This is a genomic window from Mesorhizobium sp. AA23, assembly GCF_001672435.1.
In the GTDB taxonomy this organism is placed as follows: Bacteria; Pseudomonadota; Alphaproteobacteria; order Rhizobiales; family Rhizobiaceae; genus Mesorhizobium.
This window is the reverse complement of the sequence record NZ_LYTP01000028.1, coordinates 1-115,343: the sequence shown is the minus strand read 5'-3', so window position 1 is coordinate 115,343 and position 115,343 is coordinate 1. Positions and strand designations below refer to the sequence as shown.

92 protein-coding genes, 1 tRNA gene and 3 pseudogenes (1 of these 96 running past the window's edge) are annotated in these 115,343 nt (G+C 64.1%); 42 read left to right on the top strand and 54 right to left on the bottom strand.

The features are described 5' to 3' along the window. From A9K66_RS20405 to A9K66_RS20390, 4 genes are all read left to right on the top strand, one after another. A protein-coding gene (locus A9K66_RS20405; RefSeq protein ID WP_067327454.1) for an ABC transporter substrate-binding protein crosses the window boundary here: on the top strand, nucleotides 1–1,052 show its 3' portion. Its footprint begins 559 nt before the window's first position; only the last 1,052 of its 1,611 coding nucleotides appear in the window; the start codon falls outside the window, past its left edge; it ends in the stop codon at nucleotides 1,050–1,052. A gap of 86 nt (nucleotides 1,053–1,138) precedes the next feature. Then, nucleotides 1,139–2,089, top strand: a complete 951-nt coding sequence (locus A9K66_RS20400) for an ABC transporter permease (protein WP_066989177.1) — start codon at nucleotides 1,139–1,141, stop codon at nucleotides 2,087–2,089. Continuing rightward, the gene (locus tag A9K66_RS20395; protein ID WP_067327451.1) at nucleotides 2,086–2,937 is read left to right on the top strand and encodes an ABC transporter permease; all 852 of its coding nucleotides are present in this window, start codon (nucleotides 2,086–2,088) and stop codon (nucleotides 2,935–2,937) included. The genes A9K66_RS20400 and A9K66_RS20395 overlap by 4 nt, the downstream gene beginning before the upstream one ends. After that, nucleotides 2,934–4,589, top strand: coding sequence for an ABC transporter ATP-binding protein (locus A9K66_RS20390; RefSeq protein WP_067327448.1), 1,656 nt, complete (start codon nucleotides 2,934–2,936; stop codon nucleotides 4,587–4,589). The genes A9K66_RS20395 and A9K66_RS20390 overlap by 4 nt, the downstream gene beginning before the upstream one ends. A 28-nt stretch (nucleotides 4,590–4,617) precedes the next feature. Here A9K66_RS20390 and A9K66_RS20385 read toward each other — a convergent pair whose 3' ends face one another. After that, nucleotides 4,618–6,693, bottom strand: a complete 2,076-nt coding sequence (locus tag A9K66_RS20385) for an NADH:flavin oxidoreductase (RefSeq protein WP_067327445.1) — start codon at nucleotides 6,691–6,693, stop codon at nucleotides 4,618–4,620. Between the two features lie 73 nt (nucleotides 6,694–6,766). Here A9K66_RS20385 and A9K66_RS20380 point away from each other — a divergent pair, with 73 nt between their 5' ends. Then, the gene (locus A9K66_RS20380; RefSeq protein ID WP_067327442.1) at nucleotides 6,767–7,708 is read left to right on the top strand and encodes a LysR family transcriptional regulator; all 942 of its coding nucleotides are present in this window, start codon (nucleotides 6,767–6,769) and stop codon (nucleotides 7,706–7,708) included. 49 nt (nucleotides 7,709–7,757) lie between these two features. Here A9K66_RS20380 and A9K66_RS20375 read toward each other — a convergent pair whose 3' ends face one another. Continuing rightward, nucleotides 7,758–8,234: an Lrp/AsnC family transcriptional regulator gene (locus tag A9K66_RS20375; protein WP_066989429.1), complete on the bottom strand. Its 477-nt coding sequence runs from the start codon at nucleotides 8,232–8,234 to the stop codon at nucleotides 7,758–7,760. A gap of 223 nt (nucleotides 8,235–8,457) precedes the next feature. Here A9K66_RS20375 and A9K66_RS20370 point away from each other — a divergent pair, with 223 nt between their 5' ends. Beyond that, entirely contained in the window at nucleotides 8,458–9,783 is a 1,326-nt protein-coding gene (locus tag A9K66_RS20370) for an FAD-binding oxidoreductase (RefSeq protein WP_067327439.1), read from the top strand. 52 nt (nucleotides 9,784–9,835) lie between these two features. Here the strand turns inward: A9K66_RS20370 and A9K66_RS20365 are convergent, their stop codons facing one another. The 5 genes from A9K66_RS20365 to A9K66_RS20345 all read right to left on the bottom strand — a co-directional run bounded on the left by A9K66_RS20365 (nucleotide 9,836) and on the right by A9K66_RS20345 (nucleotide 16,560). After that, nucleotides 9,836–11,203 carry an FAD/NAD(P)-binding oxidoreductase gene (locus tag A9K66_RS20365; protein WP_067327435.1) on the bottom strand — a complete coding sequence of 456 codons (1,368 nt, stop codon included), beginning with the start codon at nucleotides 11,201–11,203 and terminating at the stop codon, nucleotides 9,836–9,838. Then, on the bottom strand, nucleotides 11,200–11,502 hold the full coding sequence (locus tag A9K66_RS20360) for a (2Fe-2S)-binding protein (RefSeq protein ID WP_067327432.1): 303 nt from the start codon (nucleotides 11,500–11,502) through the stop codon (nucleotides 11,200–11,202). Before A9K66_RS20360 ends, A9K66_RS20365 begins: the two co-directional genes overlap by 4 nt. Further along, on the bottom strand, nucleotides 11,499–13,484 hold the full coding sequence (locus tag A9K66_RS20355) for a hydantoinase B/oxoprolinase family protein (protein ID WP_067327429.1): 1,986 nt from the start codon (nucleotides 13,482–13,484) through the stop codon (nucleotides 11,499–11,501). Before A9K66_RS20355 ends, A9K66_RS20360 begins: the two co-directional genes overlap by 4 nt. A 4-nt stretch (nucleotides 13,485–13,488) precedes the next feature. Next, the gene (locus A9K66_RS20350) at nucleotides 13,489–15,567 is read right to left on the bottom strand and encodes a hydantoinase/oxoprolinase family protein (protein ID WP_067327427.1); all 2,079 of its coding nucleotides are present in this window, start codon (nucleotides 15,565–15,567) and stop codon (nucleotides 13,489–13,491) included. 87 nt (nucleotides 15,568–15,654) lie between these two features. Beyond that, nucleotides 15,655–16,560 (bottom strand): LysR family transcriptional regulator, encoded by a 906-nt coding sequence (locus A9K66_RS20345; protein ID WP_067327424.1) that lies wholly within the window; start codon nucleotides 16,558–16,560, stop codon nucleotides 15,655–15,657. Nucleotides 16,561–16,670: 110 nt separating this feature from the next. On the opposite strand from A9K66_RS20345, the gene A9K66_RS20340 reads away from it, so the two are divergent. After that, nucleotides 16,671–17,789: an FAD-binding oxidoreductase gene (locus A9K66_RS20340; protein ID WP_067327421.1), complete on the top strand. Its 1,119-nt coding sequence runs from the start codon at nucleotides 16,671–16,673 to the stop codon at nucleotides 17,787–17,789. Nucleotides 17,790–18,150: 361 nt separating this feature from the next. On the opposite strand, the gene urtE is transcribed toward A9K66_RS20340, so the two are convergent. The 11 genes from urtE to A9K66_RS20285 all read right to left on the bottom strand — a co-directional run bounded on the left by urtE (nucleotide 18,151) and on the right by A9K66_RS20285 (nucleotide 31,208). Continuing rightward, nucleotides 18,151–18,846: an urea ABC transporter ATP-binding subunit UrtE gene (gene urtE, locus A9K66_RS20335; protein ID WP_067327999.1), complete on the bottom strand. Its 696-nt coding sequence runs from the start codon at nucleotides 18,844–18,846 to the stop codon at nucleotides 18,151–18,153. 70 nt (nucleotides 18,847–18,916) lie between these two features. Next, entirely contained in the window at nucleotides 18,917–19,663 is a 747-nt protein-coding gene (gene urtD / locus A9K66_RS20330; RefSeq protein WP_067327417.1) for an urea ABC transporter ATP-binding protein UrtD, read from the bottom strand. Nucleotides 19,664–19,669: 6 nt separating this feature from the next. Further along, complete coding sequence (gene urtC, locus A9K66_RS20325) at nucleotides 19,670–20,893, bottom strand: urea ABC transporter permease subunit UrtC (RefSeq protein WP_067327414.1); 1,224 nt, start codon at nucleotides 20,891–20,893, stop codon at nucleotides 19,670–19,672. After that, a complete protein-coding gene (urtB, locus tag A9K66_RS20320; protein WP_067327411.1) occupies nucleotides 20,890–22,506 on the bottom strand; it encodes an urea ABC transporter permease subunit UrtB in 1,617 nt (538 codons plus the stop codon). The genes urtC and urtB overlap by 4 nt, the downstream gene beginning before the upstream one ends. 115 nt (nucleotides 22,507–22,621) lie before the next feature. Next, complete coding sequence (gene urtA / locus A9K66_RS20315) at nucleotides 22,622–23,932, bottom strand: urea ABC transporter substrate-binding protein (RefSeq protein WP_067327408.1); 1,311 nt, start codon at nucleotides 23,930–23,932, stop codon at nucleotides 22,622–22,624. 1,172 nt (nucleotides 23,933–25,104) lie between these two features. Further along, nucleotides 25,105–26,556: a DUF6600 domain-containing protein gene (locus A9K66_RS20310; RefSeq protein WP_067327405.1), complete on the bottom strand. Its 1,452-nt coding sequence runs from the start codon at nucleotides 26,554–26,556 to the stop codon at nucleotides 25,105–25,107. A 171-nt stretch (nucleotides 26,557–26,727) separates the two neighbouring features. Further along, complete coding sequence (locus A9K66_RS20305) at nucleotides 26,728–26,928, bottom strand: hypothetical protein (protein ID WP_067327402.1); 201 nt, start codon at nucleotides 26,926–26,928, stop codon at nucleotides 26,728–26,730. A gap of 64 nt (nucleotides 26,929–26,992) precedes the next feature. Beyond that, nucleotides 26,993–28,549, bottom strand: coding sequence for a glutamine-hydrolyzing GMP synthase (gene guaA / locus A9K66_RS20300; protein ID WP_067327399.1), 1,557 nt, complete (start codon nucleotides 28,547–28,549; stop codon nucleotides 26,993–26,995). A 175-nt stretch (nucleotides 28,550–28,724) separates the two neighbouring features. Then, complete coding sequence (locus A9K66_RS20295) at nucleotides 28,725–29,363, bottom strand: 5'-methylthioadenosine/S-adenosylhomocysteine nucleosidase (RefSeq protein ID WP_067327396.1); 639 nt, start codon at nucleotides 29,361–29,363, stop codon at nucleotides 28,725–28,727. A 3-nt stretch (nucleotides 29,364–29,366) separates the two neighbouring features. Then, a complete protein-coding gene (locus A9K66_RS20290) occupies nucleotides 29,367–29,825 on the bottom strand; it encodes a PaaI family thioesterase (RefSeq protein WP_067327998.1) in 459 nt (152 codons plus the stop codon). 93 nt (nucleotides 29,826–29,918) lie between these two features. Further along, a complete protein-coding gene (locus A9K66_RS20285; protein WP_067327394.1) occupies nucleotides 29,919–31,208 on the bottom strand; it encodes an RsmB/NOP family class I SAM-dependent RNA methyltransferase in 1,290 nt (429 codons plus the stop codon). 331 nt (nucleotides 31,209–31,539) lie between these two features. On the opposite strand from A9K66_RS20285, the pseudogene A9K66_RS20280 reads away from it, so the two are divergent. Then, nucleotides 31,540–32,216 (top strand): annotated as a pseudogene (locus A9K66_RS20280) (aquaporin). 128 nt (nucleotides 32,217–32,344) lie between these two features. Here A9K66_RS20280 and katG read toward each other — a convergent pair. Beyond that, on the bottom strand, nucleotides 32,345–34,558 hold the full coding sequence (gene katG / locus A9K66_RS20275) for a catalase/peroxidase HPI (RefSeq protein WP_067327391.1): 2,214 nt from the start codon (nucleotides 34,556–34,558) through the stop codon (nucleotides 32,345–32,347). Between the two features lie 152 nt (nucleotides 34,559–34,710). Here katG and A9K66_RS20270 point away from each other — a divergent pair, with 152 nt between their 5' ends. Next, complete coding sequence (locus A9K66_RS20270; RefSeq protein ID WP_067327387.1) at nucleotides 34,711–35,619, top strand: hydrogen peroxide-inducible genes activator; 909 nt, start codon at nucleotides 34,711–34,713, stop codon at nucleotides 35,617–35,619. A 154-nt stretch (nucleotides 35,620–35,773) separates the two neighbouring features. On the opposite strand, the gene A9K66_RS20265 is transcribed toward A9K66_RS20270, so the two are convergent. The 6 genes from A9K66_RS20265 to hisS form a co-directional block, all read right to left on the bottom strand. After that, nucleotides 35,774–36,877, bottom strand: coding sequence for a calcium:proton antiporter (locus A9K66_RS20265; protein WP_067327384.1), 1,104 nt, complete (start codon nucleotides 36,875–36,877; stop codon nucleotides 35,774–35,776). 297 nt (nucleotides 36,878–37,174) lie between these two features. Further along, nucleotides 37,175–37,789, bottom strand: coding sequence for a poly-gamma-glutamate hydrolase family protein (locus tag A9K66_RS20260; RefSeq protein ID WP_067327382.1), 615 nt, complete (start codon nucleotides 37,787–37,789; stop codon nucleotides 37,175–37,177). An 80-nt stretch (nucleotides 37,790–37,869) separates the two neighbouring features. Continuing rightward, nucleotides 37,870–39,636, bottom strand: a complete 1,767-nt coding sequence (locus A9K66_RS20255) for an AMP-binding protein (protein ID WP_067327380.1) — start codon at nucleotides 39,634–39,636, stop codon at nucleotides 37,870–37,872. Nucleotides 39,637–39,706: 70 nt separating this feature from the next. Beyond that, nucleotides 39,707–40,405: an ATP phosphoribosyltransferase gene (hisG, locus tag A9K66_RS20250; protein WP_067327378.1), complete on the bottom strand. Its 699-nt coding sequence runs from the start codon at nucleotides 40,403–40,405 to the stop codon at nucleotides 39,707–39,709. Beyond that, nucleotides 40,402–41,523: an ATP phosphoribosyltransferase regulatory subunit gene (locus A9K66_RS20245; RefSeq protein ID WP_067327376.1), complete on the bottom strand. Its 1,122-nt coding sequence runs from the start codon at nucleotides 41,521–41,523 to the stop codon at nucleotides 40,402–40,404. The genes hisG and A9K66_RS20245 overlap by 4 nt, the downstream gene beginning before the upstream one ends. 174 nt (nucleotides 41,524–41,697) lie before the next feature. Continuing rightward, nucleotides 41,698–43,200, bottom strand: coding sequence for a histidine--tRNA ligase (gene hisS, locus A9K66_RS20240; RefSeq protein ID WP_067327374.1), 1,503 nt, complete (start codon nucleotides 43,198–43,200; stop codon nucleotides 41,698–41,700). A gap of 230 nt (nucleotides 43,201–43,430) precedes the next feature. Here hisS and A9K66_RS20235 point away from each other — a divergent pair, with 230 nt between their 5' ends. After that, nucleotides 43,431–43,667, top strand: coding sequence for a hypothetical protein (locus A9K66_RS20235; RefSeq protein ID WP_067327371.1), 237 nt, complete (start codon nucleotides 43,431–43,433; stop codon nucleotides 43,665–43,667). Nucleotides 43,668–43,791: 124 nt separating this feature from the next. Here A9K66_RS20235 and A9K66_RS20230 read toward each other — a convergent pair whose 3' ends face one another. Further along, on the bottom strand, nucleotides 43,792–44,430 hold the full coding sequence (locus tag A9K66_RS20230; protein WP_067327368.1) for a DNA-3-methyladenine glycosylase I: 639 nt from the start codon (nucleotides 44,428–44,430) through the stop codon (nucleotides 43,792–43,794). A 217-nt stretch (nucleotides 44,431–44,647) separates the two neighbouring features. Here A9K66_RS20230 and A9K66_RS20225 point away from each other — a divergent pair, with 217 nt between their 5' ends. Both A9K66_RS20225 and A9K66_RS20220 read left to right on the top strand, forming a co-directional pair. Further along, nucleotides 44,648–45,388: a L,D-transpeptidase gene (locus tag A9K66_RS20225; RefSeq protein WP_067327366.1), complete on the top strand. Its 741-nt coding sequence runs from the start codon at nucleotides 44,648–44,650 to the stop codon at nucleotides 45,386–45,388. A gap of 339 nt (nucleotides 45,389–45,727) precedes the next feature. Then, a complete protein-coding gene (locus A9K66_RS20220) occupies nucleotides 45,728–46,705 on the top strand; it encodes a bifunctional 5,10-methylenetetrahydrofolate dehydrogenase/5,10-methenyltetrahydrofolate cyclohydrolase (RefSeq protein ID WP_067327363.1) in 978 nt (325 codons plus the stop codon). On the opposite strand, the gene glcF is transcribed toward A9K66_RS20220, so the two are convergent. From glcF to A9K66_RS20195, 5 genes are all read right to left on the bottom strand, one after another. Next, nucleotides 46,648–47,973: a glycolate oxidase subunit GlcF gene (gene glcF, locus A9K66_RS20215; RefSeq protein WP_067327360.1), complete on the bottom strand. Its 1,326-nt coding sequence runs from the start codon at nucleotides 47,971–47,973 to the stop codon at nucleotides 46,648–46,650. The two genes, A9K66_RS20220 and glcF, sit on opposite strands and share 58 nt — an antisense overlap. A 69-nt stretch (nucleotides 47,974–48,042) precedes the next feature. After that, nucleotides 48,043–48,432, bottom strand: coding sequence for a DUF4870 domain-containing protein (locus A9K66_RS20210; protein WP_067327357.1), 390 nt, complete (start codon nucleotides 48,430–48,432; stop codon nucleotides 48,043–48,045). Then, the gene (glcE, locus tag A9K66_RS20205) at nucleotides 48,429–49,685 is read right to left on the bottom strand and encodes a glycolate oxidase subunit GlcE (RefSeq protein WP_067327354.1); all 1,257 of its coding nucleotides are present in this window, start codon (nucleotides 49,683–49,685) and stop codon (nucleotides 48,429–48,431) included. Before glcE ends, A9K66_RS20210 begins: the two co-directional genes overlap by 4 nt. Nucleotides 49,686–49,750: 65 nt before the next feature. After that, nucleotides 49,751–51,247 carry an FAD-linked oxidase C-terminal domain-containing protein gene (locus A9K66_RS20200; protein ID WP_067327351.1) on the bottom strand — a complete coding sequence of 499 codons (1,497 nt, stop codon included), beginning with the start codon at nucleotides 51,245–51,247 and terminating at the stop codon, nucleotides 49,751–49,753. Nucleotides 51,248–51,533: 286 nt separating this feature from the next. After that, the gene (locus A9K66_RS20195; protein ID WP_067327348.1) at nucleotides 51,534–52,850 is read right to left on the bottom strand and encodes a DUF3422 family protein; all 1,317 of its coding nucleotides are present in this window, start codon (nucleotides 52,848–52,850) and stop codon (nucleotides 51,534–51,536) included. A 208-nt stretch (nucleotides 52,851–53,058) separates the two neighbouring features. On the opposite strand from A9K66_RS20195, the gene A9K66_RS20190 reads away from it, so the two are divergent. From A9K66_RS20190 to A9K66_RS20180, 3 genes are read left to right on the top strand one after another with little or no spacing between them, the layout of a single operon-like run. Continuing rightward, nucleotides 53,059–53,862 carry an FCD domain-containing protein gene (locus A9K66_RS20190; RefSeq protein ID WP_067327345.1) on the top strand — a complete coding sequence of 268 codons (804 nt, stop codon included), beginning with the start codon at nucleotides 53,059–53,061 and terminating at the stop codon, nucleotides 53,860–53,862. A 23-nt stretch (nucleotides 53,863–53,885) separates the two neighbouring features. Continuing rightward, on the top strand, nucleotides 53,886–55,022 hold the full coding sequence (locus A9K66_RS20185; RefSeq protein ID WP_067327342.1) for an alpha-hydroxy acid oxidase: 1,137 nt from the start codon (nucleotides 53,886–53,888) through the stop codon (nucleotides 55,020–55,022). Nucleotides 55,023–55,081: 59 nt separating this feature from the next. Beyond that, nucleotides 55,082–55,858 carry a metallophosphoesterase family protein gene (locus A9K66_RS20180; RefSeq protein WP_067327338.1) on the top strand — a complete coding sequence of 259 codons (777 nt, stop codon included), beginning with the start codon at nucleotides 55,082–55,084 and terminating at the stop codon, nucleotides 55,856–55,858. Between the two features lie 46 nt (nucleotides 55,859–55,904). On the opposite strand, the gene A9K66_RS31530 is transcribed toward A9K66_RS20180, so the two are convergent. After that, nucleotides 55,905–56,036, bottom strand: a complete 132-nt coding sequence (locus tag A9K66_RS31530) for a hypothetical protein (protein ID WP_275955501.1) — start codon at nucleotides 56,034–56,036, stop codon at nucleotides 55,905–55,907. Between the two features lie 288 nt (nucleotides 56,037–56,324). After that, nucleotides 56,325–57,023, bottom strand: coding sequence for a type 1 glutamine amidotransferase (locus A9K66_RS20175; protein WP_067327335.1), 699 nt, complete (start codon nucleotides 57,021–57,023; stop codon nucleotides 56,325–56,327). An 88-nt stretch (nucleotides 57,024–57,111) separates the two neighbouring features. Here A9K66_RS20175 and A9K66_RS20170 point away from each other — a divergent pair, with 88 nt between their 5' ends. The 4 genes from A9K66_RS20170 to A9K66_RS20155 all read left to right on the top strand — a co-directional run bounded on the left by A9K66_RS20170 (nucleotide 57,112) and on the right by A9K66_RS20155 (nucleotide 60,989). Further along, nucleotides 57,112–57,759, top strand: coding sequence for a hypothetical protein (locus tag A9K66_RS20170; RefSeq protein ID WP_067327332.1), 648 nt, complete (start codon nucleotides 57,112–57,114; stop codon nucleotides 57,757–57,759). A 31-nt stretch (nucleotides 57,760–57,790) separates the two neighbouring features. After that, nucleotides 57,791–58,525, top strand: coding sequence for a 16S rRNA (uracil(1498)-N(3))-methyltransferase (locus tag A9K66_RS20165; RefSeq protein WP_067327329.1), 735 nt, complete (start codon nucleotides 57,791–57,793; stop codon nucleotides 58,523–58,525). A gap of 105 nt (nucleotides 58,526–58,630) precedes the next feature. Then, complete coding sequence (locus A9K66_RS20160) at nucleotides 58,631–60,004, top strand: glutamate--cysteine ligase (protein WP_067327322.1); 1,374 nt, start codon at nucleotides 58,631–58,633, stop codon at nucleotides 60,002–60,004. 100 nt (nucleotides 60,005–60,104) lie between these two features. Then, the gene (locus A9K66_RS20155) at nucleotides 60,105–60,989 is read left to right on the top strand and encodes a DUF937 domain-containing protein (RefSeq protein ID WP_067327320.1); all 885 of its coding nucleotides are present in this window, start codon (nucleotides 60,105–60,107) and stop codon (nucleotides 60,987–60,989) included. A gap of 164 nt (nucleotides 60,990–61,153) precedes the next feature. Here A9K66_RS20155 and A9K66_RS20150 read toward each other — a convergent pair whose 3' ends face one another. Further along, nucleotides 61,154–61,444, bottom strand: a complete 291-nt coding sequence (locus tag A9K66_RS20150; protein WP_067327317.1) for a DUF1127 domain-containing protein — start codon at nucleotides 61,442–61,444, stop codon at nucleotides 61,154–61,156. A gap of 237 nt (nucleotides 61,445–61,681) precedes the next feature. On the opposite strand from A9K66_RS20150, the gene A9K66_RS20145 reads away from it, so the two are divergent. After that, nucleotides 61,682–62,638, top strand: a complete 957-nt coding sequence (locus A9K66_RS20145; RefSeq protein ID WP_067327315.1) for a LysR substrate-binding domain-containing protein — start codon at nucleotides 61,682–61,684, stop codon at nucleotides 62,636–62,638. Nucleotides 62,639–62,642: 4 nt separating this feature from the next. On the opposite strand, the gene A9K66_RS20140 is transcribed toward A9K66_RS20145, so the two are convergent. Then, complete coding sequence (locus A9K66_RS20140; RefSeq protein ID WP_067327312.1) at nucleotides 62,643–64,871, bottom strand: EAL domain-containing protein; 2,229 nt, start codon at nucleotides 64,869–64,871, stop codon at nucleotides 62,643–62,645. Between the two features lie 122 nt (nucleotides 64,872–64,993). Here A9K66_RS20140 and xseA point away from each other — a divergent pair, with 122 nt between their 5' ends. After that, the gene (gene xseA / locus A9K66_RS20135) at nucleotides 64,994–66,559 is read left to right on the top strand and encodes an exodeoxyribonuclease VII large subunit (RefSeq protein ID WP_067327310.1); all 1,566 of its coding nucleotides are present in this window, start codon (nucleotides 64,994–64,996) and stop codon (nucleotides 66,557–66,559) included. Between the two features lies 1 nt (nucleotide 66,560). Further along, on the top strand, nucleotides 66,561–67,679 hold the full coding sequence (locus tag A9K66_RS20130; RefSeq protein WP_067327304.1) for a P1 family peptidase: 1,119 nt from the start codon (nucleotides 66,561–66,563) through the stop codon (nucleotides 67,677–67,679). A gap of 44 nt (nucleotides 67,680–67,723) precedes the next feature. Here A9K66_RS20130 and A9K66_RS20125 read toward each other — a convergent pair whose 3' ends face one another. Continuing rightward, the gene (locus tag A9K66_RS20125) at nucleotides 67,724–67,978 is read right to left on the bottom strand and encodes a DUF768 domain-containing protein (protein ID WP_067327302.1); all 255 of its coding nucleotides are present in this window, start codon (nucleotides 67,976–67,978) and stop codon (nucleotides 67,724–67,726) included. Nucleotides 67,979–68,461: 483 nt separating this feature from the next. Between A9K66_RS20125 and A9K66_RS20120 the strand changes: the two are divergent. After that, nucleotides 68,462–68,736: pseudogene (locus tag A9K66_RS20120) on the top strand (ABC transporter ATP-binding protein); the annotation flags it as partial. 129 nt (nucleotides 68,737–68,865) lie between these two features. Here the strand turns inward: A9K66_RS20120 and A9K66_RS20115 are convergent. Together A9K66_RS20115 and A9K66_RS20110 are read right to left on the bottom strand one after the other, a co-directional pair. Further along, nucleotides 68,866–68,942 (bottom strand) — tRNA-His (locus tag A9K66_RS20115). A 342-nt stretch (nucleotides 68,943–69,284) separates the two neighbouring features. Beyond that, complete coding sequence (locus tag A9K66_RS20110; protein ID WP_067327297.1) at nucleotides 69,285–69,746, bottom strand: phasin; 462 nt, start codon at nucleotides 69,744–69,746, stop codon at nucleotides 69,285–69,287. A 48-nt stretch (nucleotides 69,747–69,794) separates the two neighbouring features. Between A9K66_RS20110 and A9K66_RS30435 the strand changes: the two genes are divergently transcribed. Together A9K66_RS30435 and A9K66_RS20105 are read left to right on the top strand one after the other, a co-directional pair. Then, on the top strand, nucleotides 69,795–70,004 hold the full coding sequence (locus tag A9K66_RS30435) for a hypothetical protein (protein WP_127248319.1): 210 nt from the start codon (nucleotides 69,795–69,797) through the stop codon (nucleotides 70,002–70,004). Further along, a complete protein-coding gene (locus A9K66_RS20105) occupies nucleotides 69,994–73,818 on the top strand; it encodes a PAS domain S-box protein (protein ID WP_067327295.1) in 3,825 nt (1,274 codons plus the stop codon). Before A9K66_RS30435 ends, A9K66_RS20105 begins: the two co-directional genes overlap by 11 nt. A gap of 256 nt (nucleotides 73,819–74,074) precedes the next feature. Here A9K66_RS20105 and A9K66_RS20100 read toward each other — a convergent pair whose 3' ends face one another. Then, nucleotides 74,075–76,033 carry an acetoacetate--CoA ligase gene (locus tag A9K66_RS20100; RefSeq protein WP_067327291.1) on the bottom strand — a complete coding sequence of 653 codons (1,959 nt, stop codon included), beginning with the start codon at nucleotides 76,031–76,033 and terminating at the stop codon, nucleotides 74,075–74,077. 261 nt (nucleotides 76,034–76,294) lie between these two features. On the opposite strand from A9K66_RS20100, the gene A9K66_RS20095 reads away from it, so the two are divergent. Continuing rightward, a complete protein-coding gene (locus A9K66_RS20095; RefSeq protein ID WP_067327284.1) occupies nucleotides 76,295–78,187 on the top strand; it encodes an AsmA family protein in 1,893 nt (630 codons plus the stop codon). A gap of 32 nt (nucleotides 78,188–78,219) precedes the next feature. On the opposite strand, the gene A9K66_RS20090 is transcribed toward A9K66_RS20095, so the two are convergent. The 6 genes from A9K66_RS20090 to A9K66_RS20065 form a co-directional block, all read right to left on the bottom strand. Then, nucleotides 78,220–79,038: an ABC transporter permease subunit gene (locus A9K66_RS20090; RefSeq protein WP_067327282.1), complete on the bottom strand. Its 819-nt coding sequence runs from the start codon at nucleotides 79,036–79,038 to the stop codon at nucleotides 78,220–78,222. Next, nucleotides 79,035–79,997, bottom strand: a complete 963-nt coding sequence (locus tag A9K66_RS20085) for an ABC transporter permease subunit (protein ID WP_067327280.1) — start codon at nucleotides 79,995–79,997, stop codon at nucleotides 79,035–79,037. The genes A9K66_RS20090 and A9K66_RS20085 overlap by 4 nt, the downstream gene beginning before the upstream one ends. 10 nt (nucleotides 79,998–80,007) lie before the next feature. Next, the gene (locus A9K66_RS20080; RefSeq protein WP_067327275.1) at nucleotides 80,008–81,147 is read right to left on the bottom strand and encodes an ABC transporter ATP-binding protein; all 1,140 of its coding nucleotides are present in this window, start codon (nucleotides 81,145–81,147) and stop codon (nucleotides 80,008–80,010) included. A 179-nt stretch (nucleotides 81,148–81,326) separates the two neighbouring features. Beyond that, complete coding sequence (locus A9K66_RS20075; protein WP_067327271.1) at nucleotides 81,327–82,424, bottom strand: polyamine ABC transporter substrate-binding protein; 1,098 nt, start codon at nucleotides 82,422–82,424, stop codon at nucleotides 81,327–81,329. A gap of 340 nt (nucleotides 82,425–82,764) precedes the next feature. Continuing rightward, nucleotides 82,765–83,715, bottom strand: coding sequence for a DMT family transporter (locus tag A9K66_RS20070; RefSeq protein WP_067327997.1), 951 nt, complete (start codon nucleotides 83,713–83,715; stop codon nucleotides 82,765–82,767). A 167-nt stretch (nucleotides 83,716–83,882) separates the two neighbouring features. Next, complete coding sequence (locus A9K66_RS20065; protein WP_067327264.1) at nucleotides 83,883–85,331, bottom strand: XRE family transcriptional regulator; 1,449 nt, start codon at nucleotides 85,329–85,331, stop codon at nucleotides 83,883–83,885. A 249-nt stretch (nucleotides 85,332–85,580) separates the two neighbouring features. Between A9K66_RS20065 and aceA the strand changes: the two genes are divergently transcribed. From aceA to A9K66_RS20050, 3 genes are all read left to right on the top strand, one after another. Next, nucleotides 85,581–86,870, top strand: coding sequence for an isocitrate lyase (aceA, locus tag A9K66_RS20060; RefSeq protein ID WP_067327261.1), 1,290 nt, complete (start codon nucleotides 85,581–85,583; stop codon nucleotides 86,868–86,870). A gap of 52 nt (nucleotides 86,871–86,922) precedes the next feature. Continuing rightward, nucleotides 86,923–87,165, top strand: coding sequence for a hypothetical protein (locus tag A9K66_RS20055; RefSeq protein ID WP_067327258.1), 243 nt, complete (start codon nucleotides 86,923–86,925; stop codon nucleotides 87,163–87,165). Between the two features lie 262 nt (nucleotides 87,166–87,427). Then, nucleotides 87,428–87,844 (top strand): response regulator, encoded by a 417-nt coding sequence (locus A9K66_RS20050; RefSeq protein ID WP_067327255.1) that lies wholly within the window; start codon nucleotides 87,428–87,430, stop codon nucleotides 87,842–87,844. Nucleotides 87,845–87,857: 13 nt separating this feature from the next. On the opposite strand, the gene A9K66_RS20045 is transcribed toward A9K66_RS20050, so the two are convergent. Further along, nucleotides 87,858–88,571, bottom strand: coding sequence for an HAD family hydrolase (locus A9K66_RS20045; RefSeq protein WP_067327252.1), 714 nt, complete (start codon nucleotides 88,569–88,571; stop codon nucleotides 87,858–87,860). Nucleotides 88,572–88,753: 182 nt separating this feature from the next. Between A9K66_RS20045 and A9K66_RS20040 the strand changes: the two genes are divergently transcribed. The 3 genes and pseudogenes from A9K66_RS20040 (at nucleotide 88,754) to A9K66_RS20030 (ending at nucleotide 91,676) form a co-directional block, all read left to right on the top strand. After that, nucleotides 88,754–90,187, top strand: a complete 1,434-nt coding sequence (locus A9K66_RS20040; RefSeq protein WP_066989433.1) for a glutamine synthetase family protein — start codon at nucleotides 88,754–88,756, stop codon at nucleotides 90,185–90,187. A gap of 124 nt (nucleotides 90,188–90,311) precedes the next feature. Then, nucleotides 90,312–90,512: pseudogene (locus tag A9K66_RS20035) on the top strand (FAD-dependent oxidoreductase); the annotation flags it as partial. 261 nt (nucleotides 90,513–90,773) lie between these two features. Next, nucleotides 90,774–91,676, top strand: a complete 903-nt coding sequence (locus tag A9K66_RS20030; protein ID WP_067327246.1) for an SH3 domain-containing protein — start codon at nucleotides 90,774–90,776, stop codon at nucleotides 91,674–91,676. Between the two features lie 41 nt (nucleotides 91,677–91,717). Here the strand turns inward: A9K66_RS20030 and A9K66_RS20025 are convergent, their stop codons facing one another. Then, nucleotides 91,718–92,464, bottom strand: a complete 747-nt coding sequence (locus A9K66_RS20025; RefSeq protein ID WP_066989311.1) for an SDR family oxidoreductase — start codon at nucleotides 92,462–92,464, stop codon at nucleotides 91,718–91,720. Between the two features lie 264 nt (nucleotides 92,465–92,728). On the opposite strand from A9K66_RS20025, the gene zwf reads away from it, so the two are divergent. From zwf to edd, 3 genes are all read left to right on the top strand, one after another. Then, a complete protein-coding gene (zwf, locus tag A9K66_RS20020; protein ID WP_067327241.1) occupies nucleotides 92,729–94,198 on the top strand; it encodes a glucose-6-phosphate dehydrogenase in 1,470 nt (489 codons plus the stop codon). Beyond that, nucleotides 94,180–94,896 (top strand): 6-phosphogluconolactonase, encoded by a 717-nt coding sequence (gene pgl, locus A9K66_RS20015; protein ID WP_067327234.1) that lies wholly within the window; start codon nucleotides 94,180–94,182, stop codon nucleotides 94,894–94,896. The genes zwf and pgl overlap by 19 nt, the downstream gene beginning before the upstream one ends. A 64-nt stretch (nucleotides 94,897–94,960) precedes the next feature. After that, nucleotides 94,961–96,784 carry a phosphogluconate dehydratase gene (gene edd / locus A9K66_RS20010; RefSeq protein WP_067327230.1) on the top strand — a complete coding sequence of 608 codons (1,824 nt, stop codon included), beginning with the start codon at nucleotides 94,961–94,963 and terminating at the stop codon, nucleotides 96,782–96,784. A 93-nt stretch (nucleotides 96,785–96,877) separates the two neighbouring features. On the opposite strand, the gene A9K66_RS20005 is transcribed toward edd, so the two are convergent. After that, nucleotides 96,878–97,774: a LysR family transcriptional regulator gene (locus tag A9K66_RS20005; RefSeq protein WP_067327227.1), complete on the bottom strand. Its 897-nt coding sequence runs from the start codon at nucleotides 97,772–97,774 to the stop codon at nucleotides 96,878–96,880. 107 nt (nucleotides 97,775–97,881) lie between these two features. On the opposite strand from A9K66_RS20005, the gene A9K66_RS20000 reads away from it, so the two are divergent. After that, nucleotides 97,882–98,886, top strand: a complete 1,005-nt coding sequence (locus A9K66_RS20000) for an NADP-dependent oxidoreductase (protein WP_067327996.1) — start codon at nucleotides 97,882–97,884, stop codon at nucleotides 98,884–98,886. 51 nt (nucleotides 98,887–98,937) lie between these two features. Here A9K66_RS20000 and A9K66_RS31525 read toward each other — a convergent pair whose 3' ends face one another. From A9K66_RS31525 to folD, 4 genes are all read right to left on the bottom strand, one after another. Continuing rightward, a complete protein-coding gene (locus tag A9K66_RS31525) occupies nucleotides 98,938–99,279 on the bottom strand; it encodes a transposase domain-containing protein (protein WP_280944384.1) in 342 nt (113 codons plus the stop codon). A 115-nt stretch (nucleotides 99,280–99,394) separates the two neighbouring features. Next, nucleotides 99,395–101,050, bottom strand: a complete 1,656-nt coding sequence (locus tag A9K66_RS19990; protein ID WP_067327224.1) for a VWA domain-containing protein — start codon at nucleotides 101,048–101,050, stop codon at nucleotides 99,395–99,397. 86 nt (nucleotides 101,051–101,136) lie between these two features. Further along, the gene (locus A9K66_RS19985) at nucleotides 101,137–102,099 is read right to left on the bottom strand and encodes a GlxA family transcriptional regulator (protein WP_082953990.1); all 963 of its coding nucleotides are present in this window, start codon (nucleotides 102,097–102,099) and stop codon (nucleotides 101,137–101,139) included. Nucleotides 102,100–102,151: 52 nt separating this feature from the next. After that, entirely contained in the window at nucleotides 102,152–103,051 is a 900-nt protein-coding gene (folD, locus tag A9K66_RS19980; RefSeq protein ID WP_067327995.1) for a bifunctional methylenetetrahydrofolate dehydrogenase/methenyltetrahydrofolate cyclohydrolase FolD, read from the bottom strand. Nucleotides 103,052–103,482: 431 nt separating this feature from the next. Here folD and proC point away from each other — a divergent pair, with 431 nt between their 5' ends. After that, on the top strand, nucleotides 103,483–104,298 hold the full coding sequence (gene proC, locus A9K66_RS19975) for a pyrroline-5-carboxylate reductase (RefSeq protein WP_067327223.1): 816 nt from the start codon (nucleotides 103,483–103,485) through the stop codon (nucleotides 104,296–104,298). Here proC and A9K66_RS19970 read toward each other — a convergent pair. Further along, nucleotides 104,273–105,613, bottom strand: a complete 1,341-nt coding sequence (locus A9K66_RS19970; RefSeq protein ID WP_067327222.1) for an NAD(P)H-dependent oxidoreductase — start codon at nucleotides 105,611–105,613, stop codon at nucleotides 104,273–104,275. The two genes, proC and A9K66_RS19970, sit on opposite strands and share 26 nt — an antisense overlap. Before the next feature lie 523 nt (nucleotides 105,614–106,136). Between A9K66_RS19970 and A9K66_RS19965 the strand changes: the two genes are divergently transcribed. From A9K66_RS19965 to A9K66_RS19950, 4 genes are read left to right on the top strand one after another with little or no spacing between them, the layout of a single operon-like run. Continuing rightward, complete coding sequence (locus tag A9K66_RS19965) at nucleotides 106,137–107,585, top strand: TolC family protein (protein ID WP_082953989.1); 1,449 nt, start codon at nucleotides 106,137–106,139, stop codon at nucleotides 107,583–107,585. A 38-nt stretch (nucleotides 107,586–107,623) separates the two neighbouring features. Further along, a complete protein-coding gene (locus A9K66_RS19960; RefSeq protein ID WP_082953988.1) occupies nucleotides 107,624–109,756 on the top strand; it encodes a type I secretion system permease/ATPase in 2,133 nt (710 codons plus the stop codon). Between the two features lie 15 nt (nucleotides 109,757–109,771). Continuing rightward, a complete protein-coding gene (locus A9K66_RS19955) occupies nucleotides 109,772–111,061 on the top strand; it encodes an HlyD family type I secretion periplasmic adaptor subunit (RefSeq protein ID WP_066989331.1) in 1,290 nt (429 codons plus the stop codon). After that, nucleotides 111,051–111,692 carry a ribbon-helix-helix domain-containing protein gene (locus A9K66_RS19950; RefSeq protein WP_067327220.1) on the top strand — a complete coding sequence of 214 codons (642 nt, stop codon included), beginning with the start codon at nucleotides 111,051–111,053 and terminating at the stop codon, nucleotides 111,690–111,692. Before A9K66_RS19955 ends, A9K66_RS19950 begins: the two co-directional genes overlap by 11 nt. A gap of 14 nt (nucleotides 111,693–111,706) precedes the next feature. Here the strand turns inward: A9K66_RS19950 and A9K66_RS19945 are convergent, their stop codons facing one another. Next, a complete protein-coding gene (locus A9K66_RS19945; RefSeq protein ID WP_067327993.1) occupies nucleotides 111,707–112,723 on the bottom strand; it encodes a transglutaminase-like cysteine peptidase in 1,017 nt (338 codons plus the stop codon). Nucleotides 112,724–113,047: 324 nt separating this feature from the next. Between A9K66_RS19945 and A9K66_RS19940 the strand changes: the two genes are divergently transcribed. Then, nucleotides 113,048–115,343 (top strand): Ig-like domain-containing protein (locus tag A9K66_RS19940; RefSeq protein WP_197507500.1); only part of this gene is annotated, 2,296 nt, incomplete at its 3' end.

Below are 115,343 nucleotides of genomic sequence, written 5' to 3'. Positions count from 1 at the left end.
CCGACCTTCCGACCATCCTGGCGCTGCACCACTTCATGATCGTGGCCGACGGCACCACCGACTTCTCCAAGGGCAACGGCACAGGCGCCTTCGTGCTGCAGACGTTCGAACCGGGCGTCCGTTCGGTCGTCACCAAGAACAAGAACTACTGGAAGTCGGGCAAGCCCTATCTCGACTCCTTCGAATTCATCGCCATCAGCGACGACAGCGCCCGGGTCAACGCCCTGCTTTCCGGCGATATCAATTTTGCTGCCGCGATCAATCCGCGCGCAATGAAGCTGCTGCAGAGCCAGCAGGGTTTCGAACTGTCGAAGACGACCTCGGGGAACTATACGGACCTCAACATCCGGCTCGACATGGATCCGGGCAGCAAGGCCGATTTCGTGACCGGCATGAAATACCTCGTCAACCGCGAGCAGATCGTGAAATCGGCATTGCGCGGCCTCGGCGAAATCGGCAACGACCAGCCCGTCTCGCCGGCGAACATCTTCCACAATGCGGACCTCAAGCCGAAGGCTTTCGATCCGGACAAGGCGAAGTTCCACTTCAAGAAGGCGGGCCTGCTCGGCCAGTCCATTCCGGTGGTCGCCTCGGACGCCGCGACCTCGTCGATCGACATGGCGGTCATCATCCAGGCCGCCGGCGCGGAAATCGGCATGAAGCTCGACGTTCAGCGGGTCCCATCCGACGGCTACTGGGACAATTACTGGCTCAAGGCGCCTGTCCATTTCGGCAACATCAATCCGCGCCCGACGCCGGACATCCTGTTCTCGCTGCTTTACGCCTCCAACGCGCCCTGGAACGAAAGCCAGTACAAGTCCGAGAAGTTCGACAAGCTGCTCGTCGAGGCGCGCGGCCTGCTCGACCAGGCCAAGCGCAAGGAGATCTACGGGCAGATGCAGACCATGATCTCCGAGGAAGCAGGCACCATCATCCCGGCTTACATCTCCAACGTCGATGCCCTTTCCAGCAAGGTGAAGGGTTTGGAGGCGAACCCGCTCGGTGGCATGATGGGGTACGCAATGGCGGAATACCTCTGGCTCGAAGCCTGAGAGGCGCCTGCAGGGGACCGGTCAGCCGGTCCCCTGCACTGCATTGCGCAAGATTGTTTGGCCGAACGCAACCGCAGGGAGCTTCCATGAAGTCTGGGGTTCTAAACCTCGTGTTGAAGCGGCTGGCGATCGCGATCGTCACCCTTCTGATCGTCCTGTTCGCCGTGTTTTTCGCCACCAGCATGCTGCCGGGCGACACGGCGTCGATCCTGCTTGGACAGGCGGCGACGCCCGAGGCGGTCGCCGGTCTGCGCGAGGCCATGCATCTCAATGATCCGGCGATCCTGCGCTTCCTGCGTTGGCTTGTCGGTCTGCTCCATGGCGATCTCGGGACCTCCTACGCAAACGAAATGCCGGTCGCGGCCCTGATCGGCGGGCGCTTCGTCAACACCATGAAGCTCGCCGGCATCACCACGCTGATCTCGGTGCCGCTGGCGCTGACGCTCGGCATCACCGCCGCGATGCTACGAGGCTCCGTCTATGACCGCACCGTCACCGTGCTTTCTATCGGCGTGATCTCGGTGCCGGAATTCATGGTCGCGACCCTCGCCGTCTTGCTCTTTGCCGTTTATCTGAAATGGCTTCCGGCGTTGTCTTCGGTCAACGAGGCGCACTCGCTTGCCGACCTCGTGCGCATCTATTCGATGCCGGTGATCACCCTCACCTTCGTTATCTCGGCGCAAATGATCCGCATGACGCGCGCCGCGGTGATCGAAACGCTCTCAACGCCTTATGTCGAGATGGCGCTTCTCAAAGGCGCCTCTCGCAGCCGCATGGTGCTCAAGCACGCCCTTCCGAACGCGCTTGGGCCGATCGTCAACGCGGTCGCGCTCTCGTTGTCCTATCTGGTCGGCGGCGTCATCATCGTCGAGACGATCTTCAATTATCCCGGCATCGCCAAGCTGATGGTCGATGCGGTCGCGACCCGCGACCTGCCGCTGATCCAGAGCTGCGCGATGATCTTCTGCCTTGGCTATCTCCTGCTCATCACGGCCGCCGACATCGTCGCCATCATGTCCAACCCGAGGCTCAGATGACAGTGGCGCGCGCGGCATCCTCCCGACGGTCCTTCCTGGGCCACAGCTACAACGTCGTGGGCGTCGTGGCCTCGCTGGTCATTCTGGCATGGACGCTGGTCGCGATCTTCGCGCCCTTCATCATTCCCCATCCGATCGGCGACATCGTCGACGACGACTATTTCGGCCCGATGCGCCAGGGGCTGTGGCTCGGCTCGGACTATCTGGGGCGTGACATGCTCTCCAGGGTTCTCATGGGAGCACGCTACACCGTCGGCATATCGCTTGCCGCCGTCTCGATCGCCTGCTTTTCAGGGGTCGTGCTGGGGATGATCGCGGCCGTCACCGGCGGCTGGTTCGATACCTGCCTCAGCCGCTTCCTCGACGCCATGAACTCCATCCCCAGCAAGCTGTTCGGCCTTGTTGTCGTCGCCGCGGTCGGCTCATCGATCCCGGTGCTGATCCTGACGCTCGCCGTCATCTACATCCCGGGCGCCTACCGCTTCGCGCGGGCGCTTGCCGTCAACATCAACACCATGGATTTCATGACCGTCGCCCGCGTCCGCGGCGAGAGCACTATCTATCTCATCGGCTCCGAGATCCTGCCGAACATTATCCGGCCTGTGCTTGCCGACTTCGGCCTGCGCTTCGTCTTCATCGTGCTTTTGCTCTCCGGCCTGTCCTTCCTCGGGCTCGGTCTGCAGCCGCCTTTAGCCGACTGGGGCGCGCTGGTGCGCGAGAACATCGGCGGCCTGCCCTTCGCGGCCCCGGCCGTCATCGTGCCGTCGCTGGCGATCGCCAGCCTGACCATTAGCGTCAACCTCTTAATCGACAACCTGCCGCAGAAGATCAGGGACCGGGACGCATGACCAATCTCGTCGAGGTCAGAAACCTTCGGATCGAGGCAAAGACCGACGCCGGACGTCTGGTCGAAATCATCAAGGGCGTCAGCCTCGACATCGCCGATGGCGAGATCGTCGCCCTGATCGGCGAGAGCGGCTCCGGCAAGACGACGGTGGCGCTCTCCCTCATGGGCTATGCGCGGCCCGGCTGCCGGATTACTGGCGGCGAGATCAATGTCAACGGCAAGAACATGGCTGCGCTTACCGAGCGGGAACGCGCCAGGTTGCGCGGCACCCACATCGCCTATGTTCCGCAAAGCGCCGCCGCCGCCTTCAACCCCTCGTCGACCATCATGGAGCAGGTGATCGAAGTCACGCGCATTCACGGCCTGATGCCACCCCAGCAGGCGCGAAAGCGCGCGGTCGAGCTGTTCCGGGCCTTGTCGCTGCCTGATCCGGACGGGATCGGCGCCCGTTATCCGCACCAGGTTTCAGGCGGGCAACTGCAGCGGCTGGCGGCCGCCATGGCGCTGATCGGCGATCCCAAACTGGTCATTTTCGACGAACCGACGACCGCACTCGACGTGACGACCCAGATCGACGTGCTCAAAGCATTCAAGTCGGTGATGAAGGCGGGCGGCATAGCGGGTGTCTACGTTTCCCACGACCTCGCGGTCGTCGCCCAGATCGCAGATCGCATCGTGGTGCTGAAGGGCGGGGAGGTGCAGGAGACCGGCACGACGGCCGGAATCCTTTCGGCTGCCCAGCATCCCTATACACGGGAATTGCTGGCCGCTTTCGAGCCGAAGTCGAGGCAGATACGGGCCGATGAAGATTCCGGACCAAAACCGCTGCTTCGCATCGACAATCTGATAGCCGGATACGGCCCGGTGAAAGGTGACGGGCAGCCGGTTATCCGCGCGGTCGATTCCGTCAGCCTGATCGTGGAGAAGGGCCGCAATCTCGGTGTCATCGGCGAGTCCGGTTGCGGAAAATCGACGCTGGCGCGCGCCATCGCGGGCATTCATCCGGCGGCGACCGGCGATATCGTCTTCGACGGCAAGGCACTGGAGCGCGCCGCCCGGAAACGCACTCGCGACCAGCTGCGCGAGATGCAGATCGTGTTCCAGTATGCCGATACCGCGCTCAATCCCGCCAAGCCCATTGAGGACATCATCTCGCGACCGCTGGCTTTCTATCACGGGCTCGACAAGCAGGCGCGCTCGAAGCGTGTCGACGAGTTGCTCGACATGGTGCGCCTGCCGAGGTCGCTGCGCTACCGTCATCCCTCGGAGCTCTCGGGCGGCCAGAAACAGCGCGTGAACTTCGCGCGCGCGCTGGCGGCCGGTCCGAAGCTCATCATCTGCGACGAAATCACCTCAGCGCTCGACACGGTTGTAGCGTCCGCCGTGATCGAGCTACTCAAGGAGCTGCAGCGCGAGCTGGGGCTCTCCTATATCTTCATCAGCCACGACCTCTCCGTCGTCGAGGCCATCTGCGATGAGATCATGGTCATGTACAATGGTGAGCGGGTGGAGCAGATCACGCCCGACAAGGTGAAAGCGCCCACGCACCCTTATTCCAAACTTCTGTTTTCCTCCGTGCCGAAGCTCGATCCGACCTGGCTCGACGGCCTCGTCCGCGACCCCGAGCTCGTCACTCAGTACGGCCACCGCTGACCAAACTGACCGGAGGGGATTCGCCGGACTACAATTGCGAGCAGAGCCGGTAGGCCTCATAGATTGACGAGTAGATGTCCCTGCTGGCGACCGCGTCTCCAATGCGGTGCAGGACGAAGGATCCTGGAGCTTGGAGCCCTTGCACCCCCTTTGTCGCCACTCCCGTCATGAGCGCGGTGTCGGTGACGCCCTCATTGGCGGAGCGGGCACGCAATTCCTGATAGGTATCTTCCACAGGTGCCGTGCCGCGCTCGACAATGAGTTGGGCCGCGGTCATTTCCGTTTCTGCACCGGTGAGCTCATGCCGGAACCGGGCGGCGATGCCGTTGCCGTGGCGCGCTGCCTTGATGAGCCGCAGATCGCCGACGACCCGGATGCCGAGTTCGGACGCGAGTTTGCGGAAACTGACCCGGTCCGGATAGGGTGTCTCGATCGCAAGGGTGTCGTCAGCCATGGCCAGGCTGACCGCATGTCCCAGGCGGGCAAGATGCAGGGCACAGGATATGGCGGCCTGGCGTCCAGTCTCATCGTAGATGAGCACATCGGCCTTCGCGGGCATGACCCCGGTCAAGATATCCCAGACGCTGTCGCAATGTTCAGCGCCCTCCAGCCACTCCATGTCCGGGATGCCGCCTGTGGCGACGATAACGGCATCCGGTTTCTCGGCAAGCACTCCATCTGCGTCCGCATAGGTGTTGAGGCGGACATCCACGCCCAGGCGCGCGAGCTCTTCGGCGCGCCAGTCGACTATACCGATCAGATCCTTGCGGTCGGAAGCCGAGGCCGCAACCAGCACCTGCCCGCCGAGCCGGGCCCCAGCTTCGAACAAGGTCACGCTGTGCCCGCGCTCGGCGGCGACCCGGGCCGCCTCCATCCCGCCCGGACCACCGCCGACGACGACCACCCGTTTCGGCGTTTCGGTCCGGTCAATGATGTGGCTGACGGTCGTTTCATGGCCGCTGGCGGGGTTGTGAATGCAATGGACCTTCTTGTACAGGCAGTAGGACGCGCCGACGCACGGGCGGATGCGGTCTTCTTCGCCCCGCATCACCTTGTTGACGATATGCGGGTCGGCAATATGCGCTCGAGTCATGCCGACCAGATCGACAAGGTTTGCGCGGATCGCGTGCCGCGCCGTGGCTACGTCCCTGATGGCGGCGGCGTGGATGACCGGCAGCCTGGTTTCCCGCTTGAACTGCCCAACCAACGGCAGAAACGGCGCGCTCCTGATAAACATGCCGGGCATATTCTGCTCGGCCAGCGACAAGTCGGTGTCCATGCGGCCGAAGATGCAGTTGAAGAAATCGACATGGCCTTCGCGCTCGAACAGCCGGGCGAAGGCAAGGCCTTCCTCGAAATCCGATCCGTCGTCGACCGCCTCGTCGATCACGAAGCGGATCCCGACGGCGAAGTCGTCGCCCACCGCGCGGCGGATCGCTTCGTGAACCATCAGCCCGAAGCGCGCGCGGTTTTCCAGCGAGCCGCCGAAAGCGTCCGTGCGCCTGTTGGTTCTGCGCGACAGGAATTGGCCGATCAGATGGCCGCCGGTGACGGTCTCGACGCCGTCCAGGCCGCCGTCAACGCAGCGCCTGGCGGCACTGGCGTAGTCCTTGACGATCCTGTCGATGTCCGCGGCGTCCATTTCTTTGGGGAAATTCCGGTTTCGCGTCTCGCGGACGCGTGACGGCGCAACCGGGGGCAACCAGTGACCGGCATAGGCAGTAGCTCGCCGGCCGAGATGCGAGACCTGACACATGACCGTCGCGCCGTGGCGATGAATTCGCTGCGACAGCGATTGGAGATGAGGGATGATGCGATCGCTGGAAAGATCCAGCTGACCGCCGCCCCAGCTCGAATCGGGCGACGTCATCGCCGAGCCGCCGACCATAGTCATCGCCAGGCCGCCGCGCGCCTTCTCTTCATGATAGCGCTGATAGCGCTCGAGCGGCAGGCCACCCTCGTCCAGCATTGAGGCATGACTGGTGCTGACGACGCGGTTGCGCAGCGTTAGACCCTTGAGCCGAAACGGCTGAAGCAGTGGATCGCCGGATGTGCTCCCCGCTTTGAATGCCGCTGCCGGCACATGCTGCTCCGAACCATTCATGAGGGTTATAGTTCGCGATTTGCAGGACTGCAGGAAAGCTTGAAAATTGTTGGGGCGGCTATACGCTTGGCGTATGGCTGGCTTCGCAAAACTCGTTCCATCCGCACGCGGACTCCTCGTTTTCGAGGCCGCTGTCCGTTCAGGAAGTTTCACGGCCGCAGCGCGCGAGTTCAACGTCACGCAACCCTCGATCAGCCGCAGCATCGCTCAGCTGGAGGCCGATCTCGGCGTGGCTCTGTTCACGCGCGGTCCAACGGGATTGTCCCCGACCCCGGAGGGGCGCGCCCTCTATTCGGCTGTACGGGAAGGATTTGACGGCATCGAGGAGGCGATCGGCACGATCAAGCGGAACAGTGCCGCAAAGCCGGTGGTTACCCTTTCGCTCTCGAGCTCTCTCGCTACGCACTGGTTCGTTCCGAGGTTAACGGCGTTCAACACGCGATTTCCCGACGTGGACCTGAGGTTCGAACTCATCGCCGGCGTTCTGCGAGGACCCGCCGAGAATGTCGAGCTTGCCACCAGAATCCTGGCCGACGACGACACCCACTATCACCGCTGGGCCTTCTCGCCGGAAATCATCGTTCCGGTGTGCAGCCCATCCTATCTGTCGCACCACGGCCGCTTGAACCATGACTCGGACGGCGAAGGTCATATCCTGCTTCATCTCACCGACGCCAAGGAGCAGTGGCTGGACGCCTGGGGCAGCGTAGCCCACCGCAAGACCAGCAGGGCGAAATGGCTCGAATTCTCGGACTACGCGGTCGTGCTTCAAGCCGCGATGAACGGAGAAGGCGTGGCGCTCGGCTGGCTCAGCAATGTCTCAAGGGCACTGCTTCAGGCAACGCTCGTTCCGGCCTCGGACAGGCAGATCAACACCGGACGGATCCATGAATTGATTGCACCTCGCTCACGGCCAGTGCGGCCGATCGTCTCCGATATCCGCGCCTGGATGATCGCCGAGATGCAAGCCGAGTTGAAAGCGTTGCGCGCACTATTGCAGCCCGGGGTCCTGTAGCCCGGACCGCAGCAGACAACTGCAGCGCCCGGCACAGCCTACCCGCGGACTACATCGGAAACAGGCTGGGCAGCGGCATGTGCGATTTGACGATGGGCGACTTCAGCACCACGAAGCTGAAATACTTGTCGATGCCGATATCCATATCGGTCAGCCGCTCCATGATCGTCTGGTACTCGCCAATCCCGGCGGTCACGAATTTCATCAGATAGTCGTAACCGCCCGACACGAGGTGGCATTCGATGACCTGATCGATCTTCTCGACGACGGCGAGAAAGCGGGCAAAGTCCACCTGGCGATGGTTCTTCAAGGTGATTTCGGTGAACACGGTCAGTGTCTGGCCGAGCTTGCCGATGTTGACCTGCGCGGAATAGCCCTCGATATAACCTTCCGACTGGAGCTTCTTGACCCGCATCAGGCACGGGCTCGGCGACAGGTGCACCAGTTCGGCCAATTCCACATTGGTGATGCGGCCGTTCTTCTGCAATTCATGCAGAATCTTGATGTCGATCCGATCCAGTTTCACGTCCATCTCCGAAGAACGCAAGCCACAGCACAAAATGCCGCCACTTCTCTAGCCGTGACACTACCACAGCCCGCAGGCCTGTCTATCCGATGGGCCTGCTCTGACACGCAGGGACTCTCGATTCCATTGCGCGCTACGGAATAAAATTCTGCCTGAAGCATAACTGCGGCAGCGGCTGCCTGCGCAACGCGCTAGATTCGAGCCTCGAAGCAGAGAGAGGACCATGCGCGCGCCGCTGCAACAGATCGAGACATCCGACGAACTGCCGCAATCCGCGGATGCGGTGGTGATCGGCGGAGGCATCGTCGGCGTCTTCGCGGCCTACTACCTGGCTAGGCGCGGCTTGAAGGTCGCGCTTGTCGAAAAAGGACGCATCGGCGCCGAGCAATCCAGCAGGAACTGGGGATGGTGCCGCCAGCAGAACCGCGACGCCCGCGAGCTGCCGATGGCGACGCGCAGCCTCGATCTCTGGGAGCGCTTTGCGGCCGAAAGCGGCCAGGACACCGGCTTTCGCCGCTGCGGCCTGCTCTATCTCAGCAATGACGAGGCGGAACTGGCCGGCTGGGCGCGCTGGCGTGACTTCGCCAGAACAGCGGGCGTCACCACGCACATGCTCGACAGCGCCGAGGCCAGCGGGCGGGGCCGCGCCACCGGCAGGACCTGGAAAGGCGGCGTCTTCTCGCCGACCGACGGGACCGCCGATCCGTCGCAGGCCGCGCCAGCGGTCGCCCGCGCCATCCTCCAGCTTGGCGGCACGGTGCATCAGAATTGCGCCGCGCGCGGTATCGAGACCGAGGGCGGTCGCCTGAGCGGCGTGATCACGGAAAGCGGTACGATCCGGACGAAAGCGGCGGTTTTGGCCGGTGGCGCCTGGGCATCCTCCTTTTGCCGCCAGTTCGGTTTCCGGTTTCCGCAGGCCTCGATCCGCTCCTCCATCCTGTCCGTCTCGCCCGGCGCGGGGGGCTTGCCGGATGCGCTGCACACGGCAAAGATCTCGGCGACGCGGCGCGGTGACGGCGGCTACACCCTCGCCATAAGCGGGCGCGGACGCGTCGACTTGACGCCGCAGCAGCTGCGCTTCTCTTCGCAGTTCGTCCCCATGTTCCTAAAGCGCTGGCGCAGCCTCGCGCCCGGGGGGTTGCAGGGGGTGCGCTCAGGCCACGAAACGCTCCAACGCTGGCGGCTCGACCGGCCGACGCCGATGGAGCGGATGCGTATCCTCGATCCGATGCCGGATCAGGCGACCATCCGCCTGACCCATGCCCGCGCGCTCGAGCTGCTGCCTGCGCTGCGGCAGACGAAGATCAGCGCGGCCTGGGCGGGCTACATCGACAGCACCCCGGACGGCGTGCCGGCCATCGGCGAGATCCACGCCGTTCCAGGCTTCTTCCTGGCTGCCGGATTTTCGGGTCACGGCTTCGGCATCGGACCCGGTGCCGGGCACCTCGTCGCCGATCTTGTCACCGGGTTGGAGCCGATCGTCGATCCGAAATCCTACGATCCGCGGCGTTTCGATGCTTCGGCGTGGGGCAAGGTCGCCGACTTCTAGTTTCAAACGCGACATTCCGACCTCGCTTGGCAGGTGAACCCTCCGGATTGCATCAGCTCTCCCGAAGAAAGGCACCGATGGGGGCAGGCCGGATGGGGGCCTGCCCGCGAAACCGGCCGACATCCTCGGGCCTACAGCCGGCGTGGGCTGCGATGAGTTCGGCGGCTGCCAACTGGCAATAACGCCCCTGGCAGCGCCCCATGCCGACGCGCGAGAGCGATTTCACCCTGTTGGCCTCGCCGCCGCCGAGAGTCGTGCCCTCGCGCACGGCCCCGGCAGTGACGTTCTCGCAGCGGCAGACGATCGTATCGTCGGGAAGCGCCCTCACCATCGCGCCTGGCCAAGGAAAGGCCTGGGCCAGACCGCGGGCAAAGCGCTCGAGCCGTGCGAGCCTGCGCGGGTCGGCGCCGACGGAGGGCACCGGGCGTCCAAGATCGGCAAGGCACGCCGCCGCGGCAACGCGTCCTGCGATCTCCGCGCCGTCCGCCCCTAGGAGACGGGCCCCATCACCGGCCAGGTAGATGCCATTGCCGGCTCGCCCCATCTCGTCGGCCTTCGGCAGCCATTGCCGCCACTGTTCGTCATAGGTGAAGGCGCATCCCGCAAGGTCAGTCAGATGAGTCTCCGCCCGCAGGTGCCAGCCCATGCCGACCATGTCACATAGGGTGTGCCGCTCCCGGCCGCCGGCGTCGCGCCAGCGCATCCCGGTGACACCCTGTCCGTCGGCATCGATTCGTTCCAGTGTCACGCCAGCGTGATAGCGGCGACCCAGCCGCGCCCGCAGGGCCAGCCCGCGCAACGCCACGATTGGGCGGGCGGCAAGTCCCCAGAACCCGCGCATCTGCCGGCGCCAGGAGGAGGTATCGAGCACCGCCGCCACATCCGCCCCGGCCTTGAGGAGTTGCGTGCCGACCAGCGTCAGCAAGGGGCCCGACCCGATCAGCACGATGCGCCGTCCGAGTGCGACGCCCTGCGCTTTGAGCGCGATCTGCGCCGCGCCAAGGCTGTAGACGCCGGCGTTCTGCCAGCCAGGGATCGGGGCGACGCGGTCTGAAGCGCCGGTGGCGAGGATCAGGCGGTCGTAGAAGACGACCTCCGCGCCGCCGTCCCTCAGCACATGCAGCCGCCCCTCATGCACGGCGATGACGGAGCTGCGCGCGCAACAAGTGAGCCGCCCTTCTTCGGCCATCCGGTCGAAGAGCGTGTGCAGTGCGCAAGCCTTATCCGCCTCAGAGCCGTACAGCTGCTCCGGAGTTCGGACGAACCCGGCAGGCGGGCGGCGATAGATCTGCCCACCCGCGCGGTGCTCTTCATCGATCACCACCGGATGGAGCCCGGCCTCGACCAGGGTCGCCGCGGCCCTTATGCCGGCGGGGCCCGCCCCTACGATCACGATGCGCGGCGATGACGGCTCGCTCACGGCCAGTTCTCCGGCGGTGTCGTTCGCAGCCGCATGCCTTCGACGACAAGAGTTGTGCACGCAGGCAGGCGCGGTCCCTCTTCTTGCCACACCCAGCAGTCCTGGCAGGCTCCCATCAGACAGAAACCTGCGCGCGGCTCGGGACCGAACTCGGAACTCCGGAGCGCATGTGCTGTAGCCAGCATTGCGGTCAGCACGGTGTCGCCGTCCAGCGCGTTGCGCGTCTCACCGTCGAGAAGGAATTGCACCTCCTCGCGATCGCGCTCGGCCAGCCGGACGATGCGGCCGACCGTCATCATTCGGCGGCCTCTCGTACCGGCCCCGGACGAGGCAGTTCGGGAAAGCGTTCGCAGACCGCCTCGAAGGCCGCTTGGACGCCTTCCGGCCCGGAGCGACCTTTCATGCGGCGAAAAATCTCCGTCTTGGCGAAGAACCGCCAGTGGATCGGCAAGGCGTCCAGCAGAGCGTGGAGCCGATCATAGGCGGCCGGCGTCCACTGCGCTTCGTAGCTGTCGCGCTCCGGCCCGAAATGGAAATGGCCGACGGACGGCGAGTGCCTCGCGCGCAGCCGCTCCGTCGCGCGCTCGTCGACTTCGCCGCCGCGGATAACGACCCCGTAGTCGCTTTCGGCTGCGGCCGGCGAGAGATAGCCGCGCCGCACATCCTCACCGACCCGCCAGGGCTCGCGCTGAAACGGATCGCCGCGTCCGCCGCCGCCGGCGGAGCGGATCGCGAGCACGTCGCCCGGCTGCAGCACCGCCGTGTCGATGTTGCCCAGCCGCCGCTCGCGGTCGGTGCCCGGATTGACGACCATGTCCGACAAGCCGGCCGCCTTGCCGCCCAGCACGCCCCAGGGACGGAAGAAGCTGCGGTCGCGATTGCGCGCCGTAATCCGGGAGTCGGGGGCAAAGACACGAAAAGCCATCTCCGTCGCCAGCCCGCCGCGCCAGCGGCCCGCACCGCCGCTGTCCTGGGCGAGCCCATATTTCACGAACTCGACCGGCGTCTCGGTCTCGGTGATCTCGATCGGCGTGTTCTTGAGATAGGCGGCATCGGCGCCCGATCCATTGGTGCCATCGCGACGCGGCATCGCGCCGCCGCCGCCCACGACGGGGTTGACCGCCGCGATGACGCTCCGGCTGGTGCGCTCATCGATGGTCATGACGTTGACGATGCAGTTGTTGCCGGCCGGCGCCGCCGGCAAGCGCTCCGGCAGCACCTGTGAGAAGGCCCCGAAGATGACCGAGCGCAGCCGGGCGCAGGTGAGCGAGCGCATGCCGACGGCGGCGGGATGGACGGGGTTCAGCACCGAACCTTGCGGCGTGATGCAGGTGAACGGCCGGGTGAGGCCCGTGTTGAGCAGGATTTTCGGGTTGAGCGTGTAGAGCACGTAATACACCCCGACCAAAAGCATCGTGTGGCGCGGGTCGCCGCCCGAAGGCACGTTGAGTGAGGAGCCGAGCTGCGGATCGGAGCCGGTGAAGTCGAGCACGGCCTCATCGCCTTTGATCGTCAGCGTCAGCTTCAGCCGGCAGGGATTGGCCTCGACCGAATCCTCATCGGCATAGTCGGCGAATTGCCAGGTGCCGTCGGGCATGGCGCGCAGCACGGCCCGCGCCTGCGCCTCGGCATGGTCGAGAAGAGCTGCAACGCCTTCGACGAAGCCGGCCTTGCCGAACTTCTTCACCATCGCCTGGGTCTTGCGCTCGCCGGTGTTGAGCGCGCCGACCAGCGCCTTGATGTCGCCGATGTTGAGGTCCGGCTTGCGCACATTGGTGCTCATGATCCTGAGGATCGTCTCGTCGAAGACGCCTTCCCTCACCAGCTTCATCGGCGGAAAGCGGACGCCTTCCTGATGGATTTCGGTGAGCGCGCGGCTGAGCGAAGCCGGCACAGCCCCGCCCATGTCGGTGTTGTGGATGTGCCCTCCCGTCCAGGCGACGATCTCGCCGTCGACGAAGACCGGCTTCCACAAATGCGTATCGGGCGCGTGCGTGGCGACGTGGCCGGAATAGGGATCGTTGGTGAAGGCGACGTCTCCCGGCCGGTAGTCGTTCACCATGGCGATCGCACGGTGATAAGAAAGCCCCGGATACCACGTGGCGCCGAGTTCCATCGGGACGGCGAAGGTCGCTCCCGAGCGATCCATCAGCATCACCGTAAAATCCTGCGTCTCCTTGACGAAGGCGGAGTGCGCGGTGCGGTGCAGCGTGTGGGCCATGTTCTCGGCCGCCGCGCGGGCATGGTTCGCCAGAACCTGAAGATTTGTGCGGTCGAACAAGGCGTCACTCCGCGAAAGTCAGTACGAGATTGAGGTGGCGATCGACCCGCGCCTGCGTTCCGGCGGGGAGGGCGAAGGTGGTATCTTCCTGCACTACCACCGCAGGCCCGTGAAACGCGCTGCCCGGCACCAGGGTCTGGCGGTCATGGAGGTCGACGGTCTCGACGGTCAGACCGGTATAGACCGGCACCCGGCGCGCCGGATGGGTCGGGACGTCGATCTCTTCGGTCTCGGGGAAGGAGAGCGCCGGACCTGCGCCTATCGCGGACAGCCGTACATTCACAAGCTCGATCGCGCCGTCCGGATCGTGGAAGTCGTAGAGCTGCTCATGGGTGCGGTGGAATGCCTGCTCGATCGCGGCCGCGTCGCCGTCCGCCAGCCATTGGGGCGAAAGGACAACCTCGATCTCATAGCTCTGCCCGAAGTAGCGCATGTCGCAGGAGAGTGTGAGTTGCGCGGCCGCATCGTGCCCCTGCGCCGCAAGCCAGTCGCGGCCCTCCTGCGCCAGCGCCTCGAAGGCCTCGCGGATTCCGGGAAGCGACGCGCCGGATAGCGGGCTGAAGATGGTGCGGATGAAGTCCCCGCGCAGATCAGCCACCAGCCCACCCAGCGCCGATACCACGCCGGGGCGGCGGGGCGCCATGACGCGCTTGATGCCGAGCTCGCGGGCCAGGAAGGCGCCGAGCATCGGGCCGCCGCCGCCGAATGGCATCAGGGTGAAATCGCGCAGATCGACGCCGGCGCGCGAGGCGAGCTTCTCAACCTCGACGAACATTTCCGACACCGCGATGTCGAGGATCGCCTGCGCGGTCTGCTCGACCGGACGGCCGAGCCGGGCGGCAAGCTCGCCGACCACGCGATGCGCCAGTTGGGTCTCGATCCTGAGCTGGCCATAGGCCATCTCGCTATGGCCGAGCCATCCGCACACCACCATGGCGTCGGTCACCGTCGCCCGCTCGCCGCCACGGCCGTAGCATGCAGGTCCCGGCGTCGAACCGGCCGATTCCGGCCCGACCCGCAGCACTCCTTGCGCGTCGACGCTGGCGATCGAGCCGCCGCCGACGCCGATCGAGCTCACAGATACGGAAGGGATATGGAGCGGAAATTCGCCGATCAGCTCGCCGGTGCCGAACTGCGGCTCGCCGTTTATGATGAGCGCGAAATCGGCCGAGGTCCCGCCGATGTCGAGGGTGAGAACCTTATCCTCGCCGGCCTGACGCGCCAGCCACGAGGCGCCGATGACGCCGGAGGCCGTTCCCGACAGCAGCATATTCACGCAGGCGCGCTTGCCTTCGGCGGCGTTCATCAGCCCACCGTTCGACTTCGTCAGCATCGGCCGGGCCGGCACGCCGCGATGCTTCAGCCGCTCTTCCAGCGCGGTCAGATAGCCAGAGACGCGCGGATGGACATAGGCATTGAGAATGGCGGTCGAGCTGCGCTCGTATTCGCGGATGACCGGCCACACCTCGGCGGAGGTGAAGACGAAGAGGTCGGGCGCCAAGCGCGCGATCGCCGCCTTGACCGAAGTCTCCTGCGCAGCGTTGCGCCAGGAATGAAGGAAGGACACGACGATCCCCTGCGCCCCGTTCGCTTTCGCGGCCGCGACCGCGTTCTCCACCGCCGCCGTGTCGGGCGCCTGGGATTCATTGCCATCGGCGCGCATGCGGGCCGGAATGCCGAACACCATGTCGCGCGAGATCAGCGGATCCGGCCGCGCGCAGAACAGCGAATACATGTCCGGCATGCGAAGCCGCGCGAGTTCGATCACGTCCTCGAAGCCGGCATTGGTGAATAGCGCCAGCGGCGCGCCCTTGCGCTGGATGATGGTGTTGATGCCGACCGTCGTGCCGTGCACGAAGCGCTTCATATGGGTCGGGTCGAAGCCTTCGCGTTCGGCTAGCAAGGTGAGCCCCGTCATCAGCTCGGCACCCGGATCTTCCGGCGTCGTCAGCACCTTCAGCGAAGCGACGCGTCCGGAGTTTGCTTCGAGCGCGCAGAAATCGATGAATGTCCCGCCGATGTCGACGCCGACCTTCCAGTCGGCCTCCTTCCGTGCCTCATCCGCCGCAATGGCTCCATCCATGATGCGTCCCTCTCTGTCTGCTCGGAAACTCGCACGAGCGAACAGTCACGGTCCAAGATGGATGATGGGCAAGAATATAAGTCCTACTTATACCTTAACTCTATGCTCGCCGAGAACGGCGGAGCAGGCCGCGCGGATGTCATCGCGCATCGTTTCGTCGGCCCTCGACAGGGCTCGTGCGCGCGACGTGAGCAGCGCAATCGGGAACTCCGGGCCGCCCGCCAGCGGCCTGACAGCGAGGCCGGAAAACTGGTGCCACGGCAGCAGCGCGTCGACGAGAGCGACGCCCAGGCCAGCCTGGACGAATCCGACCGCGGAAATCGAAATGTCGATCTCCAGCGACGGCGAAAGCGCCACGCCTTGCGCGCGGGCCGCGTGGGCCAGTTCGTCGGCGGGACGCGTGTTGCCGCGATAGGATATCAGTTCCTGCCCGACGAGATCAGCGAGCGTCAGCTCGGTTTTCTTCTCCAGCGCGTGTCCGCGCGGCAGCAGGCAGGCGAAGCCGACACTGCCGATCACCTCGGCCTCGATGTCGGGAGGCAGGCGGTCATCCATGGCCACGCCGAGGCTCGCATCGCCGGCGCGCAGCATGTCTACAATCGCGGCGATCGGCGCGCTATGGGAACGCAGCAGCATGTCGGGATGCTGCGCCCGAAATGCGGTGAAGGCGCGCGGCAATACCGCCATGGCCGGCGGCGGCGAGGCGGCGACCCGCACCAGCCCGGTCCGACCGAGACGCAGATCGGTGGTCTTGCGGCGCAGGCCGTCGAGCCCCGCCGACAGCCTCTCGGCATCGGGAAAGATCTCGAGTGCCTCAGGGGTCGGCCGCAGCCTGCCCTTGACCCGCTCGAACAGCGTGAAGCCGAGCTCGTCCTCAGTGTGGAGCAGTATTTGGCTGAGCGCGGGCTGGGAGATGTTCAGCATTCGCGCCGCGGCGGTCACGGTGCCGGCGCGCATGACGGCGATGAACACTTCGAGCTGCCGGGCCCGCATTCCTACTCCATAGGTCAAACTTATGGGGCTTATCCAAAGCCATCTTTGACGCATTGCCGCGGCGCCGACAAGATGGATCCAGGATCAGCCCTCTGCGCTAAGGAACGACAATGGATGTGATCGTGCTGGGCGGCGGCCTGATGGGGACAGCTTCCGCCTATTTCCTGGCCAGGCGCGGCGCCCGCGTGACGCTGGTCGAGCGCAACCGGATCGGCGGTGGAGCAACCGTCGCCTCCTTCGGCAACATCCGGCGCACGGGGCGTCATCTGCCGCAGCTTCCGCTGGCCCACCGCTCGCTCCGGCTGTGGGGCGAGGCCGAAAAAATGCTGGGGCGCGATGTGGAATTCCGCGCCACCGGTCACGTGCGGCTGATCTTCGACGAAGGCGGTCTCGCCGACATGCGCAGCTATGCCGAGGCGGCGCGTCCCTGGGGACTCGAGCTGGAGCAGCTCAGCCCGCGCGAGATCCGCGCGCGTTTTCCCGGCCTCGGTCCCGACGCGATCGCGGCGTCGTTCTCTCCGCATGACGGCAGCGGCAATCCGCGGCTGATCGCGCCGGCCTTCGCCGAGGCCGCCCGCAAGCTGGGCGCGAAAATCATCGACGAAGCTCGGGTCGAAAAGATCGAGCGGACCGACTCCGGTTTCCTTGTCGCCAGTTCAAAAGGCGGTTTCGCCGCCGAAGGCCTGCTCAACACCGCCGGCGCCTGGGGCGCGCGCGTCGCTGCGCTGTTCGGCGAAGAGGTCCCGCTCGATGCCCGCGGCCCGCAAATGGGTGTGACCGAGCCACTGCCGCACCGGATCCTGCCGGTGGTCGGCATCTGGACGCGCGACAAGGACTATGGCGCCTATCTGCGTCAGGTCGAGCGCGGCAACATCGTCTTCGGCGGCGCGGCCGAAAGAGTGTCGGTGGACCTCGATCCAGGCCATGCGGCCGCCGACCCCATGCGCCTGCCGACGCAATTGCGGGCCGTCGCGCGGCTGCTGCCGGCGATCGCGCAAGTCGCGGTCATCCGCACCTGGTCGGGCTGCGAAGGCTATGTCCGCGACATGCTGCCGGTCATGGGAGGCTCGTCGACGACGCCGGGCCTGTTCCACGCCTTCGGCTTCAGCGGGCACGGCTTCCAGCTCGGTCCGGGTGTCGGCGACGCCATGGCCGAGCTCATTACCACCGGCGACTGCGAAACGGCCCTCGACGATTTTAGGATAGATCGCTTCAATCGCGGAGCCTGACGAGGCGAGTCGATCCCCTGGGCTCAGGCGTCCTTTGACGCGGAAGAAGGGAGCTTTCCATCTGTCCGAATGACGGCTTGTTGGGTGAGCAGAAAGGTCGCTTTCGGATGGCTCAGACTGGAGTTCGCCCCCAGCAAACCGCGGCCGCGGATTGGAACGCGTGGGCGCTGCGCGACAAGCGATTCATAAGTGTCGTTGTACGAGACATTCCCCGATCGGCGATTCTTATCCCATGCTTTGCTCAGCCCTATCGGCTTAATGTCGAACGCAGGATGCCGCGCAGAACATGGCGCGCTTCTACGGACTTTCCATCGAAACGACATTGTTTTGCGGCGCTTCGGCCAAAGGATGACGACCGAACCTAGACAGTAAGGAGCTTGCGTACATCGGGCCTGTCCAGATCCTCGGCAGGGCCGGTATGCACGATCTGGCCGCGGTCCATGATGTTGACCTCGTCGGCAAGCTCGCGGCAGAAATCCAGATACTGCTCGACCAGAAGCACCGCGATCCCCGCCTGGTCGCGCAGATAGCGGATGGCGCGGCCGATGTCTTTGATGATTGATGGCTGGATGCCTTCGGTCGGCTCGTCGAGCACGAGCAGCTTCGGCCGCATCACCAGCGCGCGGCCTATGGCGAGCTGCTGCTGCTGGCCGCCGGACAAGTCGCCGGCGCGGCGGCCGAGCGTCTGCTTCAACCCTGGAAACAGCTCGAAGACATGAGCTGGAACGTTGCGGTCGGCGCGCTTCAGCGGTGCGAACCCCGATTCCAGATTTTCGCGCACCGTGAGTAGGGGAAAGATTTCCCTGCCCTGCGGCACGAATGCGATGCCCGACCGGGCGCGGTCATACGCCGCGCTCCGCTCGAGCGCTTTCCCCTCGAAGGCAACACTTCCGCTCGTCAGCCTATGATGGCCGACGATGGATCTCATCAGACTGGTCTTGCCGACGCCGTTGCGGCCGAGTACGCAGGTGATCTTGCCCGCGCCCGCTTTCAGCGAAACGCCGCGCAGCGCCTGGGCGGCACCGTAATGGAGGGTGGCGTTGGAGACTTCGAGCATGGTCAGCCCCTTCTCCAGCACCTGAGGAAGGAAAGGTCGAAACGATGCAACGAGACCCGCCAGATCATGCTCAGCGCCCCAGATAGACTTCGACGACGCGTTCGTCGGCCGAAACGAAATCGAGCGTGCCTTCCGACAGCACCGAGCCCTCGTGCAGGCAGGTGACCTTGACGCCGAGCTCGCGCACGAAATGCATGTCGTGCTCGACGACGACCACCGAATGGTCGCGGGCGATGTCCTTGAGCAGGCGCGCCGTCTCCTCGGTCTCCGCGTCGGTCATGCCGGCGACCGGCTCGTCGACGAGGAGCAGCTTCGGGTCTTGCGCCAGCAGCATGCCGATCTCCAGCCACTGCTTCTGGCCATGGCTGAGATTGGCGGCGACCTCCCCGCATTTGTCGCCGAGGCGGATGATGCCGAGGATGTCGTCGATGCGCCTGGCCCCGGTCGGCGAGCCGCGATGGAAGAGCGCTGGAAAGATCGAGCGCGGCCCCTTCAGCGCCAGCATCAGATTGTCCTCGACGCTGTGGCTCTCGAAGACGGTCGGCTTTTGGAACTTGCGGCCGATGCCCATCATGGCGATCTCGGCTTCGTCATGCCGGGTGAGATCGACCCGACCGTCGAAGAATACCTCGCCCTCGTCCGGCCGCGTCTTGCCGGTGACAATATCCATCATCGTCGTCTTGCCGGCGCCGTTGGGTCCGATGATGGCGCGCATCTCGCCCTTGTCGAGCACCAGCGACAGGTTGTTGATGGCGCGAAAGCCGTCGAAGGAGACCGAGACGCCGTCCAGATAGAGGATGGTGTTCGACTTGCTCATGGTCGCTTACTCCGCCGGCTGCGGTTCGGGGCCGTTGGCCGACCACGCGCCCGGCGTTCTCGCCGCCGAGCGCTCGATCTTCGGCTGCGCTTCCGGCGGGTCGATGCCGGCTTTCGCGGCGAGCGAGGCCGCGCGCAGCGCCCTGGCCTTGCCGCGCCAGCTATCCCACATGCCGACCACGCCCTTGGGCAGGAACAGCGTTACGGCGACGAACAACCCGCCAAGCGCGAATAGCCAGAATTCAGGCAGCACGCCGGTGAACCAGGATTTGCCGGCATTGACCAGGAGCGCGCCGATAATCGGGCCGACGATGGTGCCGCGCCCGCCGACGGCGGTCCAGATCACCACTTCGATCGAATTGGCGGGCTCGAACTCGCCGGGATTAATGATGCCGACCTGCGGCACGTAGAGCGCGCCGGCGATGCCGGCCATGACGGCCGAGACGCTGAAGGCGAAGAGCTTTACATTCTCGGCCCGCCAGCCGAGGAAGCGGGTGCGGCTTTCGGCGTCGCGCACCGCCATCAGCAGCTTGCCGTATTTGGAGCGCACGATCGCCGCGATGACCAAGACGGCGAGCGCCAGCGTCACGGCGCTTGCCGAAAACAGCGCCGAGCGCGTCGCGTCGGCCTGGATGTTGAAGCCGAGGATGTCCTTGAAATCGGTCAGGCCGTTATTGCCTCCGAAACCCATGTCGTTGCGGAAGAAGGCAAGCAGCAGCGCATAGGTCATCGCCTGGGTGATGATCGAGAGATAGACGCCGGTGACGCGGCTGCGGAAGGCGAACCAGCCGAATACGAAGGCAAGCAGGCCCGGCACGGCCAGCACCATCAGCACCGCGAACCAGAAATGGTCGAAGCCGTGCCAGAACCAGGGCAGTTCCTTGTAGTTCAGGAACACCATGAAGTCCGGCAGGATGGGATTGCCATAGACGCCGCGCGAGCCGATCTGACGCATCAGATACATGCCCATCGCATAGCCGCCGAGCCCGAAGAAGGCGCCGTGGCCGAGCGAAAGGATGCCGCAATAGCCCCAGACCAGATCGAGCGCGAGCGCCAGCAGCGCGTAGCAGAGATATTTCCCGACCAAAGAGACGATGTAAGGCGGAATGTAGAAAGCGCTTTGAGGCGACACCGCGAGGTTTAGCAGCGGCACGATGGCGGCCGCTGCCAGCAGGACGAGGATGGCGATCGCGATGCGCCGGTCGGCGCCGAAGAAGCGCTGCGTGATCATGCTTCCACCGCCCTGCCCTTCAGCGCGAACAGGCCGCGCGGCCGCTTCTGGATGAACAGGATGATCAGTACCAGCACGACGATCTTGCCAAGCACCGCGCCGGCGTACGGCTCGAGGAACTTGTTGACGATGCCGAGCGAGAAGGCGCCGACCAGCGTGCCCCAGAGATTGCCGACGCCACCGAAGACCACGACCATGAAACTGTCGATAATGTAGCCGCGGCCGAGATTGGGCGAGACGTTGTCGATCTGGCTGAGCGCCACGCCGGCGATCCCGGCGATACCTGAGCCGAGCGCGAAAGTCAGCGCGTCGACCCAAGGCGTCCTGATGCCCATGGATGCGGCCATGCGCCGATTGGCGGTGACGGCACGCATCTGCAGGCCCCAGGGCGTTCGCTTCATGACGTAGAGCAGCACACCGAACACCAGCAGCGCGAACACCAGTATCCACAGCCGGTTCCAGGTGATGGCCAATTGACCGATGTCGAACGATCCCGACATCCAGGACGGATTGCCGACCTCCTGGTTCGTCGGGCCGAAGACGGTGCGCACCGACTGCTGCAGGATCAGCGAGACGCCCCATGTGGCAAGAAGCGTCTCCAGCGGCCGGCCGTAGAGGAAGCGGATGACGCCGCGCTCGATGACGAGGCCGACCAGCGCCGAGACCAGGAAGGCGAGCGGCAGCGCGATGACCAGCGACCAGTCGAAGAGGCTCGGAAACGACGTGCGGATCACCTGCTGGACGACGAAGGTGGTGTAGGCGCCGAGCATCACCATCTCGCCATGCGCCATGTTGATGACGCCCATGACGCCAAAGGTGATGGCGAGACCGATAGCGCCGAGCAGCAGCACCGATCCGAGTGATATGCCGTACCAGATGTTCTGGCCGGCATCCCACAATGCCAGCGTCGAATTGATATGGCCGATCGCGGCGGTTGCCAAGTTCTTGACCGCTCCCTGCGCGCCAGCCTCAACGGAGGTCAGCAGGGAAAGCGCATCGCGGTCGCCGCGCGCCGCGATGGCCGAGATGGCGGCGAGCTTGTCGGCTTCCGGCTTGTCGGAAACCAGAACCGACGCCGCGCGCGCCTGCACGAACATCGTCTTGACGGCTGGGTCGGTCTCAGCAGCGATCGCGGCATCGAGCGGTTCGATATTCGCCGCGTCGGGCGTCTTGAACATGGTCGCGGCGGCGGCAAGGCGCACGCTCGCGTCCTTGGCGCGCAGCGTCAGCGTCCCCAGCGCGTCGCGTATGGCGCGGCGAAGACCGTTGTTGACCTTGATCTTGGTGAGATCGGCCTTGGCGGCATCGGCGGACTTGTCGCCGCTGAAAGGATCGAGCAGTTCGACACCGCTCGCCGCGTCCTTGCCGATGAAGACCTGCGAATCGGCTTTGCGAATATAGAGGTTGCCGTCGGCTAGCGCCGACAGCGGCCTTTCGACGGCCGGATCGCCGCTGGCCGCGAGCTCGCGCATGATGGCTTCCGTGGCCGAGAAATTAGTCGCTGTAGCGAACTTGGCTATTGCCGCGCGAAGATCGGCCTCGCCTGCCTTCGAGGGCAGCAGGCTTGCCAGCGTCAGCAGCAGCGTCAAGCCAATCGCGCGCAACAGGATCATCAGCTTCAGCGGATCTCGAACGTTTGAGATTTCTGCCCGGGCGGGACGCGAAGGCCCGCCCGGGCCGCGGTCTCGGATCGCGGGGCCACGCGGCGATCCGACAGACCTGGGAGGATCAGTTGGTGCCCTTGCCGCCGCACTTGCCGGTGGCGACGTTGAAGTTGCCGCAACTGAGCGGCGCGCGCCAATCGGAGATCAGGTTCTTGGAATCGGGCAGGTAGTCGGACCATTCGTCGCCCATCACAAGGCCGGGCGTTTGCGAGACGGTCTCGAACTGGCCGTCGGCCTGGATCTCGCCGATGAGCACCGGCTTCGTGATATGATGGTTCGGCATCATCGTCGAATAGCCACCGGTCAGGTTCGGCACCGAGACGCCGACCATGGCGTCGATGACCTTGTCCGGATCGGTAGTACCGGCCTTCTCGACTGCCTTCACCCACATGTTGAAGCCGATATAGTGGGCTTCCATAGGGTCGTTGGTCGTGCGCTTGTCGTTCTTTATGAACTTGTGCCAGTCGTCGATGAACTTCTTGTTCTCGGGCGTGTCGACGCTCTCGAAATAGTTCCAGGCGGCGAGGTGGCCGACCAGCGGTCCGGTGTCGAGACCGGCCAGTTCTTCCTCGCCGACTGAGAAGGCCATGACTGGAATGTCCTCGGCCTTGATGCCCTGGTTGCCCAGTTCCTTGTAGAACGGCACGTTGGCGTCGCCGTTGACGGTCGAGATCACGGCCGTCTTCTTGCCGGCCGAGCCGAACTTCTTGATCGCCGAGACTTCGGTCTGCCAGTCGGAGAAGCCGAACGGCGTGTAGTTGACCATGATGTCCTCGGCCGGCACGCCCTTCGACTTCAGATAGGCTTCGAGGATCTTGTTGGTGGTGCGCGGGTAGACATAGTCGGTGCCTTCGAGCACCCAGCGCTTCACCGAGCCGCCATCGGCGCTCATCAGGTAGTCGACGGCCGGAATGGCCTGCTGGTTGGGGGCAGCACCCGTGTAAAAGACGTTGCGCTCGCTTTCCTCGCCCTCATACTGGACGGGGTAGAACAGGATGTTGTCGAGCTCCGAGAACACCGGCAACACCGATTTGCGCGACACCGAGGTCCAGCAGCCGAAGACCGCCGCGACCTTGTCCTTGGAGATCAGCTCGCGCGCCTTTTCGGCGAAGAGCGGCCAGTTGGAGGCCGGATCGACGACAACCGCCTCGAGCTTCTTGCCGAGCAGGCCGCCCTTAGCGTTCTGCTCCTCGATCAGCATCAGCATGACGTCCTTCAGCGTCGTCTCCGAAATCGCCATGGTCCCCGAGAGCGAATGGAGGATGCCGACCTTGATCGTGTCGTCGGCCGCTCTGGCGGGAGCCGATATCGACAGGCCGGCAGCGATCACGCCGGCCGAAAACAATTTTGTTATTGTCGAGAAATTGCCCCTCATATTGCACACTCCCAAGCTGGTTGTTTTGCATTGCAACATTGCGGTGCAAGCGACGTGCCAAACCTGACAGTCCAAAGTGCCGGGCAAAAAAATCGATCAGTTACAGTTGGTTATAATTTCAACTCAAGTTTTCAAGGCCGCTTCCGCTTCAACGCGTTGTCAAATTTTGGGCTTCTGCCTCTATTTTCATCGCAATTTTCTATTGCGTGTTTTTTAAATCGCCGTTTGCCTTCTGCCGACCCCCGTAGTCGCACGGCGAGAGATGTTGGGAATTGAAATCTTTGCGCCGCGGGCGGCTAACAAGTGAGGGACCCGGTCCCTCTCGGCGGCGGGCTTTTCCTATCTGGAGCAAATTGTAGACCGCTCGATTGGTGTCGTCGGTGACGCGAACCCATTGGGTCTCGTCTCGCCGGTCCTGTACGTGGCGGCCGGTCACCCATTCAGCGGCTTCTTTAGGTGAGGTGGTCCTCGCGTAGGCAATACTGCATCCGTCCCCGACATCGTTTTAACGGTGTAGCTGGGCAATAAAGCGCCGCCAATGCATTGAAAGAGCCCGACGGTGTGAGGGACGGCTCTTTGTCGGGTCTCCTCTGATCAGCCCGTTCCAATCGGGCCCGATATGCCATCCCGACGCAACAGCGCCGCCCAGCTACCGAACTTCGACAAGGGGCGAAGGTCCCAGGAGTTGTTCACCGGCGGCTTTGTCGAGTGCCGCCGCTCGACAGGCGCGCGACTGGTGAACGAAATAGGGCCCCCTGACGCGTTTTCTGCACCCACTAAGGCTCACGCGCGGCCTAGCCGGCTTCTGTGGCAAATGGCAATGGTTCCAACATCGCCCTGCCCCGATTTCACATGCCCTTCGCTTCGGCATAGCGCAGACCAGCCGTCAGCGTCTCTGGCGATAGCGCGTGAATTTCTCCTCGAGCGCCACGACTGCTTCGTCCTTGCTTCGTTCAGTGCCCACCGACATGCGCGCGCCGGCCGCCGAACATTGGTCATGACGGTTCAGAACAACGTCCCGGCACTGGGCCCATCCGCCGCCAAGGATCCGACGCTATCGGAGCCGAGGAACGTCGGGGAGAATCGCAGGGACTCGGACTGCAAAGACGAGTGTCGCTGACTCGCCCCGGGTAACTCCGGCGGCTGTGCAATCGACTTTCCTTCGCGGCCGCCTAGCAGTTCGCGTCAGTCTGCGGATCGCACGCCTTGTTTTTCTGGCCCCGTGGCTTGGGCTTGGCCGCCTGCTCGGGCTCGGCCTGCTGCTGCTCGGCGGGCTGCTCCTTCGCCTTCGGCTTCTGAGGCTTGGCCGCCTGCTCGGGCTCGGCCTGCTGCTGCTCGGCGGCGGGCTGCTCCTTCGCCTTCCGTTTCTCAGGCTTGGCCGTCTGTTCCGGCTCGGCCTGCTGCTCGGCGGCGGGCTGCTTCTTGGCCTTCCGTTTCTCAGGCTTGGCAGCCTGTTCCGGCTCGGCCTGCTGCTCGGCGGCGGGCTGCTTCTCGGCCTTCGGTTTCTCAGGCTTGGTAGCCTGTTCCGGCTCGGTCTGCTGCTGCTCGGCGGCGGGCTGCGTCTTGGCCTTCGGCTTCTCGGGCTTGGCCGCCTGTTCCGGCTCGGCCTCCTGTTCGGCGGCGGGCTGCTTCTTGCCCTTCGGCTTCTCAGGCTTGGCGGCCTGTTCCGGCTCGGCCTGCTGCTGCTCGGCGGCGGGTTGCTCAGGCTTGGCGGTCTCTTCCGGCTCCGCCCCATCGGCCCTTGCGCCTTCGGTCGGCTTCGATTTACGGCCAGCCTGAACCTGCTTCACCTGCTCGATGTCCTTTAGCTTAGCTGGTTTTGCCTTGGGGTCGGCTTTCACCTCACCTTCGAAGACCGCGACCGTGTCATTTTCCAATTTGCCGGACTGCTCGGGCGCGTCGGTCTTGCTGACCTTGACGGCAGTCACATTCTGGTCCGTCTCCTTTTCGATCACATCAACATCAATGACTTTGTTGACCACCACATTGTTCTGGATGGTCACGTCGCCGGCCGGCTGGGCCGCCTCGACAATCCGCACAAACTCGGACCTATCACGGATAACAGCGACAGAAACGTCGGCAGCAAGGAATTCGCGGCTAGGGACCACAACCCAGTAATAATCCGGCGTCGTGTCGAAGGTTACCTCGATTGAAATCAAGTCCGGATCACGGCGCGGCGGCAGCGGAGCCCAAATGATGTGCTCCCTGTCACGACGCCAAGTCACCCATGCTGGCGCCCAGCGAGTGCCCGGAACCCAGTACCAGCCGATATCGTCGGCATAGCCCCACCGGCCGTAATGGTACGTCGCCCAGCCGAATGGCTCGTCGGATACCCAGAGCCAGCCATACTCCTCTGTATAGACCCAATGGCCCAAGGTATACGGGCGCCAATCGTCAGGTACATCAACTGGCACGAAAACGGTCGCTCCATGATACGAGACCCAATCGCCATGGGACGACAGGTCTTCGTAGAATGTGCTGATCGAAACCTCGGTGGCGGCCCTTGCCTGCGACACTAGCGAGAATGGTGCAATCGGGTTGGGGATATCAACGACCATAAGCAGACAGGCGGTTACGCCGCCCAGCATCAGCCGTACCGCATTTTGGGCAAGGACGCGTTTCATCCCAGTCTTCCTCCGAAACAGATGCGCCCTTCATCTTGAAAACTCACCGGCAATCGGATTGTTCCGCCTTGCTCCCGCCAGGGCTCGTGGACCTTGCAAATGGTAGCTATGGCGAGCCATTGAACGTAATCGCCTGATGGCCGAACTTCGCGGAAGCGTAAAGTACCGTCATCAGGTTTTGAGGGCTGATTTGCAGAATTTACCTTTAGTTTTCAGCTGCTTGGCGTGGAAAAAGGTACGGTCAGAAGCCCTCTGTGACGTGACGGTACTGTCAAAAATCATCGTGGCAATGTGGGTGAGGTCCGGCAACCGGTACGGCAGCTCCAAACGACGCACACCGATAACCGGCGAAAAATTGCCGGCCAAAACCATCTTTTATCTCAGTGATTTAGATCGAACTCTAGCGCAATTTCAGCGATGTTCGGATGGGCCTGAATCATTCCCACTCGATGGTGCCCGGGGGCTTCGACGTAACGTCGTAAACGACGCGATTGATGCCTTTCACCTCGTTGATGATGCGGGTGGCGGCGGCGCCCAGGAAGTTCATGTCGTAGTGGTAGAAATCGGCCGTCATGCCGTCGACCGATGTGACAGCGCGCAGCGCGCAGACGAATTCGTAGGTGCGGCCGTCGCCCATTACGCCGACGGTCTGCACCGGCAAGAGCACGGCGAAGGCCTGCCAGATGGCATCGTAGAGGCCTGCCTTGCGGATCTCGTCGAGGTAGATGGCGTCGGCCTCGCGCAGGATCTCCAGCTTCTCGCGGGTGATGCCGCCCGGGCAGCGTATGGCAAGGCCAGGACCCGGGAACGGATGGCGGCCGATGAAGCTTTCGGGCAGGCCGAGCTCTCGGCCCAGCGCCCTCACCTCGTCCTTGAACAACTCGCGCAGCGGCTCGACCAGCTTCATGTTCATGCGCTCGGGCAGGCCGCCGACATTGTGATGCGACTTGATCGTCACCGACGGGCCGCCGGAGAAGGAGACGCTTTCGATGACGTCGGGATAGAGCGTGCCCTGCGCCAGGAAGTCGGCGCCGCCAAGTTTCTTGGCCTCTTCCTCGAACACCTCGATGAACAGGCGGCCGATGGTCTTGCGCTTCTTTTCCGGATCGCTCTCGCCTTCCAGCGCCGAAATGAAGCGGTCGGAAGCGTCGACCAGGATCAGCGGCAGGTTGTAATGCTGGCGGAACATCTCCACCACGCTTTTCGCCTCGTCCTTCCGCATCAGGCCGTGGTCGACGAGGATGCAGGTCAACTGATCGCCGACCGCCTCGTGGATCAGGAGCGCAGCGACCGAGGAATCGACGCCGCCTGATAGCGCGCAGATCACCTTGCCCTTGCCGACCTGCTTGCGGATCGCCTCGACCGCCTGCTCGCGATAGGCAGCCATGGTCCAGCCCGTGCTGAGGCCGGCGATATGGTGGACAAAGTTGCTCAGCAGCTTCGCGCCGTCCGGGGTATGGACGACCTCGGGATGGAACTGCACCGCGTAAAACTTCCGTGCCTCGTCGGCAATCGCTGCGAAGGGCGCGCCGGTGGAGGTGCCGACGATCTTGAATCCTTCCGGAATGGCGGTGACGCGGTCGCCGTGGCTCATCCAGACCTGATGACGCGTGCCCCTGGCCCAGACACCCTCGAACAGCGCGCAGTCGTCCTCGATCTCCAGGAAGGCCCGGCCGAACTCGCGGTGATGGCCGGCCTCGACCTTGCCGCCGAGCTGAGCGCACATCGTCTGCTCGCCATAGCAGATGCCGAGCACCGGAATGCCGGACGAAAAGACCTCGTCGGGCGCGCGGGGCGAGCCGATGTCGACGGTCGAGTGCGGGCTGCCCGATAGAATGACGGCCTTCGGCCGGATGCGGCGGAAGCCCTCTGCGGCTGACTGGAACGGAACGATCTCGCAATAGACCCCGGCCTCGCGCACGCGCCGCGCGATCAGCTGCGTGACCTGGCTGCCGAAGTCGATGATGAGAACGGTGTCGGGATGTGTCGTCATGGCGAGCCTTTAAAGAAAGAACCGATTCGGCGCAATGGTGGCGCGCTGCGGCGTTCGGTCCTTGCCAGAGCGCTAAAGCGCGTCGCGTCGAACGGGCCCAGGCGACCAGCTTCAAGTTTTATCTTGATACATGTCGTGCTCCCAAAACCGCTGCGCACTTTTGGGCAACATGCATTTAAGTAAGGCCGACCGCGCCGGACGCAATCGCCTGCTCGAGCAGACCTATCGCCGCCGCCAGCTTCTCGTCGATGACGTGCAGATACTCGGTCCAGTCGCCGACATGTCTGAGATCGGCCGCGCCGTCGGAAATACCGCGCAGGCCGATCAGCGGCACGCCGAACAGCTGGCAGGCGCGCAGGCAGGCGAAGGTCTCCATGTCGACCATGTCGGCGTCGATCGCGTCATAGGCGGCGCCGGTGACGATGGCGCCTCCGGTCGACAGCGTCGCGGTCCTGATGCCGGGAATGACGAAGGGCAGCGGCACCGTCACCGGCAGGTCGAGGAACGGGGTCGCGCCCTTCGCGAAGCCGAGCGGCGAAGCGTCGATGTCGCGGTAACTCACCGACACGGCCTGGTAGATTTCGGTCTGTTCGAGCGTTCGGCTTCCCGCGGAGCCTAGCGACACGACGAGATCCGGCAGCGCATTCTCGGCCTTCAACGTGGCGAGCTCGGCGCCGAGGCGCACGGCGGCCTCGACCGGGCCGACGCCGGTCATCAGCGGCGTGAACCGCTTTTTGAGATGCGGACCGTATTCGGCCTCGGCCGCCATGACGAAGAGGACGGATTTTTCCCCTAACCGCGCAACGCTGGCCATGGATCACCCCTCGATGCCGTCGCGGCCAACCACCGTCATCATTGTGCCGGTCATGGTGGCGATCAGCTTGGCCTCGCCATCGGCGGCGAAAGCATAGGCCTGGCCGTCGGCAACAATGATGGTGCGGCCTGGCTTGGTCACCGAGCCGCGGAACAGGAAGCGCTCGCCCTTCCCCGGTGCGAGCAGGTTGACCTTGAATTCGATGGTCAGCACGCTGGAATTCTGCGGCATCAACGAGAAGGCGGCATAGCCGCAGGCCGAGTCCAGCGCGGTCGAGATGACGCCGGCATGCAAGAAGCCGTGCTGCTGGGTGAGCGAAGGGGCATAGGGCATCTCGATCTCGATGATGCCGGGCGTGACCAGCGTCAGCTCCGCGCCGATGGTGGCCATGGCCTTCTGGCGGGCAAAGGAAGTCCTGACGCGATCCTCATAGTCGGGAGCGGGTACGATCTGGGCTGCCATGGCCTTCGCCTCATTTTTGCTGGCGAAGCTTATTGCAGAGGCAGGCAGGACAGGCAATCTCTTATGTTGCAGCGCAGCAAATGCCGGCTGCCCTCATGCGGCCCTGCGCAGGGCGTGGAAATAGAACCCGTCAGTGCCACTGAGCGCCGGCGACAGCGAGATGCCACCGGCTTCGCCAATACGCGCAGCGCTCTCGTGGCCGGGGAAACGGCCGTCCCAGAGCTGGCGGTGGTCGACCGGCGCGAAGTCGCCGTGGCGCTCGCGGAAGGCTGCGACCTGCTCGCCGTTTTCGGCATCGAACACCGAGCAGGTGATGTAGACGAGCAGCCCGCCGGGCTTCACGAAAGCCTGCGCCATGTCGAGGATCGCCTGCTGCTCACCTTTGCGGGCATCGAGCTGTCTGTCCGTCAGCCGCCACTTGGCGTCCGGGCGCCGCCGCCAGGTGCCGCTGCCGGTGCAGGGCGCATCGATCAGCACGAGGTCCATATGACCGGTGAGCGGCGCGAGTTCCGCGGGCTTGCTGACGACCTGGATGTTGCGGCTGTGCGCGCGGCGGATGCGCTCGAAGATCGGCGCCAGCCGCACCTTTTCCGCATCATGGGCGAAGACCTGGCCGCGATTGTCCATCTCTGCCGAAAGCGCCAGCGTCTTGCCCCCGGCGCCCGCGCAATAGTCGAGCACCTGCATGCCTGGCTCGGCGCCGGCGAGCGCTGCTGCAAGCTGCGAGCCCTCGTCCTGCACCTCGAACCAGCCTTTCTGGAAGGCGGGCTCGGCCTGGACGTTCGGATGCCTGCCGTCGCCATTGATCGGCGGGATGCGAATGCCGTGCGGCGCGATTGCGGCAGCTGCTGCACCGGTGCCCTGGAGTTCCGTCAGCACCTTACCGCGGTCTGCCTGCAGCGCATTGACCCTGAGATCCAGCGGCGGGCGCATCGCGAGAGCCGCGCCCTCTTCGACCCAGGCATCGCCAAAGGCGTGTTCGAGGAGCGGCGCGCACCAGTCCGGAACATCGGCCCGCACGGCATCCGGCGCATCGGCGAGCCTGCCGGAGGCTGCCGCTTTCAGTTCGGCGGCGCTGAGCAGCGGCGGCGCGAATTTGTCGCCGTCGAGAGCGTCATTCAGCGACCGCGCCGTCTGGCCCCATTCCAGCAGCAACGCGCCGAAGCCGATGGCGCGCGGCGTCTCCTCGCCGAAGAGCCAGCCGGCCGAGCGCTTGCGGCGCAGCGCGTCGTAGACGATGTTGCCGATCGCCGCGCGGTCGCCGCCACCGGCAAAGCGGTGCGACAAGCCCCAGTCGCGCAAGGCGTCGGCCACTGGCCGATGCCGCCGGCCGATGTCTTCAAGCACTTCGATGGCCGCCGCCAGCCTTCCGCCCAGTCTCATTCCTGCTTCCGTCTATCGTTGCTTCCAGCCCTGCTCTTAGAGCCTTTCCGGCTCCGATTGAAACACTTCTCTTGCGGTGAAGCCAAAACGACCTGTCCCATGCCATCGTCCATGCAACAGGCAGAAGGTTCTTTCGCGGCAGTCGGCGGTCAGCGGATAACAAGAAAAACGCCTCGCACATGAAACTTCTCTAATGTCTTGACTGGCGGATGCAAAGCAAGACCGCTGGCTTAACACTCAGCTTTCCAAGTTTTGCCGGCAGGAATACTCTTTCGCCTGTGATTCGCGACGCGGAAAACGCGTTTTGGCGGATCCCTATGAGGAGAGGGCAATGAAGACTTATCTGGCAGAAGTTCTAGGCACGTTTCTGTTGGTGTTTATAGGCACGGCCTCCGTGGTCACGGGCGGCTTCGGCGGCGCGCTGCCGCTCGGACAGGAAGGGATCGGCCTGGCGTTCGGCATCGGCCTGATCGCCGCGGCCTATGCGATCGGCCCGATCTCGGGCGCGCATCTCAATCCGGCGGTGACGCTCGGCGTGTTCCTTGCGGGGCGGATGCCGGCGAGGGAAGTGGTGTCTTACTGGATCGCGCAGATCATCGGCGCCATCATCGCTTCGCTGGCGCTGTGGATCATCGTCACCGGTCAGGCCGGCGGCCACACCGGGGGCTTCGGCGCAAATGGCTGGGACGAGGCGAAATGGGGCATCAGCTCGGCCTTCCTGTGGGAGCTGATCGGCACCTTCACCTTCGTCACCGTCATTCTGGCGTCACCAACGCCAACCACATGACGGCCTTTGCCGGCCTGGTGATAGGCCTAACGCTGGCAGGGCTCCACTTTGCCATGATCCCGGTGACGGGCACTTCGGTCAATCCGGCGCGCTCGATCGGCCCGGCGCTGTTTTCGGGCGGCGCGGCGCTCGGCCAGCTCTGGCTGTTCATCGTCGCGCCACTGATCGGCGGGGCGATCGCCGGCATCGTCGCCAAGACTGGCATCTTCGAAAAAGACTGATAGCTAATGCAAAAGGCGCGGGCATGAACCCGCGCCTTCTCTTTGGGAGGATGAGACCTTTCAGTTTCGCTCCGTGCGCTTTAGTTGCCTTTATCCCGAAACCGGTTCCCGCTCTCGGGAGACCTGCTTTACTTCGCGACCAGTTCGAAGCGGTCGAGATTCATCACCTTCGTCCACGCCTTCACGAAGTCCTTGACGAACTTCTGCTTGGCATCCGCCGAGCCGTAGACCTCGGCCAGCGCACGCAATTGCGAGTGCGAGCCGAAGATCAGGTCGGCGCGGGTGCCGGTCCACTTGACTTGCTTGGTCTTGCGGTCACGCGCCTCATAGACCTCATCCGAGTCTGGCTCGGAGCCGGCCGCCGGATCCCAGATGGTCGCCATGCTGAGCAGGTTGATGAAGAAGTCGTTGGTCAGCGTGCCCGGCCTGTCGGTGAACACGCCGTGCTTTGAGCCGCCATGATTGGCGCCGAGCACGCGCAGGCCGCCGACCAGCACCGTCATTTCCGGCGCCGTCAGCGTGAGGAGCTGCGCACGGTCGACCAGCATCGCTTCGACGGACATGGGCAGCCTGCCGCGGACATAGTTGCGGAAGCCGTCGGCCCTCGGCTCGAGTGCCGCGAAGGATTCGACATCGGTCTGCTCCTGCGAAGCGTCCATGCGGCCTGGCGTGAAGGGCACGTTCACCTCATTGCCGCCGTCCTTCGCGGCCTTCTCGATCGCGGCGGCGCCGCCGAGCACGATCAGGTCGGCGAGCGAGATCTTCTTCTCGCCAGCCTGCGCCGCGTTGAACTCCTGCTGGATGGCTTCGAGCTTCGCCAGCACCTTCGAAAGCTGGGCCGGCTGGTTGACTTCCCAGTCCTTCTGCGGGCTGAGACGGATGCGGCCGCCATTGGCGCCGCCGCGCTTGTCCGAGCCGCGGAAGGTCGAGGCCGAGGCCCAGGCAGTTGAGACCAGTTCAGGAATCGTGAGGCCGGAGGCCAGGATCTTCGCCTTCAGCGCGGCGATATCCTCTTCGCTGACCAGTTCGTGGTCGATCGCCGGAATCGGATCCTGCCAGATCAGCTCTTCCTTCGGCACGAGCGGGCCGAGATAACGAACCACCGGGCCCATGTCGCGATGGGTGAGCTTGAACCAGGCGCGGGCGAAAGCGTCGGCGAACTGGTCCGGGTACTGGTGGAAGCGACGCGAGATCTTCTCATAGGCCGGATCGAAGCGCAGCGCGAGATCGGTGGTGAGCATGGCCGGAGCATGACGCCTGGAGGGATTGTGCGCGTCCGGAACCGTGCCGGCGCCGGCGCCGCCCTTCGGCGTCCACTGATTGGCACCGGCCGGGCTCTTCGTCAGCTCCCATTCGAAGTTGAACAGGTTGTCGAAGAAATTGTTGCTCCATCTGGTCGGCGTCGTGGTCCAGGTGACTTCCAGGCCCGAGGTGATGGCGTCGCCGGCAATGCCGGTGGCATGTTTGCTCGACCAGCCGAGGCCCTGCGCTTCGATGCCGGCACCTTCCGGCTCCACGCCCACCAGCGAGGCATCGCCGGCGCCATGGGTCTTGCCGAAGGTGTGGCCGCCGGCGATCAGCGCCACGGTCTCTTCGTCGTTCATGGCCATACGGCGGAAGGTCTCGCGGATGTCGCGGGCCGCGGCGACCGGATCCGGCTTGCCGTTCGGGCCTTCCGGGTTCACGTAGATCAGGCCCATCTGAACGGCGCCGAGATGGCCCTGCAGTTCACGGTCGCCGGAATAGCGCTGGTCGTCCAGCCACTTCGTTTCGGAGCCCCAATCTACGTCCTGCTCCGGCTCCCACACGTCGGCACGGCCGCCGGCGAAGCCGAAGGTTTTGAAACCCATCGATTCCAGCGCGACGTTGCCGGCCAGGATCATCAGGTCGGCCCAGGAGATACTGCGGCCGTATTTCTGTTTGACCGGCCACAGCAGCCGGCGTGCCTTGTCGAGATTGGCATTGTCCGGCCAGCTGTTCAGCGGCGCGAACCGCTGCTGGCCGGCACCGGCGCCGCCACGCCCGTCGCCGATGCGATAGGTGCCGGCACTGTGCCAGGCCATGCGGATGAAGAGCGGTCCGTAATGGCCGAAATCGGCCGGCCACCAGTCCTGCGAGTCGGTCATCACATGGTGCAGGTCCTTGATCACGGCATCGAGATCGAGGCTCCGGAATTCCGTGGCATAGTCGAAATCCTCGCCCATCGGGTCCGAGAGGTTCGACTGCTGATGAAGAACGCCGAGGTCGAGCAGATTCGGCCACCAATCCCGATTGGTCCTGCCGGCGGATCCATGCGCCACGGGGCATTTGCCAGCGCTGTTGTCGTCGGTTTTCGCGTCCATCTTACTCTCCAGGGTTTTGATTTTTCCGAGATTGATTCTGCGCAGATTTCGGGGCCGGCCAGCGGCCGCGCCAATCTGGAATGATTCCAGCCTAGGCCGGCTTGGCGATAAAGACAAATTGCCTTTCCTGTTCGTTTTGATAAGCTTTCCTTATGATCGGCCTCACCGTGCGACAGATACTTTATTTCGACGCGCTGGCGCAGACGCTGCATTTCGGCCGCGCCGCGAAGCTTGCCGGCGTCAGCCAGCCGGCGCTCTCCGCCCAGATCGCCGAAATGGAAGAGCGGCTGAACTGTCTTCTGTTCGAGCGCGGCGGCAAGGCGGTGCGGATGACGGACGAAGCACTTGTGCTGCAGCCGCGCATCGAGCGCATTCTTGCCGATATACGTGACGTCGAGACAACCGCCCGGCGCGGCCGCCCTGCGATGGAAGGCCGCTTCCGGCTGGGCATCATTCCGACCGTAGCGCCCTATCTCCTGCCGTGGGTCCTGCCGGAACTAAAGAAGCATTTCCCGGGCCTGCAGCTCGAACTGCGCGAGGCGGTGACGGCATCGCTGGTCGAGGACAATGTCTCGGGCAAGCTCGACGCTTTCATCGCCGCGCTGCCGCTCGACCATCCGGGGCTTGTCACGGAAGAGCTCTTCCCGGACCGCTTCTTCCTTGCGGTGCCCGCCGGCGATCCGGCTTTCGCCTCGCCGCCCGTGCCGCCGGAAAGCCCGGCGCTGGAACGGCTGATGCTGCTCGAGGAAGGTCATTGCCTGCGCGAACAGGCTCTGGCCGTCTGCGGCAATGTTCGGCCGGTGGCGATGGCAAGCTATGGCGCCACCAGTCTCACCACGCTCTTGCAGATGGTGGCGCATGGGCTGGGCGTGACGCTGGTTCCGGAAATGGCGGCAAACGCCGCCGGCGTCATGCCGGACCTCAAGATCGTGCCGTTCCAGGAGCCGATGCCGCAGCGCATGATCTGCCTCGCATGGCGGCGCAACAAGGTGCGCCAGGACGAATGCGTGGAACTGGCAAAGATCATACGGGGATTGGATCATGCGGTGCTGGCGAGCTGACCCTGGTTTCTGAGCTTTGCCCAATCCCAGTTCTCAGCCAACGCCCCGTATCGGAAGCTTCTGCTGCTTACCGGAGCTAACGCTGCCCGCTTCGAAAATCCGATAGTGCGGGTCCCAACCTCGAGTTCTCTATCCCTCGTTCGATTGCAAGCCTTCACGGCACAAATATGAGAAATACGTAGGTAAAGAACACCACAATATGAACCATTCCGGTCAGGAATGTCGTTCTTTCGGTGCTGAAGCTTACGCTGCAAATGAAAAGCGCCAGGGCCAAAAGTACCGCATCAGCCGCCGGAAGCCCAAGGGTCAACCCTCGGCCTGTCAGCAGGCTGGCGGCCGCGACCGCCGGTATCGTCAGACCGATGGTGGCGCAGGCCGAACCCATCGCAACGTTGAGGCCGCGCTGCAGCTCATTGTTGAGCGAGGCGCGAACCGCCGAAATGGCCTCCGGCATCAAAACCAGCCCGGCGATCATCGCTCCCACGATACTGTCGGCCTGGGTCACCTGGTAGGCAACGAGCGTGTCCTCGACACCGGCGGCGACCTGCTCGGCCAGCATGACGATGCCGATCAGCCCGCTCACCAGCAGCAGAACGCCGACAGAAAGGCTTTCGTGAAGGGCAGTTCGCATCGAAACGTCGTGCGCCTGTTCCTGGACGAAGTCGTCCCGGTGCCGAACGGTCTGGGCGAACACGAAGCTTGCATAGAGCAGCACTGAAAGGACGCTCACAAAACCAAGCTGGCCCGCCGAAAACGTGCCTGGATCAGTCGTCTGGGTGTAGGTCGGCAGGACAAGCGTCATGACAGTCAGCGCGATCAGAACCGCGAGATACGCGCTGGTCCCTTGCCGAACGATTGCCTGCTTGCGATGACGCCAGCCGCCAAGCGTGAGACACGTACCGACGACGCCGGTAGAGATAATCATCACCGTCGAGAAGACGGACTCGCGCGCCAATGTCGGGTTGTTCTCTCCATGCAGCATCATGGAAACGATGATCGACACTTCGATTGCCGTCACGGCAAAGGTCAGCACCAACGTCCCGTACGGCTCCCCCACGCGCCGGGCCACTGCCTCGGCGTGGTCGAGCACCACGAAAATGGTGATGAACATGATCGCACTCGAAAGCGCTCCAACGACAATCCTGATGTTCAGCGAACCTTCGTCCACCGAAAGGCCGCTGGCTCTGACCGCGACAGCCGTCACCAGGGCGGCCAATGGCATCGTGTAGGAAGTCACCGACCGCGCGAAACCAGTCATTGAAGCCCCTGCGTTTCCGCGAATTTAGCGGAAAAGCCTGTGGGAAGCACCCCAGCCGACATCATTGCGAAGTGGACGGACCGATCGCCCGGCGTTCGACTTCTTCCGGGAAGCCGATCCGCTGCTGCCGAGGATGCTCGAGGAGTTGCGGCGCCGGCTGTTCCAGCGCACCGAAACCTCGAGATGCCGTGGTCTACGCCGTTTCCCGCCCCGGCAATGACCAACCTCAAAGCATCCGCGCCAGGACTTTACGCGTGCGTGACGTGCTCCCCCTTGCCGGTCTAGGGTGAGGCGGCTTTAGGAAACGATCGAACGGCTTCTGGCATCGACGGTGTCAATCGCCTTGCGAACCGCCGTGCAGAATTTTCGCAAAAGTTCCGGTTCGTTCCCCAGCCGCTGGCGCAGGGAGAATGGTATCTCCAGCTGCGCTCCTTTGCCGGTCAATCCGCGATTGACGATGTTCAAATCGCCGATGCCTGGAAAAATATGGTTGTCCTTTTTTGTATTGAAGCCGGCTTCCTGAAGACGTCCAACTAACTCTGTAATCAGCGCAGCATCCTTGCCGCCCAAATAGACTGTCAAGGGATCGTCCCGATCCTGGCGACCATGGATAGCAACGACAATCGACTTCGCCCGCACCAAGTCGAGCGCGGATTCCTCGTCAAAGTTATTTGACGTTATGTGCAACTCGCGATTGTTGTGCGGCATCAGTCCTTCAAAGCAATACAGATCCAGATCGCTCCCTGCCACCGTCTCGGCAATCAGGGAGGTGCGGGGCTCGATCTTCCCACCGTGCGGGGCGAGGACGATCGCATTGCCGGTTCGAGCGCCACGCCGCACGACGATGCGATAGTCCACGTTTTCGATTTTGGCGGCCTTCAGCGCCGCGAAATTTGGGAACTCGTTGTCCATAATCCCATCCAAACGCGTGGTCGGCAGTTGCGCTTCGAGCGCGTTTTGCGAAGGCTGAATATTTCCGGATCAATCCCGCCTCACGCCGTCTTCTGCGCCACCAGCCCCAGTTCCTCCACCATTGCCTCGCGCATCAGGAATTTCTGCGGCTTGCCGGTCACCGTCATCGGCAGCTCGGTGCGGAAGCGGATGTAGCGCGGCACCTTGTAATGCGCGATCTGGCCGCTGCAGAAGGCCTTGATCTCCTCAGCGGTGGCGATCTGGCCGGGCTTCAGCACGATCCAGGCGCAGATCTCCTCGCCATATTTGTCGTCGGGAATGCCGAAGACCTGCACTTCCTTGATCTTGGGGTGGCGGTAGAGGAATTCCTCGACCTCGCGCGGATAGACGTTCTCGCCGCCGCGGATGACCATGTCCTTCACCCGGCCGACAATGTTGCAGTAGCCCTCCGCGTCGATCGTCGCGAGGTCGCCGGTGTGCATCCAGCCGTCCGCGTCGATCGCCTCGCGGGTCTTTTCCGCGTCGTCCCAATAGCCCTTCATCACCGAATAGCCGCGCGTGCAGAGCTCGCCCGGCTCGCCGACCGGGACGGTGGCGCCATCGGCGCCGATCGCCTTGACCTCGACATGCGGATGGATGCGGCCGACCGTGGAGACGCGTTTTTCCAGCGGGTCGTCGACGCTGCTCTGGAAAGAAACCGGACTGGTCTCGGTCATGCCATAGGCAATGGTCACTTGCGCCATATGCATCAGCGACACCACCTTCTTCATCACCTCTATCGGGCATGGCGAGCCGGCCATGATGCCGGTGCGCAGGCTGGAGAGGTCGAAGCTAGAGAAATCGGCATGATCGAGCATGGCGACGAACATGGTCGGCACGCCGTAAAGGCCGGTGCAACGTTCCTGCGCGATGGCTCTGAGCGTCGCGCCCGCGTCAAAACCTTCGCCCGGGAAGACCATCGTGGCGCCTTTTGTGACGCAGCCCATCGTGCCCATCGACATGCCGAAGCAATGATAGAGCGGCACAGGGATGCAGAGCCGGTCGTCGACGGTGAGCTCGATCGCCGAGGTGACGAAGCTGCCGTTGTTGACGATGTTCGAATGGGTGAGGGTCGCGCCCTTCGGCGCGCCCGTCGTTCCGCTGGTGAACTGAATGTTGATGGCGTCGCCGGGCTTCAGGCTTTCGGAGATGCGATCGAGGCTGTCATGCTCGTCGCGTCCGGCCATTGCGAGCACATCGCCGAAATTGAACATGCCGGGCGAGTTGTCCTCGCCCATGCGGATGACGATCTTCAGCGATGGCAGCTTCTCTGCCTCGAGCTTGCCGGGCTCGGCCTTGGCGATCTCCGGCGCCAGCGTCTCGATCATGCCGAGATAGTCGGAGGTCTTGAAGCTGACCGCCGTGACCAGCGCCTTGCAACCGACCTTGTTGAGCGCATATTCCAGCTCGCTGAGCCGGTAGGCCGGGTTGATGTTGACCAGGATCAGGCCGATGCGCGCGGTGGCGAACTGCGTCACCAGCCATTCCCAGCGGTTGGGCGACCAGATGCCGACGCGATCGCCCTTCTCCAGGCCGAGCGCCAGGAAGCCGGCGGCCAGCGCGTCGACCGCATCCGACAGCTCGCTCCAGGTGAAGCGCTTGTCTTGGCCGACGAAGACGGCGGCATCGAGCGTGGCGTATCTGCTCACCGTATCGGAGAACAGTTCCGGAATGGTTTTGTCGAGCAACGGCGTCGAACGGTCGCCCGAGACATGCGCCCTGCCGTCCATCGGAGCAATGAAGGTGCCATGCGTTCCGCGCCCGCGCAGATTGGTGGCGTTCATGAGCTCGTCGAGTTTGATCGCCATCGCCGTCACCTCCCGGGATGAGCCAGCCTATCAGCCTGCCGGGACGGTGGAAACCCGCCGAAGGTATGGGTTAAGCGACCAGCGTAGCCATCTTCGTGGCGATGCCACGCAACTGTGCCTCATCGGCCGCGTCGCGGACCTTCCTGGAAGCAACGAGACAGGCTTGCGACTTCAGGATTATTCCATCGCCCAGCACCTTGAGATGGTTGGCGCGCAGCGTCGAGCCGGTGGTGGTGATGTCGACGATGACGTCGGCAAGGCCGGCCGCCGGTGCGCCTTCGGTGGCGCCGAGGCTCTCGACGATGCGGTAGACCTGGATGCCGTGCTTCAGCGAAAAGAACTGCTGCGTCAGCCGCCAGTATTTGGTAGCGATCCTGAGCCGCCGGCCATGACGCTGGCGGAAATCGGCGGCGACATCGTCGAGATCGGCCATGGTATCGACGTCGAGCCAGATATCCGGCACCGCCACGACGACATCGGCATGACCGAAGCCGAGACGGGCGACGATCTCGGCGCGCGCTTCCCAGCCCGCGAGGTTTTCGCGCAGCAGATCCTCGCCGGTGATGCCGAGATCGACCGCGCCCTGGCCGATCTCGCCGGCGATCTCGGACGCCGAGAGGAAGGCCACCTCGACATTGTCGAGGCCGTCGATACGGGCGCGGTATTTGCGGTCGTCCTCGGGCAGAGTGACCGCCAGTCCGGCCTTGGCCAGGACTTCAAGCGACTGCTCCTTGAGACGGCCCTTGGATGGGATCGCCAGCGTGATCATCGCGTGGGCTCCCGTAATGCTTCGATGCGGTCGAGCCACACCGAGAAGCCGACGCCGGGGATAGGCTTCTTCGCGCCGAGCAGCGTCAGCAGCCGATCGTAACGACCGCCGCCCACCAGCGGACGGTCGCCACCCTGGGCAGCAATCTCGAAGACGAGACCGGTATAGTAATCGAGCGGACGGCCGAAGGCGGCGTCATAGCGGATCTTTTCGACCGGCAGGCCATGCGCCGCGATCGCCTCGGCGCGGGCGGCGAAATTTTCGAGCGCCGCGCCAAGGGACAGGCCGGCAGCGGCGGCGAATTTTTCCAGCGCCTCAGTTGCTCCGCCCAGCGCGACGTCGATCTCGAGAAATCCTTTCAACGCCGAGAACGCCTCGTCGGACAGCCGCACGCTGCGCAGTTGCGCCTTCTCGATCAGCCGCCGCGCGATGTCGGCCGGGGCGCGGCCCGAGGAGGCCGACAGCCCGGCCTCTTCCATGCCGGCGGCGATATAAGCGGCGAGGCCGTCGGTATCGCTGTCGAGCACCAGCAAGGCCACCGGACCCGACAGCTGGCTGTTGCGCGGCGGATTGGCGAGGTCGGCAAGGGCCGCTTCCAGCATCGACGCCGAGCCGAAGGCGCGGGCGAGGCGCATGCGCCAGCCACGCGGCAGGCCGAGCGCGGCCAGCACCGCCTCGAACAAGGTCTGGTCGCCGAGCGTGATGGCGAGCGGCACGCTGGGCAGCACCAGCGAGAGCAGCGCGTGCGCGTCGGCCAGCGAGCGCGCGTCAGCGGCGGCGGTATCACGATCGCCGAGATCCTCGATGCCGGCCTGGAAGAACTCGTTGCCGCCCTCGCGGCGCTGTCGGAACACCTCGCCGAGATAGGAATAGCGCCGCGGCGTGCCGACCTGGCTGGCGATGTGGTCGAGGCAGACCGGAATGGTGAATTCGGGCCTGAGGCAGAGCGTCTTGCCGGTCTCGCTCTCGGTCAGGAAGATGCGGCGGCGCAGGTCTTCGCCCGCCATGTCGAGGAACGGATCGGCCGGCTGCAGCACGGCCACCTCGACCGCGTGGGTGTCCCGGGCAGCGAAGAGTTTTGCGACGTCGGCGGCGATGGCGGGATAGCGGGAAGTCATAAAGCACCACCTCCCCTTCTCCCCTTGTGGGAGAAGGTGGATTGGCACGCAGCGCCAAGACGGATGAGGGGTGCTGGAAGGAATGAGACGCCGGCGCTCCCTGGAACACCCCTCATCCGACCGAGCTTCGCTCGGCCACCTTCTCCCACAAAGGGAGAAGGAGAGGTTGGCGCCCTACTTGCCACGTGCCCGCTCCTCGGCCTGCGCTGCCAGGATCTTCTTCACCTCGGAGAGCAGCTCGCTCTCCGCTACCGTCACCTGCGCCGGGCGCGAGGCGCGCCATTCCGCGTTATCGGTGATCTCGGCCGACAGGCGCGCGCCTTCGATCAGGTCCTTGATCTGCACCTCGCCCTTGACGCGCTCGTCGCCGCCCTGGATGACGGCGATCGGGCTGCCGCGACGGTCGGCATATTTCAGCTGCGCCTTCATACCGGCGCCGCCGAGATACATTTCCGAGCGAATGCCGGCGGCGCGCAGATCGGCGACCATCTTCTGGTAGCGGCCGAGGCTTTCCGTATCCTTATCCATGACCAGAACGACGACCGGAGCAATGACGTCGGAAGTGTCGAGCTTGCCGAGGTTCTTCAGCGCCGTCATTAGCCGCGAGACGCCGATCGAGAAGCCCGTCGCCGGTACCGGCTCGCCGCGGAAACGCGAGACCAGCCCGTCATAGCGGCCGCCGCCGCCGACCGAGCCGAAGCGCACGATCTGACCTTCGTCGTTGGGGATCTCGGCCAGCAGCTCGGCCTCGAAGACCGGGCCGGTGTAATATTCGAGGCCGCGCACGACGGAGCGGTCCATCGCAACGCGGTCCTCGCCATATCCTGCAGCCCTGACCAGAGCTTCAATCGTTGCAAGTTCGCCGACGCCTTCCTGATACACAGCGTTGGCACCGACGCTGGAATCCTGGCCAGCCTGTCCGTTCCTTGCCGTTGCGAGAAGAACCGCTTCGGCCTGCGCGTCATTCAGCCCCGCGCCCTTTGCGAAATCGCCTTCGCCTTCCTTGCCGCCATCCCATCGGCCCGGGCCAAGCAGCAGCCTCACGCCTTCCGGGCCGAGCTTGTCCAGCTTGTCGATGGCGCGCAGCACCGTCAGCCTGCGCCCAGCATTCTCCTCACCGCCAAGCCCAATCGCCTCCAGCACACCGTCCAGCACCTTGCGGTTGTTGATGCGGATGACGTAGTCGCCGCGCTTGATGCCAAGCGCCTCCATCACGTCGGCCATCATCATCGCCATCTCGGCGTCGGCGGCGACGCCCGGCGTGCCGATCGTATCGGCGTCGAACTGCATGAACTGGCGGAAGCGGCCGGGGCCCGGCTTCTCGTTGCGGAACACCCAGCCGGACCGGTAGCTGCGATAGGGTTTCGGCAGGCGGTCGTAATTCTCGGCGACGAAACGCGCCGTCGGCGCCGTCAGGTCGTAGCGCAGCGACAGCCACTGGTCGTCATCGTCCTGGAACGAGAAGACGCCTTCGTTCGGGCGGTCCTGGTCGGGCAGGAATTTGCCCAAAGCATCGGTATATTCGATCATCGGCTGGTCGACCGGCTCGAAACCGTAAAGCTCATAGACCGACCGTATGGTCGCCATCATCTTCTCGACGGCGCGAATGTCTTCTGCGCTGCGGTCGGCAAAACCGCGCGGCAGGCGCGCTTTCGTCTTTTCCGATTTGTCGGCCATGGATGGGTCTTTTCGCTGTCTGAACGCTGACTTGTTTCGAGCGGGCGTGTCCTAGACGATACCGCCTTGGGCGGCAAGGGTTGGCGCCTTTCCCTTCTCCTTGTGCCGACAAGGAAAGGCCGCGCCTTCGAAACAAAACGGCGCCAAGAACGAAACAATCGCGTCACCGGCGCGGCATGCTGCCGACACAATCGAGGATCATAAAGCGCGCCGAAATAAGGGTTCGGGCCATGACGACCACGGAAGACATCATCGAGAGCAAGCCTGTTGCCAAGCTCCGGCCGGCCGGCAGCGCCATCCCCAACCCGGCGCAGCAGCCTGCAGGGCCGTTCGAGGTCGTGGCGGAAGCCCACAAGCCGACGGTGCGCGACGCGCTGGTGACCGGACTGCTGGTGATCTACCCGGCCTTTGCTGCCGTGGCGGCCATCATCGCCGGGCTGTTTCTGACAAGCGCCGGTAGCCTCTGATCTTCCGCACCCTCCAATGTGAGGACGCGTAGCGTCGGAGGCGATGAGCTCGGTTTTGCGACCCGACCCGCGCCTTCGGCGCGATCCCCGCAAAAGGGGGCCCAAGGGGCAGGTAGAGGTGACGCTATTTCGGCCTCTTGAACCTCTGCCGTTCGGCCTCCACCTCTGCCCGGCAGACACAGCCTTCGAGATGGTCGTTGACCAAGCCCATCGCCTGCATGAAGGCATAGACGGTGGTCGGGCCGACGAAGCTCCAGCCGCGCTTCTTCAGTTCCTTCGAGATCCGGACCGAGACCGCCGTCGTCGGATTGGCGCGCAGTTGGGCGAGGTCGACGACCCTCGGCCGCTCGTCAGGCCCCGGCTCGAACTTCCAGAACCAGGCGGCCAGCGAGCCGAATTCATCGGCCATTTCACGGGCACGCCCGGCGTTGTTGATGGTCGAGACGATCTTGCCGCGATGGCGGATGATGCCGACATTGCCGAGCAGACGCTCGACATCCTTGTCGGTGAACGCCGCCACCTTGTCGAAGTCGAAATTGGCGAAAGCCACGCGGAAATTCTCGCGCTTGCGCAGGATGGTCAGCCAGGAGAGACCGGACTGGAAACCTTCGAGGCAGATCTTTTCGAATAGCCGGCGATCGTCCGCTACCGGCCGGCCCCATTCATGGTCGTGATAGTCCAGATAGTCCGGCAGATTGCCGTGCCAGAAGCAGCGCGCGATACCGTCGGGGCCATCGAGCAGGCCGGCATTTTCTTGTTCCATTGTTAGAAATCCGTCCGTTAATGCGCGCAAGCGTCGGTTTTACCGTGGCTTTACCAGATTCCTGAACCGGCCGGTAACCACACCACAAAGTTTACTGACAAGTCGGCATTTTACGCATTTCGATTCATGTTTTGCTTGCCGCTCAGCGCCAAGGATCGCCACGCCGAGGCCTTTTCCCCCTGCCTTCGGACGAGTTCGACGATCAAGGTGCGTTCCGATGAAGACAGCGTTCACTTTCGTGCTCGGCGCAGCCGCGGTGCTTGCCGCCGGCGCGACGACCTCTTTCGCCAATGACCGTTATGCCGACAGGCCGCCCGTGATGGTGAGCCCCGACCTTTCAGCGCCTTGGGTGCTGCAGCTCGGCCATGCGCCAGGGATCGTGCGCCCGAGCCGCCAGGCGACCCAGCAGCCGCTGCGGCGGCTTTTCCAGGCGCAGCCCGACCAGCAGCGCACCGCAGCCGTGCGGCAGCCTGCCAAGCGCATGGTGATGCGGCCACAGATCAACCCGATCTACCTGCCTCAGGAAGTCGCCTATGACGGGCCGCAGAGGCCGGGCACGATCGTCATCGATACCCACCAGAACTTCCTTTATCTTGTCGAGAAGGACGGCAAGGCGCGCCGTTACGGTGTCGGCACCGGCAAGCCCGGTTTCGAATGGTCGGGCACGCACAAGATCACCGACAAGAAAGTGTGGCCGGACTGGCGCCCGCCGGCGGCAATGATCGCCCGCGAGGCGGCCAAGGGCCGCTACCTGCCGACCTATCTGGCCGGCGGCATCGAGAACCCGCTCGGCGCGCGCGCACTCTATCTCGGCACCACGGAATACCGCATCCACGGCACCAACCAGCCCTGGACGATCGGGGGCGCGGTGTCCTCCGGCTGCATCCGCATGCGCAACGAGGATGTGGTCGACCTTTACGAGCGCGTCAATGTCGGAACAACCGTCGAGGTGATATAGTAACTGCGAATCAGCCGGTTAGGCGGCGCTGAGCAGTTTTGGCGCTTGCTGTTGCCCCCAAGCCATAGCGCGGTTTGGCGAGACATGCTTAGACTGGCATCGAGCTAACGGGGGACGGGCCGTGTGGGGATACGGTCAGTCACGAAGGGCAGCACGGGAGACCGCGCTGCCCTTTTCGTTTCAAGCCCGTCAACGGGTCGCCCCGGAAGCAGCATGTTCCGCATTCGGGGCTGATTTCCCAGCGCACCTCTGCTATTGCAGCGCACAATCTTGGTTTTACGCAATTCCGCACGGAAAACCGCCCTTCTGGAGTTGCTCCAGAAGGCAGAGGTTCCACCTATGACCCGGTCCGACGACAGCCGCTATCTCAGGGGCGGTCCGGTCGCCCAGCGCATCATCGCTTCGGTACGCGAGGAAGCGGCCATCGCCACAGCGGAAGGCTTCCCGCCGAAGCTGGTCTCGATCACCGTCGGCGACACCGACGCGGTCGACGTCTATGTGCGCAACCAGCGCGCCAAGGCCAGGCTTGCCGGCATCGGCTTCGAGGAACGGCGCTTTGCCGCCGACATCACGGCGGGCGAGCTGGAAGCCGCCATTCACGGCCTCAACGCCGATCCGCGCGTCACCGGTATCATCATCCAGCGGCCGGTGCCGGCGCATATCCCGATCAAGACGCTGCAGGCGGCGGTGCACCCGCTGAAGGACGTCGAGGGCATGCATCCGGCCTCGATCGGCAACATCGTCTACAACCAGCTCGATCTCGCGCCCTGCACGGCGGCCGCATCGGTCGAGCTTCTCAAGGAGACCCGCCTGGACCTTAAGGGGCTCGAGGTGGTGGTGGTTGGCCATTCCGAGATCGTCGGCAAGCCGATCGCCTTCCTGCTGATGAGCGAGGGCGCGACGGTGACGGTGTGCCATCACATGCCGCGCTCGGTGGCCGCGCATGCGCGGCGCGCGGACGCGCTGTTCGTCGCCGTCGGCAGGCCGCGACTGATCAAGGCCGAGATGGTGAAGCCCGGCGCCTGCGTCATCGACATCGGCATCAATTCCGAGATCGGCCCGGACGGCGAGAGCCGCATCGTCGGCGATGTCGACACCGAGAGCGTCAAGGAGGTCGCCTCCTGGATCACGCCGGTGCCGGGCGGCGTCGGCCCGCTGACGGTGGCGATCCTGCTGCGCAACACCATGGTGGCGCTCAACCGTCAGCGCGCGCTCTACCGCGCGACCTACGGTGTGGCGGACCAGCTGGGGCTGAGTAGCTATTCCGCGCCACCCAGGCTGTTCTCGGAAACGCCATCGGGCTTCGGGCCGCCATAGGCCCAGTCGAGCAATTTTATCGTGTGCACCACCGGCAGCTTCGCCGCGGACGCGATCTGTGTGATGCAGCCGATATTGCTGGTGGCCACCAACGAGGCCCCGGTCGCCTCGATATTTGTCACCTTGCGGTCGCGCAGCTTGGCCGAAATGTCGGGCTGCAGGATGTTGTAGGTGCCGGCCGAGCCGCAGCAGAGATGCCCCTCGCGCGGCTCGCGCACGACGAAGCCCGCCTTGGCCAAAAGCTCCTTCGGCTGACGGGTGATCTTCTGGCCGTGCTGCATCGAGCAGGCGGAATGATAGGCGACGATCGTGCCCGGCTTGCGCACCGGCTCGGGCAGGTCGAGGGCAGCGAGATATTCGGTGATGTCCTTAGCCAGCGCCGAGACACGAGCCGCCTTTTCCGCATAGGCCGGATCGAGACGCAGCATGAAGCCGTAATCCTTGATGGTGGTGCCGCAGCCGGACGCGGTGATGATGATGGCGTCGAGCCCGCCCTGGTCGATTGCGCGCATCCAGGCGTCGACATTTTGCCTGGCCGAAGCCAATGCCTGATCCTCGCGGCCCATGTGATGCACCAGCGCGCCGCAGCAGCCCTCGCCTTCCGGCACCACGACATCGACGCCGAGCCGCGTCAGCAAAGAGACGGCCGCCTCGTTGATGGCGGGATCGAGCACCGACTGGGCGCAACCGGTGAGGATGGCGACACGGCCGCGTTTCGTGCCCTGCCCGCCATGCACGGCGGGCGTAGCCATCCGTGATGCCGGCGGGATCGACGACGGCGCAACCTCTAGCATGGCGGCGACCGGCTTCAGGGTCGGCAGCTTTTCCAACAGGCCGATCAATGGCCGGCCGAGCCGGGCGAGCTTCAGCGCGGCGCGGAAGCGGCCTGGATAGGGCAGCACGAAAGCCAGCATGGCGCGGATCAGCCGGTCGAGCAGCGGCCGTCTGTAGGTCTGCTCGATGTGAGCGCGGGCATGATCGACCAGATGCATGTAATTCACGCCTGACGGACATGTCGTCATGCAGGCAAGGCAGGAGAGGCAGCGGTCGATATGGGTGACGATCTCCTTATCCGCCGGCCGGCCGTTCTCCAGCATATCCTTGATCAGATAGATGCGGCCGCGCGGCGAATCCAACTCGTTGCCGAGCGTTACATAGGTCGGGCAAGTCGCGGTGCAGAAGCCGCAATGCACGCATTTGCGCAGGATCTTCTCCGATTCCGCGACATGCGGGTCAGCGAGCTGCGCGGCTGAAAAATTGGTCTGCACGAAAAATGTCCTTATCGTCTAAGCATGATCTTTTCCGCAAACCGGTTTTCACTTTGCTGGATCATGCTCTCATTGACCGAGAAGCCAGCTTTGCGGGTCCCTGATCGGCTCGCCACGCTGCAGCGCCTGCAGGCCGAGAATGCAGCGGACGATGAACCAGACGGCAACCGCAAACATCAGCAGGAAGCCGATCGCGAGCATCATCAGGACCACCGAGATCAGCGCGTAGAGAAGGCCGATCCAGAACGTCCTGATCAAGAATGTGTAGTGGCTTTCGACATAGCCGCCCGCCTTGCCGCGATTGATGTAGGCGAGCACGATTCCGATAATGCCGGTGACGCCGACGACAAGGCTGGCGAGATAGAGAATGTAGATGACCAGCGCGTTGGTCTGACCCGGCTCAAGCCAGCGATCGGTCTGGCGCGAGCCGCTGCCCGGGCCTGGATTGGCATTGCTCATGGTGCTGCTCCCTCCGTTGACAGAGAAAGAGTAGCAGAGCTGGAAGTAGGCGCCATGCGGCCGGGGTTGAGAATGTGCTTCGGGTCAAACTCGGCCTTCACCCGCGCGGAAAGCGCCGCCAGATGCGGCGGTTGCGGTTCGAAAACGGGGAGCGCCGCGCGATGCGAGGCAGATGCGCGCGCCAGCGTCGCGTGGCCGCCGCCATATTTGCGAATAAGACCGCGCAGCAGTTCCGCCTCCGGGTCGTGCTCGCGCATCGAGAGCCACGCGAGACCGCCCTGCCAGTCATAAAAGGCGTCAACCGCCGCCTGCATGCGCAGCGCCATCACCATATGATGCGCCTCAGACGGCGGCATCGAGACGCGCCAGACCGGCCCTGCGCCGCCATCGGCAAAAGGCACACAGTCGCGGATGTCGCGCCAGATCGCCTTCGACGCTTCGCCGGCAATTTCCTGCAGCGGGCCGGCCTTGCTGAGCAGGTTCCGCAATGCCTCGGTACGGTAGACGACCGAGGGGCCAAAGCCTTCGACGCGCAGCAGCGTCGCGGCATCGCTGCCGAGATGGCCGGCGGCGACGCGCGCGGCGATCCGCTCGGGCAGGTGCGCGGCGCTCGAGACCTCGGCGCTGGAGCCCAGCGCCAGCGCCATAGCCGCAACGGCAGCATCGTCGAGCAGGCCTCGAATGGCCAAAGTCACCTCGGTTTCCGCCGCCGGCAGCACCTTGAAGGTGACGTCGGTCAGCACGGCAAGCGTGCCCCAGCTCCCCGCCATCAGCTTGGAAAGGTCGTAGCCGGTGACGTTCTTGACGACGCGGCCACCCGACTTGAAGGCTTCGCCGCGGCCGGAAACCGCCGATATGCCGAGAATGTGGTCGCGTGCCGCACCCGCCTTGAGCCGGCGCGGACCGGATAGGTTCGAAGCCAGCACGCCGCCCAGCGTTCCCTTACCCGGCTCGCCGCCGAGCAGCGGCCCGTAATCCATCGGCTCGAAGGCGAATTGCTGGCCGTTCTCGGCAAGCAGTTTTTCGACTTCGGCGAGTGGCGTGCCGGCGCGTGCCGAAAGCACCAGCTCGGCCGGCTCGTAGAGCGTGACGCCGGTGAGCGTCGACAGGTCGAGCGTATGCTCGGTCTGCAGCGGCCGGCCAATGCCGCGCTTGGAGCCATGGCCGAGGATTTCGAGCGGGCTTTCCTCCGCGGCGGCCCATTGGATGGTGGAGAGGACTTCGGCGGGGCTGGATGGGGTGAAGGTGGTCATTGTAATCTCCGGTTCCTCCCCCCCGCGAAGCGGGGGCGAGGAACCCAAGTTCTGGGACGTTCCCATCAAAACCTCGGAATGTCCGGAAACGCCACCTGGCCCCGGTGCACGTGCATGCGGCCGAGTTCGGCGCAGCGGCGGAGCTGCGGGAAGACCTTGCCGGGGTTGAGCAGATGGCTGGGGTCGAAGGCGCATTTGACGCGCATTTGCTGCTCGAGATCGACCTGGTTGAACATTTCAGGCATCAGATCGCGCTTCTCGACCCCCACGCCATGCTCGCCGGTGAGCACGCCGCCGACCTCGACACACAGCCGCAATATGTCGGCGCCGAAACTCTCGGCCTTGTCGAGCTCGCCCGGCACGTTGGCGTCGTAGAGGATCAGCGGGTGCAAATTGCCGTCGCCGGCGTGGAAGACATTGGCGACGCCCAACCCGTATTTTTCGGAGAGATCGCGCATGCCGGCGAGCACCCTCGGCAGCTCCTTGCGCGGGATGGTGCCGTCCATGCAGTAATAGTCGGGCGAGATGCGGCCGACGGCCGGAAAGGCCGCCTTGCGTCCGGCCCAGAAGCTCAGCCGCTCCTGCTCCGACTGCGAGATGCGGCAGGTGGTCGAGCCGTTGCGGTATGCGATCGCCTCGACGAGACCGATCAGATGATCGACCTCGACGCTCGGCCCGTCGAGCTCGACGATCAGCAGCGCCTCGACATCGAGCGGATAGCCGGCATGGACGAAATCCTCGGCCGCGTGGATCGCCGGGCGATCCATCATCTCCATGCCGCCCGGGATGATGCCGGCGCCGATGATGTCGGCGACGCATTGGCCGCCCTGCTCGCTGGTCGGAAAGCCGATCAACAGCGCGCGTGCCGTCTCCGGCTTCTTCAGGATGCGCACCGTCACCTCGGTGACGACGCCGAGCAGGCCTTCCGAACCGGTCATGACGCCGAGCAGGTCATAGCCTTCCTGATCGAGATGGCTGCCGCCGAGCCGCACCACCTCGCCATTCATCAGCACCATCTGGATGCCCAGCACATTGTTGGCGGTAAGCCCGTATTTCAGGCAATGCACGCCGCCGGAATTTTCCGCGACATTGCCGCCGATCGAGCAGGCGATCTGGGAGGATGGATCGGGGGCGTAGTAAAAGCCCTCCTGCTCGACGGCGGTGGTGATGCCGAGATTGGTGACGCCCGGCTGGGCGACGACGACACGGTTCGGATAGTCGATCGCGAGGATGCGGTTGAAGCGGCTCATCACCAGAAGCACGGCATCTTCGAGCGGCAGCGCGCCGCCCGACAGCGACGTGCCGGAACCGCGCGGCACGACGCGGATGTTGCGCTCGTTGCAATATTTCAGCACGCGGGAGACCTGCGCCACCGTCTCGGGCAGCACGACGACGAGCGGCAGTTGGCGGTAGGCGGTCAGGCCGTCGCTCTCGAAGGCGCGCATCTCGGTGGCCGTGTCGACAACGCCCTCGCCCGGCACGATGATGCGCATGTCGGCGACGATCTCGGCGCGCTTGCGCAGCGTCCCGGCATCTGGCTTGGGCATGGCAAGGCCGGACATCGAAGCCTCCTCCACTCGACTGGTCAAGATCTTTTACCAGCCGGGAGCACTCCTTGCAAACGCTGCTTTGGTCGAAATCGGATGGCGAACGACGGCCGAGCTTTCGCAGCGGCAATCTGCCGCTGGCTTCTGCCCGCTTGAGGGACCCTCGAGGGGAGATGGCCGCGAAGCGGTCAGGGGTTCGCCTCACGTAACCGCCGGCTCGTCTGGCGTCGAGGAAGATCCTGGAGCTTCTCGCGCCGCGGCCCCCTGTTGTCTTCGGGAAATCTCCCGGTCGAGGGGAAGTTTACTCGCCCGGATGCTTGGCCGGTTCGGAGTGCATCCTGCGCACGCGGCGCACGCCCCACCAGACGAGCAGGATGGCGACCGGCACCGAAGCCGCGGTGACGACTTCCGGCGGGAAGGCATGGCCGAAGCTCGACGCGCCTTTGGCGACATAGCCGATGAGGCCGACGACATAATAAGAGACGGCAGCGACGGAGAGACCTTCGACCGTCTGCTGCAGGCGCAACTGCAGCCTGGCGCGATTGTTCATCGAGGCCAGCAGGTCGCGGTTCTGCTTCTCGACGTCGACATCGACCCAGGTGCGCAGCAACGTGGTGGCGCGGGTGAGTTTTCGCGAGAGGTTCGCCTGGCGCTCCTCCACCGAGCGGCAGGTTCGCATCGCCGGCGCCATGCGCCGTTGCAGGAAGCCTGCCCAGGTGTCGTAGCCCTGTACCGACTCCTCATCCAGCGCCTCCAACCGCTCGCTGACGATGCCGTCATAGGCGCGGCTGGCGCCGAAACGGTAGAGGCTGGATGCCGCATCGGCCTCCAATTCGGCTGCAAGTTCGGTGAGGTCGGCGAGCAAGGTCTGGCTGTCGCGGGTCTCGGCCGCCTTCATTTCAAGCGTCGTCTGCGCCAGCCGGTCCTCGATGCGGCGGGCGCGGCCAGACAGCGTCAGCGCCAGCGGCAGGCCAAGCATGGCAAGCGTCCGGTAGGTCTCAATGTCGATGAGCCGTTGCGACAAGGCGCCGGTGCTCGCCGGCGTCAGGCCGCGGTCGAGCACCAGCATGCGGGTCAGCCCGTCGCCATCCTGGCGAAAGTCCGTGACGATGGCCGCCGCACCGCGCTCGACCAGCGAATAGCAGAGGCTGGTCGGATCGAAGCCGGCGATCAGCTTCTCGCTCGCCTGCGTCCATTTGCGGATTTCGAGCCGGATGCCGGAAATCACCGTTCCCGGCGGCGAGAAGCCGTTGCCGAAGGGCGAATCCTCCTGGCCCCGGCTGCTTTCGGCCAGCGGCCCTTCCCAGAGATAGGTCGAGAACTCCGTATGCCGTTCCCAGCGCAAGGTGCCCTTGCCCCATTTCATGGCATGGTGGCGGGCATGGCGTTCGGGCGCTGCGATGCCCAAGCGCCGCGACAGGTCCGACAGCACGGCAAGGTCGACGGCCGAGCCGCCTTCGGTCATGAAGGAGAGTTGGATGAGCACGCGCGGCTTCTCGACCAGCGGGTGCGGACGAGCATGGACCTCGCCTAGCGCGCCGGGGCGACCCTCATGGGCCGGAAAGCCCATGACGCTGCCCTGGGCACGCGGCTGGAATTCGAGATTGGCGTCCGACACGGCTGGTCCCCCTGGTTTCGACCCTTCGTGCAATCGCGTTGTCTTGCGGCAATCGGCAGGGGCCGTAAACAGCAAATTTCAGCTGCAGCCGATTCACAGAGCCGCCGGGGAGTCGACCTGATTCGGCGAATTGGATAAATAATTTGACCAGTTGGCGACGGATGCTTAGATCTGCGCGACATCCATTCCGTTTCCAGGCGCGCTTCCATTGAGCGATATCTTCTCCAGGATCGAGCATTCGCGCACCGCCGACGAGGTGGTGCAGCAGATCGAGAGCCTGATCCTCGAGGGCGTGCTGCGCACCGGCGACCGGCTGCCGGGCGAGCGCGAGCTGGCGCGTCAGTTCGACGTGTCGCGGCCGATCCTGCGCGACGCGCTGAAGGCGCTGGAAGGACGCGGGCTGCTGACCACCAGACCGGGCGGCGGCACGCATGTCGCCGACGTCATCGGCCAGCTTTTCACCAAGCCGGTGACCGATCTGATCTCGATGCACCGCAAGGCGGTGACCGACTATTTGGAATACCGGCGCGAGGTCGAGGCAATCGCGGCCGAATACGCGGCGCGGCGAGCGACGCCCGAGGATCTGGCGCTGCTCGACCGCATCATGGCGCGCATGGACGAGGCGCACCGTACCGGCGACTTCGACGACGAGGCGGAAATCGACGTCGAATTCCACCACGCGGTCTGCGAATGCGCGCACAACATCATCCTCCTGCACACGCTGCGCTCCTGCTACCGGCTGCTCTCCGAGGGCGTGTTCCAGAACCGGTTGCTGGTCTTCACCGTGCCCGGCGCGCGCGAGGCGTTGCTTGAGCAGCACCGGGCAATCCACGCCGCGATCAAGGCGGCGGATCCTGCCGCCGCCCGCAAGGCGGCGATGGACCACATTACCTATGTCGAGCGCTCCATGGCTGAGGCCGAGCGCAGCGGCGACTGGCAGCGCGTGTCACGGCTGAGGCTCAGGCAGCGCTCGGAAGCCGGCGACATCGAACCGACACGCAAACGCTCCTAAGCACTGATCACGCGGGGACTACCATGAGCGACATCCTCACCATCGCCGACCTCAAGGACATGGCGCGCCGCAAGGTGCCGAAGATGTTCTTCGACTATGCCGATTCCGGCGCCTGGACGGAGAGCACCTACCGCGCCAACGAGGAGGACTTCGGCAAGATAAAATTCCGCCAGCGCGTGCTGGTCGACATGAGCAACCGCTCGCTGGAATCGACCATGATCGGTGAGAAGGTGGCGATGCCGGTGGCGTTGGCACCGACCGGGCTGACCGGCATGCAGCATGCCGACGGCGAGATGCTCGCGGCGCAGGCGGCTGAGGAATTCGGCGTGCCGTTCACGCTCTCGACCATGAGCATCTGTTCGATCGAGGACGTCGCCTCGGTGACCAAGAAGCCGTTCTGGTTCCAACTCTACGTGCTGCGCGACAAGGATTTCGTCGTCAATCTCATCGACCGCGCTAAGGCGGCGAAATGCTCGGCGCTGGTGCTGACGCTTGACCTGCAGATCCTCGGTCAGCGTCACAAGGACGTGCGCAACGGGCTGTCGGCACCGCCCAAGATGACGCTCGCCAACATTATCGATCTCGCCCTCAAGCCGCGCTGGTGCCTGGGGATAGCGGGCACGCCGCGCCGCACCTTCCGCAACATCGTCGGCCACGCCAAGGGTGTCGGCGACGTTTCTTCGCTGTCGTCCTGGACGACGGAGCAGTTCGACCCGCAGCTGTCCTGGAAGGATGTCGCCTGGATCAAGGAGCGCTGGGGCGGCAAGCTGATCCTGAAGGGCATCCTCGACAAGGAGGATGCGTTGATGGCGGCCGAGACGGGAGCCGACGCGATCATCGTGTCCAATCATGGCGGGCGGCAGCTCGACGGCGCCGCCTCCTCGATCTCAGTGCTGGAAGAGATCGCCGACGCTGTCGGCGATCGGATCGAGGTGCATATGGATGGCGGCATTCGCTCGGGTCAGGACGTGCTCAAGGCGCTCTGCCTCGGCGCCAGGGGCACCTATATCGGCCGGCCGTTCCTTTACGGACTCGGCGCGATGGGCAAGGCGGGCGTCACCAAGGCGCTGGAGATCATCCGCAAGGAGATGGACATCACGCTGGCGCTGTGCGGTAAGCGTCTGGTAACCGACATGGGCAAGGACCAGCTGCGGCGCTAGGGGCTTATTCACCGATCCGCCCTAGTTTCCCGTGATGACAGACACGGGAAGACGTCGCCTTGACTGAAGCCGGCATCCACTATCTCGACGCGCGCGGACCGAAAGGCATACGCATCTATGCCATCGGCGACGTGCATGGCCGTCATGACCTGCTCGCCGCCATGCACAGCCGGATAGCAAGCGATCTGGAGTACGGACCAAAGTCCGATTGGCGCATCATCCATCTCGGCGATTATGTCGACCGCGGACCGGACTCGAGGAACGTCATCGAATTCCTAATCGAGGCGCGGAGCCGTGATCCCCGCAACATCATGCTTGCCGGCAACCATGACATCGGCATGCTCGATTTCCTTGCCAAACCCGATCCGGAGGGTCTGTTCATGCGCTATGGCGGCGTCCAGACGGCGGCGTCATACGGGGTGAAGCTCTCGACCGGCAGCAGCTGGTTCGGCAGGTCGGACGAGGCGCTGGCGCACGGACACGCGGCCTTGGTCGAAGCAGTGCCGCAAGCCCATGTCGACTTCCTGCGCTCGCTGTCTTTTTCAGCGTGCTTCGGCGACTTCTTCTTCTGCCATGCCGGCATCCGGCCGGGGGTGCCGCTCGAAAGCCAGAACGAGCAGGACCTGATCTGGATTCGCGACGTCTTCCACAATTACCCGGGGCTGTATCCCAAAGTGATCGTGCACGGGCATACGCCGGTGCCGGACGTCGAGGTGATGGCCAACCGCGTCAATCTCGACACGCTCGCCTGGCAGGCGGGAACGCTCAGCGCACTTGCCGTCGACGGCGCTGAAAAGCGCATTCTGACGGTCGAGGGAATGGCGTTCTGGCCATGACCCCAAATGTGGGATCAGCTTTCCGTTTGTCGGGGAGGATCAGGCTCTAGCGAAGCGCGGCGGTGACGCCGTAGCCGTCGACGGCCTGGTGATTGTTTGCAGCGTCGGCAGAATAAATGCCGAGGCCGCACACGACGATGGCAGACAGCATTACAAAGGACAAAAGCGCTGCTTTCACGGACGTCATCTCTGGTTGAGCTTTCTGCATCTGTGCACGAGGCGGTTACCAATGCGTTGAAACGATAAAATGCGTCTCAATGTTTCGACGATTTCGCGCTTCTAAGCAGATTCTGTATCGCCGGTGTGTCGCTTGGATCACACAACAGGTTCATCGCGGTTGCACGGACGATACAGAGGGCGCCCTCTTAGGCGGGCGGCCGGACACAAACCAAGAATGAAGTGCGTTTTCCCCAGGCGGAACTGCCGCCGCGTGCCAATTATGTCACGCTCCGCGGCGGTGCGACGGTCAGATCGTCGCCACCCAGGCACGCGCGATCGCGAGCCCTGCGGCGTCGGCGTGCGGTCCGTTGCTAGCCATCTCGTAGTCGAGCCTGCCGGTCCAGTCGGGATGGCGCTCGGCGATCAGCGCCGCGAAGGAGGTGCTCCAGTCGCGGACCAGCGGGCGATCCGCCTCGAAATGGAACTGGAAGCCATAGACGGCGCGGCCAATACGAAAAGCCTGGTTCGCCGCGACATCATTGCCCGCAAGCCGCACGGCCTTCTCGGGCAGGTCGAACGTATCGTCGTGCCATTGGAAAGTCGGGAACTTTTCCGGCAAGGCGCCGAGAACAGGGTCGTGCTTGGCTTCGGCCGTCAGCGACACCCCGCACCAGCCGAATTCAACCGCACCGCCGATGTGGTTGTCGGCGCCAAAGGCGCGGGCGACGAGCTGGCCGCCGAGGCAGATGCCAAGCACCGATCGGTCCTTGCCGGCGAAATCGCGCGTCAATTCGAGCAAGGCGGGAAAATAGGGATAGTCGTCGTCGGCCAGCGCATTCTGCCCCCCGCCCAGAACCACCATGGCATCGTGACCGTTCGCGTCCCGGGGCAGCGGATCGCCTTGGTAGGGGCGGCGCAAGTCAAGCTCGGCGCCAGCCTCCGCGAGAGCGGCGCCGACTTGGCCGAGGCCGGTATTGTCGTAGTTCTGGACCACCAGCACCCGCATCCCCGAATCCCTGCTGACATGAAAATGACGGTGGGAGCGATATCATGCCGCCTCGGTTTCAGCCAAGCCGCGCGCCGGAGAGAAAGCTATGCCACTGCAGAACCGGGTCGATCCGTTCGGCGTCATCCATGCCGTGCCCGAGCGCGGCCTCTTCACCGGCAATCGCGGTATCATCCATGACCCCGAGACTAAAACGCTTCTGAGGAAGCGTTGGGCGCTGCCGGCCTGGATCATCTGCGTCTGCCAATTCCGCGGCGTGCGACGCGAGCCGATGGGCCGCAATCGGCCTGGAGGAAAGGCCGGCTGGACCGAGCTGTTCTTTCTCGACGAGGTGACGGCGCTCGCGGCCGGGCACCGGCCCTGCTTCTTCTGCCGGCGCGCGCGGGCAGCCGATTTCGTGCGGCGCTTCGGCGAGGTCTTCGGCATTGCCGAACCGCGCGCGCCGATGGTCGACAAGCGGCTGCACAAGGAGCGGCTGGCCTCCGGCGGGCGTCCGCCGACCGTCTCATCGGACGAACTCGCCGGTTTGCCGGATGGAGCAGTCGTGGCCGAGGGTGAGACCGCCTACGCGCTCCGCGCCGGCAAGGCGCTCGAATGGTCCTTCGCAGGCTATGCCGAGCCCTTCTTGTTCAATCGCCTCGCCGGGCGATCGCTGCGACTGCTCACGCCTGCCACAAGTGTTTCGGTGCTGAGACATGGTTACGCGCCGGTCTGGCATCCGTCCGCCGATACTTGACGACAACCCGCGCCTCGCCCATTGCTCGGCCATGCGCGCCAACTACAAAATGCAGCGGCTGTTCGTGCCGGACGATCTCGGACCGGGCTTCGAATTCGATGCTGGACAGCAGCAGAGCCACTATCTCGCGCATGTGATGCGGCTCGGCGAAGGCGCGGAGGTCCTGCTCTTCAACGGCCGCGACGGCGAGTGGTCGGCTTCGATCGCCGCCAAGACCAAGAAAGCCGTGCGGCTCAAGGTGCTTACCCTGCAGCGGCCGCAGCCGCCGCTGCCCGATCTTGTCTATTGCTTCGCCCCGCTGAAGCAGGGCCGGCTCGACTATCTGGTGCAGAAAGCGGTCGAAATGGGCGCCGGCATCCTGCAACCGGTCATCACTCAGCACACACAAGTGGCCAAGCCTGGCATTGATCGGCTGCGCGCCAATGTCGTCGGAGCGGCCGAGCAATGCGGCATCCTGGCGGTGCCAAAGGTGTGCGAAGCAGAGAAGCTGGAGCGGCTGCTCGGCGGCTGGGACAAGGAACGGCGGCTGATCTTCTGCGACGAGGATGCCTCGACCAACAATCCACTGCCAGCCTTGCAGAAGGTGAGCGAGAAGAAACTCGCGCTGCTGGTGGGGCCGGAGGGCGGCTTTTCCGATGACGAGCGCAGGATGCTGCGGGCGCTGCCCTTCGTCAGCGCCATTCCGCTCGGGCCGCGCATCCTGCGCGCCGACACGGCGGCGGTCGCGGCGCTCGCGGTGATGCAGGCGACGATCGGCGACTGGTGATCAAATCCAGTTGAGGCGTGGCTCAGGATTTTTCGCTTGATCGGCTACTGACATTTCGTCCATCTAGCGCCCGGCGGCTAGCTGACGGCTGCGGAGGGCTTTCTTATGGCGCGCGACACAACCGATATCCAGCCCATCGAAGGCATCGACGAACTCGTCGGCTATCTGGCGGCGGGCAACAAGCCGCGCGACAAATGGCGGATCGGCACCGAGCACGAGAAGTTTCCCTTCTATGTCGATGGCAACGCGCCGGTGCCCTATGGCGGCGAGCGCGGCATCCGCGCCATCCTGGAAGGCATGCAGGAAAAGCTCGGCTGGGATCCGATCATGGATGCCGGCCGCATCATCGGCCTGGTCGAGCCGACCGGCCAGGGCGCGATCTCGCTGGAGCCGGGCGGGCAGTTCGAGCTCTCCGGCGCGCCGCTGGAGACGATCCACCAGATCTGCCGCGAGGGCAACGCGCATCTGGCGCAGGTGCGCGAGATCGCCGAGCCGCTCGGCATCCGCTTCCTCGGCCTCGGCGGCAGCCCAAAATGGTCGCTTGCCGAAACGCCGAAAATGCCGAAGTCGCGCTACGAGATCATGACTCGCTACATGCCGAAGGTCGGCTCCAAGGGCCTCGACATGATGTATCGCACCTGCACGATCCAGGTGAATCTCGACTTCGAAAGCGAATTTGACATGCGCCGCAAGATGCAGGTGTCGCTGAAGCTGCAGCCGCTGTCGACGGCGCTGTTCGCCAATTCGCCCTTCACCGAGAGCCGGCCGAACGGGCTGCAGAGCTGGCGCGGCGACATTTGGCGCGACACCGACAACCAGCGCTCCGGCATGCTCGAATTCTGCTTCGCGCCGGATTTCGGGTTTGCCGACTATGTCGAATGGGCGCTCGACGTGCCGATGTATTTCGTCATCCGCGAGGGGCAGTATCACGACATGACGCGCTACACCTTCCGCCAGTTCATGGCGGGTGCCGCGCGCACGCAAGTGCCCGACGGCCTGCCGACGATGGGCGACTGGGCGAACCACCTCTCCACCCTCTTCCCCGATGTGCGGCTGAAGCGCTTCCTCGAGATGCGGGGCGCCGACGGCGGACCGTGGCGGCGCATCTGCGCGCTGCCGGCTTTCTGGGTCGGCCTGCTCTATGACGAGCAGGCACTCGACGCCGCGGAGACGCTGACCTCGAGCTGGACCTACGAAGAAGCGCTGGCGATGCGCAACGCCGTGCCGGAGCACGGGATTTCGGCGCCATTCCGCAACGCCACCTTGCGCGAGGTTGCCCGCGACGTGCTGGCCATCGCCCGCACGGGTCTGAAGAACCGCGCCAAGAAGAACCGCGACGGCTATGACGAGACCTCGTTCCTCAACACGCTCGACGAGGTCGTGGCGCGCGGCACCACCAGCGCCGAGGAGATGCTTTCGGCATATCACACGCGCTGGGGCGGCTCGATCGAGCCGGTGTTCATGGAATATGCCTACTGACCGTTCGCCGGCCACCTGAGCCGTGGCTCGGCAAAAGCTGCTTCAATCGGTGATGGAAACGCAATAGGCTCCTCCGTGAGGATATTGCGGAGGAGATCTCATGCCTTCCCTGTTCGATATTTTTTTGCAAGCCCAGAACGGCGCCGGCATGCAGGCGCTGGCCCAGCAGTTTGGCCTTTCGATGCAGCAGGCGCAGGCCGCGGTGCAGGCGCTGCTGCCGGCCTTCTCACAGGGGCTTCAGCGCAACACCGCCGATCCCTATGGAATGGGCGCTTTCATGACGGCGATGGCGAGCGGCCAGCACGCCAAGTATTTCGAGGACGCGACCCGGGCCTTCACGCCGCAAGGCATCGATGACGGCAACGGCATTCTCGGCCATCTGTTCGGCTCGAAGGACCTGTCACGCGCTGTCGCGGCCCAGGCCGCGCAGGCGACCGGCCTTAGCCAGCAGGTGCTGCAGCAGATGCTGCCGGCGATGGCGTCGATGATGATGGGCGGATTGTTCAAGCAGACCAACAGCCAGATGCAGGCCGCCGGCGGCTTCGGTGGCGGCGGCAATCCTTTCGGCGAGATCATCAAGGAGATGATGCGGCAGGCGGGAGGCGGCGCGCAGGCCCCGCAGCCGGCGCCAAATCCCTATGGCGACAATCCGCTCGGCAAGGTGCTGCAAGACATGTTCGGCGGCGGCGCCCAACAGCCGCAAAGCCAACCGCAGCAGGCGCCGAACCCTTACGGCGACAATCCGCTGGGCAAGATGTTCGAGGAAATGCTGCGGCAAGGCGGCGGTTTCGGCACGCCAGACGGACAGCAGGCGCCGCAGCAATCCCAGCCGCAGCCGCAAACCAATCCGAGCGGCCGGCCGAGAAATCCATTCGACGACATCTTCGGCAGGATGTTCGAGAGCGGCGCGCAGCAGCGCGAGGAATATCAGAAGGGCATGGAGACGATCTTCGACCAGTTCAAGCGCGGGATGGACCGACGGTAGGGCGCTCAACTCAAAAGAAAAATGCCCGGTCCTGGAGGGGAACCGGGCAATGTGCAGGCAGGCCGGCGGGGAACCGGCAGGGAGTGTGCGAGCCTGCATGAAACTTGGTCGCGCCGAGCCCTCGAAAGGTTCAGCGCGAGGGCAAACGCAGCCGGCGACGCCGCTCAGGCGACCTTGCGGGCAAGATCCTCGATCATATCGGCGCGCTCTTCTGCGATTGCGCGCAGCTTCACCGTCGGATCGCGGCCGAAAGGCACGCTGACGGCGACGTGGAGGTCGGCGCGGGTCAGGCCGATATCCGCAAGCTCGGCATCCGACATCTCGCCAAGGCGATAAAAGGCGCGGCGGTTTTTCCACGCGCGAAAGGCATCGGCGACCGCATTGAGCACGCGGGTCGCAACGGCCGGACGCGTGGTGATGCGCGGGGTCTCGGAGGCGAATTCGATCGTGGTCATGTCAGTCTCTCCTTCGGAGTCGAGCGGACGAAACCATGCAATCGGCGCCTGGGAGGAGCGCCGTTGCGGTCTCGATACAGTTAACGTGACGCATGTCGTTGCCCCCAACACCGGGAGGCCACTTTTGGGCGACATGCTGTGCCTTCATGTGGACAATGGCAATTTGCCACGCCGCGATTGATTAATCCAACGAATGTTTCTAATCTTTATCATCAACACGAATGATGGATTGGACCGATGAAAGCGCCGCTCGATCTCGATCAGTTGCAGACCTTCATCTCGATTGCCGACACCGGCAGCTTCACGCGGGCTGCCGAGGAGGTGCACCGGACACAGTCTGCGGTGTCGATGCAGATGCGCCGGCTGGAGGAGCGGATCGGCAAGCCGCTGTTCGAAAAGGATGGTCGCACCAACAAGCTGACTGAGGAAGGCGAGAGGCTGCTTTCCTATGCAAGGCGGCTGATCTACCTCAACCGCGAGACTTTGGCGGCCTTCGACGACCAGCGGCTCGAAGGCACGATCCGCATCGGCACGCCGGATGACTATGCGGACCGCTTCCTGCCCGAGATCATGGCGCGCTTCTCGCGCTCCAACCCGCGTGTGGAGCTTACCGTCATCTGCGAGCCGACGCCGGGGCTGGTCGAGCACATCAAGCGCGGCAATCTCGATCTCGCGCTGGTGACGCATAACGACACGCGCGGGCAGTCGGAGGTGGTGCGCCGCGAGCCGCTTCTATGGGTCACCTCGGCCAACCACGCCACGCATGAGCAGGAAATCCTGCCGATGGCGTTCGGCCGGCCGAACTGCATCTGGCGGCGCGCGGCGGTCGACGTGCTCGACCGGCAGAACCGCGAATACCGCGTGCTCTTCTCCAGCTTCTCGGCGACCGTGATCACCGCCGCCGTGCTTTCCGGCCTCGCCATCTCGGTGCTGCCGGAATGCGCGCTCAGGCCCGGCATGCGCGTGCTCGGCGAGGCCGACGGGTTCGACGCGCTGCCGGATTGCCGCATCGGCATCATGCGCGGCCAGACCTCGCAGCCGGAGATCGTCGATGCTCTGGCCCGCCATATCGCGGAAAGCCTGGACAATATTTCCGTGCCGGTCAGCGAAGAGACGGGAAGCTTCGACTTCGCGGCACTCGCCTTCGCCAAGATGAAGCGGACCAAGGCAAACCAGATCCTGCCTGGATGGTAGGGGTTCAGGCGCGAGCGGCGGCGGGCTGAATCTCGTCCGGCGAAGCTAGGCCAGAAAGGCCGAGCAGTTGGACCGGCTCAAGCGGCGGCGACAAGAAATAGCCCTGGAGTTGCCGGCAGCCCATTGCGACCAGCAGCATCTTCTGCGCCTCGGTCTCCACGCCCTCGGCGGTGACGTCGACCCCGAGCGCCATGGCAAGATCGATCAGGGCCTTGACGATCGCGGCCGAGTTGCCGTCGCCATCGAGAAGCCGCACGAAGGAGCGGTCTATCTTGAGCTTATCGATGGCGTGGCGACGCAAGTAGCTGAGCGATGAATAGCCGGTCCCGAAATCGTCCAGAACGATGCCGACGCCCAACTGCCGCAAGGTGGTCAGAGCCGCCCTCGAAGCATCGCTGTTGTCCAGAAGCACGCTTTCGGTGATCTCGAACTGCAGGCGCTGCGGCGCCAGCCCAGTGTCGGCAAGGATCGACGCGACCTGTTCGGGAAAGCCGGCGTCGCGCAACTGCAGCGGCGATACGTTAACGGCGAGCCACGGCAGGTCGGTTCGCACGGCGAAGCGGCAGGCCTCCTGCAGCACCCACGCGCCGAGTTGGCCGATCATGCCGCGCTCTTCGGCGATGGCGATGAATTGCGCCGCCGGCAATGCGCCATGCACGTCATGCCCCCAGCGGATCAGCGCCTCCGCGCCGAGGATCGTCTTGCCGTTCGCCGCGAACACCGGCTGGTAGGCGAGCCTGATGCCGGAGCCGCCGTCGAGAGCCTTGCGAAGCTCGGTCTCGACTGTGCGCTTGCGCAAGAGCAGGTCGTCCATGTCGCCGGCGAAGACCTGGTGCCGGCCCCGGCCGTTCTTCTTGGCTTCGTAAAGCGCGATGTCGGCCTTGCGCAGCAGATCGTCGGCATCCGTTTCGCCGCCGTCCGATAGCGCGATGCCGATCGAGGCGCTGACGAAGACCTGATCTTCCATGAGCTTGAACGGTTCCTGCAACTTCTGCAGCAGCCGCTCGGCGATATCCTCGGCGGCACGGATATCGCGGATGTCGACGAGGATCAGCGCGAACTCGTCGCCGCCCAGCCGCGCCACGGTGTCCACCTCGCGAACGGTGTGCTGGAGCCTGGCCGCTGTCTGACGCACAAGCTCATCGCCCGCCGGATGGCCGAGCGTGTCATTGATGTGCTTGAAGCGGTCGAGATCGAGATAAAGCAGCGCCACCCTTCCCATCTCGTGAACCGCCATATCCTGGCTGGCCCTGAGCAGGGCCCGACGCAAGCGGTCCTCGAACAAAGCCCGGTTGGGTAGGCCGGTGAGCGTGTCGTGGAATGCGAGATATTGCGCCTCGTCCTGGCTTGTCTGCAGCGCGGACGAGGCGCGGCGGAGCCTGCGCAGCAGAAACGCCAGAACGCCGGCCGCGACAAGCAGCGCCAAGGCCAGCGCCGGGGCCATCTTGCGCACCAGCGTGAGACCCGGCCGTTCCTGGTCCCAGCCGACATAGCCGAGGATGATACCGCGGGAATCGACCAGCGGCACCGCCGCGGCACCGACCGATTGCGACAGCGGCACGAGACGCGCGCCGTCGAGCAGGTATTTTTTGGCGATCTTGCCGATGACCGCGTCGTTGATGAACTCCACCGAAACATGCAGATATTCGGTGCCGGGCGCCTGCGTGACCCGGTCCGTACTCGGCACCAGCGCCATGACGCTCAGGATCGCCGGTTTTCCCTGGAGCGACACAAGGTCCTGCGCGACCATCTTGGCCGGCTGGCCGGAAGCGTCCGTCTTCTGTGGCTCAGCCAGCATGCGGCGCAGCTTCTCGATGGATGGCTGCAAGGCAGGCTCGTCATCGCCATAGGCGGACGCATCGACCACCTTACCTTCCTGCATGGCATGGACCGGACGATTGGCGGCATCGAGAATGTAGGCCCGGTTGTGGCCGTAATAGGTATACATCCAGACGCTGAGGTTCTCCTCGATCCAGGTCCAATTGCCGGCCCTGACATTGGCGACCGCGTCATCCCAGACCGCAACGCTTTCCTGCTCACGCTGAACAGACGCAATCTGGTCCTTCAAACCCTCGTCGATGAATATTTTCTGCCGTTCGAGCGAGGCGTTGTCAGCCTGGGCTGCCGCGTAGAAGCCGAAGCCGACGACCATGGCCAGCGCGAAGACCGCCAACGTCAGCACGGTCAGCGTCACCTGATGCGTCAAAGGTCTGGTGTTGGCGGTTGCGCTCATGTGTTTCCGGCTGGCTCTTGCTACCGCCAGTCAAAGCAGATCGGGCTTAAGATCGCGTTATAATATTAGCGAGATTTCAGCTCTGCCTTGACGCCGCCCGATAAGCGTTCCCCAATCAGAGCATGAGCGAAGCAGCAACCGAATCACGCAGCAATGCCACCGAATATACGGTGAGCGAGATTTCCGGCGCGTTGAAGCGCACGGTCGAGGATGCTTTCGGCAATGTGCGGGTGCGCGGCGAGATTTCCGGCTACCGCGGCCCGCATTCCTCCGGACACGCCTATTTCGCGCTGAAGGACGACCGTGCGCGGATCGAGGCCGTGGTCTGGAAGACCACGATGGCGCGGCTGAAATTCCGCCCCGAGGAAGGGATGGAAGTGATCGCCAGCGGCAGGCTGACGACCTATCCCGGAAAATCCAACTACCAGATTGTCATCGACAATCTGGAGCCGGCCGGCGCCGGCGCGCTGATGGCGCTGCTGGAAGAGCGCAAGCGGCGGCTGCAGGCCGAAGGCCTGTTCGATGCCGGCCGCAAGCGGCGCTTACCATTCATGCCGCGCGTCATCGGCGTCATCACCTCGCCCACGGGCTCGGTGATCCGCGACATCATCCATCGCATCAAGGACCGTTTTCCGCTCACTGTGCTGGTGTGGCCGGTCCGGGTCCAGGGCGACACGACCGCAAAGGAAGTGACCGCAGCCGTCAACGGCTTCAACGCACTGACCTGGGACGGCGCAATCCGCCAGCCCGATCTCCTGATCGTGGCGCGCGGCGGCGGCAGCCTCGAGGACCTTTGGGGTTTCAACGACGAAGGGCTGGCGCGCGCCGTCGCCGCCTCGCGCATCCCGATCATCTCGGCCGTCGGACACGAGACCGATTGGACGTTGGTCGACTTCGTCGCCGACATGCGGGCGCCGACGCCGACGGGCGCCGCCGAGATGGCAGTGCCGGTCAAGGCGGAGCTCGAAGCGACACTGGCAAATCTCGGCGCGCGGCTTAGTGCCTGCACCTCGCGGCACCTGGATCGCAAGCGCCAGGCGGTGCGCGCCGCGGCGCGGGCGCTCCCCTCACCCGACCAGCTGCTGGCGTTGCCGCGCAGGCGCTTCGACGAAGCGACGAGCCGGCTCGGCCGCGGGCTGACGGTGAGCATCGAACGCAAGCGCGCAAGGCTGGAACGGCAGCGGCTGACGCCGGCCACCTTGTCGCGCCGCCTCAATGAGACGCGCAGGCTGACAGGCCGCGACATCGCTCGCGCGCGGGCCGCGTTCTTCGCAATTGTGCGGCAAAGCCGGGCGCGCTTTCAGCGCAACTCGGCAAGGCTGTGGCCGGCGCCGGTCGTCAGGCGCCAGAAGCTGCAGGCCGACACGCTGGCCGGACTGACCCGCCGCCAAGAGCAGGCGATGGCGCGGCGGCTTGACCGCCTGCGTGCCGCTCTTACCCAGGCCGACCGGCTGCTCACCACGCTGTCGCACAAGGCCGTGCTGGCGCGCGGCTTCGCGCTGGTCAAGGACGCCGATGGGACCGTCGTCAAGCGCGTCGCGGAGCTGGCGCCGGGTGCGGCGCTGCAGCTGGAGTTCGCCGACGGCAATGCAGAGGCCATCGCCACCAGCGGCGGCGCGCGGCCGAAGTTGGCCGCCAAGCCCTCGGGCAAGGCCAAGGAGCCGGGCAACCAGGGCTCGTTGTTCTGAAATGAGCAGGAGCGACCCGCATCTGCGCACGCCGTCGGGCAAGCCGCGCCTGCGCTCGTTCAACATCGCACTGGACGGCACGCCCGGCCGCTTCAACGCCATCACCGACGTGCCGGGCGTCGCGGTCGGCTATACGACGCTGATTGCCGGCGGGGGCCCGCTGCAAGTCGGGATAGGACCGGTGCGCACCGGCGTGACTGCGATCCTGCCGAGACCTGTGGGCGAACTGGCGACGCCGGTGTTTGCCGGCGTGTTCAGCCAGAACGGCAATGGCGAGCTGACCGGCACGCATATCATCGAGGAGACCGGCGCCTTCAACCTGCCGGTTACCATCACCAACACCCATTCCTGCGGCCTTACCCGCGACGGAGCGCTACGCTGGATGAGCCGGATGCTGCCGGCGGCGCTCGACAGCGCCTGGGGCCTGCCGGTGGCGGCGGAGACCTATGACGGCTTCCTCAACGACATCAACGGCCACCATGTGAGCTTCGAGCATGTCGCCTCGGCGCTCGACGGCGCGAAGGACGGCGCGATTGAGGAAGGCAGCGTCGGCGGCGGCACCGGCATGATCTCGTTCGGCTTCAAGGCCGGGTCAGGCACCGCCTCGCGAATCGTCGAATGGCAGGACAGAAGCTACACGCTCGGCGTGTTCGTGCAGGCGAATTTCGGCAAGCGGCGCAACTTCACCATTCGCGGCCGGCATGTCGGGCCGGAACTCGCCGAGCCGGCGATCCGCGAAGGCACGCCGCGCGCCGAAAAGGGCTCGATCATCGCCGTCGTCGCCACCGATGCGCCATTCCTGCCGCACCAGATGAAGCGCCTCGCCAGGCGCGTGCCGCTCGGCATCGCCCTGACCGGCGGCTACGGCTACCACAGTTCGGGCGATATCTTTCTTGCCTTCTCGACCGCCAATCCCGAGGCCGCGCTGGCGGCTTCAGGCCGCGTCGCCCGCGCGGAGTTCATTCCGGATGTCGATATCGACCCGTTCTTCGATGCTGTGGTGCAAGGGGTGGAGGAGGCGATCCTCAACGCGCTCGTCGCCAATGAGGACATGACCGGGCGCGACGGCAATTTCGTGCCGGCGCTGCCAAAGGCGTGGCTGAAGGACAATTTCGGCTAAGCCGGACGCCCGGCTGAGGTCAGACAAACCGCGCGCACGGTATCTTATTCGGACGGCTTGTCCGACGTCGTCTGTTGCTCGCTCTCCTCGGCGACTTCCTCAAGGCGCGAAGCGATCAGTTCCTGGATGTCGCCGACCTCTTCCTGGATGTCTTCCAGAAGGATGCCTTCCTCGGCGGCCTTGGCGCAGCACTCCTTGGCGAGAGTTTCGGCCTGCTCGTCGATCTTCACCGGCGAATGCTGGCATTGGACCTTTTCGCCAATCCATCCGCGCAAGAACTCGATGGCATGTTCACTCATACTGCTTTTCCCTAGCGGCAATGCCGGTTGGTAGTCATGAACGCTCGCGTCCCGCCACGGGACGCAGGCCCATTCGAGCCGAGTCGGCCCCTGCCGGCAAGACGTCTTGCCAATGGGACAAGATGCCTTGCCCATGGGACAAGATGTCTTGCCCAGGGTCCGCGCAGCCGAAGGACTGGAAAGGTTCGAGGGACACGTTCAGATTGTTGAGGATGATGCTTTGGCCAGGACCGTCAAAGATCCGCTCTGTTGTTTTTACTTGCTTTCTTCCGGTTTTTCAGACCGATTTCCGTCACAACACCACGCATTTACGGCGATCTCGCAGGCGCAGCCAAGGTGCGAGAAACCGAAAGCCGCCGCTATATAGTGATATCCCCATACAATGTCGACTCTGATCGTCGTGCCTGCTTCTTTCCGCCGCGTCAGGCAGGTGGCGGACAGCCTTCGGGGAAAGGTCTCGGCACCCCTGCTGCGCATCTGGGCATGACGCTGCGCCATACTTGGCAGGTGGCGATGACCATCGCCTCGACTTTCGTTGCCGCGACGCTGCAGCTTCTCATTCCACATTCGTTGCGGCGCGCCATCGACCAGGCGCAGGGCGTGATGGTTGCGGGCGGCGGGACGGCTGCCGAACAGGCGCTTCGGAACACGGCCCTGACACTGCTCGCAGTCAGTGTCGTGCAGGTCTTTTCACGATGGCGCAGAACGAGGCCGTCGGCCATCAGACCGGCTATGAGAGGCGCCTGGCCTTCTGCGAGGTGCGCGGGCTGCTCAGCCTGAGCTGCCCTTCGTCGCCCGGCGATGCTTCGTCACCCAATAGAGGATTGGGACGCGGCAGAGGATTGGGACGCGGCGGCCGGAAGCGCGACGTGACCGCCAGGAATCGATGGTACCGTTGGCTGGGCTCGAACCAGCGACCCCCAGATCCACAATCTGGTGCTCTAACCAACTGAGCTACAACGGCACATCCGCCTGAGCGCAATCCGAGGAGAAAATCATTCCCCGTGTCCGCTCCGTCGTCGGCGATGCGTCCAATACGGATTATCGGAGTCTAATTCAAGGCCTTTGATGAGGCAAAGATCCGATGAACGAACCCGCGCAGTCCTGATTGGGCAAAGAAAAGGCCGGCGGGAGGAGGTGCCGGCCTTTTCCTGTTACGAGCCAGCGGGAGGAGGAGCTGGCTGGTCACCCCGGAGAGTAAAGGGAGGAGGTTTCACACTCCGGGTATTCATCTCATCAATTCATCGCACATCTATTTGTCTGACGAAATGCGACGTTTTGATGCATCGTTGAGTTGCGCCTGAAATCAGGCCGCCTTGATGTCCTTGAACGCCTTCTCGAAAGCGGTCTTCACCGGCTTCGAGACGTCCTCGACAGCCTTGGAGGCGACGGCCTGAAAGTCCTTGGCCTGCTCGACGGCCATCTCAGCGCGCTTGCGCAGGAAGGCAGTCTGCAGCTCGACGACTTCCGACAGCGTCTTGGCGCCGACCAGGGCTTCAAGGTGCGAGAAGCTGGCCTCGGCATTGGCGCGAAGGATGGCAATGGTCTTCAGCGAGACATCGCCGGAAACGGTCTTGGCGGTCTCGTAGGTCGACTCCAGAACCTTCTGGGTCTCCTCGGCGCCGTTCTTCAGTTTGGTGTAGGCCTCTTTCGACTGCTCGACGCCCTTCTCGGCGAAGGCGCGGATCTGGTCGGTGGCTTTGGAAGCGTCAAAGCTCGGGAATTCAACGTTCTCGATGGTCTCAGCGGTCTTGGCAGTCTTGGACATTTTCCAACCTTTCAAGGGCAGCGGCTTTGACGGAAAGCCGTCTCGTTCATGTATGATGGCAATATAAAGGCAAGTTTTGTGCATTGCAATATCTTTGTTGCACTGCACCATAAAAAAATCGCCCCGCCATTAACCAAGAGCCCAGAGATTTCGGCCGATACACGGCATGGCTTGTGGACCTTGGTCCCGTACGCTTTTATTAACAAAGCGTTAACTCAAAAAGCCCGCCTGGAAGGTCTGCCAGCGCATGCCGCCTGAAAACTACTCCTTCCTCGACGTCGCCGTGCTCGACGCGGTGCGCCAGCGCTTCGCCGCCGGCGACGCGCTGGCCATACTCTCGGCCGATCTCGAGCAGGTGATCTGGGCCAACGGGCCAGGTGCCGCGGTATTCGGCTATCCGGACATCGAAGCAATCATCGGCGCTTCCGCGCGGCTGCCGCTAGTTGCCAGGCGGCAGATCATGGCGACCAGCGGCTTTCCGGATATCGGCAGCGACCGCGCCGTCACCGTGCGGCTGGCGACCGGCATGGTCAGCCGCGCCGTCGGCTTGCTCGCCAGCGCGGTAACGATGCCGGACGGCGAAAAGGCGATCATGCTGGCGATGCCCGCGGCGCAGACCGGCTCGCGCGGCGCCGCCGAAATCGCCAGCCGCGCCATTGGCGGCTTCACCGAGGCCGGACATTTCATCGCCTTCGTCGATGCCCAAGGCCATGTCGAGGCGGCTTCGGAGGGATTTGCCGCGCTCGGCATCAGGCCGGAGACGCTCGCTGCCCTGGTCGCGGACGTGGCAAGTGCTGGAGACCGCATCGTCAAGCGGCTTGTTCCCGGCGCAAGCACCTCCTACCCGGCCGGGCTTGCGCGCTTGACCGACGCGCGCCATCTCCTGGTGGTGATCGACGAAGACCAGCTCGACGGGGAGCGGAACGACCAGCCCGACGCCGGTAAGTCGGCAGCGCCGGAAGGCGCGCCCACCGTCTCCGAAGACAAAAACACCACAGTCATCGCCGAGCCGAGCCGAGAGAACAATACCCAGTCTCCGGCCGCGGCAACGGGCGAAAAGGCAGACGTGGTCCCGCCGGCGGCCACGGATGACGCCCGGCCAACGCAAAGGACCGCGGCCACGGCCGACCGCGCGCCGGATGCTGCGCTGGTAGGCGGTGCCGGCCCGGCGCAGCATGACCATTGGTATTTCAATGCCGGCGGCGACGATGTGAAGGGGCCGGAGAGGCCGCCACAGATCGGACAGGCGGAGGTCGCGGCCGCAAGCCGGCAGCACACCGCCGGAACGGCGGCCGAGCCGAGCGCGGCGCGCAACATCGACCGTTCGGCGCCGCCGCTGCGTTTCGTCTGGCGGACCGACGCCGAAGGTAAGTTCAGCGCGCTGTCGCCGGAATTCGCCGATATCGTCGGCAAACCCGCCGCCGATGTGATCGGTCGCCGCTTCAGGGATGTCGCGACGACTTTCGGCCTCGACGCATCGGGCGAGATCGCCACTCTGCTCGAGCGGCGCGATACCTGGTCGGGACGCTCGGTGCTGTGGCCGGTGGCGGGCACGGACCTGAAGATCCCCGTCGATCTTGCGGCGCTGCCGGTCTATGGCCGCAGCCGCGCCTTCGAAGGCTTCCGCGGCTTCGGCGTCGCGCGCAGCGGCGACGCCGTTGTCGACCCGGAAGCGCTCGGCATGGCGCTGGTGCCCAATGGCGCCGCTCCGACAGAACCCGAACCTGCCGCCGGGCAACCCGCGGCCGAGCCGGCGAAACCTGCCGACCCGTTCCTGGGCGAAGTGCCGGCGCTGACCATCGTGCCCAAGCCGGAGCGCCGCTATGCCGACAAGGTGATCCGGCTGGCCGAGCACAGGCAGCCGGCCAACGACAAGCAGCCGGGAAATGACAGGCCGGCGAGTGAGAAAGGGCTGTCGATCCTCGAGCGCAGCGCCTTTCGCGAGATCGGCGAGCGGCTGCGGAAGGACAGTTCGGGACCGGCCGAGCCGCCAAGCGGCGCAACCGCGGGTGCTCAAAAGCAATCAGATGCGGCTGCAACCGCCGACAAGGCTGCTCCCACGGCCGAACAACCGTTGGCCGGTGAGAGGAAGACCGATGGTACGGCCGAAGCGGAGACCGAGGCGGAAGATCAGAAGGATCTGGCTCGGCTCGATGGCCTCGATGTTCCCGAGGCAGCCGCTGGGAAAGACGAAACGCCCGCCGCCTCCGGGTCGCTGCTCAACTATGCCGGGCGCGAGAAAGCCGCCGATGAAGCGGAGGAAGCGGGTCCCGACAGGCGCCAAACCGCAGCGGCGGACAGGGCAGCTGAACCGACGGCCGAGCGGCCAGGAGCCGAAGCCCCTGCCCCTGAGGCAGGCGCTAGCGACGACGACGGCATGACCGCCGACGATTTTCGCGACGCGGAAGACAGCGAGGACTGGGTCGGTTCCGACCGGGATGGCGCCCTGCCCGCGGCTGAACAGCCTGGCGAAGCGAAAGCGCCGCCACCGAAAAGGCCGCGCCTCACGGTGCCGCCGCTCAAGCTCGAGGGCTTCGTGCCCTCGGCTTTCTCCACCGGGGAAGACGGCAGGGCTCCCGATACGTCCATCCTCGCCAGGCTGCCTGTGCCGCTGCTCATCCATTCCGGCGACGTGCTGCACTATGCCAATGAGGCGTTCCTGGAGCTCACCGGCTACGACGCGCTGGAAGACCTTGCCGATGCCGGCGGGCTCGGCGCGCTGTTCGCCGACCATTACGCCGATGATGGCGAGACCGACGAAAGCGACCGTTCGCTGAAGCTCACAACCCGCCAGAGCCAGGAATTCCCGATCGATGCGCTCCTGCGCTCGGTGCCGTGGCGCGGCGGTAAGGCGCTGATGCTGGTGGTGCGCCGCTCGGGCGAGGACGAGGCGCCCTCCGCCCATCTCAGCGCGGCCAATGACGAGCCGAACCAGCAGCCGGACGTGTCCGAGCTGAAGTCGCGAATCGCCGAAATGCGCACCATCATCGACACCGCCACCGACGGCGTGGTGCTGATCGGCCGCGACGGCAACATCCGCTCGATCAGCCGCCCGGCTGAAGCCCTGTTCGGCTTCGACAGCGACGAGATCGCCGGCAAGCCCTTTGCCTCGCTGTTCGCCATCGAGAGCCAGCGCGCAGCGCGCGACTATCTCGTCGGCCTTTCCGAACCTGGCGTGGCGAGCTTGCTGAACGACGGGCGCGAGGTGATCGGCCGCGAGGCGCAAGGGCGCTTCATCCCGCTGTTCATGACCATCGGCAGGCTGCCCAACGACAGCGGCTTCTGCGCCGTCGTGCGCGACATCACGCAGTGGAAGCGGGCCGAGGAAGACCTCACCCAGGCGCGCGCCGTGGCCGAGCGCGCCTCCTCGCAGAAGACGGATTTCCTCGCCCGCATCAGCCATGAGATCCGCACGCCGCTCAACGCCATCATCGGCTTTTCCGAACTGATGGTGGACGAGAAGTTCGGACCGGTGGCCAACGACCGCTACCGAGACTATCTGCGCGACATCAACCGTTCAGGCAACCATGTGCTCGACCTCGTCAACGACCTGCTCGACATCTCCAAGATCGAGGCCGGCCAGCAGGAGATGGCCTATGAGGCGGTGTCGCTCAACGACACGCTGGCCGAAACGGTGGCGATGATGCAGCCGCAGGCCAACCGCGAGCGCGTCATCATCCGCTCGAGCTTCGCCTCGCGGCTGCCGGAAGTGGTGGCGGATTTGAGGAGTGTGCGCCAGATTGCGCTGAACATACTTTCCAACGCCATCCGCTATACCCAGGCCGGCGGCCAGGTGATTGTGTCCACCGCCTACGAGACCTCCGGCGACGTCGTCATGCGCGTGCGCGATACCGGCATCGGCATGACGCCGGCCGAGATCGAGCAGGCACTGAAGCCGTTCAAGCAGATCAATGCGCTCAAACGCGGCCGCGGCGACGGCACTGGCCTCGGGCTGCCTCTGACCAAGGCGATGGTGGAGGCCAACCGTGCCCGCTTCACTATCACATCGACACCTGGCGAAGGCACGCTGGTCGAGGTCGTCTTCCCATCGACGCGCGTGCTGGCCGAATAACGATCCGCAAGACCGAGCTTCGGCCAAAGAAAAAGGCGTCCTGGAGGACGCCTTGGAAAATGGGATGCTGTCACAACGGGGCTTGAGCTGAACCTCAGGGGACGAGGAACGGGATTTCTCCCTCAAGTTACACGCGACTATCGGCGCCGTCCCTTAACAAGTCCTTACCGGGAGCCAAAAAAATTTACGAATGTGTACCACTCGTGAAATCTAGGTAAATTGGACCGACACTATTTCTTAACCATGCCGGGGAGGCCTAATCAGCAAGCTGCGGCAGGTTCCTGAACAGCTCCAGCGCCTCCGGATTGGCGAGCGCTTCCTTGTTCTTGATGGCGCGACCATGCACCACGTCGCGCACGGCAAGCTCGGTGATCTTGCCCGACTTGGTGTGCGGGATGTCGGTGACGGCAACGATCTTCGCCGGCACATGGCGGGGGCTGGCGCCCGAGCGGATTCTGGCGCGGATGCGCTTTTCCAGATCCTCATCGAGGCTCACGCCGGCGGCCAGCCGCACGAACAGCACGACGCGCACGTCGTTGTCGAAATCCTGGCCGATGCAGAGCGCCTCCAGGATTTCCGGCATCTGCTCGACCTGGTTGTAGATCTCGGCCGTGCCTATTCTCACCCCGCCTGGATTGAGCGTGGCGTCGGAGCGGCCATGGATGATCATGCCGCCATGCGCGGTCCATTCGGCGAAATCGCCATGGCACCAGATGTTGTCGAAGCGCTCGAAATAGGCCGCGTGGTACTTCTTGCCGTCCGGATCGTTCCAGAAGCCGATCGGCATCGACGGGAATGCCTTGGTGCAGACGAGTTCGCCCTTCTCCTGCCGGATCGGCTTGCCGTCGTCGTCCCACACGTCCACCGCCAGCCCGAGGCCCGGCCCCTGGATCTCGCCGGTCCAGACCGGCTTGGTCGGGACACCCAGCACGAAGCAGGAAACGATGTCGGTGCCGCCGGATATCGAGGCGAGATGCACGTCCTTCTTGATGCCGTCATAGACGAAGCGGAAATCCTCCGGCGACAGCGGCGAGCCGGTGGAAGAGATGGTCCGCACGCTTGCAAGGTCGTGGCTGTCGATCGGCTTCAGCCCTGCCTTGCGTAGGGAATCGATGAATTTCGCCGAAGTGCCGAAATAGGTCATCTTCTCGGCATCAGCGAAATCGAACAGCGCATTGCCGTCGGGGTAGAAGGGCGAACCGTCATAGAGCAGCAACGTCGCCCCCGAGGCGAGGCCCGAGACCAGCCAGTTCCACATCATCCAGCCGCAGGTGGTGAAGTAGAAAAAGCGGTCCCCGTCGAGCAGGTCGGCATGCAGCCGCTGCTCCTTGACGTGCTGGATCAGCGTGCCGCCGGCCGAGTGCACGATGCATTTCGGGGTTCCGGTCGTGCCGGAGGAGAACAGAATGTAGAGCGGGTGCGAAAAAGGCAGCCGCTCGAAGGCGAGCGGCCTGGCGGCAAAGGGCGAGAGCGCTCCTTCCAGCGCCTCGGCCTGGTCGATGGTAGCGGCGACATCGGCCGACGTGCCGAGATAGTCGACGATCAGCACCTTGCGCACGGTCGCGAGTTTCTCGGCCACCGCGCGGATCTTGTCGGCGACTTCGATGGCTTTGCCGTTGTACCAATAGCCGTCAGGCGCGATGAAGACGACCGGCTCGATCTGGCCGAAACGGTCGAGCACGCCCTGTTCGCCGAAATCAGGTGAGCAGGAAGACCAGACCGCGCCGATCGAGGCGGCAGCCAGCATGGCAGCGACCGTCTCCGGCATGTTCGGCATCATGGCGGCGATGCGATCGCCCTCTCTGACGCCGATCGACAGGAAGAGCTGCTGCAGGCGCGAAGTGAGCGCATGGAGCTCGTTCCAGGACAGCCGGCGCTCGACCTTGTCCTCGCCGCGGAAGACGATAGCCAGGCTGCCGCCGGTTTTTTTCAGAAGGTTCTCAGCGAAATTGAGTTTCGCGTCGGGAAAGAAGGCGGCGCCAGGCATCTTCTCGCCATCGACCAGAGCCCGCTCGCCCTTGTCGCCGACAAGTCCGCAAAAGTCCCACACGAGGTCCCAGAACGCTTCGCGGTCGTCGATCGACCAGCGGTGGAGCTCGGCATAGCTGGAGAAAGCCTGGCCAGACTTGCCAGCCGCAGCTTTCATGAAGGCAGTCATGGGCGCGGAGGCGATCCGGTCCTGCGTCGGCGTCCACAAGGGGGTGTCGGCAGCCATATCGTTCCTCCCAAAGCGCGTCGCGATTGCGGCAATTAAGCCTGATGTCGCCTGCGTCGTTGTCCAAAAACCGGCGTGGCGTTGGCGGACCGGACGGGCTTATCGCTTATGCATACCGCAGCGCAGCAGAGCAAGATTTTGTTGAAATGGCCGGCAAGGACACGGCGCAAACGCCATCGGAGGGCCATAAAGACTTGAAAAGCGTCGGCGCTCGGCTACACCCGTCGGGCGATTTGTCGGCAATGGAACTCACGGGGCGAGATGAGATCATCTTTGATCCGGCGCGGGGTATGGGTAATCGGCGTTGCGGTGCTGGTCATCGCGCTCGCCGTCGCTGCCTTGCCGCTGATTGCCTCGACGCGCATCGTACGCGACCGCATCGCTTGGGAATTGAGCGCCTGGAGCGGCTTTCGCGTGACGATCGACGGCTCGCCGCGCATCGAGGTGTGGCCTAAGTTCCGGGCAATCCTCAGCGATGTGACGCTGTCGCAATGGACGGAGACCGACGCGCCGCCGGTGATCGAAGCCGAGCGCGTCGAAGTCGATCTCTCGGCCATGGCCGCCGTGCAGGGCGACGTCCAATTCTCAACGGCAAGGCTGGTGCGGCCGACCATCAGGGTGGAGCGCAAGGCGAACGGCCTCTATCTGCCGCCGCTGCCGACCGGCGGCCGCATCACGCGCTCGATCGACACTGCGCGCGGCGTGGTCACCGCGAACCCGCAGAAGCCCGACCTCGGCAGACTCCCTTCCGATCCGTTCGGCATCGTCGAGTTCCGCGACGGCCGCGTCGTGACCTCGGTTGGCGGCAAGGATACCGAGATCCTGAGCAGCCTCAGCGGCCAGGTGAACTGGGCGGCGATGAACAGCGACGCCGCGCTCACGGCGACCGGCATATGGCGCGGCGAAAGCGTCCAGATCGATTTTTCCTCGGCGAAGCCGCTGGTGCTGTTTGCCGGAGGGGTCGCCCCCGTCACGCTCGCCTTCAAGGCGGCGCCCGCCACGCTTTCTTTCGACGGCGTCGCCTCGATGTCGGAGAACGGCTATCTGGACGGCCAGGCGAAATTCACCGCCCCGTCGCTGCGACGCCTGCTTGAATGGTCGCAGGCCGGCATGGCGCCTGGTGCTGCGATCGGCTCCGTCTCGGTCGCGAGCAAGGTGGCGGCCTCGGCGGGGCGCGCGAAGTTCGAGAACACGACGGTGGCGCTGGACAACAACCCCGGCATGGGAGCGCTGGACTTTTCGTTCAGCGAGCCCCTGCCCGTCATTTCCGGCACGCTTGCGTTCGATACGCTCGATCTTCGATCGGTCCTTTCCGCTTTCACGCCGATCGCTCCCGCTGGCCAGGCAGGCCCCGGCGAGTTCGACACCGGCTTCGCCGACAAGATCAACCTCGATCTCAGGCTGTCGGCGGCGCACGCCACTGCCGGCCCGATCCAGCTTGCCGATGTCGCCGCGACCGCGCAGGTCAAGAACGGGCTTGCCGTCTTCGACATCTCCGACGCGTCGGCCTTCAACGGCAACATCCAGAGCAGCCTGCGCTTCGACCGCAAGCCGGACGGCACTCAGGTCGAGTTGCGGCTTTTGGCATCGGACGTCGACACCGGCGCCTTCGCCACCGCGGCGGGGATGACGCGGCTGGTGCCGGCCGGAACCGGAACCGTCTCGGTCATTCTGAAGGGGCCGGGCAAGGCCTGGGACTCCATCTTCGAGAACGCCGACGGGTCTTTCTCGGCGACGTTCGGGCCGGGCTCGCTCAACGGCCTCAACCTGCCTGCCTTTCTCAAGCGCAACGAACAGGGCGGATTCTTCGCCCTCGACGACGTCGCCGACGGCTCGCTGCCTATCGACGGCGCCGAGATCAAGGCGAGCATCTCGAAAGGTGTGGCGCGGCTGGACAAGGCCGAGGTCAATGCACAGAAGTACAAGATCTGGCTTTCGGGCATCGCCTCCTATACCGGGCGCGGGCTGGCGCTCTCGGGCGGCATCATCCCAAACGGACAACCTGCGCAGCAACAGCCGGCCCAGCAACCGCCTACCGCCGGTCAGACAGCGGTGCAGGCGCCGCAGCCCCCAAAGCAGTCGTTGTTCTTCGTCGGCGGCAACTGGAGCACTCCGTTCATCTCGCCGATCAGCCGCGGCGTTTCAGGCCAATAGAACAAGGCGCAGGTCGCGCCCGTCTTTGTTCCCTATCCGCGTTGCGCCGCCTGCTCATCGCGCTGGCGCTGGACCTCGCGGCGCTTGTTGGCGATCGAGGCAATGATGACGCCGATCGCGACGACGGCGATCAGGATGGTGCAGGCGGCATTGATCTCAGGCGTCACGCCGAGGCGCACCTGGCTGTAGATCTTCATCGGCAGCGTCGTGGCGCCGGGGCCCGAGGTGAAGGAGGCGATGACCAGATCGTCGAGCGAGAGCGTGAAGGCCAGCATCCAGCCGGAGATGATCGCCGGCAAGATGACGGGCAAGGTGATCTGGAAAAAGGTCTTCACCGGCGGCGCGCCGAGGTCCATCGCTGCTTCTTCCAGCGAGCGGTCGAAGGAGACCAGTCGCGACTGCACGACGACGGCCACGAAGCACATGGTGAAGGTGATGTGGGCGAGCGTGACGGTGAAGAAGCCTCGGTCAAGCCCGACGGCCACGAAGAGCAAGAGCAGCGACAGGCCGGTAATGACTTCCGGCATCACCAGCGGCGCAAAGACCATGCCGGAAAATAGCACCCGCCCCTTGAAGCGTGTGTAGCGGGTCAAGGTGATCGCCGCCAGCGTGCCGAGCACGGTGGCAACGGTCGCCGAGATGACGCCGACGCGGGCTGTCACCCAGGTGGCGTCCATCAGGCCCTGGTTGTGGAACAGCGACACGTACCATTTCGTCGAAAAGCCGCCCCAAACGGTGACGAGCTTGGATTCGTTGAAGGAAAAGACGATGAGAAGCACGATCGGCAGATAGAGAAAGGCAAAGCCGAGCACGATCGAGGTGATGTTGAAGCGGCTCCAGGTGGCGTTCATTTGCCTTGCTCCTGGGCTTTCGCTTGAGCCTGCTGGAAGAACATGATCGGGACGGTCAGCACCAGGAGCAGGATGACCGCCACCGCCGACGAGACCGGCCAATCGCGGTTGGCGAAGAATTCGTTCCACAGCGTCTTGCCGATCATCAGCGTCTGCGAGCCGCCGAGGAGGTCCGGTATGACGAACTCGCCGACCGCCGGGATGAAGACCAGCAGGCAGCCGGCAATCACGCCCGGCAGCGACAGCGGGAAGGTGATCTTCCAAAAGGCACCGATCGGCGGGCAGCCGAGATCCTGCGCCGCCTCTATCAGCGAATAGTCCATCTTCTCCAGCGACGAGTAGAGCGGCAGCACCATGAAGGGCAGATAGGAATAGACGATGCCGATGAAGATCGCGGTGTAGGTGTTGAGGATGACCAGCGGCTGGCTGATCAGGCCAGTGGCGAGCAGCACCTGGTTGAGCAGCCCTTCGGGTTTCAGGATGCCGATCCAGGCATAGACGCGGATCAGGAACGAGGTCCAGAACGGCAGGATCACGAGCATCAGCAAGGTCGGCCGGATCGTCGCCGGCGCGCGCGCCATGCCATAGGCGATCGGATAGCCGACGATCAGCGTCAGCCCCGTCGAGATGCCCGCGATGATCAGGCTGGTCACATAGGCGTTGAAGTAAAGCGCGTCCTGGGTCAGCCACGTGTAATTGTCGAAGTTGAGCTCGCGAAAGCCGGCGAAGAATCCGGAAATACCGTCGCCGAAATCGAGCACCGGGGTGTAAGGCGGCATCGAGATCGCCGTCTGCGACAGCGAGATCTTGAAGACGATGATGAACGGGACAAGGAAGAAGAACAGCAGCCAGAGATAGGGAATGATGATAACGAGACGGTCGACGAAGCCCTTCGCCAGCTTGGTCGGCAACTGAGCGGCGGTTTCGGTCGAGGAGGGGGCGGCGGCGATATTGGTCATGGCCGCCCTGTTACCTTGTCAGTACGACGCCGGCGTCTGGCCGGAAGGAGACCCAGGCGCGATCGTTCCAGGTCAGAGGGTCCTCGCTGACGCGGGCAGCGTTCAACGCGCTTGCTCGCACCATTTGTCCGTCGTCGAGCTTGATGTGGTAGACGGTCATGTCGCCAAGATACGCAACGTCATAGACTTCGCCTTCCAGCGCATTGACGGCATCGGCCGGCTTCCTCGACGAGACCTTGATCTTCTCGGGCCGGATCGCGAAGACGATGTCGGCGCCCTTGGTGGTGTCGGCGGCATTCTCGACGACGATCTGCGCACCGGTCGCGCCGGTGATGCGCGTCGTATTCGCTGCCCGCTCGGCAACCTTGCCCTCGAACATGTTCACATTGCCGACGAAGTGCGCCACGAAGCGCGACGTCGGGGCCTCGTAGATTTCCGCCGGCGTCGCCACCTGCATCACCTCGCCCCTGTCCATGATGGCGATGCGGTCGGCCATGGTCATGGCTTCCTCCTGGTCGTGGGTGACGACGACGAAGGTAAGCCCAAGTTCCTGCTGCAGGTCCATCAGTTCGAACTGCGTCTCCTCGCGCAGCTTTTTGTCGAGCGCGCCGAGCGGCTCGTCCAGCAAAAGCACCTTCGGCCGCTTGGCGACCGAACGGGCAAGCGCCACGCGCTGGCGCTGACCGCCGGAAAGCTGGTGCGGCTTGCGCTTGGCGAACTGCTCGAGCTTGACCAGCCTCAGCATCTCGGCGACGCGCTTTTCGATATCGGGAGCGGGCATGCCTTCCTGCTTGAGGCCGAAAGCGATGTTCTTTTCCACCGTCATATGCGGAAACAGCGCGTAGGACTGGAACATCATGTTCACCGGCCGCTTATAGGGCGGAATGCCGCGCAGGTCCTGGCCGTCGAGCAGAATGCGCCCCGCGGTCGGCTCTTCGAAGCCGGCGAGCATCCTGAGCAGGGTCGACTTGCCGCAGCCCGAGGCGCCGAGCAGGGCGAAGAACTCACGTTCGAAGATGGCCAGCGACAGATTGTTGACGGCGGTGAAGTCGCCAAACTTCTTGGTCACCTTGTCGAACTGGATATACGGCTTGGCGCTCGGATCATTCCATGGCGCGAAATCCCTGCGGATGCTGCCAAGCGATCTCATGTCCCACTCCGGGTCTGTTTCGTTCCGCTGGAACGGTTCATGGTTTCGAGAAAACGCCGAACCGCTCCAGCTTTTTGTTTCTGACGCAATTCCGGGCGGAAAACCGTCCCACACTGTTGCTGGAATTGCTTCTAAAGAAAGCGACTCCGGCAGTTTCTGCCGGGGTCGCGTCTCGATGCTTATTGGCCGGTGACGATCTTGGTCCAGGTGCGCGTGATGATGCGCTGTGTCTTGGGATCGTAGGGCTGGACGGTGTAAAGCTTCTTGGTCGTCTCCTCGTCCGGATAGACCGAGGTGTCCTCCAGGAGGGCCTTGTCGACGAACTGCTGCGAGGCCTTGTTGCCGTTGGCGTAGAGCACATAATTCGAGGATTTGGCGATGACTTCCGGCGTCATCATGTAGTTGATGAACTCATGCGCTTCTGCGACATGCGGCGCGTCGGCTGGGATCGCCATCTGATCGAACCACATCTGGGCGCCTTCCTTGGGCACCGAATAGCCGATCTCGACGCCCTGCTTGGCCTCCTCGGCGCGGTTGCGCGCCTGGAACACATCGCCCGACCAGCCGATCGCCAGGCAGATGTCGCCGTTTGCCAGCGCGTTGATGTATTCCGAGGAATGGAACTTGCGAATATACGGCCGAACCTTGAGCAGGGCCTCCTCGGCCTTGGCGATATCGTCGGGCGAGGTGCTGTTTGGATCGAGGCCGAGATGTTTCAACGTGGCCGGAATGATGTCGGAGGGGGAATCCAGCACATAGACGCCGCAATCCTTGAGCTTGGCGAGGCTCTCCGGATTGAAGAACACATCCCAGCTGTCGATCTTGTCGGTGCCGAGTGCCGCCTGCACCTTCTTGACGTTGTAGCCGAGGCCGACCGTGCCCCACATATAGTTGACCGAATACTCATTGTTCGGATCATACTTTGCGGTGCGCTCCGAAATGACATCCCACATGTTGGAGATGTTCGGCAGCTTGGACTTGTCGAGCTTCTGGAAGACGCCGGCCTGGATCTGGCGCGCCAGGAAATTGGCGCTGGGCACCACGACATCATAGCCGCTGCCCCCGGCCAGCAGCTTGGTCTCCAGGATCTCGTTGGAATCGAAAGTGTCGTAGACGACCTTGATGCCGGTCTTCTTGGTGAAGTCCTCGATAATCGAGCTGTCGATATAGTCCGACCAGTTATAGACGTTGACGACGCGGTCGTCGGCATGGCCGCTCGCGGCGAAGAGCGTCAGGAAGGCCGAAGTCGCCGAAAGCAAAAGCGCTTTGCGGATCATGATATTCTCCTTTGATGAGTGTTCCCGTGCCGGCTCGTCGCGACATGGGCGCGGGACGGCGTTTGTTTCAGACTATGGAGCTTTCCGGAGAGCGACAAGCGCGCGCGCCTGGCAGTGCGCCGGATCGTTGAGTGACGGGTGCCGCCCTTGCATCCTTTCCAGGAAGCTGTTCGGACGGCCTCAGCGGCGTTGGCCGCGGCGTAAGCAGATATGTAACGATGCGGTCCGGCCTCGATGAGGCCGGCGGAGTCGCTTGGCAAGATACGCCTGTCTTGTTGTTGCCGTAATTGCAGCCTGCCCGGCCCGCAGCGGAGTTGTCAATGGGGAAGACACTCGAGCATCAATTGGGAGACGGCAGCCCGGTGATGCCCGGCCGCTCGGGCCGGGTCTGCCGCTTGAACTCAAACGCTATATGAACAAGCAGCGCGGCGATGACGACCGCGCCGCCGATGATGGTGCGCCCCGACGGCACCTCGGAATGGACGAGCCACACCCAGATTGGACCGAGGATCGGCTCAAAAGTGCCGAGCAGCGCCGCGACCGCCGCGGGCACCAGGCGGGCGCCCATGGCGAAAAAAGCAAGACCGACGCCGAGATTGATGACGCCGAAGGCGAAAAGAAAGCCCATGTCGCGCCCGGAGACGGTGAATTCCGTCGCTTGCGAGGCAGCAAAAGCACCGGCGAGCAACGCGCCGAGGCAAGTGGCCGGCACCATGCGCACATGGGCAAAGCGCCGGGTGATCACGGTCGCGAACGACAACATCACCGCGATCAGCAGCGCCAGGCCATCGCCGATCGGCGAGACGGCGCCGTCAAGCGATTCCGAGACCATGATGGCCACGCCGGTGATGACGGCGGCAATGGCGACCCAGGTTCCTGGGGTCACGCGTTCGCGAAACAGCACCCAGGCGAGCATGGCCGCCAGAAGCGGGACACCGGCCTGCATCAACAAGATGTTGGCGACCGTCGTGTAGGCGAGCGCGACGATGAAGCTCGTGGAGGCGGTGGCGAAGCAGAGAGCGACGCCCAGCCCAGGCAAGCCCATGTCGCGGAACAATCTCCAGGTGCCGCGCCAGCCGTCGCGCCAGAGCATGAAGGCGACGAGGAAGCCAACCGCCCAGATCGAGCGCCAGAACACCACGGTCCAGCTGTCGCCGACATGGATGAAGCGAGCGATGGTGCCGCCAAAACTCCACATCAGCGCCGACAGGAAGACCAGCAGCATGCCGATCCGCTCCTCGCGCGGCGAGACGGCAGCCAAGGCAACGCGAGACGAGGCGGTATCGGTCATAGGCGAGATTGTCAGCGATTTGCCGGCCGCACGATCCACCACGGACGACCACACCATATCCCATTCGCGTAGCGCAAATGCTGGAGCCAGGCGTGATCCAGCATCCGCTGAAATGTAGGACAAAGCCGGCTTGCGGGCCGCTGAACCGCTGCGGCTGGCGGGGGGTGCTACCCCTGGAAATCGAAGGCGCTGAGACCCGTCACCATCTCGTCGAGGCCAAGCGGCCGGGTCACCGGCGGCTCGGCGCGCGCCAGGCAGCCGACGCGCTCGCAGAGCCTGCAGGCCGGGCCGACCGGCGTTGCATATGCCGTGCTCTGCGCGGCCTTGGCGGCGGACGGTCCGGGCAGCGCCGCGCTGTAGACGATCTCGTCGCGAAAGCCGATGTCGCAGCCCAGCAGAAGCGCCGTGCGCCGCGGCCGCTCGGAAAAGGCGCCTTGCGGCCCTTCGAGCGTGCGGGCGATGCAGAGGAACTCGGCCCCGTCCGGCATTTCCACCGCCTCGACCAGGATCCGGCCCGGCTGCGAAAAGGCCGCATGGACAGGAAGCTTCGGACAGGCGCCGCCGAAACGGCTTTGCGGATAGCCCAGGCTGCCCGCCTTGCGGAAGCGGTTGCCGGCACTGTCGACCTCCAGCATGAAGAACGGTACGCCTGAGGCGCTCGGCCGCTGCAGCATGGTCAGGCGGTTTGCCGCCTGCTCGAAGGAGACGCCGAAGCGCGAACGCAAGACGTCGATGTCGTAGCGGGCGCGGACGGCCGCTGCATGAAAGGCTTGATAGGGCATCATCAGCGCGTGCGCCGCATAGCGGCCGAGCTCGAAACGGGCTAAGCGGCGCGCTTCGTCCGTGCCGAGCTTCAACGTCTGGATCTCGCCCGCCACGGCCACCGTCATGCGCATCAGGCTCGCCTCCATGGCGACCTCGCGCAGCTGATCGAAGGGGGAGAGCCGCTCTGACAGGAACAGGCGTTGCGAATGGCGATCGTAGCGCCTGCGCCAGTTCGGCATGGTGGCCACCGGCAGCACCTTGACCACGATGCCGTGCTCGCGCCTTAGCCACGCCTTCAGCGTGCCGAACAGGTCGTCGCCTGGATCGAGCAGCGAAATGAAGGCCTCGGCTTCCTCCTCCAGCGCGGCGAAATGGTTCGGCCTGCGCTCGAAAGTCTCGTGCACTTCGTCGACAGGCAGGCGCGTGCCGGACAATGCGGTCGCCCTGCCCTCCCGCGCCAGGAGTTCATTGAGATCCGACAGCCGATCGGCCTGCTCGCGATAGGCGCGAAACAATTTCACCATCGCGGCGGAAGCGTTCGGCGCGATCTCGGCGAGGTCGATCAGTTCCTGGTCGCCCGGCAGTTCGCCGGCCAGCAGCGGATCGCCGAACACTTCCTTCAGCGCCGCGATCGATCCTTTGGTCTCGCCCTGCAATTCGTGCGGGTCGATCTTGTAGGCCGACGCCAGCTTGAGGATCAGCTGCACCGTCAGCGGCCGCTGGTTGCGCTCGATGAGATTGAGGTAGGACGGCGAGATGCCCAGGCCTTCGGCCATCGCCGTCTGGGTCAAGCCCTTGGCGTTGCGAAGCCGGCGGATGCGCGGCCCGGCGAAAATCTTCTGCTCGGCCAATCGGCTACCTTGAAAAGAGTTTTACATAACGGCGCGCCGTCGCGGGCTCATCCAGCTTTTTACAATCATGACAGATTTACAGCCCCGACCTGTCAAACGCAACACCAGTTTTCCCGTATTTTAGCTGGCAAGTTCCGGTTTTTCTGGCGACTTTTGCGGCGCAATGTAAACAATGTAACACGTGAACGGCCCACAGATACGTCCCTCAAACGGGCCATCTAAACAAGCAAGACTGACCTGGAGCAATCGATGACTGATTTTTACAACCTCGTCCCGTCCGCGCCGGAAGGCCGTTTCGACGGCATCGAACGGCCCTACTCGGCGGAGGACGTGAAGCGGCTGCGCGGCTCGGTCCAGATTCGCCATACGCTTGCGGAGATGGGCGCGAGCAGGCTGTGGAAGCTGATCCACGAGGAAGATTTCGTCAATGCGCTCGGCGCCATGTCGGGCAACCAGGCCATGCAGCAGGTCAGGGCGGGCTTGAAGGCGATCTATCTGTCGGGCTGGCAGGTCGCGGCCGACGCCAACACCGCGTCGGCCATGTATCCGGACCAGTCGCTTTATCCGGCGAATGCGGCGCCGGAGCTGGTCAAGCGCATCAACCGCACGCTGCAGCGCGCCGACCAGATCGAGACATCCGAAGGCAAGGGTCTTTCGGTCGAGACCTGGTTCGCGCCGATCGTCGCCGACGCCGAAGCCGGCTTTGGCGGGCCGCTCAACGCGTTCGAGATCATGAAGGCCTTCATCGAGGCCGGTGCCGCTGGCGTCCACTATGAGGACCAGTTGGCGTCGGAGAAGAAGTGCGGCCATCTCGGCGGCAAGGTGCTGATCCCGACCGCAGCGCATATCCGCAACCTCAATGCGGCCCGGCTTGCAGCGGACGTGATGGGCACGCCGACGCTGGTGGTGGCGCGCACCGACGCGGAAGCCGCCAAGCTGCTCACCTCCGACATCGACGAGCGCGACCGGCCTTTCGTCGACTATGACGCCGGCCGCACGGTCGAGGGCTTCTATCACGTCAGGAACGGGATCGAGCCCTGCATCGCGCGCGCCGTCGCCTACGCGCCGCATGCGGACCTGATCTGGTGCGAAACCTCGAAGCCGGATCTTCAGCAGGCAAGGAAGTTCGCTGAAGGGGTGCACAAGCACCACCCGGGCAAGCTGCTCGCCTATAATTGCTCGCCGTCGTTCAATTGGAAGAAGAACCTGGACGACGCGACCATCGCGAAGTTCCAGAAGGAACTCGGCGCCATGGGCTACAAATTCCAGTTCATCACACTGGCCGGGTTCCACCAGCTGAACTTCGGCATGTTCGAACTGGCCCGCGGCTACAAGGAGCGCCAGATGGCGGCCTATTCGGAACTGCAGGAGGCGGAATTCGCGGCGGAGGTCCATGGCTATACCGCGACCAAGCATCAGCGCGAAGTCGGCACCGGCTATTTCGATGCCGTTTCGATGGCGATCTCCGGCGGCCAGTCTTCGACCACCGCCATGCATGAGTCGACCGAGCACGCCCAGTTCAGGCCGGCGGCCGAGTAATGACAACAGCAGAGGAAACGCCCGAAGGGCACTTACGTCGAGGAGAACAGCAATGGCATCGATAAGCCGGGTCAAGGAACGGGCCGAAGAACAATCAAGCGCGATGAGCGTCGATCAGCAGGCGACGATCCGCATGCTTGCCAACGACCTGCACAGGCTCAACCAGTCTGTGATGAAGGCGGTCGAAGCAGGTGTGTCCGTCGAGCTGGTGCGCTCGGCCAGGCACCATGGCGGAGACGGCAACTGGGGTGATCTTTTGATCCCAGTGATCGTCACCCATCAGAGCCAAGGCTGACGTAACGTCAACAATCACTCGCGAGTGTCTCCCGTGCGCTATACGTTCCGGGAGACGTTCGTTTTTTCGAATTGTGGCCGTGGCGCCGGGGAGAACTTGCGCCGGTTTTTAGCAATTCTTGCTATATTATCATTTTCCACTATTTTTGCTTGACACCGCTGGCGATCTCGCGCCAATTGCGCGCTTAAGGTTTCAACCCTGCATTGAACCAGAGCCTCCGCCAGACATGTGTCCCGCCAATCGTGACGACTCTGAAAAACCAATGAAACCGGCGGACCGTGGCGCGGCGGCCCGGCTGCCGGCGGATATCTCCAAGGTGCTGGTGGTCGGCAAATCGTCGATCAACCGGGTCGTCGTATCGAAAATCGTGGAAAAGTCCGGGCTGAAGCCGATTTCGGAGCCGCCGGAGGCGGCCGAGAAAGCTTTGGCCGGCCTGGTTCCCGGCGCAATCATACTCGACGGCGGACCCGACGACAGGGATTGCGACAGGCTGCTGTCCGGCATCGACGCGCTGCGGCGCGCTTCCGGCAAGACGCGGCCCGCCGTGATCCTGCTTTCAACCAGGAATGGCACGCCGGACAGCCTCGGCCTGTCGAGCGTGGTCGACGCGGTGGTCACCAAGCCGATCACGCCCGAAAGGCTGCAACCAGTAATCGATCGCCTGGTCGGCCGCGGCTAGGCAGAGGCGACGCTCAGCCGGGCTTCGCTATTGCCTCGACCAGTGCCGGCAACTCGCCCAGATCTGCGATCTCGCGAAAACGCGGCTCCGCGACAGGCGCCTCGGCGTGTTCGATCGCCCAGGTCAATTCGTGCGGCACATGGATGCCCCAGCCACCGGCCTCGATGGCGGGAACCACATCGGACTTGAGCGAGTTGCCAACCATCATGCTGTTCTGCGGACCGTCGCCATGGCGGCTGAAGATGCGGGCATAGGTGGCTGCGCTCTTGTCGCTGACGATCTCGACGGCATCGAAGAGATCACCCATTCCCGACTGCGCGAGCTTGCGCTCTTGATCGAAGAGGTCGCCCTTGGTGATCAGCACCAGATGGTAGGAGTCCGCCAGCTTTTCGACCGTCTCGCGGGCATGCGGCAGCGGCTCGATCGGATGGCTGAGCATCTCGCGGCCGGCAGCCAGGATTTCGCCGATGACCGAACCGGGCACCTCGCCGTTTGTGATCGCGACGGCCGTCTCGATCATCGACAGCGTAAAGCCCTTATTGCCGAAGCCATAGAGGGCGAGGTTGCGCCTTTCCGCTTCGAGCAGCCGTGCCGCGATGTGCTCATGATCGCCGTGCTCGGCCAGCAAGGCGGCAAAACGCTTCTCGGTCAGGCGGAAGAACTGCTCGTTCTGCCACAGCGTGTCGTCGGCATCGAAGCCGATGGTGGTCAAACGTGGAGCGGACATGTGCGACCCTTTGCTTACAGGCTCATCTAGACCCTGTGGCGCTGCGCCGCCAGCAAGAAGACAGGCACGCCGGTTCCTTTGGGCTGCGGCTCGGCTTGCCTGTGGCGACGCGGGCGCCTCCCCTTTCCTTCCGCCACGGCGCCCGGCTATACTTTGAAATCCGCAACACAATCTGGTGAATGATGCCGCCTGAAAAAAAGGAAGTCCGTCCGTCGAGCCGGGGGGGACGCGCCCGCACGCCTGCCTTCTTGAAAAACGAACGCGGTGTGAAGAACTGGAAGGAAGCCAGCGCCTGGCTGGAATGGCGCGGCATCGAGGACATCGAGTGCATCACGCCGGACCAGGCCGGCGTCGCCCGCGGCAAGATGATGCCGTCGAAGAAATTCACCTCCAACACATCGCTGGCGTTGCCTTCGGCCGTCTTCATGACGACGATATCTGGCGGCTATCCGGAAGACGGCAATGGCTTCCACTATCCGGAGGACGACGGCGACCTGAAGCTCTTGCCCGATCTCTCGACACTGACCGTCGTGCCCTGGGAGGAAGATCCGACCGCCGCGGTGATCTGCGACCTCGTCCACCAGGATGGCCGCTCCGTCGAATTCACGCCGCGCAACGTGCTGAAGCGCGTGCTGGCCGCCTATGACGACCGGGGGCTGAAGCCGGTGGTGGCGCCCGAGATCGAATTCTATCTGGTACGCAAGAACCCCGATCCGGACTATCCGCTGACGCCGCCCGTCGGGCGCTCAGGGCGGCCGATCGGCGGCGGCGCCGGCTATTCGATCGCGGGCGTCAACGAGTTCGACGAACTGATAGACGACATCTACCATTTCTCGGAGCGGCAAGGCCTAGAGATCGATACGCTGATCCACGAGGAGGGCGCCGGCCAGCTCGAGATCAACCTGCGTCACGGCAATCCGATCGAGCTTGCCGACCAGGTCTTCATGTTCAAGCGCACGATCCGCGAGGCGGCGCTGAAGCACGAAATCTACGCCACCTTCATGGCCAAGCCGATCCAGGGGCAACCTGGCTCGGCCATGCATATCCACCAGTCGGTGGTCGACAAGAAGACCGGAAAAAACATCTTCTCGGCCGAAGACGGCGCCGAGACGGATGCGTTCTTCCATTTCATCGGCGGCATGCAGAAACACGTGCCGAACGCGCTGGTGATGCTTGCGCCTTACGTCAATTCCTATCGGCGGCTCACGCAGGCAGCGTCGGCGCCGGTCAACAACAAGTGGGGCTACGACAACCGCACGACGGCTTTCCGCGTGCCGCGTTCCGATCCCGCGGCGCGGCGCGTCGAAAACCGGATTCCGTCCTCGGACGCCAATCCCTATTTGGCGCTTGCCGCCTCGCTTGCCTGCGGGTTGATCGGCATGAACAACAAGGTCCAGGCCGAGCCGCCGGTGCTGACGACCGCCAACGAGGACGAGATCGACCTGCCGCGCAGCTTGCTCGAGGCGGTGGACCTCTTCGAAGCCGACGAGGAGCTTGGCGCCATCGTCGGCAAATCCTTCGCAGCCACGTATGCGGCCATCAAGCGAGCCGAGTTCGAGACATTCATGGAAGTGATCAGCCCTTGGGAGCGGGAGTATCTGTTGCTGAATGTGTGAGCGGCCACTCGAGTGAATGGGTGAATAGTGAATGGTGAGTAGTTTCATATTGGATGGGTGAACGCAGCCAGAGCGCTCTCGCAAAGCATTCACTATTCACCATTCACCGGCGTTTCCGCATGCCTCGATGGGCGGCTATTCCGGACACGGCGTCATGCTGGCCAACTTCTTCGGCAAGCTCTATGCCGAGGCGGTCGCAGGCAATCGCGACCGCCTGAAGCTGATCGAGGATCTGAAGATTCCGGCCTTCCCGGGCGGCCGTCGTTTACGCGCACCGCTGCTGTTTCTGGCGCTCAACTGGTTCGCACTGCGCCGCAGGATCTGAAGCCGGAACATGTGCAGAAGCTGTTAATTCGACAAGTCCGCTTCCCTAACGGCACGTTGCGGAATCCTTAACAAACGCGCAGAATTTCGCAAAAAGGCGCACTGATGCCATAATCGGCGGTAAAAGATGCCGGTTCTGGGCGATAAGATGGGGATTTGCGCGGGCCTGCCCGCTGGAAATTTCGGGACCGATGCCGATCAGCCGCGAACCGTTTGCGGCAAGATCGAAAGAACGTCGGCCCGGTTGTTGGAGGTGGTTTAGGTGAACGAGCCCTTCAGTTTCGGTGCGCCGGAACGACGGCACTTTGCCGTGCGGTTCGGCTATGACATGCGGCCCTCGTTCTGGCAGGGCCTGCAGTCGAACGCGCATCTGGTGATCGCGGCCGTCGGCACCGCGGCGCTGCTTGGCGTGGCGGCGGTGGCGCTTTGGCTGGCCTTGCCGGCCAATGAGCGGCAGGCGATCGCGAAAACGGAGCAGACCGTCCCCGCGATCCCGGTCAAGACGAAGAAAATCGCCCCGGCCGCGGCGAGCTCTGTCAGTGTCGCCGCCGCGCCGCAAGCCGCGCGCAAGGCCGATGCGGTTTCGCCCATGACTGCATCCCGAGAAGCCGCCATCCCGGCACTGGCTTCCAACAATCCCCGCTGGAACGGCAAGGTTGGTGAGCTTGCGCCCGCGGCGGATGCCCCGCCGGCCTCATCCGCTCAGGCCGCGGAGAAGCCGGCGACGCAGAACGACAAACCGGCCGTTGCCGCCTTCGCCGAATCCGCGTCCGGAAACGATGCTTCGGCCGCCCTGGCTGAGGTCGCATCGCCTGCGCCGGCTGCTGCCCAATCGGCAGGCGCAAAAAAGCCTGACGACAAAATGGATGCGGCCCAGACCGCCGCCATCCCGGACGCGAAGCCCCAGGTTGCCGAGGCTCAGCCGGCGGCACCCGACGATGCGGCCCAGGACGAGCCGAAGCCCGAAAACGCCGGCACTGGCACCAATGGACGCGTCCTGAGGGCTGTTACCATGCGTTCCGGCCCGAAGAACGGCGCCGCCGCGATCGTCACTGTGCCTGCCAAGTCAGCTGTGCAGGTGATGAGCTGCAAAAAATGGTGCGAGATCGTCTATAACGGCAAACGCGGCTGGATCTACAAGAGCTTCGTCAAGACCGGCGCCTGATCTGGACGCTCTTGGCGGCCTGCAGCCGCCGCGACCTCGGTTCAGATGCAGCGCCCGCCGTCGACTTCCAGCGCCACGCCGGTGATCAAGGCCGCCTCGTCCGAAGCCAGCCAGAGGGCCGCGTTGGCGATGTCGAGCGGCGTCGACAGCCGGCCGAGCGGGATAGAGGCGCGGAATTTTTCACGGATCTCCGGCGTGTCGGCGCCCATGAACTTCTCCAGCATGCCGGTCTCGCCGGCGACCGGGCAGAGGCAATTGACGCGGATGTTCTTCGGGGCGAGTTCGACCGCCATCGACTTGGTGGCGGTGATCGCCCATCCCTTGGAGGCGTTGTACCAGGTGAGGCCCGGCCGCGGCCTGATGCCGGCTGTCGAAGCCGTGGTCAGTATGACGCCGCCGCCCTGCCGATCCATGATCGGCACCACGGCAAGCGCGGCATGATAGATCGCCTTCATGTTGACAGCGGTGATCAGGTCGAAGGTTTGCTCGTCGACGCCGAGCATGTCGCCGTTGCGATGGGTGTAGCCGGCATTGTTGACCATGATGTCGACACGGCCGAAGGCGCTCTTGGCGGCATACACCATCTCGTCGAATTCGGAGCGTTGCGAGACGTCGGTCTGGGTCCAGATCGCGTTGTCGCCGATTTCCTTCGCCACGCGCGCTGCGCCCTTGGCATTGAGGTCTGCAACCACGACGCGCGCGCCTTCCTCGGCGAAGCGCTTCGCCATGCCCTCGCCGAAGCCCGACGCCGCGCCGGTGATGATGGCAACCTTGTTTTGCAGACGCATGGTTTTCCCCATCATTGAAGGCCGGCGGTCGCCATTCTCCCTTAGCTTTCGTCACATTCAGGTTCTATGTTGCAGGCGCGAACGCTTCCGGAAAGCTGTTGCTTGCCGACAAGCCTCCCGGTGGCGCCAGTGTCAAGGCCGCATTTGGGCCCAATCGATTGTCCAGCGATTGGTCTCGGATGTGACACCATGACACTGGACGATTTAAATCGATTAGAATATATCAGCCCCGCTACCGGCTAGCGGCATCAAACCGGACTGACCATGACCAGCCAGATCATCCCTGTCGAGCCTTTCGACTTCATCATCTTCGGCGGTACCGGCGACCTGTCGGAGCGCAAGCTTCTGCCCTCGCTCTACCACCGCCAGCGCGACCACCAATTTTCGGAGCCGACGCGCATCATCGGCACGTCGCGCGCGAAGATGAGCGATGCCGAGTTCCAGACCTTCGCCAAGAAAGCGATATCGGACCATGTGAATCCGGCCGACATAGAGCCGAAGGAACTGGACACATTTCTTGCTCGGCTTTCCTATGTCTCGGCGGACGCCACCTCCGGCGTCGGCTTCGACAAGCTCAAGAAGGCCATCGGCGACAGCGACCGCTTCCGCGCCTTCTACCTTGCGGTGGCGCCGGCGCTGTTCGGCGACATCTCGCATCAGCTCAAGGAACACAAGCTGATCACCCCGAACTCGCGCATCGTGCTGGAGAAGCCGATCGGCCGTGACCTCGCCTCGGCACGAGCGCTCAACGACGCCGTGGGTGACGATTTCCACGAAAGCCAGATCTTCCGCATCGATCACTATCTCGGCAAGGAAACGGTGCAGAACCTGATGGCGCTGCGCTTTGCCAACGCGCTTTATGAGCCGCTGTGGAACTCCGCCCATATCGATCATGTGCAGATCACCGTGGCCGAGACCGTGGGTCTCGAGGACCGCGTCACCTACTACGACAAAGCCGGCGCGCTGCGAGACATGGTGCAGAACCACATCCTGCAGCTGCTTTGCCTGGTTGCCATGGAAACACCGTCCTCGATGGACGCGGACGCCGTGCGCGACGAGAAGCTGAAGGTGCTGCGGGCGCTGAAGCGCATCAACGGCAACGAGGCGCCGAAACACACGGTGCGCGGCCAGTATCGCGCCGGCGCCTCCGCCGGCGGGCCGGTCAAGGGTTATGTGGAGGAACTCGGCAAGGACAGCAACACCGAGACCTTCGTCGCCCTCAAAGCCGAGATCGGCAACTGGCGCTGGGCCGGCGTTCCTTTCTATCTCAGGACCGGCAAGCGGCTGGCGACCCGCGTTTCGGAAATCGTCATCGAATTCAAGCCGATCCCCTATTCCATCTTCGGCGACAGCGCCGGGCCGATCTTCGCCAACCAGCTGGTGATCAGGCTGCAGCCGGACGAAGGCGTCAAGCAGTACATCATGATCAAGGATCCGGGGCCGGGCGGGATGCGGCTGCGCCAGATCTCGCTCGACATGAGCTTCGCGCAGTCCTTCCACAGCCGCGCGCCGGACGCCTACGAGCGGCTGATCATGGATGTGGTGCGCGGCAACCAGACGCTGTTCATGCGTCGCGACGAGGTCGAGGCGGCCTGGAAGTGGATCGATCCGATCCAGAACGCCTGGGAAAGCGCCAGGCAGGAAGCGCAGGGCTATACGGCCGGCACCTGGGGCCCGTCGGCCTCCATCGCGCTCATCGAACGTGACGGACGGACATGGCACGAGAGCAATTGAGCGGGGCCGCTTACGCCTGGAACGGCTTTGCCGACCGCCAGCAGCTGGCGGCGGCCCTTGCCGGCCACGTCGCCGCCCGCCTGACCAAGGCGATCACCGACCGCGGCACGGCGCTGCTCGCCGTATCCGGCGGCACGACGCCGGCAAAATTCTTCGCCGCGCTCTCTTTAATCCCGATCGCCTGGGACAAAGTCACCGTGACGCTGGTCGACGAACGTTTCGTGCCGCCCTCCTCGCCGCGCTCGAATGCCGGGCTGGTGGCGGCCAACCTGCTCCAGAACAAGGCAGCGGCAGCGCGCTTCGTGCCGCTCTACCATGAGGCGGCGAGCATCGAGGAAGCAGCGGCGTCGGACAGCGAGGTCCTGCAATCATTGCCCTGGCCTCTGGATGTGGTGGTGCTTGGTATGGGTGCCGACGGGCACACGGCCTCCTTCTTTCCCGATGCCCGCAATCTCGCCGAGCTCATCGACCCGTCCTCACCGCGCATCGTGCTGCCCGTGCATGCGCAAAGCGCCGGCGAGCCGCGGCTGACGCTGTCGATGGCGCGGATCGTTGCCGCCGGTTTCATCGCGCTCCACATCGAGGGAGAGGACAAGCGCATCGCCTTCGACGGCGCGATGGGAGCGGGCATTAAAAAGCCCGTCCGCAACGTGCTCGAGGCGGCGCCGATACCGGTAGAGGTGTTCTGGGCACCCTGATTTCACCAAAGGAACAGCCCGGAGGCCGTGGGAGGACGTTTTCCGGGGCCCGAAAGGACCAGCCATGACAGCCAGACGCGACATCGAAGCCATCACGGAACGCATCCGCCAACGTTCGAAAGCCGGCCGCGAAGCCTATCTCGGCCGCATCGCGGAGGCGTCGGGACGCGCCGCCAACCGCGCGGTGCTCTCCTGCGGCAACCTCGCCCACGGCTTTGCCGTCTGCAGCCCATCGGAGAAGGTGGCGCTCGGCGGCGATCGCGTGCCCAACCTCGGCATCATCACCTCCTACAACGACATGCTGTCGGCGCATCAGCCGTTCGAGACCTTTCCGGCGCTTATCAAGAACGCGGCACGCGAGGCAGGCGGCATCGCCCAGGTCGCCGGCGGCGTGCCGGCGATGTGCGACGGCGTGACGCAAGGCCAGCCAGGCATGGAACTGTCGCTTTTCTCGCGCGACGTGATCGCCATGGCGGCTGCGATCGGCCTTTCGCACAACATGTTCGACGCCGCCGTCTTCCTCGGCGTCTGCGACAAGATCGTGCCCGGGCTGGTGATCGCGGCGCTCACCTTCGGGCACCTGCCGGCCGTCTTCATTCCGGCCGGACCGATGACGTCGGGCCTGCCGAACGACGAGAAGGCCAAGGTCCGGCAGCTCTATGCCGAGGGCAAGGCGGGCCGCGCCGAGCTGCTCGAGGCGGAGTCCAAATCCTATCACGGGCCGGGCACCTGCACCTTCTACGGCACCGCCAATTCCAACCAGATGCTGATGGAGATCATGGGCCTGCACACGCCCGGCGCCTCCTTTGTCAACCCGGGCACCCCGCTGCGCGACGCGCTGACCAGGGAGGCGGCGAAGCGCGCGCTGGCGATCACCGCGCTCGGCAATGCCTATACGCCGGTCGGGCGCATGATCGACGAGCGCTCGATCGTCAACGGCGTGGTCGGCCTGCACGCGACCGGCGGCTCGACCAACCACACCATCCACCTCATCGCCATGGCCGCGGCAGCCGGAATTTCGCTTACCTGGCAGGACATCTCCGACCTGTCGGAGGCCGTGCCGCTGCTCGCCCGCGTCTACCCGAACGGACTCGCCGACGTGAACCATTTCCACGCCGCCGGCGGGCTCGGCTTCCTGATCCGCGAGCTGCTCGACGAAGGCTTGCTGCACGAGGACGTGCAGACGGTCTGGGGCGAAGGCCTGCGGCCCTATGCTGTCGAGGCAAAGCTCGGCGCCGACGGCAGCGTCGTGCGTGAAGCGGCGCCGCTCGAGAGCGGCGATGAGAAGGTGCTGGCGCCGTTCAAGAAGGCGTTCCAGCCGACCGGCGGACTGAAGGTGCTTGCCGGCAACCTCGGCCATGCCGTGATCAAGACCTCTGCGGTCAAGCCCGAACGGCGCGTCATCCAGGCGCCGGCCAAGGTGTTCGACAGCCAGCAGGGGCTGAACGAAGCTTTCAAGTCGGGCACGCTGACCGGCGACTTCGTCGCTGTGATCCGCTTCCAGGGGCCGAAGGCCAACGGCATGCCGGAACTGCACAAGCTGACCACCGTGCTCGGCGTGCTGCAGGATCGCGGCCAGCGCGTCGCGCTGGTGACCGACGGGCGCATGTCGGGTGCTTCCGGCAAGGTGCCGGCGGCGATCCATGTGACGCCGGAAGCGGTCGAGGACGGGCCGATCGCCAGGATCCATGACGGCGACATCATTCGCCTCGACGCCGATGCAGGCACGCTGGAGGTGCTGGTGCGGGGAACGGAGTTCGCGCTGCGCCGCACGGCGGATGCCGACCTGATCGGCAACGAGTTCGGCTTCGGCCGCGAGCTGTTCGCCGGCTTTCGCCAACTGGTCGGCCGCGCCGACCACGGCGCCGCCGCCTTCGCAAATGCCTAACGTCAATCTGCTAAAAAAAGAGCGGCTCGGAGCCGCCGCTCGGAGCCGCCCTTTGTCGTAAGCGGTGTGCCATCGGCACCTAGACAAGAGGTCTCACGAGGTATTCTTGCCACTGAAGACCTCCGCCAAATAGTCAATAAACACCCTGACTTTACGTGGGGTGTGACGTCGCTGAGCGTAGAAGGCGAAGATCGGTTGCTCCATGGGTTCATGATCCGGCAGCAGCCGCACGAGGCGGTTCTCCGCTATATCCTGGGCGACCATGAAATCGCCCAAGAGGGAGTACCCCCCTCCCGCTAGGCAGGCGTTTCTCACCGCTCGCGCTGAGTTCATTGTCAATTGCTGCGGCACTTCGAAGTCAATGACCTTTCCTTGATGCGAAAACTTATGAACGCGCCCCCATTCCCCGCTGACCTGAGTAACGGATGGGCACGCTCTGATCTCGTCCAAGGTCCTGGGTGTCCCATATAGCTGGCAAAACTGGGGTGTCGCGACGAACACGATCCTCTGCGTGAAAATCCTCTGCGCAATCAGGGATGAATCGTTCAACGGTCCTACCCGGATGGCGACATCGAAGTGCTCGCCAATGAGATCAACCAAACGATTGCCAAGGTCGATTGAGACATCGAGCTGCGGGAACCGTCGCACGAACTCAGGAACCACTGGTGCCAGGCACTCATTACCAAAGGCCGTTACGCAGGAGACGTGGAGTTGGCCGCGAGGAGTTTCGTGGCGTTCGCGTACTGCGCTCCGCATCTGATCAAGCTCCTCCAGGAGGCCGGTGCTCTTTTGCACGAACTCCATCCCGGCATCCGTCAGATTGATCTGCCTGGTGGTGCGGTTAAAGAGACGTACGCCGAGATCGGTCTCCAAGTCTGCCACAATGCGGCTTACCGAGGCAGCGGAAAGGCGCAAATCCCGGCTCGCGGAAGAGAAGCTGTTATGCCTGGCGACTGCCACGGCCACCTTCATGGCCTCGATCATATCCATCCGCCATTCTTCCAAAAGTCAAAATAATGTCTCTCACCGTGCGCTCTTTAACACGGAAGCCGAAATCATGCATCAATGGGGCGAACGCTCAAATTGAGGAGATGGACATGTCCAAAAATCCTAGCTGGATACTTCGCAGCTACCCTTCCGCAATGCCCTCCGTCGAGAACTGGAGCCTGGAGGAGCGTTCAATTCCCGAGGCTGCGGATGGTGAGCTGCTGGTGAAAACTCTGTGGCTCTCCGTCGATCCCTATATGCGCGGTCGGATCAGCCCCGCGAAGAATTATGCTGCTGGTTTTAGAATTGGCGATCTGATGTGTGGCGGCGGAATTGGCGAGGTAATTACGTCTGAGTCTCCAGACTTCAAGCCAGGCGACCTCGTGATGAGCGATCATTTTGGTTGGCAGCCGTTCAGCGTGATCCCGGCCGCGTCAGCCAAGCCCGTGACGACAACCGACGCTCCGATTCAGTCCGCGCTGAGCTATCTCGGCATGCCCGGTCTCACCGCCTACCTTGCCCTCCTCAAAACCGCAACTCCGAAGGTGGGGGAAACGGTGTTGATCTCTGCCGCTTCAGGAGCTGTGGGGCAGATTGCAGGACAGATCGCGCGGATCAAAGGGTTCGACCCAGTCGCTGTTGCGGGCTCGGACGAGAAGCTGGAATGGTGCAGGGAGCTTGGATATCGGACTGGCGTCAATCATCGACGCTCCGCTGATCTCGTGGCAGATGTCGCGACCGCATGCCCTAGCGGCGTCGATGTCTTTATCGACAACACCGCCGGGCCGATTCACGATGCAGCCATGTTAAACCTCAACATCTTTGGCAGAGTGGTGGTTGTCGGGACTATTGCCTTGGCCAACCGGTTTGACCAGCCTGATATCGGTGTCAGGCATCTCAGAAGGACACTAATCACCCGTGCGCGCATAGAAGGGTTCTTGCTCGACGACCACGAAGGAGAATACGAGACCGCGATTGCCGATCTGCTGTCATGGTACAAACAGGGACTGCTTCAGACACGGGAAGATGTTGCGGAAGGGATCGAGACCGTGCCCCACGCTTTCGTTCGGATGTTGAAGGGAGAGAACTTCGGCAAGCAACTGGTCAAGCTATGACGCTCTAACCAGGGTTGTCCGCTTCGGCCCGGCCCGATTTTTGTGCACGCGTTACTCAAGCGGATCGTTCCAAGGCAGCAGCTCATCGATCCGCCTCCGCTTGTGGCCGTTGACGATGGCGGTAAGCGTGGTGGTCAAGTAGGCCTGCGGGTCAACAGCATTGAGTTTGCAGATCTCCTCTGGCGCAGGCAAAACTAGGTTGCCCTGCCGGGCCAGCGTTCGCCAGGACGACAGACGGTTGGCCTCCAGCCCGTGGCGCTCCGCTACTTCGTTCACCGTCACGCCCGGACGCAAGCCCTCCGAAACGATCTGTGCCTTGACCTCATCCGGCCATTGGCGATGCGCCTCATGTCGGCCCCGCCGTGTCGTGAGAACCTCCAATGTCGTGTCCATGGAGAAACTGCTTCTCGCTCATCCATGGAACCTTGATCACAGATCAGGCGTCAGCGGGCAACGTGGGGGGCAAAACAGCGGTTACCCTTTTTCGTTCATTTGCGGACAGCGATGCCTACTGAACGGTGATCTCGCTTCGCTCGCCAGCCTTGATGGTCACCGGCATTTCCTTGTCCTGGCCCTGATCGGACATGTGCCGCACGACGACATAGTCGCCGGCGGGGATCGTCTGTTGCCAGTTGTCGCCATAGGTCAGGCCGAGCGACTTGCGCTTACCCTCAATATCCTTCTTTGACGAGAACACCTCGATCGAATAGGCGCCGGGCGCCGACATTGCCAGCACGCCGGCGCCGAGAGCCACCTTCACATCCTGGTTGTCGCCGGCCTTGATGCTGAAGGGCTGTTCGACAACGGCGAGATCGAGCGTGGTTAGCGCGACATAGTCGTCCGGCGGCAGCCAGAACTTGCTGTCCGGACCGTAGGAGTGCTCCACGCTTTCACGCGAACCGTCGATCTTCTTCTTCGCCTTGACGATCTCGAAGCCGATGCCGGAATTGTCGGCCTTGTCGCCGCCGGCGGTGTAGTAGGCGTTAAGCACGGCATGGCCGACGCCGACCACGATATCCTTCTCGACCGTCTGTCCGGCGGCAAGCTGGATGGTTTCGGTCACCGTGCCGGCGCCGATCTGCACCGTCACCTTCTGCTCGCCGGCGGGCACGGTGGCCTTGGTGTCGCCATAGTGGGTCGTGCTGCCGCCCGGATAGGCGAAGTAGACACGCGCCTCGCCGCTGATCTCCGAGCCCTGGCTCGCATGCGGGTGGATAACCAAGGTTCCGGCGTTCAGCGTGAACAACGGGCTGTAGGTCTGGCCGGCTTCGATCTTGATCTTCTGCTCGCTCCTTGCCTCGTCGGCGCGACCGACGACAATGTAATCGCCCGGCTCGAGATTGATCTTGAGCTCGCCATACTCGGTCATGACCTGATCGCCGCGCGAGCCGCCGGACTTGGCCTTGTAGATCTCCCAGGCATTGCCGTCGGTGATGGCATCGCCGCCTTCAGCCATGACGACGCTCGGCGTGAAGTTGAATTCAGGCTTGGCGGGTTCGGGTGCAGGCGCCGGGGCCGGAGCAGGCTCTGGCGCGGGCGCCGGCGCCGCGACGGTCTCGACCAGCGCTTGCTGCAATGCCTTCTCGTCGGAGGCCTGGATGTATTTTCCGCCGGTGTTCTCGGCGAGGCAGGCGATCTGCCTGCCTTCGTCGGCGGTCAGGCCGAAGCCGACTACGTCGGCGGTGAAGTCGACGCCGGTCTCCTTCAGCTCCTTGCCGAGCGCGCACGGATCGCCACCGCAGGTCTCAAGACCGTCGGTGATGAGAACGACCGTGGCCTTGTCCTCGGTGTATTTCAGCGCTTCGGCGGCCTGCTTGACGGCCGCCGTCAGCGGCGTCTTGCCGAGGAATTTCATGCTGTCGGCGGCCGCCGAGATCGCGCTCGCCGAACCCGCCTGCGGCGGCACGATCAGCTCGATGTCCGCGCAGCTACCTTTCTGGCGATGCCCGTAGGCCATGAAGCCGATCTCGTCGTCGCCCGGCACCGACTGCAGCACCGTGCGCAGCGATTCGCGCGCGATCTCGAGCTTCGGCTTGCCGTCTATCTGGGCCCACATGGAGCCGGATGCATCGAGAATGATGATGACCTTGTTGGCGGCAAAGCCAAAGGTGGTCATCGACAAAAGGAGGATCGCCGCAGCGACGCTCCGTGCCAGTCCCGCCATGAAAATCTCCTGAGTGAACCCCCGTCCGCGCCGGGAAAGCTATTTGAGCCGGGCTTTGCAGACAAGCCCGACGGCCGGCAAGTCGCTCAATAGGTGGTTCGGCGCTCTTCCGACGGCGGACGGCCGAACTGCAGCCGGTAGCTTTGCGCGAAATAGGAGTGGGAGGTGAAGCCGGTGGCGATCGCGACGTCGAGAATCGGCATGTTGGTCTGGCGCAGCAATTCGCGCGCCCGCTCGAGCCTGAGCCGCATGTAGTAGCGGCCCGGCGTCACGTTGAGATGGCGCAGGAACAGGCGCTCGACCTGGCGCACCGACAGGCCCGCCGACTTGGCAAGCTGCACCGCCGACAAAGGCTCATCGAGATGGTCGGCCATCAGCTCGACGATACGTCTCAGCTTCTCCGACTTGCCGGTGAGGTCGCGCTCAGGTCCGACGCGCTGGCGGTCACCGGCCGAGCGAATACGCTCGTGCTGGAACTGGTTGGCGACGCCATTGGCGAGGTTGGAGCCGAAATCGCCGCGCACGATCTCCAGCATCAGATCGATCGAGGTGGTGCCGCCGGCGCAGGTGTAGCGCTTGCGATCGATCTCGAAAACGTTGCCGGTGCAGTTGATGTCCGGAAAACGCTCCATGAAGCCGGCGCGGTTTTCCCAGTGGATAGTGCACCGGTAGCCGTCGAGCTGGCCGGCCTCGGCGAGCAGATAGGAGCCGACCGAGAGCGCGCCGAGCGCGTTGCCGCGGCGGCCCCAGCTGCGCAGCGCCGCCAGCACCTTGCTCTTGCCGGGGAACTCGGTGGTGAGCCCGACCGAGACGAACAGGATATCGACCGGCGGCATGTCGGCGACTGAATAGTCGATCTTGAGCGGAAGGCCGTTGGAAGCCATGACCGCGTCGCCATCCGCCGATATCGTCGTCCAGCCGTAATAATCGCGGCCGAGCAGACGGTTGGCCGAGCGGAAGCAATCGATCGCCGCCGCCAGCGAGAACATCGAAAACTTGTCGACCAGCAGGAAGCCGAACTGCCGACCACCCTGAACGGGATCGCCCATGACCGGCCGTTCAACAGGAGCAGTAAGATTCGGCAAGGATGCTGCTTTCCGATCAGAAGGACGGCCGCTTCAATCCGGCCGCGAGGTAGGCGGAAGCTACAGTGTTGGCCATCAGCATGGCAATGGTCATCGGTCCGACGCCGCCGGGGACCGGCGTGATGGCGCCGGCGACCGCGGCCGCTTCGGCATAGACGACGTCGCCGACCAGCCGCGACTTGCCTTCGCCCTTCTCTGGCGCCGGGATGCGGTTGATGCCGACATCGATAACGGTGGCGCCGGGCTTCACCCAATCACCCTTGATCATTTCTGGACGGCCGACGGCGGCGACCAGGATATCGGCGGTGCGCGCCAGCGCCGGCAGGTCCTTGGTACGGCTATGGGCAATGGTGACGGTGCAGTTGGCGGCGAGCAGCAGATTGGCCATCGGCTTGCCGACGATGTTGGAGCGGCCGACGACGATGGCATTGAGGCCGGAAAGGTCCTTGCCGCGCACGCGCTGGATCAACAGCATCGAGCCGGCGGGCGTGCAGGGCACGAACGCCGTCTCGAGCTCGCCGGTGCCGAGCTTGCCGACATTGATGAAGTGGAAGCCGTCGACATCCTTTTCCGGCGCGATCGTCTGGATGACCTTGCCGGCATCGATATGGCCGGGCAGCGGCAGTTGCACGAGGATGCCGTGGATCGACGGGTCGGCGTTGAGATCGCCGATGGTCTTCAACAGCTGCTCTTCGGTCGTCTCAGCCGGCAGCGTGTGCTGGAGCGAATGGAAGCCGCACTCCTTGGCCGTGCGCGACTTCGAGGCGACGTAGACCTGGCTTGCCGGATCCTCGCCCACGATCACCACCGCCAGACCGGGCCTGGTCGCGCCCTTGGCCGAAAGCTCGGCGGTCAGCGCCTTGACCTTCGATACCACGTCTGCGGCGACACTCTTCCCGTCGATCACTTCGGCCATCATTCACCTTCAACACTGTTGCGCGGCCACGCCTCGCACGCAGCCCTGATCCTCAATCCAGCAGTCGGCACGCGAACGCGGCGCGCAAGCGGTCAAATGCCGCGCGGCATTTTCACGAAAATTCGACAGGCCAATCCCGTCAAAACGTCGTCGGATGCCGTAAACCCGAAACCGGCTGCTTTTATCGAAGGCCGCTTTTAGCGAAGACGGGGTGTTTTAGAAATAGCGGCGGCGCGAGCGGCTTTCGGTCAGAACGCGCACCGCCTCGCGGAATCGCCGGCAGGGCCGCAGCGTGCTTGGCCTACGACAAGTGTCGCTGCGACCTCTCTCGGCTCGCCGCCCCGACTGATCTGGCCGATCGATCTCCTTGAGACTGGACTTTTCCGCAACCGCGCGAGCGGCTAAGGAGAGCCCTCTTTGCGGAGGTTTCGATGACCATCAGGCTCGTTCTCGCCGGTTGCGGCAATATGGGTTACGCGATGCTCTCTGGCTGGCTGAAATCCGGCAAGCTCGAGCCGTCGGCGGTGTTCGTGGTCGAGCCCAATGCCGAGTTGCGCAGGCGAGCCGAACATCTTGGTTGCGGCGCCGCGGCCGACGCATCCGCAATTCCCGCCGATGCCATGCCCGATCTCGTCGTCATCGCCGTGAAACCGCAGGTCATCCGCGATGTGACGGCAAGCTACAAGCGCTTCGGCGACGGCAGGACCACCTTCGTCAGCATCGCCGCGGGCACGCCGGTCGCGACCTTCGCGGAGATCCTGGGCGGGCTCGCGCCGATCGTGCGCTGCATGCCGAACACGCCGGCGGCGATCGGCAAGGGCATGATGGTGGTGTTTTCCAACCCGCTCGTTCCCGACAATGTCAGGCGCTTCGTCGCCGAGCTGCTGTCGGCGAGCGGTGTCGTGACGACGATCGACGACGAGAGCCTGATGGACGCCGTGACCGCGGTCTCCGGTTCCGGCCCGGCCTATATTTTCCATTTCATCGAGGCGCTGACGGTCGCCGCCGAGAAGGCCGGCTTGCCGGCCGAGACAGCCAAGCTGCTCGCCCTGCAGACCGTCTATGGTGCAGCCTCGCTTGCCGCCGAAAGCGATGAGGAGCCGGGCGTGCTGCGCCAGCAGGTCACCAGCCCGAACGGCACGACCGCCGCAGCGCTTGCAGTGCTGATGGGCGAAGACCGGCTGACGAAGCTTTTGACCGACGCGGTGGAAGCGGCGCGGCTCAGATCGATAGAGCTGGGGAAGTAGTCCTCACGCCATACAGCATCTCGTCCTGCAGTTGGCGCAGGGCAAATAGCTTGGTCGTCTGGTCGGGCGTGGCGTTGTCGGCGGTCAGGAGTTCGCCCTTCCTGACCGGCTTCAGGACCTTGCCGCCTTCGAGCAGTCCGACCGGCACGGCACGGCTGGCGCGCGCCTCGGCGACCGTCATGGTCCAGGAGCGGTAGCAGGTCTCGCCGATGGCGTCGAAGATCTCGCCTGCGGCGAGGTCGCGCTTGGCGACCGCGCAGACCTCGGCCACCGGTTTAGGCAGCGGCACCATGTCGGGTTTGCCGTAGAGCATGATGCGGGCTGCGGTCAGCGGCACCTCCAGCGAAGTCAGGTGGTACGGCCTGAAGAAGCTGTAGTAAGGGCCGTGGCCGACATGGAGATCGTCCATGCGCTCGACGACGCGCGGATGCGTCGCCTCAACGATGACGAAGACGCCAGGCGCCACGCCCTTGCCGATCGTGTAGTCGACGATACCCTTCTTCGACAGGATGCCGCCGTCCTCGCGCGGGATGAGCACCTTGGCCAGCTGATCACGGTCGGCTTTCGGGCCATGCATGCCCGGAACATCGGGCACCAGGCCGGTGGCGTTGGCGATCGCGCACATCTCGACCATGGTCTTGGAGCCGTCGACGAACTCGACCAGCATGCGCGGGTTCATGTTCCGGCGCATCGCTTCATCCCGATAATCGTCGGGAACGGCGTCGTGGTTGAGCCGGTTGTTCTTGCCCTTGCCGGCCGAGACGATGGTATAACCGAGCGCCGAGGCGAACTCGATCAGCTCCATGCAGCTCGACGGCTCATCGCCGGCGCCGACCGAATAGACGACGCCGAGCCGATCCGCCTGCTGCTTGAGGTAGCAGCCGATGGTCACGTCGGCCTCGACATTCATCATCACCAGATGCTTGCCATGCTGCATGGCCATCAGGTCGAAATCGGCGGCGACGCCGGGTTTGCCGGTGGCATCGATGACGACGTCGATCAGCGGGCTGGTGACCAGCATCTCATTCGAGGTGATGGCGATCCTGCCGCCTTCTATCGCCTGGCTTACCTTGGAGGCGGTCTCGGCTTCGGCAGCCATTGCATCGTCGCCATAGGCGATGCGGATCGCGTCGCGAGCCGTGTGCGGGCGGCGCGTGGAGATGGCCGCAATCGAAATGCCCGGCATCAGCATGCCCTGCGTCACCAGATCGGTGCCCATCTCGCCGGAACCGATCACGCCGATGCGCACGGGGCGGCCGTCGGCGGCGCGCCGGGCGAGATCGCGGGCAAGCCCGGTCAGGGCGACATTTGTCATACAAGAACGTCCATGCTTTGCTTCAGCCCGCAATACAGGGAACGATCCCCGTTTGCCAACAAAACCAGCCACCCATGGCAATTTCGTGCGCACGTCTTGCAGGACCGGCGCAGATTTCCCGCAACGATCCGCAACCTTCAGGTGTTTGAAAGCCTTGGCCATGTCCGGAGGAAGGGCGCATGCCGCGGTTCATGCCAAGTGCCGATCTGACCGCCAAAGTTGGCACGGTGAGCGACCCCTCGGTCGATTCCTTTGTGCGGACTTACTGTTTATTTAGGGAAAATGGTGTTCGCGGTCGGTTTCAACTGAACGGCGCCCTCGGCGAGAGATCGTTTTCTGTGCCATTTTTGCTACATCCGCCGGGACTAATGGCTGGAATCCGTGCTTTTGGAGCGCTCTAAATCAATAAGTCCTCCCATCCGCGAAAAATCTGCTAGATACTCGTTGCAAGCTCCGGTGGCAGGCTTGGGCGAAATAAGCGCTGACAAAAACAAAAAGGCGCGGGGATAGTCACGGGGTAGAAATGACCAGGACGGGTAAAGTGACCGTCGGCTGGCGCCTTGCGCTTGCCATGACGGTGTCGATGCTGGCTTGCGGAAGCGCCAGCGCACTCACGCTCAAGGAAGCTGTAGCAGTCGCGGTCGAATCCAATCCGGAGATTGGGCAGGCGATCGAAAACCGCGAAGCCATCGAGTTCGAGCTGCGCCAGGCGAAAGGGCTCTATCTTCCCAGCGTCGATCTCGAAGCGTCGACCGGCGTCCGCCGTCTGGATAACGACTCCCGGCGAGCGCTCGACGAGGACCATGACGCGCTTTATCCAAACGAAGCGGACCTCACAGTCTCACAGACGCTCTATGACAGTGGCGCAAGACGGGCCGAATTGAACCGCCAGGCCTCGCGCGTCGACGGAGCTTCCTTCAGGGTGCTGGAACGGTCCGAATTCATCGGGCTTGCCGTCGTCCAGGACTATCTCGAATACATGCTGCAGGCGTCGATCGTCGCCGAAGCGAAGAAGAACCTCGGCTTCCATCAGTCCATACTCGGCGACATCAAGCAAGGCATCGCGGGCGGCGCGCTCAACGATGCCGACCGGCAGCAAGCCGAGGAGCGGCTTTACGCCGCCAAGGCGCGGATGCAGGAGGCGACCGAGGAACTGGAAGCGGCCAAGATCCGCTTCTTCAAGAATGTCGGCAAGCCGCTGACCAATCCGTCGCGGCCGGCCGATGTGGCCGGCGCGCTGCCGCGCTCGCTCGATGACGCGATCGGGCTTGCCAGACAGAACAATCCGCGCGTCCACATGGCCAACAGCGACATCGATGCTGCCGCGTCGCTGGTCGACGCCGCGCGGGCGAAATACGGCCCCACCATCACCGCCGAGGGTGTCGCGCGGGGCGGCTATGACATCGACGGCGACGACGGCGACACCAGCGACCTGCAGGCTCGGGTGGTGCTGCGCTGGAATCTCTATCGTGGCGGCATCGACAAAGCCAACGAGCAGGAGCAGATCCGCCGCACCAGCGAGCAGCGCCTTGCGCTGCATCAGGTGCTGCGCGAGATCGAGGAAGCCGTCCGCACATCTTGGGACCGCCGCTTCCGCCAGGCGGAACTTGCGCAGACGCTGCGCCTGCAGGCAGCAACCAACGAAAGGCTGGTTGCCTCCTACCGCGAGCAGTTCAAGGTCGGACAGCGCTCGCTGCTCGACGTGCTCGATGCGCAGAACACGCGCTTCAACACCGCGACGCTGGCCGACACCTCGTCCTACGCGTCGCTGTTTGCCCAATACCGGCTGCTGGCCGCGACCGGGGAGTTGCTGAAGACGCTCAACATCCAGCCGGCCAAGCAGGCAGCCGCCTACGCGCGCAGCGAATTCGGCACGCCGGCGACAGCCGATACCGAAACCTATGCGCGCACACCATCGGAGCAGAAGAACGATCTGCCGTTCGACATCCTCGCGCCGGTCAGGAAGAAGTAGCCGATGTAAGCATCGATCTCTGGTCCTTCGGGCGGATCGTGAACCAGCAACCTAATATCATCTCGCCCAAGGAGGCTTTCAAAGCCTGCTTCTCGGCGATTGCAGCCTATCTCGGCCGGCCGAGCGCCGAGACCGTGCTGTTTGCCGGGGTGCCGATTTCGGACACGCGCATCGAGCCGGACGACATCAGGCATCTGGCCGAACGGATCGGTCTCGAGGTCCAGGCGTTCAACCATCGCGATTTCGTGCGCGGCCGGGTCGATCTTCCGGCCATCGTCTTCCGCGCCAGCCAACTGCCGGTTGCGTTGCTCGCCGAAACGGAAACCGGGCAGTTCCTCACGGCGCCGCAGGAAAACGGCCGCACCACGATCGGCAAATCGGAGCTTGCCGAGAGCTACATCAGCGGTGGCGCCTCATTCTCGATCACCTATGCCAACACCGCCGAGGAGATGACGGTCGGCACGGCGCCGAAGATCGAAAGACGCCATTGGCTGACCGGAACGATGGGGGCGTTCTGGCGCACCTACTCGAAGGTCGTGCTGTCGGCGGTCTTCATCAACCTCTTGGCGATCGCCTCGCCGATCTTCACCATGAACGTCTACGACCGCATCCTGCCGAACAAGGCGATCTCGACGCTCTGGGTGCTGGCGCTCGGGATCGGCGCGGCCATCCTGTTCGACCTGTTGCTGAAGACGGCCCGTGCCTCGCTTATCGACTATGCCGGGCGCAAGGCGGATCTCAGGATTTCCTATCTGCTGTTCGAGAAAGTGCTCAACTCGTCGCTTTCGGCGCGGCCGGGATCGACCGGCGAATACGCGAATCGTGTCACACAATATGAGTTCGTGCGCGAGTTCTTCACCTCGAATACCATAAGCGTCTTCATCGACACGGTTTTCGTCTTCGTCTTCCTGCTGGTCATCTACGCTATTGGCGGCTGGCTGGTGATCATACCGGCGCTCGCCTTCGTCATCGCCGTCATTGTCGGTCTGGTGACACAGAGGCGCATCGGCAGGCGGGTCGCCGCCTCGATGAACGAATCTGCCCAGCGCCAGGCGCTCCTGGTCGAGTCCATTTCCACGCTGGAGACGATCAAGTCGCTGCGCGCCGAGGCCTATCTGCTGCGCAAATGGGGCGAGCACTCGAAGAACGCCGCCAACACCTCGGAGAAGATCAAGGAGCTTTCCGCCGCTGCCGGCAACATCACCGGCGCCATCCAGCAATTCGTCACCGTCGCACTGGTGGTTGCCGGCGCCTATGCCTTCTCGGAAGGCCAGGTCTCGACCGGCGCGATTATCGGCACGGTCATGCTGGCGGGCCGCGCGGTCGCGCCGCTCGGCCAGATCGCCATCACACTCTCCCGCTTCCGGCAAGCCGTGCTGTCGCTCAGGATCGTCAATACGATCATGTCGCAGCCGGAGGACCGGCCCGACACGGTCGGCTTCGTCAACCGGCCGATCCGCAGCGGCGCGATGCTGTTCAAGAATGTCGGCTTCGCCTATCCAGGCACCGAAAACGAGGTTCTGAACGGGCTCAACATTGCAATCCGCCCCGGCGAGCGCATCGGCATCATCGGCCGCATCGGCTCCGGCAAGACCACAATGGGGCGCCTAATCGGCCGGCTGTTCCTGCCGACGTCCGGAGAACTGCTGCTCGACGGCATCGACATCCGCCAATACCACCCGTCCGAAGTTCGTGCCGCGGTCGGTATCGTCGCGCAGGCCGGCGACCTGTTTTCCGGCACGATCAAGGAAAACCTTCTGATGGCCGCGCCGGACGCGACCGACGAGGAGATCATCGATGCGGCGAAGGCCGCGGGCGTCGACGACTTCGTCTCTCGCCATCCGCGCGGCTACGACATGAATGTCGGCGAGCGTGGCACCAATCTGTCGGGAGGCCAGAGGCAGGCCGTGGCGATCGCGCGGCTGCTGCTGACCAAGCCGAAAATCGTGTTCCTGGACGAGCCGTCGGGTTCGATGGACCTGGCCTCGGAACGGCAGTTGATCAGGCAGCTCAAGGTGGCGTTCGACCGCAACACGACGCTGATCGTATCGACCCATCGCTACAGCATGCTGGAGCTGGTCGACCGCCTCATCGTCATCGAGCAGGGGCGCGTGGTCGCGGACGGAGCAAAGGAACAAGTCATCCAGGCATTGCAAAAGGCGAATGCCTGACCGGGACGTTGGGGAATGTTAGCAAAAGACGACCGGCCGCCGCTTTTCGCTTCGGCGTCCGTATACATCATAGGGGCACTGTTCGTGGCCTTCACCGCCTGGGCATCCTTTGCCGAGGTCGATGAGATCGCGCGCGGCGACGGCAAGGTCATTCCCGCTTCCAAGACGCAGATCATCCAGGCGAGCGAAGCCGGCGTCGTCCAGGAAATCGCTGTCAAGATTGGCCAGACCGTCAGGAAGAACGATCTGATCATCCGCCTCGACAACACAGGCAACACCTCGAGCCTGGGTGAAGAGCAGGCCAAGGCGCGGGCGTTGCAGGCGCGCATTGCCAGGCTCAAATTCGAGCAGAGCGGCAATCTCGAGGGCGCGTTCCCCTGTCCGTCCGACATCCAGAAGACTGCCCCGGAGATCTGCGACAACGAGCAGAAGCTGCTCGTTGCGCGCCGGGACAACTTCCAAGTCAAGCTTTCCGTGCTGAAGTCGCGTCTCGATCAGCGCGAGAAGGAACTGGACGAGGCAACCGCCAATTCAGACCGCCTTTCCAAGAGCCTCGCCGTCAGCGACCAGGAAACGGCGCTGGTCGAATCGATGGTCAAGAAAGGCCTGATGGCCAGGACCGAACAGATTCGCGTCGAGCGGGAGCAGACCGATCTCCGCGGGCAGCTCAACCTTGCCGGAGAGACCATCAAGAAGAGCAAGGCGGCCATCACCGAGGCGCAGCTTCAAGTCGACGAGCTCGGCCTGCAATTGCAGCAGGAAGCATTGAGCGACTTGACGCAGGCGCTGGCGGACCTCTCTGTGGTGGACGAAACCATTCGCGGCGCCACCGACAAGGTGGCGCGGACCGATATCCGCTCGCCTGTCGACGGCATCGTCAACACGCTCGATGTCAACACGCTCGGCGCTTTCGTCCAGCCCGGCGCGGTCGTGGCCGGCATCGTGCCGACCTCGGAGACGCTGCTGGTCGAGGCGCGGGTCTCGCCGCGCGACGTCGCCTTCATCCAGCCGGACCAGGACGCGCTGATCAAGGTCACGGCCTACGACTTCTCGATCTTCGGCGGCATCGAAGGCAAGGTGTCCAACATCACCGCCGACAGCCTGGTCGACCAGAAGACGGGCGAGCCCTACTATCAAGTGCGCGTCGCGACCGAGAAATCCACGCTGCAAAGGAACGGCAAGACTTATTCGATTATCCCCGGCATGATCTGCTCGGTCGATATCAAGACCGGGCGCAAGACGATCCTCAACTATCTTTTGAAGCCCATCAACAAGGCGCGCCAGGAGGCGATGAGTGAACGATAGCGCCGCACGCCCCGACACTCCGCGCGACCGGCTGTTGCCGCCGCTCGCAGCGGAGGATTTCGGCCCGGAGTTCCGCGTCGTGGCGCGTGGCGGCGTGCGCCGCGGCATCCGTTTGGAGCGCGCTTTCTGGGTGTCGCTGAAGCAGATGGCCGAAAGCCGCAAATGCACGATCGGCATGCTGGTCGCGGAGATCGCCGAAAATCATCCCGACCAGGGCAATCTCACATCGGCGATCCGGGTCGCATGCATGCGCGGCCTCGCCGAGGAAAGCATGGAACTGCGCAAGCTCGCTTCGATCCGGACCATCAACGCGATCCTGGTCGCCTGCCCCTCGCCCGCCTTCGCGCTGTCTTCGTCGAAAAAGATCCTGACCTTCAATGCCCCGTTCCAGCAATTGGTCAGGCGCCAGCTGCCGAACGCGCCGGGCGACGACGGCAGGCAGGACCTCAAGCTGGCGCTGGACCTCAACGTCGTCGACGTTTTTGCCCGGCTCGACGCCAATGGCGAGACACCCGTCACCACCGGCTTCGTCATCGGCGCCGGCGAGCGCCGCTACAGGGGCCAGCTCAGCGCGGTGCGCGCGCCAGTCACAGAGCCGGAATTGCTGATGGCGTTCGTCTCAAACGGTTGAAAGAGGCGAGCCGCCTATTTCGTTGCGAAACCGGAGCCTGCCGACGTGACCCTCACATCGGGCGAAGCGCCTTCGCCGGGCGCCACTGTCGCGAAACCGCCGGCGATGTCGGCGATCTGTGCGCCGGCTTTCGTGCCGTGGATCCAGGCGCGGTCGGTGCTGAAGGAATAGAGCGGGACATAATCGGGAAGATCGCGGTCCATCGCCACAACGTTGCTGAGGCTGTCCAGGATGAAGGTGCCGCTTCCGGTGCTCACCGACAGCACCGCGTGGAAGAATTTCCGTCGGCGATCCTGCAGCACGACCAGCGACATGCTCTGCGCCGGGATCCCGGCGCGCAACAGCGCCGCCATCTTCAGGATCGCGAAATCCTCGCAATCGCCGGCGCGATGCTCGAGGATCTCCGACGGCTTCGCCCAGTAGTCGAGCTTGCCGTAGACGACGCTGTCCTTGCGATAGGCGATCAGCCGGTTGATGCTGCTGTTGACGAAGTCCAGCTTGTCGCGAAAAGCCTTGTTGGCTGCAATGCCGACGATCTCGCCAAACGCAGCGTTCTCACGATCGCAGGCACTTCCGGCCGTGCAGTCGATGATCGCCTTGTAGACGGGGGCCCAGCGCGCGGCGACCGGGAAGTTGCGCATGGACAAGGCGACCGATCCGAACACGCCGGGAACGATCGCCCCAGTCTGGATCGGGTCAACTTGGATCGGGTCAATCTGGATCGGATCGACCTGGATCGGATCGACGCCGGGGGCGGCCACTCCACTCGCAGAACTTGCCGTCGGGTGGACTTCGAGAGGCGCATAGGCACTGGCGGCAGCGCCGACCGAGTAGGCGGCAACAGGCTGCCAGGGCTGCAATCTGGCCAGCGAAACGCCGCCGAGATCGGCCGGCGCAGGCAGCGTTTGAGAGGCGGGACTTGCGACGGAGACCGCGCTGGCGGACGACGCATTCGGCAGACCGGTGAAGCCGATTGCCAGCAGCAGAACCTTGACCCTCGACGCCGACGAGGCAGCTTTTTGTATTTTCATGACGCCCACCTTTGACTGTGGACGCTACCGATCTTGTCTCAAATTATCGGAAAGGAAGGTGGGTAAGTTTCCGCGAATCAATCTATTCTGCTTTGTTTCAAATTTTATTCAAATTTATACTTGAAATTGCCGAACTGCCGCCGCGCTCCCCAGCCCGTCTGGCGGCGGCCCTGAGGATATATAGCTGGATATATCACTGCGATTTACCAAGTGTAAAAAAAGCAAATCCCTACATATTCAAGTATATCAAAAAGATTGAAGCTATGTTGCAAAGTTCGAGCCCCGCATGTCTCTTGCCGGGAAATGCCGAAGGGGGCTTGAGCTATGACGACCACTATCGAATTCGACGCCGTTTCAAATTTCTCGGACGAGCACGCGACTGTCGGCGAACAGCCGATTTCGGGTGTCCAAGTCGCCCAGGCCGCCAGGGGCCAGACGGCACCCGCGGCAGGCGAACCTGTGCCGGTCGATGTGGGAAGCGGCGCGCCGGCAAAGGGCGACGGCAACGCCCAGAACGCACAAAGCACAGCCAAGCCGGCGGCGGACGCCAACGCTCCTGCCGCCAGCGCCCCTGCCGGAAACGCGCCGGCAGCGAACACGGCAGCCTCGAACGTTGCGCATGAATATCACGCCGAGGCCGGCAATGTCGTGAAGCTTCCGGCCAATGTCTCGATCGACGACATCAAGGTCGACGGGCACAATCTGGTGCTGGTGCAGCCGGACGGCGCCGAGATCGTCATCAAGGACGGCGCGCTCAACGTACCGACCTTCATCATCGGCGATGTCGAGGTGCCGCGTGTCGCGCTGATCGCGGCGCTCGAAGCCAGCCATGTCGATGTCGCCTTCGGCGCCGACGGCTCGATCTCTGCCGGCGGAAATGGCGCCCCAGGCAGCGCCGGCGGAGACTTCTCGGTGCCTCCGGGCGGGATCGGCGACGGCTTTGGCCTGACGGCACTGCTGCCTCCGACGGCATTGGCGTTCGGACAGCCGGAGAACCGTGAACTGTTCCCGTCCCTGCTGAAGCCGGACTCCACGCCGTCGATCCTCGACCTCACGCCATCGGCCTCAGGCGGCGACACCACAGTCAATGAGAAGGGCCTGCCGACAAGCTCGGGCTCGGAAGGCTCGGGCGAGGCGCAGAATCCCGCGCCCGGCACCGATCAGTCCGAGATCAACACCGGCAGCTTCACCATCAATTCGCCCGACGGCGTCGGCTCGCTAACCGTTGCCGGCCAGGTTATTACCGGCGCTCAGCTTGCCAACAGCGCGTCGACGCCGATCAACATCACCACGCCGCTCGGCAACACGCTGACCATCAATGGGTACGATGCTGCCACCGGCCAGGTGAGCTACACCTACACTCTCGTCCACAGCGAGCCCCATCCCGGCGCAGGCATGGATTCCATCTTCGACAACATGACGGTGACGGTCACCGACACCGACGGCGACGTCTCTCTTCCGGCCACGCTGTCGGTCCAGATCGTCGACGACGTGCCGACGGCGAACGCGGATGCCAACAGCGTCGCGGCGGGCAGCCATGCCCAGATCACAGGCAATGTGATCACCGGCGCCGGCGAAACCGATCCGTCCACTAGCGCAGATGTGAAGGGTGCAGACGGCGCCAGTGTGACCTCGGCCTATGGCACGGGCGCGGCGCAGGACGTGACGTCGGCGGTTACCGGCACCACGATCGCGGGACAGTACGGCACGCTGACGCTCTATTCGGACGGCCACTACACCTATGAACGCGCGGCGAACACGCCCGGCGGCGTCAGCGACGTGTTCCACTACACGCTGACGGATGGTGACGGCGACCAATCGGACACCACGCTGACCATTAATATCGGCAATGAGCCGCCGAAGCTGGGGGATATCCCGGCCGCGGGCGCTGACGGAGCGGTCGTCTACGAGGCGGGACTGGCGACCGGCACGCTGCATGACGGCTCGAACGCGGTCAGTGGCACGGTCGGCTTCACGTCGCAGGATGGGGTGAAATCGGTATCGCTGGGCGGCAACCCGCTGTCGAGCGACTCGGGCAATCCGACTACGTTTACGGATCCCACCACCGGCGGCACGGTGAGCGCGTGGTACGAGTACAACAGCGCGACCGGCGCGGGCACGATCCACTACAGCTACACGCTGACTTCGGACTACCACAGCGCCACAGGCGGCGACGGCGCCAATACCGAAGCGACACCCAGCTTCGAGGTCGTTGTCACCGACCTGGACAACCAGCCCGCCTCTGGCAACCTGGTGATCAATGTCATCGACGACGTGCCGACGGCGAAAGCCGATACCGACGCCGCGCAGTCCGGCGAGACGGTGACCGGCAATGTCGAGACCGGCACGAGCACGCACGGCAGCGGCGCGGCGGACACGGCGGGCGCCGACGGGATCGCCTCGATCGCCTGGACGGGTTCGATCACGAACGCCGGCGTCACGACAGTGACGGGCACCTATGGCGTGCTGACGGTCCAGGCCGATGGCAGCTACAGCTACAAGGCCTTCGCCAACACGACGGGAACGGACACGTTCCATTACACGATCACGGACGGCGACGGCGACACCTCGCCCTCGACGCTGACGATCAATGTGACGAACGGCCAGCCGCAGCCGGTTG

Coding starts and splice junctions, on each gene's coding strand:
- A9K66_RS20400 (WP_066989177.1), top strand. CDS start 1,139: ATGAAGTCTGGGGTTCTAAACCTCGTGTTGAAGCGGCTGGCGATCGCG.
- A9K66_RS20395 (WP_067327451.1), top strand. CDS start 2,086: ATGACAGTGGCGCGCGCGGCATCCTCCCGACGGTCCTTCCTGGGCCAC.
- A9K66_RS20390 (WP_067327448.1), top strand. CDS start 2,934: ATGACCAATCTCGTCGAGGTCAGAAACCTTCGGATCGAGGCAAAGACC.
- A9K66_RS20385 (WP_067327445.1), bottom strand. CDS start 6,693: ATGAATGGTTCGGAGCAGCATGTGCCGGCAGCGGCATTCAAAGCGGGG.
- A9K66_RS20380 (WP_067327442.1), top strand. CDS start 6,767: ATGGCTGGCTTCGCAAAACTCGTTCCATCCGCACGCGGACTCCTCGTT.
- A9K66_RS20370 (WP_067327439.1), top strand. CDS start 8,458: ATGCGCGCGCCGCTGCAACAGATCGAGACATCCGACGAACTGCCGCAA.
- A9K66_RS20360 (WP_067327432.1), bottom strand. CDS start 11,502: ATGATGACGGTCGGCCGCATCGTCCGGCTGGCCGAGCGCGATCGCGAG.
- A9K66_RS20350 (WP_067327427.1), bottom strand. CDS start 15,567: ATGGATGGAGCCATTGCGGCGGATGAGGCACGGAAGGAGGCCGACTGG.
- A9K66_RS20345 (WP_067327424.1), bottom strand. CDS start 16,560: ATGCGGGCCCGGCAGCTCGAAGTGTTCATCGCCGTCATGCGCGCCGGC.
- A9K66_RS20340 (WP_067327421.1), top strand. CDS start 16,671: ATGGATGTGATCGTGCTGGGCGGCGGCCTGATGGGGACAGCTTCCGCC.
- urtE (WP_067327999.1), bottom strand. CDS start 18,846: ATGCTCGAAGTCTCCAACGCCACCCTCCATTACGGTGCCGCCCAGGCG.
- urtD (WP_067327417.1), bottom strand. CDS start 19,663: ATGAGCAAGTCGAACACCATCCTCTATCTGGACGGCGTCTCGGTCTCC.
- urtC (WP_067327414.1), bottom strand. CDS start 20,893: ATGATCACGCAGCGCTTCTTCGGCGCCGACCGGCGCATCGCGATCGCC.
- urtB (WP_067327411.1), bottom strand. CDS start 22,506: ATGATCCTGTTGCGCGCGATTGGCTTGACGCTGCTGCTGACGCTGGCA.
- urtA (WP_067327408.1), bottom strand. CDS start 23,932: ATGAGGGGCAATTTCTCGACAATAACAAAATTGTTTTCGGCCGGCGTG.
- A9K66_RS20310 (WP_067327405.1), bottom strand. CDS start 26,556: ATGAAACGCGTCCTTGCCCAAAATGCGGTACGGCTGATGCTGGGCGGC.
- A9K66_RS20305 (WP_067327402.1), bottom strand. CDS start 26,928: ATGGTTTTGGCCGGCAATTTTTCGCCGGTTATCGGTGTGCGTCGTTTG.
- guaA (WP_067327399.1), bottom strand. CDS start 28,549: ATGACGACACATCCCGACACCGTTCTCATCATCGACTTCGGCAGCCAG.
- A9K66_RS20295 (WP_067327396.1), bottom strand. CDS start 29,363: ATGGCCAGCGTTGCGCGGTTAGGGGAAAAATCCGTCCTCTTCGTCATG.
- A9K66_RS20290 (WP_067327998.1), bottom strand. CDS start 29,825: ATGGCAGCCCAGATCGTACCCGCTCCCGACTATGAGGATCGCGTCAGG.
- A9K66_RS20285 (WP_067327394.1), bottom strand. CDS start 31,208: ATGAGACTGGGCGGAAGGCTGGCGGCGGCCATCGAAGTGCTTGAAGAC.
- katG (WP_067327391.1), bottom strand. CDS start 34,558: ATGGACGCGAAAACCGACGACAACAGCGCTGGCAAATGCCCCGTGGCG.
- A9K66_RS20270 (WP_067327387.1), top strand. CDS start 34,711: ATGATCGGCCTCACCGTGCGACAGATACTTTATTTCGACGCGCTGGCG.
- A9K66_RS20265 (WP_067327384.1), bottom strand. CDS start 36,877: ATGACTGGTTTCGCGCGGTCGGTGACTTCCTACACGATGCCATTGGCC.
- A9K66_RS20260 (WP_067327382.1), bottom strand. CDS start 37,789: ATGGACAACGAGTTCCCAAATTTCGCGGCGCTGAAGGCCGCCAAAATC.
- A9K66_RS20255 (WP_067327380.1), bottom strand. CDS start 39,636: ATGGCGATCAAACTCGACGAGCTCATGAACGCCACCAATCTGCGCGGG.
- hisG (WP_067327378.1), bottom strand. CDS start 40,405: ATGATCACGCTGGCGATCCCATCCAAGGGCCGTCTCAAGGAGCAGTCG.
- A9K66_RS20245 (WP_067327376.1), bottom strand. CDS start 41,523: ATGACTTCCCGCTATCCCGCCATCGCCGCCGACGTCGCAAAACTCTTC.
- hisS (WP_067327374.1), bottom strand. CDS start 43,200: ATGGCCGACAAATCGGAAAAGACGAAAGCGCGCCTGCCGCGCGGTTTT.
- A9K66_RS20235 (WP_067327371.1), top strand. CDS start 43,431: ATGACGACCACGGAAGACATCATCGAGAGCAAGCCTGTTGCCAAGCTC.
- A9K66_RS20230 (WP_067327368.1), bottom strand. CDS start 44,430: ATGGAACAAGAAAATGCCGGCCTGCTCGATGGCCCCGACGGTATCGCG.
- A9K66_RS20225 (WP_067327366.1), top strand. CDS start 44,648: ATGAAGACAGCGTTCACTTTCGTGCTCGGCGCAGCCGCGGTGCTTGCC.
- A9K66_RS20220 (WP_067327363.1), top strand. CDS start 45,728: ATGACCCGGTCCGACGACAGCCGCTATCTCAGGGGCGGTCCGGTCGCC.
- A9K66_RS20210 (WP_067327357.1), bottom strand. CDS start 48,432: ATGAGCAATGCCAATCCAGGCCCGGGCAGCGGCTCGCGCCAGACCGAT.
- glcE (WP_067327354.1), bottom strand. CDS start 49,685: ATGACCACCTTCACCCCATCCAGCCCCGCCGAAGTCCTCTCCACCATC.
- A9K66_RS20200 (WP_067327351.1), bottom strand. CDS start 51,247: ATGTCCGGCCTTGCCATGCCCAAGCCAGATGCCGGGACGCTGCGCAAG.
- A9K66_RS20185 (WP_067327342.1), top strand. CDS start 53,886: ATGAGCGACATCCTCACCATCGCCGACCTCAAGGACATGGCGCGCCGC.
- A9K66_RS20175 (WP_067327335.1), bottom strand. CDS start 57,023: ATGCGGGTGCTGGTGGTCCAGAACTACGACAATACCGGCCTCGGCCAA.
- A9K66_RS20170 (WP_067327332.1), top strand. CDS start 57,112: ATGCCACTGCAGAACCGGGTCGATCCGTTCGGCGTCATCCATGCCGTG.
- A9K66_RS20165 (WP_067327329.1), top strand. CDS start 57,791: ATGCGCGCCAACTACAAAATGCAGCGGCTGTTCGTGCCGGACGATCTC.
- A9K66_RS20160 (WP_067327322.1), top strand. CDS start 58,631: ATGGCGCGCGACACAACCGATATCCAGCCCATCGAAGGCATCGACGAA.
- A9K66_RS20155 (WP_067327320.1), top strand. CDS start 60,105: ATGCCTTCCCTGTTCGATATTTTTTTGCAAGCCCAGAACGGCGCCGGC.
- A9K66_RS20150 (WP_067327317.1), bottom strand. CDS start 61,444: ATGACCACGATCGAATTCGCCTCCGAGACCCCGCGCATCACCACGCGT.
- A9K66_RS20145 (WP_067327315.1), top strand. CDS start 61,682: ATGAAAGCGCCGCTCGATCTCGATCAGTTGCAGACCTTCATCTCGATT.
- A9K66_RS20140 (WP_067327312.1), bottom strand. CDS start 64,871: ATGAGCGCAACCGCCAACACCAGACCTTTGACGCATCAGGTGACGCTG.
- xseA (WP_067327310.1), top strand. CDS start 64,994: ATGAGCGAAGCAGCAACCGAATCACGCAGCAATGCCACCGAATATACG.
- A9K66_RS20130 (WP_067327304.1), top strand. CDS start 66,561: ATGAGCAGGAGCGACCCGCATCTGCGCACGCCGTCGGGCAAGCCGCGC.
- A9K66_RS20125 (WP_067327302.1), bottom strand. CDS start 67,978: ATGAGTGAACATGCCATCGAGTTCTTGCGCGGATGGATTGGCGAAAAG.
- A9K66_RS20110 (WP_067327297.1), bottom strand. CDS start 69,746: ATGTCCAAGACTGCCAAGACCGCTGAGACCATCGAGAACGTTGAATTC.
- A9K66_RS30435 (WP_127248319.1), top strand. CDS start 69,795: ATGTATGATGGCAATATAAAGGCAAGTTTTGTGCATTGCAATATCTTT.
- A9K66_RS20105 (WP_067327295.1), top strand. CDS start 69,994: ATGCCGCCTGAAAACTACTCCTTCCTCGACGTCGCCGTGCTCGACGCG.
- A9K66_RS20100 (WP_067327291.1), bottom strand. CDS start 76,033: ATGGCTGCCGACACCCCCTTGTGGACGCCGACGCAGGACCGGATCGCC.
- A9K66_RS20095 (WP_067327284.1), top strand. CDS start 76,295: ATGAGATCATCTTTGATCCGGCGCGGGGTATGGGTAATCGGCGTTGCG.
- A9K66_RS20090 (WP_067327282.1), bottom strand. CDS start 79,038: ATGAACGCCACCTGGAGCCGCTTCAACATCACCTCGATCGTGCTCGGC.
- A9K66_RS20085 (WP_067327280.1), bottom strand. CDS start 79,997: ATGACCAATATCGCCGCCGCCCCCTCCTCGACCGAAACCGCCGCTCAG.
- A9K66_RS20080 (WP_067327275.1), bottom strand. CDS start 81,147: ATGAGATCGCTTGGCAGCATCCGCAGGGATTTCGCGCCATGGAATGAT.
- A9K66_RS20075 (WP_067327271.1), bottom strand. CDS start 82,424: ATGATCCGCAAAGCGCTTTTGCTTTCGGCGACTTCGGCCTTCCTGACG.
- A9K66_RS20070 (WP_067327997.1), bottom strand. CDS start 83,715: ATGACCGATACCGCCTCGTCTCGCGTTGCCTTGGCTGCCGTCTCGCCG.
- aceA (WP_067327261.1), top strand. CDS start 85,581: ATGACTGATTTTTACAACCTCGTCCCGTCCGCGCCGGAAGGCCGTTTC.
- A9K66_RS20055 (WP_067327258.1), top strand. CDS start 86,923: ATGGCATCGATAAGCCGGGTCAAGGAACGGGCCGAAGAACAATCAAGC.
- A9K66_RS20050 (WP_067327255.1), top strand. CDS start 87,428: ATGAAACCGGCGGACCGTGGCGCGGCGGCCCGGCTGCCGGCGGATATC.
- A9K66_RS20045 (WP_067327252.1), bottom strand. CDS start 88,571: ATGTCCGCTCCACGTTTGACCACCATCGGCTTCGATGCCGACGACACG.
- A9K66_RS20040 (WP_066989433.1), top strand. CDS start 88,754: ATGCCGCCTGAAAAAAAGGAAGTCCGTCCGTCGAGCCGGGGGGGACGC.
- A9K66_RS20025 (WP_066989311.1), bottom strand. CDS start 92,464: ATGCGTCTGCAAAACAAGGTTGCCATCATCACCGGCGCGGCGTCGGGC.
- zwf (WP_067327241.1), top strand. CDS start 92,729: ATGACCAGCCAGATCATCCCTGTCGAGCCTTTCGACTTCATCATCTTC.
- pgl (WP_067327234.1), top strand. CDS start 94,180: ATGGCACGAGAGCAATTGAGCGGGGCCGCTTACGCCTGGAACGGCTTT.
- edd (WP_067327230.1), top strand. CDS start 94,961: ATGACAGCCAGACGCGACATCGAAGCCATCACGGAACGCATCCGCCAA.
- A9K66_RS20005 (WP_067327227.1), bottom strand. CDS start 97,774: ATGGATATGATCGAGGCCATGAAGGTGGCCGTGGCAGTCGCCAGGCAT.
- A9K66_RS20000 (WP_067327996.1), top strand. CDS start 97,882: ATGTCCAAAAATCCTAGCTGGATACTTCGCAGCTACCCTTCCGCAATG.
- A9K66_RS31525 (WP_280944384.1), bottom strand. CDS start 99,279: ATGGACACGACATTGGAGGTTCTCACGACACGGCGGGGCCGACATGAG.
- A9K66_RS19990 (WP_067327224.1), bottom strand. CDS start 101,050: ATGGCGGGACTGGCACGGAGCGTCGCTGCGGCGATCCTCCTTTTGTCG.
- A9K66_RS19985 (WP_082953990.1), bottom strand. CDS start 102,099: ATGGGCGATCCCGTTCAGGGTGGTCGGCAGTTCGGCTTCCTGCTGGTC.
- folD (WP_067327995.1), bottom strand. CDS start 103,051: ATGGCCGAAGTGATCGACGGGAAGAGTGTCGCCGCAGACGTGGTATCG.
- proC (WP_067327223.1), top strand. CDS start 103,483: ATGACCATCAGGCTCGTTCTCGCCGGTTGCGGCAATATGGGTTACGCG.
- A9K66_RS19970 (WP_067327222.1), bottom strand. CDS start 105,613: ATGACAAATGTCGCCCTGACCGGGCTTGCCCGCGATCTCGCCCGGCGC.
- A9K66_RS19965 (WP_082953989.1), top strand. CDS start 106,137: ATGACCAGGACGGGTAAAGTGACCGTCGGCTGGCGCCTTGCGCTTGCC.
- A9K66_RS19955 (WP_066989331.1), top strand. CDS start 109,772: ATGTTAGCAAAAGACGACCGGCCGCCGCTTTTCGCTTCGGCGTCCGTA.
- A9K66_RS19945 (WP_067327993.1), bottom strand. CDS start 112,723: ATGAAAATACAAAAAGCTGCCTCGTCGGCGTCGAGGGTCAAGGTTCTG.